Raw genomic sequence first — 93431 nt, 5'->3', positions numbered from 1 at the left:
CGGTCCCATTCCGAACCCGGAAGCTAAGACCCACAGCGCCGATGGTACTGCACCCGAGAGAGTGTGGGAGAGTAGGACACCGCCGGACAACACTTAGGCAAGGGCCTCACCAGTGATGGTGAGGCCCTTCCTGCTTTAACCACAACCCACCAACCACACTAAAGTCGCAGTATGGACAGCCTCTTTTCGCACGGCAACAGCAATGCTGAGCCGAATCCCGCCGACTTCAGTGCAGCGCCGGCAGCCCTCGTCGCAGAAGTGACTGTGCCACAGTCCCGTGAGGATTCCTTTGCTGGTTTCATGGACGGAATCCACTTATGGTGGCCTGCGGACCAAACCCGGTTCGGAGAGGGAACACATCCGGAGTTCACCGACGGGACGCTGTTCGAGGAAGACCCCTCGGGTCGCTCAGCATTATGGGCGACGCTGATCGAACCCGTGTCGGAAAGCGGGCTTGAGTTGGCGTGGCACCATCAAGGCAATCCACACCTCTCGAGCCATGTCTCTATCTCGTTCCTGGAGAACGGCCCGGTTACGCAGGTCAGGGTCGTTCACAATGGCTGGGCCGACGGTGAGCTGGGCCATGAGCAGTCAGATGCTGCGCCCGACTGGGTCGCTGCTTTAGCGCATTACCGGCGTTTCATGGGCGGTGCTGCATGACCCAGGACGGCGAAATGCGCACTACCGCCACCCTGTTGGAAGAACTGGTCAGCGGGGTGGATCCTGCGCGGTTGCTCGTAGACGAAGGGTCACTCGCCAGCTACTCGCGGGATCAGGGCCCCGTAGCGGTGCCGGCACAACCTGGAGTCGTTGTGCTGGCGGAGACTGTTGACGAGGTACAGCACGTAATGAGGTGCGCGTTCCGTTTGGGCGTTCCGGTGGTTCCGCGCGGGAAGGGCACGAGCCTGTCCGGCGGTGCACATGCCCTTCAAGGTTGTGTTGTCCTGAGCCTCGAGCGGATGAACCGCATCCTTGACGTTCGTCCCGAGGATGAGTTGGCCGTCGTGGAGCCTGGGGTAATCAATGCTGACCTAAACCTTGCGGCCGCTCCTCATGGCCTCATGTATGCGCCCGATCCTGCAAGCCATGCCATCTCCACAATCGGCGGGAACGTTGCCACCAACGCGGGTGGACTCCGATGCGCGAAGTACGGGGTGACGCGCGACTCCGTGCTCGCTCTGGACGTCGTGCTTGCTGACGGCACGCTCATCCATACCGGGCACGCGTCGTTCAAGGGTGTGGCCGGGTACGACCTGACGGCACTGTTTGTCGGTTCGGAAGGAACACTGGGGGTCGTCGTTGGCATCACAGTGCGGCTGAAGTATCTTCCTGTGCAAACGCAGACCCTCGCCGCCTTCTTCGCTGATCTTCCGGCTGCAGCCGCGGGCGTTCTCGCGATCGGTGCGGCGCGGGTCCAGCCAGCCATTCTCGAGCTTCTCGACGGCAATACGCTTCAGATCCTCGATTCAGCGTTCAAGTCGGATCTCTCGTCCAGGGGTGGCGCGCTGCTACTCGTCCAGACCGACGGGTTCGGCGCGGAGGCGGAGGCCGCCGTCGTGCGCGAGGTTCTCACCCGCGCGGGTGCGGCGGTCGATACGGAGGACGGCACCGAGGCCGCCACCCTTCTCGACCTGCGCAGAAATGCGCGGGGTGACGGGGTCGACGACGACTTCCGGGTGGGTGAGGACGTCGCCGTCCCACGCTCCCAACTGGTGCACTACGCTGCGGAGCTCGAGCGGCTTGCGAGGGAACACGATGTGCGGCTGCGCCTGGTCGCACACGCGGGCGATGGGAACCTGCATCCCACCTTTTGGGTTCCCCGCGCTGAGGGGGCAACGGGCATGAACCGCCTGCACGTCGCCCTGGACGAATCCGTGCGCGTCGCGCTGACCCTGGGCGGGACGATCACCGGTGAGCACGGGGTCGGACAGTACAAGCTCCGGTGGCTCGCGTGGGAGCAGGCTCCCGAGGTGCTCGCGCTGCAGCGGCGGATCAAGGAGGTCTTCGACCCTCGCGGAATACTGAACCCGGGCAAGGCAATTCTCTAGGGACGCCGGAGCACTTTCGCCGTGATTCGCGGGTAACCGCTGGTGCCCTATGGATAGACTGAAAGCAGCAGCGCCGCGGCGGGTGCCGGTGGCAATCACACTTGAGAGATGGGGAACAATCGTGTCAGATAACACCACGGGTCAGCCCGGCCACAACGGCGGCCAGGATGATGCATCCCGCTACCCCGCAGGACAGCAGTGGCAGCAGCCGACGTCGGCGGACCAGCCGTATGGGCAGCAGCCTTCGTCCCACCAGCCGTACGGACAGCAGCCTTCGTCCCACCAGCCGTACGGGCAGCAGCCCTCATCGGACCAGCCGTACGGGCAGGCGCCGGTCGGCTACGGGCAGGGTTCGCCCTACGGCACACCGGGAGGGTACGGCGGGGGTTACGGCCAGCCCGCTGAGAACCCCGGCAAGACGCTCGGCATCGTGGGTCTGATCTGTGCCATCATCTGGCCCATTTCGATCGTCGGTCTGATCATCTCGATCATCGCCATGGTGAAGTCGCGGAAAGCGGGAATGGGCAACGGCTTTGCCCTCGCAGGCATCATCATCGGCGCTATCGGCGTGATCACGGGCATCATCGCGATCGTCGGCCTCATCGCGCTGATACCTTTCTCGCAAGAGGTCGTCGAATTCTGCCAGACCGCGGGCCCCGGTGTTCAGGAGTTCCAAGGCCAGGAGATTGACTGCAGTCAGCTGGTTCCGTAAGCGGGAAGAGATAGCAGGCTGGCCTACACAGCAGAGCGTCCGCGGATCGGGGTATTAGCCCTGAACCGCGGACGCTCTCCTCATTTTGAGGAACTGTGCCTGCGATGCTCAGCTGCCCTCCTGCGCTCCTCCGCTGATGATGTCAAGCGTCTTGGTGTCGGCGGTCAGCATGATCGCAGCTTCGTCGCGACGGTGCCGCAGTACGGAGTCCAGGTAGGACTGCACGGCTTCAGCGAGCGGAACGTTCCGGTCCTGCTTCTCTGACATATACCACCGGTGCTCAAGCACCTCATGAACCACCTCAGCGGGCTCGAGCTTCCCGCCCAGCTCACGGGGGACAGCCCGGACGATGGGCTCAAAGACCTGCGCCACCCACTGGTGGGCGCTGATCTCCTCATCCAGGCCGGGGCTGTTGTCTGCCCGATAGGCATCCATGTCATTGAGCAGGCGCCTGGCCTGGTTCTCCTGGGCGTCGATCCCGGTGAGACGGATGAGGCGGCGGCTATGGTGGCCGGCGTCGACCACTTTGGGTTGAAGCTGAATCTGCGACGTCTCGGAAACGGTCTTGATGGCGTATTCTTCGACGTCGAAGCCGAGTTCATTCAGGCGGCGGATTCTCGCGTTGACGCGCCATCGCTCGCCCAGTTCAAAGGACTCCTTGTCCGTCAGCTCGGCCCAAAGCCTTCGGTAGCTGTCCATGATGAGTTCGCTGGTGGCCAGGGGGTCCACCTTCTCCTCGATGAGGCCGCCCTCGGCGAGGTCCATGAGCTCGCCCGCGATGTTGACCCGGGCGATCTCGAGGTCGTACTCACGTTGCCCGGTGGAGAGCTCAGGGTAGAGCTCCCCGGTCTCCGCGTCCACCAGGTAGGCGGCGAAAGCACCGGCGTCGCGCCTGAAGAGTGTGTTGGACAGCGAGACGTCGCCCCAGTAGAAACCGATGAGGTGAAGGCGCACGAGTAGAAGCGCCTGGGCGTCAATGAGGCGCGTCAGAGTGTCCTTCCGCAGCATCTGGGAAAACAGTGCGCGGTAGGGCATGGAGAACTTCAGGTGACGGGTAACGAGAACCGGGTTGAGGTCCTCGCCGTCGGCCGTCTGACGGCCCGAGATGACGGCGACGGGCTCGACGCAGGGAACATCGAGTCGCTGCAGTTTGCGCAGCATGTGGTATTCGTGCCGGGCGATGTGCTCGCTGGTTTCCTTCACGGCAATGACGGAACCACCCAAATGGGCGAAACGGACGATGTGCCGGGAGATGCCGCGCGGAAGCGCGGCGAGATACTCCGCGGGCCATTCCTCCAGTGCAAGGTGCCACGGCAGGTCCAGCAGCTCGGGATCGGTTGCGGCCGCGGTGATGTTGAGCGATCCCAGTGATCCCTCACCAAGGGCGTTCCTCGAGCGGGGCAGTTTGCCGGGCTGATCGTAATCCGTCGGCTCGTGATGCCAGTTGGCTTGGTTCGAATCAGTCATATGTTCCGTCTGTCCTAACAACAACGATGGCCCCCGTCGGTTGAGTTTACCGTCAACCAACAGGGGCCACCGCGGGATGTGTCTAACCGCTCAGTGGGTCAGGACGTTACACATGGTCCGCCAGGCGGAGTCCATCCTTGGTGTCGAAGAGGTGCACGTGGCCCTTCTCGGGGCGCACGTAGACGGTATCGCCCTTCATCGGAGGACGGCGTCCGTCGACTCGTGCCACGATGTCGTGGTCCCGGCTGTTGAGGGTGGTGTGGCCGTAGAGGTACGCGTCTGCGCCGAGTTCCTCAACGACGTCGACCTCAACCTGCAGGCCTTCACCGGCGGGAGCGAGGGCGAGGTCTTCGGGACGGACACCCAGCGTGACGGTGCTGCCGTGTGCGTTGCCCAGCACATCGCGGGGAACCGGGTAAGTGGTGTCACCGAACTGTACGCCGGCCTCCGTGGTGGGAAGCTCGAGCAGGTTCATGGCGGGGGAGCCGATGAAGCCGGCCACGAACACGTTCTTTGGGCGCTCGTAGAGGTTGCGGGGGGTGTCGACCTGCTGAAGGATGCCGTCCTTCAGAACAGCTACGCGGTCGCCCATGGTCATGGCCTCGACCTGGTCGTGCGTCACGTACACGGTGGTGACTCCGAGGCGCCGGGTCAGCGAGGCAATCTGCGTACGAGTCTGAACGCGCAGCTTGGCGTCGAGGTTCGACAGCGGCTCATCCATGAGGAAGACCTGGGGGTTACGGACGATGGCGCGACCCATGGCAACACGCTGGCGCTGACCGCCGGAAAGAGCCTTCGGCTTGCGGTCCAGGTAGTCCTCGAGATCGAGCAGCTTGGCGGCTTCACGGACGCGCTGAGCACGTTCCTCCTTGGAAACGCCCGCGATCTTCAGGGCGAAGCCCATGTTGTCGGCAACGGACATGTGCGGGTACAGCGCGTAGTTCTGAAAAACCATCGCGATGTCGCGGTCTTTCGGGGGAACGTCGGTGACGTCGCGGTCACCGATCAGGATGCGTCCGGAGTTGACGTCTTCCAGGCCGGCCAGCATGCGGAGGGAGGTGGACTTTCCGCAACCGGAGGGTCCGACGAGAACGAGGAATTCGCCGTCTGCGATCTCGATGTTGAGCTTGTCTACGGCGGGCTTCTCGGTGCCCGGGTACAGGCGAGTAGCCTGGTCAAACGTTACCGTTGCCATGTTTTTCTTATCCTTTTCACGGGCAGGTACGTGCCCGACGATCCGTTGTGAATGGAAAATATTCAATTGAAGCGATTCACAGCGACGGAGGCCGAGTGGGACCCGCCGTGAACTGCGTCACAAGATAAGAGTATGCACGAAGTCAGGCGGAGACGCCAGCAGTACGGAGTGTTACAAGTTCCTGAAGCACCTGAACGAGCTGCTCGGGTGAAGTGATGCGGTATTCCGCAGCGGTATCGCCGTCGCCTACCTTGATGCCGACATCAGGCGCGGTGAGAGTCTTCAATGCATGCTCATCGGTGACATCATCACCCGCGAAGATTACCGCTGTTGCGGCGGTCAGCTCGCGCAGGGACTGTAGCCCCCGACCCTTGTCCGCCTGCACGACGGAGAGTTCAAGGACGTTCTTCCCGTTGCTCAGATGCACACCATCCACGGCTGACAGGGCGGTGCGCGCCGCCGTCGTCGCTGACTCTGCTGTCTCGGCGTCAGCGGTCCTGGTGTGCAGAACGACGCCGGCCGGCTTCAACTCGAGCAGCGTGCCCGGGTGTATGTCAACTACCTTCTGCACAGCGTCCGTGGCCCGACGGAGAATCTCCGCCTGTGACGCGGTCAGTTCAAGCGGAGCGCCATCCGGGCCGGTCCATGTCTCCGCTCCGTGGCTTCCGATCAGCAGGGTTTCCGGTTCAGGAGAGGCGACCGAGCGCAGACTCTCCAGCGCGCGCCCGGAGATGAGCGCCGTCGTCGTGCGTGGAAGTTGCGCCAGTTCACGCAGCGCTGCCGCTGACCCCGGCAGCGCGCGTGCGTCCTCTGCGCGGTCAACGAGCGGTGACATGGTGCCGTCGAAGTCGAGGGCGACCAGAAGGGTGTCTGTGGCGGCTGCCGTAGCCAGCGCGGAGAGCAGTTCAGGACTGAGTGACTCAGACAAGGAGTTCCTCCCGGGCACCGTTCTGCAGTTCGGAAAGGAACGCTTTGGACCAGCGCTCGACGTCGTTCTGAAGCACCTGCCGGCGCATGACCCGCATCCGTCGGCCGGCCTCGGTGGGAGTCATCTCGAGCGCCGAAAGGATGGCGCTCTTCAGTCCGTCGATGTCGTGCGGATTGACGAGGATGGCCTGGCGCAGGGTGTCCGCTGCCCCGGCGAACTCGCTCAGCACCAGCGCGCCGCGGTTGCCGGTACGCGCAGCGACATACTCCTTCGCGACCAGGTTCATTCCATCCCGCAGCGCAGTCACGAGCATGACGTCCGCTGCGAGATACAGCGCGACCATCTCCTCCACGGGGTAGCTGTGGTGGAGATAGCGGATAGCGGTGTTCGCGATGGTGTCGTAGGTGCCGTTGATGCGGCCGACGGCGCCTTCCACCTCTTCCCGCAGCAGCCGGTACTGCTCCACACGTTCCCGGCTGGGGCTCGCGACCTGAATGAGCGCAGCGTCCTCAACCTTGACGAGCCCGTCGGCAAGGAGCTCCTCGTACGCCTTCAGGCGGTGGCCAATGCCCTTGGTGTAGTCGAGGCGGTCAACGCCGAGCAGGATGTGCTTGGGATTCCCAAGCTCACGCCGGATCTCCTTCGAGCGTTCGATGATGTCCGGGCGGTTCGCCAGGTCGACGATGCGCTGGACATCGATGGAGATGGGGAACGCCTCTGCCCGCGACACGTAGTCGGGTGAACCGTCGACGCCCCTCACCTGAACCTGTTGCTGGCGGACTGCCAAACCCAGGAAGCGGCGTACGCAGCGCAGGAAGTTGCTGGCGTCACTCGGCCGCTGGAATCCGATCAGGTCCGCGCCGAGCAGGCCCTCGACGACCTGGCGGCGCCACGGGAGTTGCGCGTAAATCTCGAGCGGAGGGAACGGAATGTGGTTGAAGAAACCGATCTTCAGATCCGGCCGCGCCTCCCGGAGCATCTTGGGAACGAGCTGGAGCTGGTAGTCCTGCACCCACACTGTTGCGCCCTCGGCAGCGATCGACGCGGTCTCCGCAGCGAATCGCTCGTTGACCTTGCGGTACGAGTCCCACCAGTGCCGGTGAAACTCAGGCGGCGCGATGACGTCGTGATAGAGCGGCCAAAGGGTTGCGTTGGAGAAGCCCTCATAGTAGAACTCGACCTCGTCCGCGCTCAGGGGCACGGGAACGAGCCGGATATCGCTGTGGTCGAAGGATTCAAGGGTTTCATCTGCCGCGCCATGCCAGCCCACCCATGCGCCGTCTGCCTTCTCCATCACGGGAGCGAGCGCGGTCACCAGACCGCCGGGTGACCGCCGCCAGGTGCCGTTTCCGTCGTCGTCGTTCACGCGGTCAACCGGAAGCCGGTTGGACACAACAATGAATTCGAACTCACCGTACGTGGTGTCACCTGGTTGCATACTGTCTCCCCTGACGATGGTAGGCCTACTGATGACTTTAGCCGGTCGGGAAGGGGAGCTGCGCGGCTGCGGAGAGGGCGGGGGAGTCACCTAAAATGGTGTGAAGACGCAACCGATGTGGAACAACGAGGACTGATGACGCCCAGCACACCCAGACCCAGCAAAGCCCAACGGAAGTCGGAGGCGCGCGAGCAGGCGCGGTTGGTGATGGAGGACCGGCAGCGACGGGAGAAGCGCGCGTCGTTCCTCATCAAGTGGGGTGTTGTTGCGGCGGTAGTGGCGATCCTCGTCATCGTCGGCCTCATCGTCGCTGGGAACATCCGCACTCAGGTGCCCGACGCCGGTGCCGCTCCCGCGCACGGAAACGAACACGGCGGCATCGTGCTTACGTCCACAACGGAACTTGCGCCCGCCACGGTGGACTCGGTCGACGTCGCCTCCCTGCCCGAGGAAGCACCGAACCCCGCGGATCTGCCGCCGGGCGTTGCTGCGTCCGGCGCGGATGAACCCGTGCAGGTTGTCGCCTACGTCGACGTCAACTGCGTGCACTGCGCCAACTTTGAGCGGACGCATGCGGAGCAGATCCAGACGTGGCTGGATGAAGGTGCCATCACCTTCGAGTACCGGAACGTCGCATACCTGGACCCCAATTCACAGACCAACTATTCGTCCCGCGGTGCCGCCGCGCTCGCCTGTGTCGCAGACACTGCGCCTCAGGCCTACTGGGACTTCTCAGCCGCTCTGTTCGGCAACTTCGAAAACGGGGAATTGTCCGACGTCGAACTTGCCGACATGGCCGCGACCGCAACTGCCGGCGACATCTCCGCCTGCCTCGAGGAGGACACCTTCCGGCCATGGGTGAAGTTTGGAACGCAGGCAGCCGAGACTTACGGCATCACTGGTACGCCCACAGTGTTCGTGGACGGCGAGGAAGTCCCGGACGCGGTGAGCGACTTCGCCACGGTCGCGCAGGAGAAGATCGCGGCGAAGAGCTAGCTGATTTCCTGCCGACCGCGGCGCTGGGCTAATCTTGTGTAGCGCTGTTGAAACCGAAACGACGACGACGGCGCGGGCTGGCTCAGCCAGCATGCCTCCTTAGCTCAGTTGGCCAGAGCACCTGTCTTGTAAACAGGGGGTCGCCGGTTCGAATCCGGCAGGGGGCTCCCACACAAAAAACCCCTCCTGACCGGGTATGTCCTGGCAGGAGGGGTTTTTTCGTGCGCGCCTGACGGCGCATCGAAGTCAGCCGACGAGGCGCTTGGCCCGCTCAACGGCCTTGCGAAGTTCGTCCTGTTTGGTCTTGCGCGAGAGCGACTGCGGCCCGACACCGGGCGCCTTGATAACGGTGACGCGGGGCACCCTGTCCTGTAGGTGCTTGTCCCAGGTCTGCTGCACGGCGTCGCTGCAGAGCAGCACCACCTCGAGACGCGGAAGAAGCCGCAGGACAGAGCCCAACGCCTTCGCTCCGGCTGTGCGGTTGTCCGCGTTGGGGTTGGGCGCGAGGAACGGGACCATGTTCCACATCAGGACGCCGTCATGCAAACCGGCGGAATCTCGTTCAATCCAGCAGCGCTCGGCCGAGCTGTCAGGGTTGTCGACTGACACGATGCCGGTGCCGCCTTCGGAGAACAGATCTTCCTGCGGGCGGTCGAGGACAAAGAGCACGCGTGCCTGGTCTCCGGCGTCTGCGGGGTCGAAGTGGGGGACGGGAGTCGACCGGGCGGCGGCATACGCGGCGCGCCACTGCTCCAGGCTTTGAACGTGCGGGGCGGTCGCCAGCATGGATCGGCGGTTCTCGAGGACCGCTTCGTCGGCCAGGGCTTGCGGATGGTCGAGGTACATACCTCCACTGTATCCGGGTGTGTTCACTTCGCCTGACGGAGGTGAGCTTCGCTACAGAGTCTGATCCACGTCAGGCGGGGTGGGAGTACTTCACTGCCGGAGGTCGAAATCCAAATCAAGGCATTCGGGATTGGACAGCTCCCGCCACGCCGAAGTGACCGCCGCCGTAGGTAGGGCGGCCGCAATGGGCATACGGTCAGCGTCGACAAGCTGAGCGAGGTCTAACCCGGTGAGAGCGGCGATGTCACGGATCGGGACCTGGAACGTGCGAAACGGACCAAGCGGGGGAGCGGCGTCCACCGCGCCGGGCCGTTCTATGTCGGGAAGCTCACGCAGCTGGGGCGTCTGATCCACCACGTAACCGGTGGCGGCAAGCCCGCCCTCATGAAGAAAAGCCGCCACCTTGAAGTACATGAGCGGGATGCCGGTTCCGCGGTACACCGGATCCCGATCGCTGAAAACCGGCCCCGTGAAGACAACCAGACGCCGGCCGTAGTCCGCAGCGTTATCCAGCAGGTAGGTTTCAAGCCCGAGCCACAGATCAAGGCTTTGATTGAATGCCGCGGCCTGTGGTGCTGCATTGGTGTAGAAAAAGGTGTCACTGTTGGCCTGCGCTGCTTCCGCTTGCGTCGCGCCCCACACAGCCGACGCCCGACGCACCAGATGCCCCCGGTCGATGTCATTGCGGGCGTAGAGCCCTGCGCCGGTCTGCATGCTCTCTCCCAATCTTGGATCGAGGCGCCAGTCGATGCCTGACCGGTCCATGTCCATCAGATGGGAACCATCGATGCCGAGCGCGGTGACCGCTGCGAGGCGTTTGTCACTGCGCATCAGTATGGAGAAGTGCGTGTAGGGCAACAGAGTGGTCTCGAGCATCGCCAGGGCGGGCACCGGCAGACCGATACCGAGAAACTCCTCGTCGAAGCCGGCTCGGTCGGAGAGATCGTCCGCTGTAAGGAACCGCGGCTCAGGCAAGGGTGCGTCCATTGGCGGAACCTATCACCGTCGAATGGACGCGAGATGAACGTTGGGCATCAACGCAGGTCAGGCTGCTCGTTCCCAGGTGACGCTGTGCCCCCAACCACCATGGTCGATGTCGATTGGCCGGCCGTCCTGGTCATGGCACGTGTCCACGGGCTCGCCGAACGCCTCACAGGTGGGGTCGGAACACCGCTCCGACCTGGTGCCCACGTACTCGTCCGCAAACTCGAGCTCCCACTGATCGACCTGGCATAATGCCCAGGCGTCCCCCTGGTCCGCAAGGTCGCGAAGTTCTTCGATGCTGTACCGGCGCCCCCGCTCGGGGTGGCGGACAGGTGTGGTCGGAGTGGTGTGGGAAGTGGCTGAAATGTTCATGCGCCCAAGGTACTGCGCGCCTCCGACATTTTTGAGGGATGGGTCAGGCGAGTCCCGAACCCGTCAGCTTTTCACCGGCTGCAGAGACGACTGCACAGCAACGACGTCCGCCCCATAGCGGGCGTCGTACGCGCTTTGCAGAGCTCCGTCGTCGTAAGTCACCGTGACAAAGAGGTAGCCGTTTTCAATCCAGGTCATGAGCACGTCAGGATCGCTCGATATGGTGGATTGCAGGTCAGCCAGTTCGCTTTCGGTCCCTGCTCCGGGATTCGTGGGGTCCGTCCTGGGATCGATGTTGGCGGGAGGATCGTAGAGAGCCAGCGGCGTCGGCGGCCGGGTGACCGTGAAGGTGGTGCCATCCCACCTGCCCTGGACAGCATAGGTTCCCCAGGTGACACCGTTCGCGCTTTCTGAAGCGTCAGCCTGCGTCCAATCCCAGCCGACGATCTCCGGGCCGGAACACTGCGGCGGATAGGACTCCATGACGGGTCCCAGGCAAAGCATTGCCGGCCCGTCACCGGTCGACAACACTGTTCCCTGGCCGATCAGCTCATCGGAAGCCGGTCGAGGTGAACCGCTGGCAGGACTTCCACCCGGTGAAGTCACGGCACCACAACCGGCCAGCAGCAGAGCGGTCAAGGTCAGCGGAAGCAGGATTTTCACCAGACCGACTCCAGATCAGCGTGTACGGCGGCCAGCAGTCGGTCCCTGTCGTGGATAACGTCAACCGGCCGCTCGCCGTGAAGTTCGCCGTTCGCCACAACGAACCATTGCAGGATGTGACGGTCTTTCCAGCCAGCAGCAAGGGCGATCTCCGCAACTTCGGCCATGACCGGCCGGACGATGCGAGCGGTCTTGTCGAACTGAAATCCCGGGTACAGAACGCGCCCTGCCTTGGTGGCAACACCGAGAATTCGGCGTTCCGCTGCCAGGCATCCGGCGGGGGGCCAATGGGGGCCGAGCAGGGCGTCGACATCGGATCCGCTCAGCAGCCCGAACTCCAGTTCGATCGCCACCCACCGCGCGCACGCGGCCCTGATGGAACGCGACACCGCGTCCTGATAAGCAGTCGCTTCACCAACGACTCGGGCTGAGCCGCTTCTCATAGGAACAAGGTACTGCTAGCGGCTGCTCAAAAGAACAGTTGATGGATATTTGACATCGAACCGCGACCTCCCGCGATTACGACGACGGGGAGCAAGCCTCATTGAGCGCCTCGACGGACTCGGCGGGCACCTGGTCTCCCGCCGCAGCGATGTCACGAAGAGGGCCAGTGATTTCCGAGGGAACGCCGGCGGTTTCAGCGGTTTCTACCAGCCCTCCCAGGATTTCCCGGTCCCGAGCGCTGACGTTGCCGTCGTTCACGAGGGAACATACCTGGGATCGGACTTCCTCCGCGGCGGCCCCGGCAACCTGCGACGCCGCATCGCTGGCTATCCCGCCGGCGGTCTCCTCTATCTGGCTGCAGCCTGCGAGCAGGGCAGCGACGGGCACGAGCAGGCAGAGTGCAGCAAGTTTCTTCACTTTCCCAGTCTAGGTGCGCAACCCAGGCACACCTCTAGCGTTCGAGGTCCTCAGGGTCGAACTGGCTGAGTGGCGAGCCCCCGAAGTTTGCAGAGTCATCACTTGCATCGGCTTCCTCCTCGCTCATGGGATCGCCGAAATCGACGTCGGCGGCTGCTTCGCCAATGGTCGGTTCCTCCGGCGGAACCTGCTCGTCACCGTCGCTGAATCGGACATCTTCGGTTTCGTCGCGGAGGCTCTGGTCGCTTGTTTCCAGTCCCGGACCGCCTACACCTGGCTCATCCTGCAGCAGCGGATCCTGTTCCCAGTTGTCCGGGTCTACCTCGGCAGCACTCGGGTAGTCGTCCGGCTGGCCGTCCTTCACCGGATCCAGCGCCTCCGGAGCGAGCGACTGGTTTGCTGCCTCCGGTTCCTCGCCGACCACGTTCAGTTCCTCATCGGGGAGATTCTCAGTCATGACCGATCCTTTCGACGATTCTGTAGGAGCATCGGCTCCCGGTTCAGTAAGCCTACTGATCATTTTGGGTCGAAGCTAGCCGAACCAGTGACAGGAGGCTGCCGCGAATGGAACGGCAGCCTCCCATACCTAGTCGCCTACGGCATCCCGCCAGCTGTGCCGGGGGCTGAACCCCAGTACTTTCCGCGCCTTGTCGATTGACAGGAGCGTTTCATGTTCCCCAACGTCCTTCGTGACCTCAACACCGGGGAACACCTCGGCAGCGAGGGAAGCACTTGAGCGGTTCATCACCGTGTCGGCTGCGGCGATGATGTACCTGTCGAAGCCGTTCGGCGCGTTCTCAAGAGCCCGAAGCACGGCCTGTGCTCCGTCCCGGCCGTCGATATAGCCCCAAAGGTTCCACTTCCGCAGCAGGGGGTCGGCATCGAAGGACGGGAAATCCGCGTAGTCTTCCGGGTCCATAACGTTGGAGAATCGTAGTGCCGTGATGCTCAGGGCCGGATCCCAGCGGGTGAACTGGATAGCCATCTGCTCTTCAAGGTGTTTCACCAGCGAATAGGTACTTTCAGGACGCGCGTCATACTGCTCGTCGACTGGGATATACGGAGGATCCTGATCGAAGGGCAGCCCGAGAACAGTCTCACTGGAGGCGTACACAATGCGCCGGATGCCGGCCCGGCGGCACGCCTGGAATACGTTGTACGTCGCCAGCATGTTGTTGTGGAAGGTGGCAGCATCCGGGCGCAGACCCGGCGCCGGAATGGCGGCCAAATGCACGACGGCGTCGAATCCCGAGTGCCGATCGTCCACTCCCATGATCGCGTCTACGACGTCGCCATAATTGGTCAGATCGATGGACAGGAAACCCGGGCCGCGCTCGCCGTGCAGGTCGAAACCGTGCACTTCGTGTCCCGCTTCACGCAGCCCAGCGACGACGCTGCGCCCGAGCTTGCCGCTCGATCCGGTGACCGCGAGCCTCACGAGGGGCGCTTGTCGGGTGAGGTGGTCTTTGCAGGATCCGTTTCCGCCAGATGCCCCACAGCCTCATCGATTTTCTTGAGGAGAGCAGGCTCCAGCGTGACACCGGCGGCCGCGACGTTCGATTCAACCTGCTCGGGACGGGATGCACCGATAATCGCTGACGCGACGTTCGGGTTCTGGAGCACCCAGGCGATCGCGAGCTGCGCCATGCTCAGACCTGCTTCGTCCGCGAGCGGCTGCAGCTTCTGCACACCGGTGAGAACCTCATCGGACATCCAGCGCTTGATCATGTCAGCGCCGCCCTTCTCATCAGCCGCGCGCGACCCCTTCTCGGGATCCTGGCCGGGCTTGTACTTTCCGGTCAGCACACCCTGCGCCACGGGAGACCATACGATCTGTGAGATGCCGAGCTCCTCCGACGTCGGCACGACCTTCTCCTCAATCACCCGCCACAGCATCGAGTACTGCGGCTGGTTGGAGATGAGCTGGAAGCCCAGTTCCTTCGCCAGCGCATGACCGGAGCGCAGTTGGTCCGCCGTCCATTCGCTGACACCGATATAGAGCGCCTTGCCCTGCCGCACAACGTCGGCAAAGGCCTGCATGGTCTCTTCAAGAGGTGTCTCATGGTCATAGCGGTGGGCCTGGTACAGGTCCACGTAGTCAGTCTGCAGCCGGCGCAGCGAGCCGTCGATGGACTCCATGATGTGTTTGCGGGAGAGCCCCGAATCGTTGTGGCCCTTGGGGCCGGTGGCACCCCAGACCTTCGTGAAGATTTCAAGAGACTGCCGGCGCTCGCCCTTGAGGGCTTCGCCGAGAACAGTTTCAGCGGCGGTGTTCGCGTAGACGTCGGCGGTGTCAAAGGTGCTGATTCCGGCGTCGAGAGCCGCGCGCACACACTGGGTGGCGACGTCGTTCTCCACCTGGGAACCATGCGTCAGCCAGTTTCCGTAGGTGATTTCCGAGATCTTGAGTCCACTGTTTCCGAGGTATCTGAATTCCATGATTTCGATGCTAGCCACCTGCTTGCCCACCGGTATAGGGCAAGAGCCCGGTGACGTAAGCCTGGCACCGCCAACGGCTACACTGAATCGACGCCTGCCGACCAGTTGTGATTGAGGACCATGGGTACGTTTACCGCGCGATTTGCCACCGAGGAAGAACGCAAGAACTGGGATTCTCTGGTCACAGCCAACCCGAACGGCGGCAATCTCCTGCAGTCTGCGGCTTTCGCCGAGGTCAAGTCCCATCATGGTTGGAAGCCGCTCTTCCTGGCCTTTGAATCAGCGGAATACACCACCTATAACCTCGTCCTGGAAAAAAAGGTCCCCTTGCTCGGGAGCCTCTGGTACCTCATCAAGGGTCCGGACGTGGCCGCACCCGAGGATGTTCCCGCGGTCCTGCAGGCTTGCAGTGCTTTCATCCGCGAATCCGGGCTATCAGTATTCGCCGTGAAGGTGGAGCCGGATATCGTCGACAGCGAGGACGTGCGCACGCTCTTCCGGCGCGCAGGTCTGGTCAAGGCCTTCAACCTGCAGCCCAATGACCACACCGCAATTCTCGATACCACTCCCGAACCCAACCAGTTGCTGCGCAACCTTCACTCACGGGGGCGCAACGCTGTCCGGCGTGCGGAGCGTGAAGGCGTCACCGTTGAACGGATGGAGCCCACGGACGAGAACTTCCGCACGATGTACGGCCTCATGGCGCACATTGAGGACCGCTCGGCGGCGCGCCTGCGTTCATTCGAGTACTACCAGCGCTTTTGGTCGAACTTCGTTGCTGCAGGGCAGGGTCGGCTCTACTTCGTGTATGAGGACGGTGAACCTTCGGTAGGTGCGTTCGTCATCAATTACGGACGGAAGGGCACTTACAAGGACGGCGGCTCCAGGCCGGGGCGCTCCCAGTACGGTGATTCTCATCTCGTTCAGTGGCGGGCAATCAATGACCTCAAAAGCGAGCACAATATTGTTGAATACGATTTCTGTGGCACGCCGCCAAGTGACCAGCTGAAAGACAAGAACCACCAGCATCACGGTCTCGGTCTCTTCAAGACAAGTTTCACCAAAACGGTCACGGACTTCGTTGGCTGCTATGACCTGGTGCTCAGCCCGATGAAGTACCGTGCATGGCAGAAACTGGGCGAGCGGGTCATGCGGCAGGTGTATTGGCGCCGCACGCACCAACCGTTCTACTAAACCGCAACACCTCGGGAGTGGGGAACACGCCCGGGTCAGGAAGGGGCTAGAAGTGGCAGACAAGACCGGTGCCGACAAGCGCCGGAGCCCGGATACCAACCCCTCCCCGGTGGCCGAGCAGCTGCCCGTCGTGAGGCCGCCGGCCGTGCCGGGCAAGGCCAAGTCCAAAATAGCGAGGAAAGCCGGCCAGCCCCCGAAGGCCAACCCGACTGACGCCTTGCCGATCACCCCTCAGACGGCCCGTCCCGGCCGTCCGGACCGTTCACAGCTTGCCGCGCGCAAGATGCTGCGCCGCTTGGTCCAGGGTGAATCTCCTCCCACCCAGGCGATGAACCTTGTCGAGCGGCTCGCAGGCAGTCCCTACGCCAACCCCACGATCCAGGTGGGTGGGCCCGACGTCGGCGCCCGGCGCACGCTCGATTTCGCCCTCAGTCTGGCGGAGACCATGTTCCGCTACGGTGCGGGCGCGCTGGAGGTCGAGACGAGCATCATTGCCGTCACCGCCGCCTTCGGACTCGACAACATCGAAGTGGACATCACCAACCAGTCGGTGGTGCTCAACTACTCGGCGAAGGACCAGACACCAACCACGGTTCTGCGGGTTGTGCGCTCGTGGACCAACAATTATGCGGGCCTCACCCGTGTGCACCAGCTGGTAACGGACATCGTCGACGGCGGCGTCGACCGGGCTGAAGCCATCAGGCGGCTGGATGAGATTACGCACAGGCCCAAGCCGTTCCCACGGTGGATGGTGACCGCGGCCTTCGGCGTATTCGCCGCTGCAATCGTGGCCTTCATCGGCGGTGGACCGCTCGGTTCCCTCATCTCCTTCGCAAGCTGCATCGGTGTCGACCTGTTCTCGCGCCAGCTCGGACGCTGGAGAGTACCGGAGTTTTTCGCCACCGCGACATCGGCAGCCCTCGTGACCTTCATAGCAATGCTGATGTGGTGGCTTAACGTTCCGATCGCTCCCGCCCTTGTGGTGGTGGGCGGAATCCTTCTGCTCCTGCCTACCGGTCGGCTGGTGTCCGCTACCCAGGACGCGATCAACGGATTCCCCGTCACGGCAGCGGGACGATTCCTTTCCGCTTTCCTTGTCTTCGCGGGGCTGGTCTCCGGCATCGCCGTCGCGCTGGTGATGGGAACCTTCATCGGCATTCCGGAGCTGGACGTGACGACGTCGGAGGGATCGCAGTATCCGCTTCCCGTGGTTGCCCTACTTGTTTTCGTAGCCGTCGCGATGATCTGCATCGCCGAGCAGACCGACATGAGCCTCGTCGTCCCGACCTCGCTCATCGGAATGGCCGGATTCCTGCTCTACTCGCTGGTGGTGAGCCTTGGCGTTGGATACCGTCTCGCCCCCGCCATCGCTGCCGTGCTGATAGGCATGCTCGCGAGAATCGTGGCGCTGCGCATGGGAGCGCCTCAGCTCGTGGTGGCCGTGCCGGCGGTGATGTTCCTTTATCCCGGACTCACGATCTTCCGGTCCATGTATAACCTCACGACCGAGACCGGGGTTGCCGGGGCAGGTGCCATCGGGCTGTTCAACGCGCTGACCATCATCCTGGCGATCGCCGGGGGCGTGGTGCTGGGCGACAACCTGGCGCGGCCGTTCACCAAGAAGCTGAGCAGCAACGAACGGCGTCGTAACCGCCGCCGCTGATCCGCGCTAGCCCCGCAACCAGTGCACGGGTGCGGCGCCCTGTTCGGCCAGCAGGGCATTCGCTCTGCTGAAGGGACGCGAGCCGAAGAAGCCGCGGGACGCGGACAGTGGGCTGGGATGTGCGGACTCGATGAGCGGCGTCGATCCCAGCAGGGGCTTCAGCTGTGCGGCCTCCCGACCCCAGAGGATCGCCACCAACGGCTGGTCTCGGGCGACCAGTGCACGGATGGCAGCATCTGTGACGGCGTTCCAGCCGAGCTTGCGGTGGGACCCGGTTTCACCTGCCCGCACGGTGAGGACCCGGTTGAGCAGGAAGACTCCTTCATCCGCCCACCCGGAAAGATCGCCATGGGCAGGTGCAGGAGCGTCCAGGTCCGAAGCCAGTTCCTTATAGATGTTCACCAGGCTCCGGGGAAGTTTGGTCCGTCTGGTCACAGAAAAGGCCAGGCCCACTGAATGGCCGGGTGTGGGATAGGGATCCTGACCCACGATGATGACCTTGACGTGGCTGAGCGGATAGGTGAAAGCCCGAAGGATGAGGTCGGGGCCGGGCAAGAGCTGCGCGCCGCGCTGCTGCTCTTCGGCCAGGGCCCGGGCCAGTTCATGGACCTGCGGCTGAACCGGCCGCAGCGCCTCTGCCCAGTCCGGTGCCATGACGTCGTTCAGAGTGGCCGGAGCAGCGAACGGGAGCGCCGCGAACGGGAGTTCAGCGGCAGGCGATGCAGGGAAGGGCAGGGTGGGCGTGCCGTCGTCGTTCATAGTCTTATTCTGGCGCGGACGGGCGCTGCGGCTGCAGTTGTCGGTAAATGACAATGATGTGATTCGCCTTTACCATGGATCAGGAACCTTGAGCGGAAATAGTGGATGGGACGGTGTGTCGTGGGCATGCAGAACGCGGCAGCAGACATGAACCGTGAAGGGGTGGCGGGCAACCCGGAATCGGGATTGGGTGAGCGCGAGCAGCGGATTCTCGAACTTGAGCGTCAGTGGTGGAAGTACTCCGGCGCCAAGGAGCAGGCCATCCGGGAGATGTTCGATCTTTCCGCCACGCACTATTACCAGATCCTCAATGCACTCATCGATACTGAAGCAGCCCTCGCGCACGATCCCATGCTCGTGAAGAGATTGCGTAGACTACGTACGACCCGCCAACGCGCCCGTTCGGCGCGCCGTCTGGGCGTGGACGTTTAGCAACTACGCCCATCTCGAGCCAAGGATTTCCCGCCACATGACCCAGTACCCGCGCGACGAATTCGACCGTGTGCCCGAATCCGCCGCACGGCAGGGAGTTCATCGCGAGCGGCTGGTCCCTCCGCGATCGAGCGGACTGCCCCTGAAGATTGTTGCCGGCCTGCTTGTCCTTGCCGTTGGGTTGGCGGCCTACTTCCTCTTCCCGCGCCTCGGCCTCGGACAGGCCAGCCAGGTGACTCCTCAAAGCAGCACCGCCGCACCAATGCCCTCCATCACGGCCGATGAGACGAGGATCGGGACGCCGAGTGAAGAGCCCAGCGAATCCGAGGCACCTGCTGAGCCGGAAACGCCCAGCACTGAACCCACTCCCGAAGAGGATCCAACGTCCGAGCCGGAGCCCACTCCGGAGGCAACCGAGACGGCCGCGGCGGTCGACCGGGCGCAGCCAGTCGCCGTGCTGAATGCAACGACGGTCAGCGGGTTGGCCAGCACCGCCGCGGGCCGGTTGCAGGCTGACGGATGGAGCGTTACCCAAGTCGGTAACTGGTCCGGCGAGCAACTGCAGGGATCCATCGTCCTCTACAACGGCGAGGAGCAGAGACCGACGGCTGAAGCACTCGCAGCGGTCCTCGGTATCGGGGCCGTCCAGGGCAATGCAGGGTTCGGCAACATCACGGTTGTGGTCGGTCCCGGTTTCCAGTGAGCAGTCGGGTTAAGGATCAATAACATTCACTGTGTTCTGCGTCACTGTCGCCGAGAAGTGGGATTAGATGTATTTCAGCCCCGCAATCAACAGCTACGCGGGGGATCTACATAGTGGGAGAACAGCATGGCGCAGGGAACCGTGAAATGGTTCAACGCTGAAAAGGGATATGGCTTCATCACCGTCGATGAGGGCGGGGCAGATGTGTTTGTACATTGGTCCGCAATCCAGATGGATGGCTACCGCGCTCTCGATGAGGGTCAGCGGGTGGAATTCGAGATCGGAGAAGGTCAGAAGGGGCCGCAGGCTGAGGCTGTGCGTCTCGCATCCTGAATAGACCCACTCAATACCGAACGACGACGGCGCGCTTTCCGGCGGGGAGCGTACCGTCGTCGTTGTTTTTCCACGGGCGAACAGCTTGCACTCACGGGGCGAGAGTGCTAATTATGGAGTTAGCACTCAGAGGTGACGACTGCTAAGACGGCACCCGAGTGAGTGAACAAGGCAACCTCTGTGGTGAGGGCTGGTTCGGTAGGTACAGAGATCCTCCCGGGTCCGCCCGTCCGTCGCGGGCATCACAGGTCGGTAGCAGCTGATAAGCATGACCGTCCCGAAAGGACCTACGCCGTTATGGCCAAGATCATTTCTTTTGATGAAGAGGCACGCCGCGGCCTCGAGCGCGGGTTGAACACCCTCGCTGACGCAGTCAAGGTTACGCTGGGCCCCCGCGGTCGCAACGTTGTCCTTGAGAAGAAGTGGGGCGCTCCCACCATCACGAACGACGGCGTTTCCATCGCCAAGGAGATCGAACTTGACGATCCCTTCGAGAAGATCGGCGCTGAGCTCGTCAAGGAAGTTGCCAAGAAGACTGACGACGTTGCCGGTGACGGTACCACCACCGCTACCGTCCTCGCCCAGGCACTGGTCAAGGAAGGCCTGCGCAACGTGGCCGCCGGCGCTGACCCGCTGAGCCTCAAGCGCGGCATCGAGAAGGCTGTTGACGCTGTCACCGCCGAACTCCTTTCCTCCGCCAAGGAAATTGAGACCAAGGAAGAAATCGCGGCCACGGCTTCGATCTCCGCGGGCGACCAGCAGATCGGTGACCTCATCGCTGAAGCCCTCGACAAGGTGGGCAAGGAAGGCGTCATCACCGTCGAGGAGTCGAACACCTTCGGCCTGGAGCTTGAGCTCACTGAAGGTATGCGCTTCGACAAGGGCTACATTTCCGGTTACTTCGTCACCGACGCAGAGCGCCAGGAGACGGTCCTTGAAGACCCTTACATCCTGATCGTCAACTCGAAGATCTCCAACGTCAAGGACCTTGTTGCTGTTCTAGAGAAGGTCATGCAGTCCGGCAAGCCGCTGCTGATCATCGCCGAAGACATCGAGGGCGAAGCCCTGGCCACCCTCGTGGTCAACAAGATCCGCGGCACCTTCAAGTCCGTCGCCGTCAAGGCTCCGGGCTTCGGTGACCGTCGCAAGGCGCAGCTCGCTGACATCGCCATCCTTACCGGTGGCCAGGTCATCGCTGAAGAAGTTGGCCTCAAGCTGGAGAACGCCACCCTGGACCTCCTGGGCCAGGCACGCAAGGTTGTTGTCACCAAGGACGAGACCACCATCGTCGAGGGTGCAGGCAACGCCGAGGAGATCGCCGGCCGGGTTGCACAGATCCGCGCCGAGATCGAGAACTCCGACTCCGACTACGACCGTGAGAAGCTGCAGGAGCGCTTGGCCAAGCTGGCCGGCGGCGTTGCAGTCATCAAGGCCGGAGCAGCAACCGAGGTTGAGCTCAAGGAGCGCAAGCACCGCATCGAGGACGCCGTCCGCAACGCGAAGGCTGCAGTCGAGGAAGGCATCGTCGCCGGTGGCGGCGTGGCCCTGATCCAGGCCGGCGCCAAGGCGTTCGCCAACCTGACCCTTGAAGGTGACGAGGCAACCGGTGCGAACATCGTCCGCATCGCCATCGACGCTCCGCTCAAGCAGATTGCTTTCAACGCCGGCCTTGAGCCCGGCGTCGTGATCGAGAAGGTTCGCGGCCTGCCCGCTGGCCACGGTCTCAATGCTGCAACCGGTGACTACGAGGACCTCCTCGCTGCCGGTGTGAACGATCCCGTGAAGGTGACCCGCTCTGCACTGCAGAACGCTGCCTCCATCGCTGGTCTCTTCCTCACCACCGAAGCTGTTGTCGCGGACAAGCCTGAGAAGGCTGCTCCCGCCGGCGGCGGCGACGAGATGGGCGGCATGGGCGGAATGGGCGGCTTCTAAGCCCCAGTTCCGCTGAGCAGGTTCGTCTGCGAAGGCACCGCCTGCAAAGACACGTCTGCGAAGACACAGAAGGCCGGTCACCCGAGAACGGGTGGCCGGCCTTCGGCGTTCGTGCTCCGCCCGCTCGCGGGTTAGTGCATAAACATCCGGGCGTTGCTGAGCTCCGCCTGGCTGTACTGTTCGGTGGCGACAGCGAGTGCCTGGTTGATGCTCGCCAAGGACTCCTCAACCTTAAACTGCGTTGCACGCCAGTCCGTCACCAGTTGCTGGAAGTTCTGGGACGCCTGTCCCTGCCACTCTGACTCAAGGGAGCGGAGCCCGGACTGCATGGCGTTCACTTCGGACTGGAGACGCGCGATGGTGTTCTGCACGTCAGCGCTCTTGGCGGCCAGCGAGTCCGTGTTGACGTTAAAGTAGGTCATGGGTTCCTCCTGAAATCCTTGTACTGCGGATGCTTGCCCTCATGACGCTAGGGTGCGGGGAATATCAGGGGGAGCCATGAATTCAGGATGTGTGTAAGCCGCTGGCATTCGGTGTTTTGGGGAGGAATGGTCGCGTGGGCTCCCGAACCGTGCACGGTCAAGCGTCTTCGGAAAGGCTGCTTTCCGGGTCATGCGGCAGCCGGATCGAGAGCGTGGCACCGCCGCCGGGTGTCTCCTCCAACCTGACGCTTCCGTCGTGCTGCGCCACCAGTGCGGCGACGATGGCGAGGCCGAGGCCGGTGCCGCCGGTCTCGCGGTAGCGGGACGAATCCGCCCGGTAGAACCGTTCGAAGACACGGGAAGCGTCCTCCTCCGAGATGCCGGGACCATGATCCCGCACCTCGATAACGGCATCGCTCCTGCCGTGGATGACAGGCGCGACGCCGACCGCAACCTCGATCGGGGAGCCCTCCGGCGTGTACCGCAGGGCGTTGGTCATCAGGTTCGCCACAACCTGGCGGAGACGGGCTTCGTCGCCGACGGTCGGAGCGTGCCTCGCCGGTCCGCCGTCGAGTCCGATCACTCTGATTGTCCGGTCCGGAGCGATGGCACGGGCGTCCATGGCGGCATCGTTCCCCAATACCAGCAGATCAAGCGGCTGGGCTTCCAGCGGCCGCTGCTCGTCGATGCGGGCGAGCGTCAACAGGTCCTCGACCAGTTGACCCATGCGCTTTGCTTCGCTCTCGATCCGGCCCATGGCGGCCTTGACGTCCTCGTCATTCTGTAGGGCGCCGTGGCGGTACAGCTCCGAGAATCCACGGATGGTCACGAGGGGGGTACGCAGCTCGTGGGACGCGTCCGCGACGAAGCGGCGCATCTTCCGTTCCGACTCCATGCGCGCCGCGAATGCCGACTCGATATGCGAGAGCATCGCGTTCAGCGACCGGGAGAGCCTGCCCACCTCTGTTGCCGGGCGCTCAACCTCGACGCGGCGGGAAAGGTCCCCGCCCGCGATGGCCGCTGCGGTCCGCTCCACCCTGCTGAGCGGACGGAACTGCCGGGTGACCGCCAAGTACGCGACAATCGAGGCGGCAGCGATGGAGAACAGTCCGACGGTGAAGATGATGCGGCCGGCTTCGGAGACGGTGTCATGCACGGTGGACATGCGGGTCGCCACGGCAACCGAGCTGTCCTCCTCAATCAGCGGGAACACGATGACGCGCCATTCGCTCTCATTCCGGCTTCCCGGGACGGTGAAGGCATCCAGGTTCATCGCCTCGACTTCCTCCCTGCTAAGGCGCGGAATAACCGGCACCTCGAGGGCGTCGGGGGAGTGTGTCGAGCGGATCGACTCCCCGTTCTCGTCGAGCCACAGCCCGTAGAAGCGGAGCAGGTTCTGGTTCGTGTCGCTCCCAATAGCGCCGATGCTGTTGGTCACCGACTGGGCGTTCGCTTGTATGTCCTTGTCCATCTGGACCACCAGGCTGTTCCGGAGCAGCGAGATGGTTACGATGCCCGTGATGGCAACGGTGAACACCATGAGCAGGGTCATGATGGCAATCAGTTGCGTGCGGAGGGAAGCGGATTTCCAGGGGCGAGTCACAGCGGCTATGGGAATAGTGGGTTACCGCTTGTCGGCGGTGCGCAGCAGGTAGCCGACGCCGCGTTTGGTCTGGATGAGTGCGGGGGCGTCTGGGTTCTTGTCGATTTTGCGGCGGAGGTAAGAGATGTAGGACTCCACGATGGAGGCATCTCCATTGAAGTCGTACTCCCACACGTGGTCGAGGATCTGCGCCTTGGACAGCACACGGTTGGGGTTCATCATCAGGTAGCGCAGCAGCTTGAACTCCGTGGGGGACAGGTCAATCACCTCACCCCCACGGCGGACCTCGTGAGCATCATCATCGAGTGAGAGGTCATCGACACGGATGACGGCGCCGTCGTCCTCAAGCGGGCGGGTCCGCCGAAGGACAGCCCGGATGCGGGCGACCACCTCGTCCAGGCTGAACGGCTTGGTGACGTAGTCATCGCCGCCCACCGTGAGCCCGGTGACCTTGTCATCGGTGTCATCGCGGGCCGTCAGGAATACGACGGGAAAGTGGCGCCCGGCAGCACGGAGGCGGCGCGTGACAGTGAAACCGTCCATGTCCGGCAGCATCACGTCCAACACGGCGAGGTCCGGATTGTGGGTTTCGGCGGCGGCGAGGGCGTCGCGTCCGTTGGCGGCGGCAACGACGTCGAATCCGGCGAAGCGCAGGGAGGTAGAGAGCAGTTCCCGGATGTTCGGCTCGTCGTCGACTACAAGCAGTTTTGCTTCAGGTCCTGATTTATTCACGACTCCCAGTCTGCTCCCAGATGCTGGGAGTTGTCTGGATGTTAGCCGAATGCGCGGGAGCCGCGGGTCAGCCTGACGAGGCTGCTGTCACCCCTGCGGGATATCCGCCGCGTCCATGATGGTGTACGCGTATCCCTGCTCGGCGAGGAAGCGCTGCCGCTTGGCGGCGAAGTCCTGGTCGAGGGTGTCACGGGCGACGACGGTGTAGAACCGTGCTGCTCGTCCGTCACCTTTGGGGCGAAGCAGGCGTCCCAGCCGCTGGGCTTCCTCCTGGCGCGATCCGAACGAGCCCGACACCTGGATGGCCACCGAGGCCTCGGGGAGGTCGATCGAGAAGTTGGCAACCTTGGAGACGACCAGGGTGTGCAGTTCTCCGGAGCGGAAAGCGCTGAACAGGCGCTGGCGTTCCTTGACGGATGTCTCACCCTTGATGATCGGCGCGTCGAGCCGTTCGCCAAGCTCGTCGAGCTGGTCAATATACTGTCCGATGACCAGCAGCTGCTCACCCTTGTGCGAGGCGACCAGCTTCTCAACGACAGAGGTCTTCGTCTCGGAGGTGGCGCACAGGCGGTACTTGTCGCCGTCGTCGGCCATGGCGTAGGCCACACGCTCATCGCGGGGGAGGTCAACCCGAACCTCCACGCAGTCTGCCGGCGCAATGTATCCCTGCGCCTCGATGTCCTTCCAGGGCGCGTCATAGCGCTTGGGACCGATCAGGGAGAACACTTCTCCCTCCCGGCCGTCCTCACGCACGAGGGTCGCCGTGAGACCGAGGCGCCGCCGCGCCTGAAGGTCAGCGGTCATCCGGAAGATCGGTGCAGGCAGCAGGTGGACCTCGTCGTACACGATAAGGCCCCAGTCATTGGCGTCAAGCAGCTCAAGGTGGGGGTACAGTCCGCCGCGGCGCAGGGTGAGCACCTGGTAGGTGGCGATGGTGACGGGCCGGACCTCCTTGACGGATCCGGAGTACTCGCCGATCTCGTCCTCAGTCAGCGACGTCCGCTTGAGCAGTTCGTCCTTCCACTGCCGCGCCGACACCGTGTTGGTCACGAGGATGAGCGTGGTGGTGGAACTCGTCGCCATCGCTGCCGCGCCCACCAGTGTCTTTCCCGCGCCGCACGGAAGCACGACGACGCCGGAGCCGCCCGCCCAGAAGTTCTCCGTAGCCACCTTCTGGTACGGGCGCAGGGTCCAGCCGTCCTCGTTGAGCATGATGGGGTGCGGCGTGCCGTCAACGTAGCCGGCGAGATCCTCTGCCGGCCACCCGAGCTTCAGCAGGAGTTGCTTCAGCTGCCCGCGCTGGGAGGAGTGCACCACCACGGTTTCACCGTCGATCCGGGGACCAAGGAGGGGCTCGATCTTTTTGGCGTGGAGCACTTCCTCAAGCACGGGATAGTCGTTGGTGCGCAGCACGAGGCCGTGCTGGGCGTCCTTTTCCAGTCGCAGCCGCCCGTAGCGCGACATGGTTTCTTCAATGTCGACGAGGAGCGCGTGCGGCACCGGGAAGCGCGAGTATTTCAGCAGCGTGTCTAGAACCTGTTCGGCGTCGAGCCCGGCGGCGCGGGCATTCCACAGGCCAAGGGGCGTGAGCCGGTAGCTGTGCACATGCTCTGGAGCGCGCTCCAGCTCCGCGAACGCTGCGATGGCATGCCGCGCTTCGGTGGCCTGCTCGTGATCAACCTCCAGCAGGATGGTCTTGTCGCTCTGGACGATGAGCGGCCCGTTAGGCATCCGTTGAAGCCCCTTCCACAGTTTCCACATCCATAATCCGATGCACGGAGATCACGCGCTCGGTCTCGTTCTCCGGGTCGAAAACGCGCACCCGTCCCGCATGAACCGACAGTGGAACAAAGACCTGCCGGGTGGAATTCCCGGAGCTGTCCGCGAGGCCCATCCGGACCGCCCTCTTGGTCCGGATGGCTGTCCGGAGCGTCTCGAGGCCGATCATCGCCTCACTCTCGGCGCCCCCGCCCGGACCTGGCCTGGCGCTGCCCCGCAGCACCTTCATCTGCGCTTCGAGGTCTTCCTCGGTCAGCACCCACGGGTTGGTCCGCACCGCAGACGACGACGGCGTCGATCCGGCACTCCGAATCGGCTGCCTCACTTCAGCGCCCCCCTCCAACGCGGGGGAGTAGCCGAGCTCGCGCAGTGCTGAGGCAAGTTCGGCAGGCGTAGCCTGGGCCGTCACGACGGTTGGTGCAAGCCGGACAAGCCCGAGCGCCGCGGCTGCGGGATCCGCGAGGAGTGCCGTCAGAGCGGCGTCGTCATCGCTGCGAACGTAGCTGAAGGCGGGACCGACGCGCAGCGACCCGTAGCGGGCGGCGGTGTCTTCCACGAGGTAGCGCACCGGTTGCGGAACGTTCGTGGCAGAGTGCTTCTCAAGGAAGGCCAGAATGGCTGCGGCGTCCTGACCGGTGTCGAGGGCACGCCGCACCGACTGGGCGGAAAACCGGTACACAGTTGCCGGGCCCTGTCCCTCCGCAGAGGCGAGCAGGGCAAGTTCACGGGCGACCTGGGGCTCAAGATAACCAGGCGCCACTGCGGTCAGGTCGGCCTGCAGCATGAAGTGGGTGAGCGGTTCAGGGAGGGCATCGCGAAGAGCCTCAACGGCGTCATCGAACCGGTCCTCCGCGACTGCTCCTCCGAGGTCAGTCAAGGCGCCGGAACCGAGCAGGCCGAGGTGCCCCATCTCCACCACCATCCCAGGGACCAGCCGGGAAAAGCGGCGGCGGAGGCGGGGTTGCTGCCAGGTGAGCCTCTCGATCAGGGAGGATGCGTCGAGAACGCACGCGCGGCCGTCGTCGTTTGCTGCTTCCGTTGAGATCGCCAGAGCCGCAGACAACGCACGACGGCGGACGGCCGGCGCGTCGGTCCGGTTGGCCTCCGATGACAGCGGATTGACGGTGCTGCCGCTGGGCAGCCGACCTCCCACGAGGGAAGGAGCACGCTCCGCACCAAGCCACGCGCGCACCAGTTGAAGCCACTGCTCGTGACGTTCAGAAAGGTGCCAGGACCCGCTCGCCGCGGCCGTCCAGCGCGAGCTGTCCGGGTCAAGTGCGATGAGCCCCGCGAGTGCGGCCAGCTCAAGCAGCCAGACCACCTGTTCGCGGTCCACACGAAGCGAGTCCGCGAGCCGACGGACTTCACGGACGCCCACTCCTCCCGTGCGCAGCGTCGCTATGGGTTCGGACTGCGCAGCGGCCAGGAGCTCCGTGACCAGCCGAAGTGTCTCGGCCACGGCCCCGAAGGCGGCGTTGTCCCGAAGGCTCACCCGTACCGAGTTCAGGCGAGGTTCAGGCGGCGTTACCGGCAGGGAAGGAATGATCAGGCCGCCACGCGCCGCGATTCCCACCTCGCGGGGTAGCTCCACGTGGTTCGCGTCGAGCCGGATGAGCAGTCCGTTCTCGAGGAGCCACTCAATCCGCGTTACCGTCCCCGATGCTGCGCCGGCTTTGGCTGATCCCACCGGCGAAGCTGCGAGCTTTGCCAGCAGGTCCGGTGCTTTCTCCGGAACCGCTGCAAGAACCGCGTCCCAGGATTCTTCAAGCACTCGAGCGAGCTCGGTCGCCGGATCGCTGCCGGCCGGTAAGCCCGTCGGTCGGGGTACCGCCGACGCATACAGGCGTTCGAGCCCGGTCCTGATGCGCTCGCCATACTCGGGGTACTGCTGCACCAGCATTGCGAGCGGACGCCCCAGCCCTGCCGGATAGGGGCCGAGCGCTTCGTGGAGCGTCTCCAGTGGTAAATAAGAGTGCCGGCTCCTCGACAAACGACCGGACCGCACAAGGGCGATGTCCCGGAGCTGCGCGAGGTAGGGCTCGAGCATCTTGGCGGTCGTCGAGCCGATCACCGTCTTGAGGGTTGCTGCCGTGCTGCCGACTTCGCCGTCAAGATTCGTTGTAAGGACGACGGCCTCCAACACCATCAATTGGGGGGCGCTCAGAGTTTCGAGCGCGCGCTGCACACTGACCCGCGTTGACGCCCGTGCCGCGAGGGCGGCAAAGTCCGGAACGGGCGGAAGCACCACGTCGGGGCGTGCGGCCATCAGCTGGCGGAGTTCGGAGTCGCTGCGGGACGCCAGATCTTCGGCTAGGGCACGGATGGCGGACACCACATTAACGTTACTCGCACCGGGGAACGGCGGGGCGACGGTGTGGCCGGACACCGACGGCTGCGCGTGAGTTAACTGCGGCCGCGGGAAATAACGCTGCTGACGACGCTGACGAGCATCAGCAGGAAGGCCAGAGGCAGGCAAAAATACGCGGCGGCCATGAATCCCGGCCACGGCTGCATGCCCATCCACGCAGACACGAGGACGGCCACGAGCGAAATGAGGCCGACAGCTGCGAGCGTGACCGCGGCAATCAACAGGATGCGCCCGCTTCGAGGGGTGCCTTTTGCCTCCCTGAGGGGACTGGCGCCGTCGTTCGCGTCAGGAACGGAGGATGGGTTCTGCATCATGATGCTCCTAGCGTACAAGGGTGCTCATCGTCCATTCCCCTCACCGGTGCCGGTATCCTGTTAAGGCAGACTTTTTCGCTGCGTACGGCCAGTTCACCGACATCGCGTCGATTCCTATCGATTCGTCGGTAACTCACGGCCTGCGCACCAGCAGTACGAGAACGGGGTAATTACGTGCCTATCGGCAAGGTGAAGTGGTTCGACTCTGAAAAGGGTTTCGGCTTTCTGGCGACGGATGACGGCAAGGAAGTATTCCTGCATGCCTCCGCGCTCCCTGCCGGAGTAACAGAGGTGAAGGTGGGGGCCCGGCTCGAGTTCGGCGTCGCTGATGGACGCAAGGGCCTGCAGGCATTGTCGGCCCGCATCCTTGATGCCCAGCCGTCTGTAGCCAAGGCAACACGGAAGAAGGCGGAAGATATGGCCGTCATCACCGAGGACCTGATCCGCCTGCTCGACGACGTGTCCAACGGTCTGCGCCGCGGTCGGTACCCCGACAAGTCGCACTCCGCGAAGGTTGCTGCGGTGCTGCGCGCCGTCGCGGATGACCTGGACGTTTAGGTCCAATGACTGAATCTCCAGCATCGACGGAGTCCGGGGAGGCTCAACCAGCGGAAGCACCGGGAGCCGTGGCATCCGCGGTTCCCGCTGCCAAGCGCCGCCCCGCCCGGAAGCCGTCCAAGCCCGACGCCGTATTGGCTGCCGCTGTGGACGCCGCACGGAACGGTGTGCTGGAGATCGCCGACGGAACACCCGTGGGTGAGCATCTGGGAGTCGTCCCGGAGGCGGAGAGGCTCGTCACCCACCGTTTCGCGGCCAATGTTCCGGGTTACGTGGGCTGGCACTGGTTTGCGACGCTCGCCCGGGTTCCCCGTGGCAAGGACGTTACCGTCTGCGAGGTCGGGTTGTTGCCTTCTGCGGACGCCCTGCTGGCCCCCGACTGGGTCCCGTGGTCCGAACGCGTCCGCCCGGAAGACACCGCGGAGGAAACAGCGGAGGAAACAGCGGCCGGGGATTCAGCGGAGGCCGCCGAAGTGGACCACGTCATGGAAGCAGACGTGGACCCTGAAGAAGACACTGCTGACAGCGCGCATGCTGAACCTGAACCTGCAGCTGACGAACCTGCTGACAGTGAGCCCGTCGAAAGGGGATCGGCGGGGACCGGCTCCCCGGACCCCGATGCCGATGATCCGAGCACTCCCGGGGGCGAATCCCCAGTTGCCTAGGGTGTGGAGGGCTGCAGGAAGGAGGGTTGCCTGATGGGCATGTTCCGATCCCTGCACATCCACAATTACCGGCTCTGGTTCATCGGTGCACTGATCTCCAATATCGGCACCTGGATGCAGCGCACGGCCCAGGACTGGCTCGTCTACGACATCCTCACGGATCAGGACGCCGCGGCGATGGGTATCGTCATGGCCCTGCAGCTCGGTCCGCAGCTCTTCATTGCCCCGTGGGCGGGTCTGATAGCCGACACGGTCGATCGCCGGAAGCTGTTGATCGGAACGCAGGCCGCGATGGCCGCGCTCGGTGTCGGCCTTGGGCTTTTGGTCGTGTTTGGCCTGGCAGAACTCTGGCACGTCTATGCATTCGCTCTTGCGCTGGGAGTAGTAGCCGCAATTGACGCTCCGGCCCGTCAGGCCTTTGTCTCGGAAGTGGTACGCGACGAATACCTCCCCAACGCGGTGGCCCTCAACAGCGCCTCTTTCAACGGGGCCCGGATGTTCGGGCCCGCGGTTGCAGGCCTGCTCACCGTGGCCGTCGGCCCGGGGTGGGTCTTTCTCATCAATGCCGTGACATTCGGTGCAATGATCTTTGCCCTCGTGACAATCCGGCAAGGAGAATTGCGCGTTCTCAAGAGGTCAGCGCCTGGGCGTGGCAGGATCCGGGCAGGCTTCCGGTACGTGCGACTTCGGCCCGACCTGATGATGGTGATGTTTGCCATTTTCATTGTGGGGACGTTCGGGTTGAACTTCGCCGTCTACATTGCGGCGATGGCCCGGACCGAGTTCAACACGGACGCCGGCATCTTCGGCACCCTGTCGTCAATCATGGCCGTGGGCTCTGTGACCGGCGCCCTGCTCTCGGCCCGGCGGGAACGGCCACGTCTCAGGTTCATCTTCGGAGCTGCCGGCGCATTCGGCCTGGCCTGCCTGCTAGCTGCGCTTGCGCCTTCAGTGTGGCTCTTCGGCGTGACGCTGATTCCTGTGGGACTGTTTGCCCTGACCCTCATGACCAGCGCGAACGCGTACGTTCAAACCACTACGGCGCAGGAAATGCGCGGCCGCGTGATGGCACTGTACTTCGCCATCTTCCTCGGCGGAACACCGATCGGAGCGCCGATCGTGGGATGGGTGACCAATGCCTTCGGCCCTCGGTGGGGCCTGGTGGTGGCCGCCGCGTCGGGCTTCGTGGCTGCTGTAGCCGGGCTCGTGTGGGTTTGGCGGTCCCATCACGTAACAGTTCGCCTCGTGCGTTCGGAGCCGAGGCGGCTCAGGTTGACCCTGGCCGCCACGGCACGGGACACGCCGGAGCGTGACGGCTAGGAGCGCTCAACTACGTAATCGACGCACTCCAGCAGCGCCGACACGTCGGAGGGCTCAATCGCCACGAACGTTGCAATCCGCAGCTGGTTGCGGCCCAGCTTCCGGTACGGCTCGACGTCTACTATCCCGTTGGCGCGCAGGGTCTTGGCCACCGCCGACGCGTCGACGCTCTCATCGAAATCGATGGTGGCGATGACGTTGGAGCGGTGGTCCGGGTTCTGTACAAACGGGGTCGCTATGGACGAGGCTTCCGCCCAGCTGTAGATGCGTCCTGCGGAGTCGGCAGTGCGCTGCGCGGCGAAGTCGATGCCGCCGTTCCCGTTGAGCCATTCGATCTGCGCGTTCAGAGTCACCAGGGTCGAGAGAGCAGGCGTGTTGTACGTCTGGTTCAGGCGCGAGTTGTCGATGGCCGTCTGCAGGTCGAGGAAATCCGGAATCCAGCGGCCCGAGGACTTGATCGACGCAGCCCGCTCCAGCGCTGCAGGAGAAAACAGTCCAAGCCACAATCCGCCGTCGGACGCGAAGTTCTTCTGCGGTGCGAAGTAGTAAACGTCAGCCTGGGACACATCCACCGCAAGTCCGCCCGCAGCAGAGGTCGCATCGACCGCGATCAGCGCACCCTCGTCAGCTCCGGCCACACGCTCAACGGGGGCTGCAACCCCTGTCGAGGTTTCATTCTGGGGCCAGGCATAGAAGTCGACGCCGGACTCGGCCTGGGGGGCGGGTCGGGTCCCCGGCTCGGACTTGATGACAGTCGAGTCTCCAAGGAAGGGCGCCTTCGAGGTTGCTGTAGCGAACTTCGAACCGAACTCGCCGAACGAGAGGTGCTGGGCGCGCGTTTTCACCAGCCCGAAGGAGGCAACATCCCAGAAAGCTGTGGACCCTCCGACGCCCAGAACAACTTCATACCCTTCGGGGGCACGGAAGAAGTCCATCAGCCCTGACCGCACAGAGCCGACCAGGTTCTTGACCGGAGCCTGGCGGTGGGACGTTCCGAGCAGGTCAGTCCCCGCACGGTTCAGGGCTTCCAGCTGCTCCGGACGGACCTTGGAGGGGCCTGCGCCGAACCGTCCATCCTTCGGCAGCAGCTCGGTTGGGATGCGGATGTCGGTGGAAGTGCTCATGATTACTCCAGGACGGTTGCTTGGTGTGGGGTCTCGCAGACCATTCTGCCCCAGCGGCCGCAGCGCCGGCGCATTGTGACCGGTGGGAGTGCACAACACCGTGCTGATGCGTCCCAGTCAAAGCGGCAAACCTACATGGGTTAACCTTGTGGGGCGTAGGGATGACGACGGTCGCCCGTTTTCGGGGCGCTGCTGCCGCCGCATCAACGCTCAAACCGCACCAGTGCCAAGGAGCTGAACCCCGCATGACGGACCTCATCGACACCACCGAGATGTACCTGCGGACCATCCTTGAGCTCGAGGAAGAGAACATTGTTGCTCTGCGCGCGCGGATTGCCGAGCGGCTTCGGCACTCCGGGCCAACGGTGTCGCAGACGGTCGGCCGCATGGAACGCGACGGACTGGTGATCGTGACCGGGGACCGTCACCTCGAGCTGACGGAGCTCGGACGCCGGCGGGCCACTGAGGTGATGCGCAAGCACCGGCTGGCGGAGCGGCTGCTTTCTGACGTCATCGGCCTCGACTGGGCGTACGTCCACGACGAGGCATGCCGTTGGGAACATGTGATGAGCGAGCGCGTTGAGCGGAGGCTGTATGAGCTGCTCGGTCAGCCGACGCAGTCGCCCTACGGCAACCCGATTCCCGGTCTCGAAGCAATCGGGGGTACTCCCTCCGAGCTCCAGACAATGGGTGTGTGCACTCTCACAGAGGCCATGGCAACATACGTCCCGGGATCGAGCGTGACCCTCGTACGTCTCGCTGAGCCGATCCAGGTTGATCCTGAGTTGCTGACCCAGCTGGACGAGGGCGGCCTCCGTCCCGGAGCCCGCATGACGCTGCAGGCTGTAGGCGAATACGTGTCCGTGCGGGTGCCCGATGTCGAAGGTGCATTGGAGCTTCCACCCGAAGTCGCGTCGCACGTTTTCGTCGCGGTTTAGTTTCCGCCCCGGCGGTCCGGACAGACCCGCTGGATTCCCGAAGGATATCCACAGCATGGTTACGGAATGATTACTTTTGGTCCGTCCGAGCTATAGTTAATCCCTGGCGCTGATACTTCAGCGTTACCTGGTTCGCATGCCTAACCCTGTCAGCGAACGCAGTGTTTCAAGATGGACAGGGGCGGAGGACCCACAACCGGTGATGGCTTGCCATGACCTTGGGGTGAAGTCCGGGTGCTGCCACTACGCGCGTATCCGGGCCGAGTTTTCTCATACTCGAATCCGACAGCTAACTTCGCAGGCGGAAATGAGAGAGGGTCTCCTTGTCGAACACTGCTTCGGGGCGCCGCCGTGCCAGCGCCCCGGTCGCTGAAGCGCGGCCACGCGACGCCCACAGGCGTGAGCGGGCCGAGCGAATCGCCAGTCAGGCAGCGGTGCACGCAGCCGCTTCGCCTGCCCCGGTGTCTTCACCTTCCCCGGCTTCGCCACGTCTGACGGTGCCAGAGGCGCCTCGCTGTGCAGCCGCTCCAATGTCACGGCGTGAAGCCCGCACTGGTTCCGTTGCGTCCGTGAGCAGCGGAGCGTTCGCGCAGCCAGCGGCGCTGCGCCCCCGCGATGGCCAGAGGATTGAACGACGACGACGCGCTGTCACCGCTCGCCGCGACGTCTCCTTCGCCGGGATCAGCCAGAAGGTCGCCATTGCAGCCGCCGCATCGGGCATGGTACTGACCGTCGCACTTCCCACCACCGCCGCAGTCGTGCCCGCAGAGGCTCAGGTAGCTGCCGCCGCTTCGGCCGAGCAGGCAGAGCCGCAACCCATCCAGGCGGCCGCGGGCGCCGAGGTTTCGTTTGACCGCGCTGCCCTTCACGGCAAGTTCGATCCGGACGCCAAGCTCGTGGAGATTGTTTCTGCATCAGGTGGAGACATCGTGGCGGATGAGTCGAAGGGATCGCTCTCCGCGCCGCTGGACCACGTGGTGATGAGTTCGCCCTTCGGGACCCGGGTGAGCCCGATCACCGGTGCCGGGGAGCTCCACACCGGGCAGGACATGAGCGAGGCCTGCGGCACTGCTGTCAGAGCAGCAGCGGCCGGCACCGTGACGTTCGCGGGCTGGCATGCCTACGGCGGCGGCAACCGTGTGGTGGTCAAGCACGCCAACGGGTTGGAGACCACCTACAACCATCTGTCGGCGATGGATGTCACTGTGGGCCAGGTTGTGGACCGCGGGGAAGCCATCGCCCGGGTGGGTTCGACGGGTGCCTCAACGGGCTGCCACCTGCACTTTGAGGTGCTTGTCGACGGCAAGAACGTCGACCCAATGGGCTGGCTCTGAGCCGTTGCTCAGGTCGTCGTAACCATGAACACACCGTTCCGTGACCTGAATGTGACATACCTGATTTTCTGATGTACCGTTTCACTCGTGCCAAATCGCAGGGGGTTTGGCACTCTCGCGCAGATCGCCTAGCTCTGCCACTGCACGAGATCCGTTCGCAACAATCGCATGGCAGGGGCGGGGGAACCAATTGCGGGCTTCTTCTTCAGAAGTCCTTGGGGTTAAGTCGCTGGATCTGAGACGATCCGCGGCCGGGTGACTCCCATCCGAATCCGACAGCTCACCTCGCAGGCGTAGGGAGAGGCAATTTAACGTGTCAAACAGCTCTGCGCTGGGCCGCCACCGTGCGGTGCCGGCTCATACAAACTCGCTCGCAGCCATTTCGAAGGCTGTTTCTTCTAACGCAGGTTCCGTAGGACGCCAGGCAGCAGTTATCGTCGCCGCTTCCGGCCTCGTACTCACCGCCGGTCTTCCCGCTCACGGCGCATCTGACGCCCAGCGTTCAGCCCAGGCCGTCGGAACCCTCAGCGCAGTCGCTCAGCCAACCGCCGTCAGCGCATCCGCGGATGCAGCAGTTTCATTCGAGCGCGCAGCCGTCGAAGCCGTCGCTGCTCCCGAGATCGAAGTTGCTCCCGTTGAGGCTGCTCCGGTCGAAGCTGCGCAGGCAGAGGTCGTCGAAGCAGCACCCGCTCCGGCCGCAGTGGAGGTTGAGACCGTAGAGGTTGCAGCCGTCGCCCAGCCCGAGGTCAAGGTCGAGGCCGCCGCAGTGAAGGCTCCAGTCCCTGTCGAAGCGCCTACATCCAGCGGGGTCGGTGCAGCACTCGTCGGATCCGCTTACTCCCAGATCGGCGTTGCGCAGGATTGCACCGCCATGGTTGAAAAGGCTCTTCGCTCCATCGGCAAGTCCGTCGGAGATATCGCACCGAGCGACTTCTTCGCTTTCGGCTCCGTAGTATCCACTCCCGCACCCGGTGACCTCGTGGTCTCGGGCGGTCACGTTGCCATCTACGTCGGCAACGGCCAGGTCATCAGCGGTGGCCTGAACGGTATGAACACCGGCCTTCACAGCCTTTCCGACCTCTCCGGCTACAGCTTCGTCCGCGTTAGCTAGAACCAGTTACCTGGAGCACACACACATGACCTCGAATACCCGTGCCATCGCGCGCCACCGCGCCGAAGTACAGCGTTCCGCCCACCTCTCATCCATCGCACGCGCCGTCAGCGACAACGCTGGGGGAGTGGGACGCCAGGCAGCCGTCATTGCGGCAGCTTCCGGTCTCGTTCTGACCAGCGGTGTCGCCGCAAACGCGGTCGAACTTCCGTCGGAACGCAACACCGTCACCACCGCGCTTGAGGTCGAGGCCGTCAAGGCTCCGGTCCAGGCGCCGGCTGACGCTGAGATCTCGTTCAACAAGACCGCCGTGAAGGCTGTGGCAGCTCCTACAGTGGCAGCGCCTGTTGTAGAGCCGCAGGCGGAGACCGTTGAAGCCGCTCCGGTTGAGGTTCCGGTTGTTGAGGCCGCAGTTCAAGCCGCGCCTGCAGTCGCAGTGGAAGCAACGGCCACTGTTGCTGCGCAGCCAGCTGTCGCCGAGAAGCCCGCCCCCGCAGCACCCGAGGTATCGTCCGGCGTGGCCGCCACCATCGCTGCTGCCGCCAAGGCTCAGCTCGGTGTGACCCAGGACTGCACACGCCTTGCCAGCAACGCTCTCGCTGCCGCTGGGATCAACTTCCACGGCTGGCCGGCCGGCTACCTCTCCCTTGGCCGCACGGTCAGCGCCGCTGAAGCGATCCCCGGCGATCTGATCTACTACGCAGACGGCGGCATGGGCGCAGCTCACATTGCCGTTTACATCGGTGGAGGCCAGGCAGTTCACGGTGGCTTCAACGGAAACCAGACGGTCATCGCCCCGGCCGAGCTCGGATCGGGTGGAGTTTACATCCGCGTCGGCGGCTGATTGCTGGTCAGCAAACGTTTATAGGGTCTCTTGCCGCACGGCAGGGGGCCCTATCGTTTTCCTCCGCCGGCACAGAGTGGCGATTGACGAATCCTTGTAGCAACGGCTTACTCTTGCACTGTTAATCCGAAGTACCTTCGCTGTAGCCTCGCAGGGCGCCAGGAGTTCCTCTGATCCTGCAGCTATGGACGGCAAAGAGGAATGTGCATGCGCACTCTCGTTCTGAATGCTGGATACGAACCACTGGCGGTGGTGACCTTCCGCCGGGCACTCGTCCTTGTCCTCACCGGTAAAGCGAGCGTCGTGGCAGAAGGTGAAGACCCGGTTGTCGGCCCCAACGAAGTCTTGTCGCGACCGTCAGTCATTCTGCTCAACCGGTACGTGAAAATCCCATACCGCAGCAGTTCCGTCGCGACGCGTCGCGGAGTGCTGCGCCGTGACAATCACCTGTGCGCATACTGTGGCAAGGCCGCCTCAACCATAGATCACGTGGTGCCGCGTTCCCGCGGTGGAGAGGACAGTTGGGAGAATCTTGTGGCCTGCTGCCTTCGCTGTAACAACGCAAAGGGCGACAAGACGCTTTCCGCGCTCGGCTGGTCCCTTCGCATAGTTCCCAGGCCGCCCCGCGGCACGTCGTGGCAGATCCGGGAGCTGGAGAAGCCCTCGCCGCAGTGGAGCGAATTCTTGCCGGCAGACAACGCCGCGTGAACGGGCCCGCTACCGAGGGTCCGGCTACCGAAGAGCTGTCGTTCGACGCCGTGGTGCTGGCCGGGGGCAGGTCTTCCCGTCTAGGCGGGGTACCGAAGGCGTCCTTGAGAATCAGCGGCTCGACGCTGCTTGCCCACACCTGCGAAGCAGCCCGTGCGGCGAGGCGGCTTGTCGTCGTCGGTGATCGGGCACCCGAGATGCCGGCGCGGGTGGAGCTGATCCGTGAGGAACCGCCGTTTGGCGGGCCGGCCGCGGCCGTGAGCGCCGCCGTCGTACATTTGAGCCACGATCCGGCGCCCTGGATGCTTGTGCTCGCCTGCGACATGCCCCGGATCAACGAGGCGCTGCCAGCGCTCATCGCGGGCGCGCTCGCTACAAATGCGTCCGTACTGGCGCACGACGGCGGGAGGGACCAACCGCTTGCCGCATTGTATCGGTGGGCGGACCTTGCGACGGCGGTTGATCAGGAGGAAGTAAGAAACCTGTCCATGCGTGCCCTCCTTGCTAGGGTGACATGGAGTCCAGTTGACGTTCCCGCGGGCTCAACCATTGATATCGATACGTGGTCCGATGCCCGAAACTTCAGGGCGGAGGCGCCGGATGCGGGTAAATAGCGAGAGGGTTCACCATGGAGGATCGGGATCGCCTGCTCAGGCAGTGGAGCGAGACGTTGCTGGAGATGTTCGAACTTGAGGACATTGAGGTAGATGTCGACGCAGTCCTCGCCCTGGCAGGGAAGGCGGCGCACTCCGTGGTTCGCCCCGCTGCACCGCTGACCACGTTCATCGCCGGATATGCCGCAGGGATGGCAGTTGGGATCGGCCAGGCGGACAGCGTAACGGCCATGCGGTCCGCTCTGCAGGCAGCCGCATCTGCCTGCCCGCCGGTAACTGCGGCGGAGGACCGCCGATGAGCGGTTCGGGACACGAGGTCACGTGGGAGGACGCCCGAAGGCTGGCATATGAGTCAGCTACACCCAAACCCGTGCAGACCGTCAAACTGGCGGATGCGCTAGGCCAGACGCTGGCGGAGCCCGCCGTCGCACTGCAGCCCATACCGCACTATGCGTCGTCCGCCATGGACGGTTGGGCGCTCTCAGGGGAGCCGCCCTGGACGCTCGTGACGCCCGTCCCGGTGGATGAGAGCCCGTGGCACCGGGCGCACGAACACAAGAAATCGGGATACGCCACCCTGGAGCCGGGTCAGGCAACCTTCATCCTCACCGGCGGTGTTGTCCCGCCCGGGGCTACGGGTATCCTCCGCACCGAGCACGGGGCCATCCGCGACGGCGTGTTGAACCGCAACGAGCGGGCACGCCCGGACGAGCCACGCGAGAACGAACACATCCGACCCGCCGGCGAGGAAGCGGCGCAAGGAACAGAGACTATCGCCGCGGGATCGGTCCTGAATCCGGCGCAGATCGCGCTCGCCGCGGTATGCGGTTATGACACCCTGCCCGTTCTGCGCGCACCGCGCGTCTCATTGCTGCTGACCGGTGACGAGGTTATCGAAGCAGGCCTGCCGGAACCCGGACAGGTCCGGGACACCTTCGGCCCCCAGCTACCCGGTCTTATCACTATGCTGGGCGGCCACGTGGACACCGTGGGCCGGGCACGGGATGATCTCGACGACGTCGTGGCGGCCATCAGCGCCGAAGCCATGGACGAGGTGTCGCTGGCGCGATCGTCCGGCGACGTATTAATCAGCACCGGCGGCACCGGCGCATCCGACGCCGACCACATCCGCCGAGCGCTGACCGTGCTTGAAGCGGAACTCATCATCGATGGCATCGCTATGCGGCCGGGGCACCCTACTCTTTTGGCGCGCCTGCCTGACGGGCGGTTCTTCGTCGGCCTGCCCGGTAATCCGTTGGCTGCAATGATGGCGCTGTTCACGGTAGGGGCGCCGTTGCTGGCAGGCCTGCGTGGAGCAGACTTTCCGGAATCGCGCTCGGTTCTGGCCGGAGAGTCGTTCGACGCGCTGCCCGGACGGACGCGCCTGGTGCCCTATCGCTATCAGACTGGACGGGCCATGCCCACCGTTCATCACCGATCGGGCATGCTGCGCGGACTCGCCGACGCCGACGGCGTGCTGGTGGTGCCGGAGCAGGGGTGCGAGCCGGACGAGAAGGTCGTGGCGCTGCAGCTGCCCTGGTTCAGCTGATACCGCTCACCCGGTCCCACGCCTGTTCGCCCCGTTCGGACCGTCTTCTCCCGTTCAGACGGTTGCCGGCATGTCCTGCTGCTTGTTCTCCTCGCCCGTACCTCCCGCAGGGCCGTCTGCTGCCGGTTCCAACCGGACGATGACGCCTTTGGAGACAGGGGTGTTGCTGCCCTTGACCGTGTCGTCGAGCGGCACCAGGACGTTCCCCTCCGGGTAGTACGCGGCAGCGCACCCGCGGGCGGTGGGGTAGGACACGGCGCGGAACTTCCGCAGGACGCGATCCTTGCCGTCCGCATACTCGCCATGAACGTCGACCAGGTCACCGTCCTTGAAGCCCAGGTCAGCAAGGTCCTCCGGGTTGACGAAGACCACGTGCCGGCCCTTTTTGATGCCGCGATACCGGTCGTTGTAACCGTAGATCGTGGTGTTGAACTGGTCGTGCGAACGCATGGTCTGCAGAATGAGCCGGCCGGGCGGGCATTGCATGGGGTCCAATTCATTGACTGTGAGCAACGCCTTGCCGCTGGGGGTGCTGAACTTCCGGGCATCGCGGGGACCGTTCGCCAGCAGGAAGCCGTCCTTCTCACGGATACGGCGGTTGTAGTTTTCACAGCCGGGCACGACGTGGGCGATATGGTCGCGAATGCGGTCGTAATCATCCTCGAATCCCTGCCAGTCGGCCGCAATGCGGTCACCAAGGGTGGCGCGCGCCAACCTGCTGACAATTGCGATCTCGGACAGCAGTCCCGGCGCCACCGGTTCAACCCTGCCCTCGGAGGAGTGAACCGCGCTCACGGTGTCCTCAACGGAGACGAACTGGGGCCCGGTTGCCTGGCGGTCAATCTCGGTACGGCCAAGCGTCGGAAGAATCAATGCTTCCTGCCCGACGACGGTGTGCGACCGGTTCAGTTTCGTCGAGACCTGCACATTCATCTCGAGATTCTGCATTGCTGCTTCTGTGGCAGCGGTGTCGGACATGGCGGCGACGAAGTTCCCGCCGAGTGCGAGGAAGAACTTGATTTCGCCGTCGCGCATTCCCCTCACTGCGGCCACCGCGTCCACTCCGTGCTCGCGCGGAGGTTCGAAGGAGAACTCCTTGCCCAGCGCGTCGAGGAACGACGGCGGCATCTGTTCCCAGATTCCCATCGTACGGTCACCCTGGACGTTCGAGTGCCCACGGATCGGTGACGCACCCGCACCAGGCCGCCCGATGTTGCCGCGGAGAAGGAGCAGGTTGATCATCTCCTTGATCGTGCCGACGCCGTTCTTCTGCTGGGTCACGCCCATCGCCCAGGTGATGATGGTCTTCTCTGACCTGATGTAGCGCTCCGCGAGTTCGTCGATCTCCTCCGAGCGCAGGCCTGTGGCCTCCAGCACCGTCTGCTCATCCAGATGGGCCAGGTGCGCGCGCAGTTCGTCCAGACCTTCGCAGTACTCCGCAAGGAACTCGTGATCCAGCACAGTTCCGGGATTCCGGTCTTCGGCATCGAGCACGCGCTTCGAGAGCGCCTGGAGGAGAGCCATGTCCCCGCCCGCGCGGATCTGCAGGAACTGGTCGGCCAGATCGGTTCCGCGGCCTACAACACCTTTGGGCTTCTGCGGGTTCTTGAAGCGTCGCAGTCCGGCCTCGGGCAGGGGATTGACAGCGACAATGCTCCCGCCGTTCTCTTTCTGCTTCTCCATGGCGCTGAGCATGCGCGGGTGGTTGGTCCCGGGGTTCTGGCCGATCACGATCATCAGGTCAGAGTTGAGATAGTCGTTGTAGGCCACCGTCGCTTTGCCGATACCGATCGTTTGTCCCATAGCGACGCCGGAAGATTCGTGACACATATTGGAGCAGTCAGGCAGGTTGTTGGTGCCTAGCCCGCGGATGAAGAGCTGGTAGATGAACGCGGCCTCGTTCGAGGCGCGGCCGCTCGTATAGAAAGCTGCCTCGTCGGGTGAATCGAGGCTCTTCAGTTTGTCCGCGACGATGCTGATGGCCCTGTCCCAGGTGATGGGCCGGTAGTGATCGTCACCGGCGGCTTTGTACACGGGTTCGGTGAGCCGCCCCTGCATGCCAAGCCAGTATTCGGAACGTCCGCGCAGCTCAGTCACTGAATGCTCCGCCCAGAACTCCGACGACACGGTCACCGGTGTGGCTTCCCAGGTCACCGCCTTGGCGCCGTTCTCGCAGTATTCGAAGGTGCTGCGGTGGTCCGACGGGTCCGGCCAGGCGCAGCTCATACAGTCGAAACCCTGCTTCTGGTTCATCCTGAGCAGGGTACGTGCGCTGCGTTCAATCCCCATGTGCTTGAGCGCGGGCTGCATCGAGTGATAGACCCCGGGCAAACCGGCTGCCCAGTCCTTGGGCTTGTCCAACTCAAGGTTGTTCTCGTCAGCTTCCTCGACGGGAGGGTTGGATCGTGTCATCGGGGGCATCCTTCCTGGTGGCTTCTCAGCACTGAGTGTTCCTACCTGCCCCTATTGTCCACTGCAGAGGTCCCCAAAGACACCCGAACGGCCGGTACCCGACCGCCGCAGTGTCAACTAGGCTCAATCCAGGCTCAGGCGGGAGATAAATGATGACGAGAGTATTGAACCGGCGCCGCATCACGCGTTACAGGCTGGACGGCCCGGCGACCCAGAGGGAAGACCGGCTTGCAGGGGAGGAGCCGCTCGAGATTCGGCTCGGCGGAAGTGCCTTCAGCGTCACCATGCGCACCCCCGGTGATGACTTCGACCTCGTGGCAGGGTTCCTGGTTTCAGAAGGTGTGGTTGCCGAACCCGGGGAGATCCTCGCGCTCCGCTATTGTGCCGGCGTTGACGAAGATGGTCGGCAGACCTTCAATGTCGTCGAGGCGCAGCTCCGGCCGGATGTCGCCCTACCGGATACCGGCATGGAGCGGCATGTCTACACGTCCAGTTCGTGCGGAATCTGTGGGACCGCCTCGATCGATGCGGTGCGGAAATCTGCCCGCTTCGACGTGCACGATGACGACGGCGCGGTTGACCTCGCGGTTCTCGCCTCCCTGCCGGACCTGCTTCGGAACGAGCAGAAGCTCTTCGACCGTACGGGGGGCGTACACGCAGCCGGTTTATTTTCCCGCGACGGAGAACTGCTCTGCCTTCGGGAGGACGTAGGACGCCACAACGCTGTGGACAAGGTTGTCGGTTGGGCGCTGAGGGAAGGAAAGCTGCCCCTCCGCGGAACAATCCTGCAGGTCTCTGGGCGTGCTTCGTTCGAACTGGTGCAGAAAGCCCACCTCGCTGGAATACCGATGCTCGCAGCGGTGAGTGCGCCCTCGTCGTTGGCTGCCGACCTTGCGGAAGAATCAGGCATCACCCTCGTCGGTTTCAGCCGCGGGCAAACGTTGAACTGCTACACGCATCCGCGGCGCATCAGCGCGGAATAGCGGTACCCCGGGCGGAGTTGCACACCAGTATGGAACTCGGCATCTTCAGCTTCGGCGACATTCACCCCAACCCCGTGACAGGCGAACGGGTTTCGCCGGAACAGCGGATGGCCGACTTGCTGGAGCGGGCGCGACTTGCGGACGAGGTTGGCCTCTCCTACTTCGGTATCGGCGAGCACCACCGACCGGATTATGCCGTGTCGTCGGTGGTGCCTGTGCTGGCCGCCGCTGCGGCCCAGACGCGGAACATTCATGTGGGCTCGGCCGTGACAGTGCTCAGCACCGAGGACCCGGTGCGCGTGTTCCAGCAGTTCGCAACCCTGGATCTGCTGTCAGGCGGACGTGCAGAGCTCACAGCGGGGAGGGGATCCTTCATCGAGTCCTACCCCCTGTTCGGGGCAGCGCTGGAGGATTACGACGCTCTCTACGAGGAGAAGATCGATCTTCTCCTGCGCATCGATGCCGCAGATCGGATTACCTGGTCCGGGCAGTTCCGGCCTCCGCTGCAGGACGCCCTGATCCTGCCCCGGCCAAGCCGCGAACATCTGGACATCTGGATCGCTACCGGCGGTACGCCGTCGTCGTCGGTCCGGGCCGCACGGCTGGGGAAGCCGGTGATCTACGCCCTCTTGGGCGGTGCAGTGAACAACTTCGCGCAGCACGCTGCGCTCTACCGCGAAGAGTTCGACGGCGCGTCCGGCGGGATTCCACGGGTGGGCGTGAGCGGCGTCGGGCTGGTCCTCCGGAACGGGGCGAAGGAGACCTTCAAGCCTTACTGGCTCGACAGCATGACGCGCATTTCCGCCGAGCGCGGCTTCCCGAAGCCCAGCGGAGTCACCTACAACATGCAGGCAGCCCGCACCGGTGCGCTCTATGTCGGCACACCCGAGGAAGTGGCGGAGAAGATCGTCCTGACACATGCAGCAATGGGACATGACCGGCATATCCTCCAGCTCGACTTCTCATCGGTTCCGCAGGAACAGGTTCTGGAGTCAATCGAACTCCTGGGTACCGAGGTCCTTCCTCTGGTCAGGGAAGCTCTCGGCGGGCAGCACCAGCACGATGGGGCTCCGCGGACCGAAACTGTCCGCAGCGGGACCTAAGCTTGAAGTCCACTACCGGGAGACGAACCATGAGCATGGAAGGCGCGGCCTGGAGTTCCCTTTACCGGATCTCCTCCGCCAAGAACGGCAGCAACAAATTCTCGAAGGAGACGCTCAAGCGGATCCTGTCCTTCGCCGTGCCGTATCGGTTCAAGCTGGTGCTCTTCATCGCGCTATCCGTGGTGTCGGCGTTTCTGGCGGTGGCCACGCCTGTCCTGGCTGGGCAGGTAGTGAACGCCATCATCGCCGAGGCCGCCGTCAGCACCATCGTGTGGCTCGCTATCGTCATTGCGATCGTCGCTGTCGCCGACACCGGCGTCGGACTACTGACCCGCTGGTATTCCGCCCGGATCGGTGAGGGAGTCATTCTCGATCTGCGCACTGCGGTTTTTGATCACGTCCAGAAGATGCCGATTGCATTCTTCACCCGAACCCGCACGGGGGCCCTGGTCAGCCGGCTCAACAATGACGTGATCGGCGCCCAACAGGCCTTCAGCGGCACGCTGTCCGGCGTCGTCAGCAACCTGGTCGCGTTGATTCTTACCCTGATCGTCATGTTGAGCACCTCGGTGCTGGTGACCGTACTGGCGATCATCATGCTGCCCATCTTCCTGTTGCCCGCGCGCAGGATGGGCAGCAGGCTGGCGGCTCTCCGCCGGGAGGCCGCCGACTACAACTCCACCATGAGCACACAGATGACGGAGCGGTTCTCGGCTCCCGGGGCCACGCTGGTGAAGCTGTTCGGGCGGCCGGACGAGGAGTCAGAGGAGTTCCGCGTCAGGGCGGCAAGAGTGCGGGACATCGGCGTGCGGACCGCGATGCTGCAGTTCGTGTTCTTCTCCGCCCTGATGCTCGTTTCCGCCCTTGCCCTGGCCCTGGTGTATGGGCTCGGTGGTTCCCTGGCCCTCGGCGGCGTGCTGGACACCGGCGAGGTGGTCACGCTGGCGCTGCTGCTCACCCGCCTGTACGCGCCGTTGACCTCCCTGGCCAACGCCCGCGTGGAAATCATGAGCGCGCTGGTGAGTTTCGAGCGGGTCTTCGAGGTCCTGGACCTTGATCCCCTCATAAAGGAGAAGCCCGACGCCGGAACTATCCCGGACGGACCGGTTGCGGTTGAGTTCGACAGGGTTCGCTTCGGTTATCCGTCGGCAGAGCGCGTCTCGCTGGCCTCCCTCGAGGAGGTTGCGGTGCTGGATACCCGTGGCGGTGAGGAAGTGCTCCACGGCATCAGCTTCCGGATAGGGCCCGGGCAGACCGTAGCACTGGTGGGTACTTCGGGTGCGGGCAAATCCACCATCGCGCAACTCCTGGCCAGGCTTTACGACGTTGACGAGGGCGCGGTGCGGATCGGCGGAAAGGACGTCCGTGACGTTACCTTCGAGTCGCTGCGCCACACGCTTGGAATGGTGACTCAGGACGGACACCTCTTCCACGAGACGATCGCTTCCAACCTTCGTCTGGCGCGCCCCGACGCCACGGACGAGGAGCTCTGGCACGCAGTCCGCCGCGCGCGCCTGGAACCATTGATCCGGTCTCTACCGGATCAACTGGACACGATGGTCGGCGAGCGCGGGTACCGGTTGTCCGGCGGGGAGCGGCAGCGCATGACCATCGCGAGGCTCCTCCTGGCCCAGCCGCGCGTCGTGATTCTGGATGAAGCCACCGCGGCATTGGATTCGACGTCGGAAGCGGCCGTGCAGGCAGCACTTACCGAGGCACTCGAAGGACGCACCGCTCTGGTCATCGCCCACCGGCTGTCGACCATTCGAAGCGCGGATCAGATCCTGGTCATCGAGGACGGACGCATCGCGGAGCAGGGCACTCACGATGAGCTGCTTGAAAAGTCAGGCCGCTACGCCGAGTTGCATCGCACGCAGTTCGCCGTGCAGAAGAGTGTTGCGCCGGATGAGCCTGCTGAAGCACTCACTGCTCCTAGCGCCTGACCAGCCCTTGTGGGGAACGGCGGTCAGCCTGCCGTGCAGGTCGTCGGAGCGTCTCCTTCGAGCCGTACGTCCCTCGGCTTCTCGGGAACGCGCAGGAGGGGCAGGGTCACGTTAACCATAGGACCGATGAGCAGCGCAAAAGCCACTGTGCCGACTCCAACGGTTCCGCCAAGGATCCAGCCGGTCACCAGCACCGTCACCTCGATGGAGGTACGAACAGCCCAGATGGGCCAGCCCCACTTCTGGTGGATCCCGGTCATCAGTCCGTCACGCGGACCGGGCCCCATGCGTGCGCCGATGTACAGGCCCGTCGCTACCGCAAGCAGCACCAAACCGCCGGAGAAGAGCAGGATCTGCAGCCACAGGACGGTCTGCTCCGGTATGAAGGCAAGGCCGATCTCAGCGCTGGCACCCACAAACACGGCGTTGATGACCGTTCCCACGCCCGGCTTCTGACGGATCGGTATCCAGAGCAGCAGTACAGCGAGCCCGATGAGAGCCGTCGTGATGCCGAACGGGATGCCGCTCTGTACCGAAACTCCCTGCCCCAGTACGTCCCAGGGAGAGACACCAATGCCGGCGCGAACCATCATCGCAATAGAGATGCCGTAGAAGAAGACACCCACAATCAGTTGCGCGATGCGGCGCACGAAGAGAAGGGACATGCAACAAGTGAACGGCCCGAGGGCGCGCTGAAGCAAACGGCTGCGCGGAGCTACTCCAGGCCGTAGTGCTCGCGGATCTCGTCCAGGCCTCGCATGTTGGCGCCCAGATCGTCGGGCGTGAGAGTGACGGACTGGTCCTGGGAAAGAACCTGATAGCTCAAAGTGGTGTACTCCCCGGGCTCTGTACTGTCAGCGAAGGCACGCAAGCTCTCGTCAAGTATCCGGTCGAGCTCGGCCTGATCATTGCTGTCGGCCGAGATCGTAATACGGGTACTGCTGCCCGTACCGTTCTCGTTCCAATCCACGACGACATCCTGCACGCCGTCGACCGTCGCGATGGCCTCCCGGTACTTCTCTTCGGGATTGGACGGGCCGCATCCGGACAGCATCAGACACAGCAGCACCGCCGCACCACTGCGGGTGAATCTCTTCACTAGCGCCTCTCGATCGGGATCACGAAGGACTCTACGCGCGTGGGATCGTTCGTCAGAAACCGTTCGGTAGACCGGTCCCGAGCGTACTGCGCTGCCGCACTCCCGGGATCGTTTTCAGCGTCCGATATGGAAGCTTCGTAGGCGTTGAAGTCGTGTCGGCCCGCGACGTCCCACCATCCGGTGTTCGGGGGATTTGGGAGTGTTATCTGGACACTGGATGATTGGCCCGCGGTAGTACCATCGATGCGTGCCCCACCCAGATCCAGCATCGGGACAACATCATCTTCGTGGTGAAAAGCAATGACACGGATTTCCGCGGGTATGGCCGTGCCGTCTATGGGAGAGCCATAGGCCATAACATTCGTGACGTTGAACTGTGCACTGAAAGCAGGGTCAGCGGCCAGGGCGGCTGCCGTCATCCCGCCCTGGGAGTGACCCGTCAACATGACCGGCGCACCGGGTTCTATGCCTGCCCGCTCCATGGCCAGGGCGACTGCGTCTGACGCCGTCGACATCTGTCCGGAAGCTGTGACCAGGTTGCCTGTCAGATCTGCCGCGGTGCCGGAAGTCGCCGGACTCCACTCCTGGGTGCCCGGTATGTTCACGATGTAGGACGGGCCGGACGGTCCGTCGATGCGCGTGATCCTGACCGATCCGTCGACGCTCGATTCCACCTGGCGATCCGAGTACGCCTGCCCGGTATTCATCGCTATCGCTCGCAGGTCGGAGGGCAGCACCCCTTCAGCATGCCCGGAAGCGGACAGGCCTGTGCCGCTCGTTGACACACCTACGGGGATCGCTTCCCCAGCCCACGCGCTGCCATCGTCGAGAAGGGGCAGGTCCCACTGGCCCAGCGTCAGGACGGTCAGTTTCGCTTCCGTCCATTCCCCGCGGATCAGCATGCCGGTGGCAGCGAGTTCCATCAGCGTCGGTGGGCTACCACCCACCCATTGATCGAGCAAAGACACCAGGTGCGCCGATTGCTCGCCGTAATCCATGAAGGACCGCTGGATGTTCCCGAAGCCCAACTCCGCGCGGTCCTGGAACCAGTCCACGGTATCGTCAGACGTCTCAGCAACCCAACCGGCTCCATCGGTAACCCAGTCCCAGCCGTCGGCCAGCCAGCCGCCGGCGGTATTCTCGGGTCGGGTATCAGCGCTGCCGGGCGCCGAGCCCTCCGCAGCCGCGGCCACGGAGCCGGCTGACGCCGCGTCACTGGTCTGATCCTGGGCATCGGCATTTTCAGCTGCAACAAGAGCGGCCTGGCGCAGTGAGTCCGCAATCCGGGTCAGCGTCGGACGATGCCGGGCCGACCAACCGGAGCGGAACGAGTCAGCATCCGAACCTTGCCATGGGATCGACGAGATTCTCCCGGATACCTGCACTCCAAGGAGTTCAAGATCTCCCGCAGCATTCTCCAGGAAGCGAGCCAGCTGCCGGACCTGGGACGGATCCATGCCGATCGTCTGGCTCATGCGCTCGCCGACACTCCAGCGGCGAACTCGTAAGCGCCGGCCAGGGCGTACGTGATCTCGCGAGCCACGTGACCGGGATGCTGCGGGGTGAGTATGACGGCGCCATGGGGCGTCCGCGTGGAGTAGAGCGTACCCTCGCTGACCGACCACCGGGCCGCCCACACCTGCCGTCTGCTCCCCGCGCGCGTAGTCATGGCCGCGCTGAGAATAGCTTCTTCCGGGATGTTGGCGGCTTCGGCCGGGCTCAGTGGTATCCGGGGGGCGTCATCTGAGGTGCCTCGGACCTGAACCGCGTCCGCCCGCAACTCGGCAAGAGGCGGGAGAACCGGCGCAATCGCTCCCCAGATCTGGGCAACGTCGAAGAGCGCAACCTCAAGTGCGGGCTCGTGCGCGAGTGCGCGAAGGCCGCCGTCGTTGCCTGGACCGATGGTGCTCCTACGCAGCACCGCCACACCCTGGGCGCCCGAGATGGAGAAATCGCTGTTGCAGGCGATGCCCAGATAGGCGGCGGACAACCGCAGAAGCGTGACCGGCCGAAGCACCGCTTGCAGTGCGTCGGCCCACACCCTGGAGAGGACCTTGCCTTCCGCTACGCCCAGGCCCTGCAGCTCTTTCCAGGCATCTTCGCGTGTTTCTGCGTCGAGGTTCTTGATCGACTTTTTCGCCTGTGAACCAGCCGACTGGTGGGTGGACCCATGAGCGGTAACCTGTACCGGATCGACAGCGTCGAGGGCGAGCGCCCAGGCGGTCGGTGAGACTCTGATTGCGCGCGAGGGCGCAGGTACTGCCGAGATTTTCCCCATGCTGACAAGCTAATGCAGTGCGAGGGACGGTGCCATGGGGAGGTGTACCCATGTGGATTGTGCCCCTGGCCGGAATCGAACCGACGGCCTTCCCTTTAGGAGAGGGACGCTCTATCCTACTGAGCTACAGAGGCGGGTACTGCACAGTGCCGAACGGTGTTGTGAGCGGTACCAGCTTACAGTCTTCTCAGGTGCGTGAACGCACCCGGTGGGGGAGCAGCACAGCGAGCAGGCCGGCTGCGCAGCTTGCTGCAAAAAGCACCCACCGAGTGACTGTCAGTGTGGACGCGAGGGCGACCGAACCGGCGTCGGGCGCAGCCAGGGCCGAATCGATTGCGACGTTCTCCCACAGATCAACCACGACAAAGAGGAGAACCGGGCTCCACAGTACCCAGCGGAGCCATCGCCGTGAAACGTTGAGCTGAACCAGCAGAAGCCAGGCCAATCCGAAGAGTAGCGGGAAGAGCGTGCCGGCGGTTTTGTGAACGTAGCTCAACTGGCCCAGCGCTGCGGTGTCCATGGCGGACCTGAGCTGCTCGATGTACTGCACGTCGTAACCGCCGAGGAGCATGTCCGGCATACTGAGGCCGCCTGACAGCTGGGTCATCTGGGACAACGTGAGCAAGTGGAAGTACCAGAACAGGAACAGTGCCGCCGCCACCGCAGGGATGAGGATGAGATTGCCGTTATGGCGGGGAGGGGCGGGACGGTCAGCGATGGGGGAGCCCGGTAGCCCGGCGGCTGCCCGGCCGTGCTTGCGAGCGATCTGTGCCTTGGTTTTGCCCATGGCTCCATGCTAGACGGTTACCTTGCAGCAACAGCTCCGGAAAATCTAGTGCGTTTTTGGTCTCGTTTTGATTACGATGACCGCGAGCCCCGGCCTGTGATTGCAATCACAACCCAAAGCGGTGTTTGTTTAACGGATGGTCATAAACCAAACACTCCCCATGTCTTCCGTCGCAGATCAGGTGGGATGGCTTGCAGCCATCGAGGACGCCATTGACGCCGTTTTCGAACCTGTCGCTACGTGGTTCTCCGCAGTCGTGTTCTTCCCGATCACCATTGGAGAAGTCAGTTTCCCCGTCGTGGTCGCGTGGCTCATCGCTGCGGCCGTCATCTTTACCATCTACTTCGGTTTCATCCAGTTTCGGGGATTGAAGGTCTCCTACGAGGTGATTCGTGGGCGCTACTCCGCCAAGGACGATCCCGGGGAAGTCCCCCACTTCCAGGCTCTCACTTCGGCCTTGTCGGGCACAGTCGGGCTTGGAAACATCGCCGGTGTCGGCGCAGCAATGGCGCTGGGCGGGCCCGGTGCAACCTTCTGGATGATCCTGGCGGGTCTCTTGGGTATGTGCACCAAGTTCGCAGAGTGCACCCTGGGTGTGAAGTACCGGGAGGTGCACGAGGACGGCACCGTCTCCGGCGGCCCCTTCAAATACCTTCCGGTGGCGTTCGCGAAATTCGGCAAGTGGCCGGCGAAAATCCTCACCGGAATCTTCGCGGTTGCCATCCTTATCTTCGGCATTGCGGGCGGCAACATGTTCCAGGCGAACCAGACGTTCGCCCAGGTGCAGGAAGTCACCGGCGGTACGGACGGATTCCTCGGAAGCCCGGGCGCCGCATTGATCTTCGGCATCATCCTGGCCGCACTGGTTGGCGCCGTCATCCTCGGTGGAATCAAGTCCATCGGTGCCACCACCAGCAAGCTGGTGCCGGCCATGGGCATCATCTACGTCACTGCATGCCTGTTTGTCATCATTGTGAATCTCGACCAGGTTCCAACTGCGTTCGGTCAAATCATCGAAGGCGCCTTCGCGCCGGCAGGAATGGCGGGCGGCGTTGTAGGTGTCATGATCGTTGGCTTCCAACGCGCAGCTTTCTCGAACGAAGCGGGCCTCGGTTCGGCGCCGATCGCGCATTCCGCGGTGAAGACCCGTCGGCCCGTCAGCGAGGGCTTCGTGGCGATGTTCGAGCCCCTGGTCGATACGGTGATCATCTGCACCATGACCGCCCTGACGATCGTCATTGCCGGCGCGCCAAGTCTGCAGGCAGGCATCGATCAGGTCCAGGCAGGCGAAGGAGCCCCCGACGGCGTCATCCTGACCTCGGATGCCTTCGCTACCGTGATCGACTGGTTCCCCATCGTCCTCGCCGTTGCTGTGGCGCTGTTCGCCTTCTCTACGCTGATCACCTGGTCCTACTACGGGCTCAAGGCCTGGGAGTACCTGTTCGGACGCGGCAAGATGTCGGAGGTCCTCTACAAGGTGATCTTCCTGTTCTTCACGGTGACAGGAACGGTCCTCACCTTCGGGCAGGTCCTGACGTTCGCGGACTCCGCACTCTTCATCTGCGCGTTCGTGAACCTGCTCGGTGTCTACATGCTCCTGCCGGTGATCAAGCGGGAAATGAAGGCTTACCTCGCCGACCGCAAAAGCGGCAAGCTCCTCGAACTGGGGACGGAGCCGGAGGATCGGGAAACCGCCAGAAAGTAGTTCCGACCCGTTCGCACACTGCCCGCCGGATCCTTCGATCCGGTGGGCAGTGCCGTGTCCGGGCCCCTTATCCGCTCCTGCCCGCTGCAGGCATAACCCCGCACGACGACGGCGGACCGGTTCTGTCCGTGCCAGCGCCTAGACTTAAAGGCACCATGGACTTGCTTTTCGATCCGCACCTCAGTACACCCTCCGCAGCCCGACGCGGCTCTGCGCCCTCGTCCTCATCGGATGTGGCCGAGCACCCCCGTCGTGGCGGCTTCGTCGATGAAGTGCGCGCACAGGAACTCCTTGCCGGGTTGAACCCGCAGCAGGAGGAAGCAGTCAGGCACAGCGGCTCTCCGCTGCTGATCGTGGCCGGAGCGGGCTCTGGCAAAACCCGCGTGCTCAGCCATCGCATCGCCTACCTCATGGCTACCGGCCGGTCGCACGCCGGCCAGATCCTGGCCATCACGTTCACCAACAAGGCTGCTGCAGAGATGCGGGAGCGCATTGAGGGGTTGGTGGGTGATGTCGCAAAGCGCATGTGGATCTCCACGTTTCACTCCTCCTGCGTGCGTATCCTTCGCCGTGAGGCAACGTCCATCGGCCTGAACTCCAACTTCTCGATCTACGACTCAGCGGACACCCTCCGCCTGATCACGCTCGTGGCCAAGGGCCTCGACCTCGATCCGAAGCGGTTTGCGCCCAAGGCTATCCAGCACAAGATCTCCGCGCTGAAGAATGAGCTCATCGACGAGGAAGAGTACGCCTCGACCGCCAACTTCTCCGACCCCTTTGAGCAGGCGGTCGCGGAAGTCTACAAGGGGTATGCGCAACGGCTCCGTCAGGCCAACGCAATGGACTTCGATGACCTGATCGCACAGACCGTCTTCATGTTCCGCGCCTTCCCCGGTGTCGCGGACTACTACCGGCGCCGGTTCCGCCACGTCCTCGTGGATGAGTACCAGGACACCAACCATGCGCAGTACGCCCTGGTGCGGGAGATCGTAGGTGTCGCAGGTGAGAACGTGGAGGAACCCGCCGAGCTGACCGTCGTGGGTGACTCCGACCAGTCCATCTACGCGTTCCGCGGCGCCGACGTGCGGAACATCGTGGAGTTCGAGGAGGACTACCCGAACGCGCACACCATTCTGCTGGAGCAGAACTACCGCTCCACCCAGAACATCCTCAACGCTGCCAACGCCGTGATTTCGCGCAACCCGAACCGGCCCGAGAAACGGCTGTGGACTGCCGAGGGCAACGGCGAGAAAATCATCGGCTACGTCGGCGAAAACGAGCACGAGGAAGCGCGCTTCATCGCTGACGAGATCGACCGCCTGCAGGATGAGGAAAACCTGCGGCCCGGGGACGTCGCAGTGTTCTACCGGACCAATGCCCAGTCCCGCTCGATCGAGGAAATCCTGATGCGGGTCGGGCTGCCGTACAAGGTGGTCGGCGGAACCCGCTTCTACGAGCGCAAGGAGATCAAGGACGCGCTCGCCTACCTGCGCGTCCTGGTCAACCAGGACGACGTCGTCAACCTCCGCCGTATCCTCAACGAACCCAAGCGCGGAATCGGTGACAGGGCGGAGTACGCTATCGCGGCGCTCGCCGAACGTGACCGCGTCAGCTTCATGGACGCGCTCCGGCGGGCCGATGAGGCGCCCGGTATGGCCACCCGGTCGGTGAACGCAGTGGCGTCGTTCGTAAAGCTCATTGACGACCTGGCAGAGGTCGCGGCCGGTTCAGGTGCTTCCGCTGCCCTGGAAGCTGTCCTTGAGCAGACGGGTTACCTCGCACAGTTGCGCACCAGTAGTGATCCGCAGGACGAGTCCCGGGTGGAAAACCTCGCGGAGCTCGTCGCGGTGGTGCGCGAGTATGAGATCGACAACCCGGAGGGAACTCTGGGGGACTTCCTCGAACAGGTCTCACTCGTCGCTGACGCTGACCAGATCCCGGACGCGCCCGCCGGTGCCGGCGAGGACGTGGAAAAGGCCGTCGAGGAAGCACGCAGGCAGGGCGTCGTCACCCTGATGACGCTGCACACAGCCAAGGGCCTCGAGTTTCCGGTGGTCTTTTTGACCGGCATGGAACAGGGCATCTTCCCGCATCAGCGGTCCGCCACCGACCCGAAGGAGCTCGCGGAAGAACGGCGTTTGGCCTACGTCGGTCTCACTCGAGCACGCAAGCGGCTGTACATCACGCGTTCGGAGGTGCGGAGCCTGTGGGGGCAGAGCCAGTACAACCCGGTGAGCCAGTTCGTGGGAGAAGTTCCTGAAGAGCTCATCCACTGGAAGCGCGAGGGCGCCGCGAAACCGGCATGGACCAGTGGACAGAGCATCAGTGGTCCGCGGTTCAGCGGCTCCTACTGGGGTGCGGGAGCAGCGGGCGGCAACGAGTCCGGGCGTGGACTTCCAGGCAAGGCGGCCGGCAGGGTGCAGCCCCAGAAAGAGGTGGTTGCTGTTTCGGCGGGAGACAAGGTCAACCACTCCACGTTCGGCAACGGCACTGTCCTGGCTGTCGAGGGCGGCGGCGACAAAATGGTGGCAAAGGTCCGCTTCGACGTTGGAGAGAAGCGGCTCCTGCTCCGTTACGCTCCATTGACCAAGGTCGGGTAACGGGGAATGCAGCCAGCCACTGGGGGAGTGCTGAAGCGCGCGCGGATGCGGGCCGTCGTCGTCGGTTGTGCGCTGTTCATCATGGCGGCGCTGGCCGGCTGTGTAGAAGTGCCGGTAGCCAGCCCGGCGCCAACCCCGGAATCGGAACTCGCACCGCGGGAGGAACTGGCGGCCATGCCGGAACTGCCCGTGTCTGAGTTGCAGAACTTCGGCGAGGACGTCGTCGCATTCCTGACCGAAGACCGCACCACCTACTGCGCGATCACCACCGAGCAGGGCGGTATCATCAACTCCCCGGTGGACCCGCGGCTGTCAGGCGGAGAGCGTGATGACACGGTGCTAGAAGTGCCGGCCGTGTACTGCGAACTCACGCGTTATCCCGAACCCGCAAAAGTCACGGACAACTGTCACGGCACCAACCTGGGGTTCAAGGGCGGCACGATCCTGCTTACAGCTGAGCGGGTCTCCTACGGCGGCTGCCGGGTGGGAATGACCCTGATGGAAGCTGAACTCGGTCCCGGCGCGGACGGCGGGGACAGCCAGCTTTCGCGGCTGCCGCTCCTTGAGGACGGTACAGCCGTCGAATTGAATGGCTTCCGGTGTGGAGGCACTGACCGCGGCCTCGTATGCGCCGAATCGGAGACCGGACTGGGCTTCGTGGCCTCGGTCGATGCGTTCGAAGCGCTCCCTGCACAGTAGGCCGTGACGGTAACCGACGAGGTTACTTTTCTACAACTCATAGAACTGTGTGCTTACTCACGAAACCGGTAGTCTGGGAAAGGCGTTCCGAGCCAAGGGGCTAGAGTTCCCTGTGTAAACCTACTTCGACGTAGAAGGACACTAGATAAGTGGACCTGTTTGAATATCAGGCGCGCGATCTATTCGAGGCTCACGGCGTCCCCGTGCTTGCCGGCATCGTGGCGCACACCCCGGAAGAAGCAAAAGCAGCAGCCGAGAAGATTGGCGGCGTTGTCGTCGTCAAGGCGCAGGTCAAGGTTGGCGGCCGCGGTAAGGCCGGCGGCGTCAAAGTAGCCAAGACGCCGGACGAAGCTTTCGAGCACGCGTCCGCAATCCTCGGCATGGATATCAAGGGCCACACAGTCCACAAGGTGATGATCGCCCAGGGCGCAGACATCGCTGAGGAGTACTACTTCTCCGTGCTGCTGGACCGGGCGAACCGCAACTACCTGGCCATGTGCTCCGTAGAGGGCGGCATGGAAATCGAGCAGCTCGCAGTTGAGCGTCCCGAAGCGCTGGCACGTATCGCCGTCGATCCCGCCGTCGGTATCGATCGCGCGAAGGCCGACGAGATCATCGAAGCCGCCGGATTCGCGCCGGAGCTCCGTGAGGGCGTAGCCAACACCATCCTGAAGCTGTGGGACGTCTTCACCAAGGAAGACGCCACCCTGGTCGAGGTGAACCCGCTGGTGAAGACCGGTGCCGGTGAAATCCTCGCGCTGGACGGCAAGGTCACCCTCGATGAGAACGCTGACTTCCGCCAGAAGGGCCACGCCGAGCTCGAGGACAAGGACTCCACGGATCCACTGGAGGCCAAGGCCAAGGAAAACGACCTCAACTACGTCAAGCTTGACGGTCAGGTCGGCATCATCGGCAACGGCGCTGGGCTCGTCATGTCCACGCTCGACGTCGTTGCCTACGCAGGCGAGAAGCACGGCAACGTGAAGCCCGCGAACTTCCTCGACATCGGTGGTGGAGCCTCTGCCGAGGTCATGGCCGCAGGCCTGGACGTCATCCTCAACGACGAGCAGGTCAAGAGCGTCTTCGTGAACGTCTTCGGTGGCATCACCGCCTGTGACGCGGTGGCCAACGGCATCGTGAAGGCGCTGGAGATCCTTGGCGACAAGGAAAACAAGCCCCTCGTGGTGCGCCTGGACGGCAACAACGTCGAAGAGGGTCGCCGCATCCTCGCCGAGGCCAACCACCCGATGGTCACCCTCGCCGACACCATGGACGAAGGCGCCGACAAGGCTGCCGAGCTGGCTTACGCCGCTCGCTGACCGGTCGCGACTCCAGGACTAAGGAACACATATGTCTATCTTTTTGAACAAAGACTCCAAGGTGATCGTCCAGGGCATCACCGGCGGCGAGGGAACCAAGCACACTGCGTTGATGCTCAAGGCCGGAACCCAGGTCGTCGGCGGCGTGAACGCACGCAAGGCCGGTACCACTGTCACCCACGGTGACGTGACCCTGCCTGTTTTCGGCACGGTGAAGGAAGCCATCGCCGAAACCGGTGCTGACGTTTCCATCGTTTTCGTCCCGCCGGCGTTCACCAAAGACGCCGTCGTTGAAGCCATCGACGCCGGAATCGGCCTCGTCGTCATCATCACCGAGGGCGTGCCCGTGCAGGACTCCGCAGAGTTCTGGGCGCTGGCGAAGTCCCGCGTGGATGAGAACGGCAAGCAGATCACCCGCCTCATCGGGCCGAACTGCCCCGGCATCATCACCCCCGAGGAATCGTTGGTCGGCATCACCCCGGCCAACATCACGGGCAAGGGAGGTGTAGGCCTCGTCTCGAAGTCCGGCACGCTGACCTACCAGATGATGTACGAGCTGCGGGATCTCGGCTTCTCCACCGCCATCGGCATCGGCGGCGACCCGGTCATCGGCACCACCCACATCGACGCGCTCGAGGCGTTTGAAGCCGACCCCGAGACCAAGGCGATCGTCATGATCGGCGAGATCGGCGGCGACGCTGAGGAGCGCGCGGCCGAGTTCATCAAGGCCAACGTGACCAAGCCGGTTGTCGGCTACGTTGCAGGCTTCACCGCGCCCGAGGGCAAGACCATGGGCCACGCAGGCGCCATCGTGTCCGGTTCCGCCGGCACCGCACAGGCGAAGAAGGAGGCCCTCGAGGCCGCCGGCGTCAAGGTGGGGAAGACCCCGTCCGAGACAGCCCGCCTGCTGCGTGAAGTTTACGCAGCGCTCTAGGGTTCACCCCTAGCAAACCAGTACGACGGCGGCCGTTACCTTTTTAGCGAAAGGTAACGGCCGCCGTCGTTGTTGGGTTTGTTGCCGCTGCCGGTCATGAACCGGTGGTGCGGATTTCCGCTCCGGGACCGGGAAACACCAGGCCCTCCGAGCCGTTGGACCAGCGGACCAGGTACGGCGGTGCGCCGCCCTCGCCGCGGGTCTCCAGCACTTCACCCTCGCGTTCCGCGTCATCCACGTGAGCTCCGTGAACAAGGATGCGGTCGCCGACTGATGCTTTCATACGCCACCCTCCTCCAAGCGTGCCGACACCCTTAGTATCCGCCTCACCCGGTGGTGCTGTCTGCCCCTGGTACAAGGGAGTCCGGCCCCAGGGGCAGGGGAGATTCTTCCAAGAGTGGGATGACTGGCGCGGATGGTTTTCAACGATTTTCGCAACCGGAGCGGTGGAAACCGCTATGCATCGATCACCATATCGGTCCGCGCGGTGGAGCAACAGGGCAGGAACTTGCCTGCATCGATTTCCCGCGCCCGGATCCCGCCCTGGTGGTTCATTTCTATCTCTCCGGAGAGCTTGACGACCTTGCAGGAGCCGCACATGCCTTCCTTGCAGTTCGCACCGATCCTTACCCCCGCCCGCTGGGCCACCTCAAGGATGTGTTGGTCGGGGTCAACGCGTACATTGACGCCGGTGCGAATGAACGACAGAGTGAGGCTTCCCGCTCCGACCGTGTCGAAGCTCGAGGTGTCGGGGGACCCGGGTTCCGGCGCCACGTCGGAAGCGCCGGTTGTGGCTTCCGGGCCGGCTGCATCCGGGCCAATGGTTTCCAGCGGCAGCCCCGTGGCCTCCAGGGGTCCATCAGCGTCATAGCCGGGCTCGTAGAGTCCGAAGGCGGCGGGCTGGCTCTCATAGTAGTCCTCGGCGGAATCGGCGATCTCCTCGGCGATTTCCTCCGCAATGTCGACTGCGAACGCGAGCTCCGCCTGGTACTCAAGAATCGTCTGGCGGTCCCCGGAGAAGAATTCCATGTGAATGGAGGTGTCATCCACGCCCACCTTCTTGAGGAGTTCGGTGGCGGTGTTCAGGTAACCTTCGGGGCCGCAGGCATAAACCTGGCGACCGTTGGCGTCGGGAGCAACCTCCTCAAGCATGGCCGCCGTCAGCCTTCCGGTGAGCCCTTCCCACCCCTCGGGCATGCTGCGGTCGCCCAGGGAGTAGAAAACCTTGATCCGCGAGTCGACGGAGGCGATGTAGGCCAACTCCAGGTGGAAGGCAAAGCCTCCGGCCGCGGCTCCGTGGTAGAGCACCACAACATCGGCCTGCCCGGGCAGCGAGTGGATGGTCCGCACCATCGACATGATGGGGGTGATGCCTGCACCGGCGGCCAGCAGGAGAAACCGTGCCCGGCGGTCGGCGTCGGGCAGGTGGAATGCCCCGACCGGTCCAAGCATCTCAAGGACCATGCCGGGCTTGACGTTCTCGTGCACCCACGGTGAGACCTGTCCAGCGGGATCACGTTTGACCGTGATGTCGAACGTCCACGGCCGCGTGGGCGAGCTGGACAGGGAGTAGCTGCGGTCCACCGGATCCTGGTCCTCGCCGTTCACGGGAAAGGCAACGTTCACGTACTGTCCCGCACGGAACGCCAGCGGGGCACCATCGCAGCGGCGGAACACGAAGGTCCTCATGCCACCCACCTCGGGAACGATCTCGACACACTCCGCCATGAACTCCTGCGGATGCCAGGGGCCCAACGCGTGGGCGGCACGGGCAGGTCCCTCGGTGCTGCCCAGCACCCTGTTCCACGGCATCTCAAGACCGCGAATGCGCTGTGGCTCCTGGATTGCCGCCTGCGTGAGGATTTCAATCATGCCAAGTGCTCCTGCACCCGCTGCACGTACCAGTTGATGAACGCCTCCACCTGGTATTCGCTCTTCATGTACGGGCCGGGCTCATAGGCGGGGCTGCCGGCGCCCCTCTGGCACAGCTCCACGAACGCCTTGTCCTGGAGGTTCGTCTGCTTCCAGGTGTATGTGAGTTTCTCGAGATCGTAGTCGACGCCTTCCTCGGCGTCGTCGGCCACCAGCCAGGTGGTGCGCACCAGTGTCTGGTGTTCGTTGACGGGGAAGACGCCGAACGTAATGACGTGGTCGCCCTGGAAATGGAACCAGCTGTTGGGCTGCAGGTGCATCGAGCACCGGCCAAGGCGGAAGTCCCGCAAGTCACCGAGCAACTTTTTGGAGAGCCTGCGCCCATCAGGGGAGAACGATTCGCCTTCACCGTCGAGCGATTCCCGTGAGATGCGGATTCCCGCTACGCGCGTGTCAAGTTCCTCGACGACCTCGTAGGGGAGGCCATAGCGGCGGCAACGCTCTTCGAGCGAGGACTGCGCTTCCTTGTTGCGGTCCCACACTTCCTCGAGATGGGCCGGGATGAGGCCTTCTGTCAGGCCCCAGGTGGGGAAGAGGGAGCAGGCTAGCTCCGGGTGGCCGTCGCAGTGGTAGCACTCACGGTTGTTCTCCATGACGAGCTTCCAGTTGCCCTCTTCGATGATGTTCTGCTGATAGGCGATTTTCGTCTTCGACAGATCGTGGGGCGCGAGGTAAGGCTCGAAGATCTTGGACGTCTCGTCAAAATCTGCCGGCGGTTCGTCCGCAATGCAGACAAAGATCAATCCGGCTACCATGCGGCTGTGGGCACGCTTGAGACCGAAACAGCCCTTGTCGAACTTCGTCTCCCCGGGTGCCGAGGCGTGAATCAGATTGCCGTCGGGCGAGTAGGTCCAGGAATGGTAGCCGCACACCAGGTTGCCTGTGGTCCCCGCGGGCTCGGTCAGGACGCGGGCGCCGCGGTGGCGGCACACGTTGTGCAGGACGTTCACCCCGCCGTCGTCATTGTGCAGAACGATCAGGGAATACGGGCCGTAGTCGACGGTGACGTAGTCGCCCGGTTCCGGCAGTTCAGCGATGCTGGCGGCAAAAATCCAGTGCTGGCCAAAGATGGCCTGCATGTCGATGCTGAAAATCGTGGGATCGGTGTAGAAGGGGGCATCGAGTGAGTACCCCTGGCGCCTGAAGGCGAACAACTCGGAGATTTCCGCCAACTGCTCGGCAGGCAGTGATGAGGCAAGTTTTCCGCGTGAATTCAGGGGCACGTTCACTGGAGCAGACATGTATTTCCTCCCGGGAGGGGCGGGCAAGTGGGGGATTCGTGGAAACCATGGGCCGTTTAGCACAACCGGGGCGTTTGCAGAATCGTTATAGGTATGAGATTAGACACGATCCCCCTGCGATAAAAGCGCAGACTTTGGCAGGTAACGGTGCACAATTAGTGCATGATTGATTCGCGACTCATCACCCTTCGGGTGTTCGCCCGATGCGGCACCGTTGGCGCGACCGCAGAGCTCACTGGTTACTCTCCCTCCGCCGTCTCCGCCCAATTGAGAGAGCTCCAGCGCGCTCTTGGAATGCAGCTACTGACGAAGGACGGACGGGGTGTGCGGCTGACCGCCACTGGCCGTCATCTCGTGGCCGGCTCCGACAGTCTCGTTGCGGCATGGGAGAGCCTGCGCGCCGCGGCCCTGGAAGCCGGTGACCAGGTCCAATCCCACCTGGGTCTCGGCGGATTCTCCACGGCGGCCGCGCGGTTACTCGCACCGCTGGCCGCTACGCTGCGCTCAACACGCCCCTTATTGGAGGTGCAGGTGCTTGAGGCCAATCCGTCCCGCTGCTTCGACCTGTTGGTTGCGGAGCGAATCGACCTCGCGGTTATCGTCGCAATGCAGTCCGACACCCATGTGGAGGACGATCCGCGCTTCGAGCAGACCGCACTGCTTGACGATCCCCTGGATGTGATCGTGCCCTCTGACCATCGGTTAGCGTCGCGGGAAATGGTGACGCTCGAAGAGCTGGCGTCGGAACCCTGGATCACGGAGGCTGCCGGTTCCACCTACCATTCCCTCTTCACCGCGGCGTTCACGGCAGTTGGTGTGACGCCGCGCATCGCCCACGAGGCGGTTGAATGGGAAACGCAAATTGCCTTCGTTGGTGCCGGGCTCGGCGTGGGGCTCCTGCCGCGGCTGGCACCCCTGCACAGTGCCGAAAACGTCGTTCGATTGCGTATTACCGGAAAGGGCAGCCCCGCCCGCCGCATTGTCGCTGCAGTGCGCAAGGGCAGCATCACCTCGCCCCTGATTCAGGAGTCGCTCGGCATCCTCCAGGTCAACGCCAATCGGATCGTCACCGCCCGGCCCGAGGACGATCTCTGAGGCTTGATGCACACAAGCCCGCGTGGCTAGGACAAGCGCAGCAATCTTCTTCGTAGGTGTTTTTTCCGTACAGACATGCCTCGGCGGCACGGGCCGGAGAGCCGCGTGCCGCCGAAGTGAGCTGCTACCACGGCTCGCTATTCGCGGTCATTAACCGCCTGGCTACGGATGCGGGGCTCGACTGTCGGAATGCTCCCTGTCGGATTCGCTCCCAGGCAGTCTGGATCCGGGCACTTCTCGGCGCAGTCGTGCTTTGTCACGAGGTCGAACTGCACGCCACCGTGTTGTTCCACGCCGGTACGTATGGCCCGCTCTACTACGGATGTGGCCAGACGACGCCGCAAGGACAGGGGATCGCGACGCAGGTCCTTGGTGAGGGCGAAGCAGAGCAACATCATGACAATGACGAACGGTAGGGCTGCCACGATGGTGATTCGTTGCAGGCCACTCAAGGCTTCCGAAGGTTCATCGCCGCCGGCCAGCAACATGACCGCCGCCACTGCGCCGGTGAGGCAGCCCCAGAAGATGACCACTCCGCGGCGGGGTTGCTCGGCGCCGTTGGAGCTGAGCGATCCCATCACGATTGAGGCAGCGTCGGCGCCCGTGATGAAGAAGATAGCGACCAGGACCATGGCCAGCACAATAACGGCAGTGGTAGCCCAGTCAGGCATGCTCAGGTTCTTGACCAGGTCGAAGAGTGCTCCGTCGAAATTGACGGTCGGTGCCCCGTCGACCATGGTGACTAGGCCGGGGGCATTCGCCTCGTCGGCTTCCTGCTGGACGTGGAAGGCGGCGCCGCCGAAGGTGGCAAACCAGATGACGCTGACGACGCTGGGAACCAAGAGCACACCGGTAACAAATTGGCGAATGGTGCGGCCGCGGCTGATGCGGGCGATGAAAAGTCCTACGAACGGCGTCCAGGAGATCCACCAGGCCCAGTAAAAGATTGTCCAGCTGGTCATCCAGGTACGCAGGGACTCGTCACCGACCGCTTCAGTCCGGGAAGACATCTCGGCCAGGTCGCGGGCGTAGTCGCCGACCGCTGATGGGATGAGGTTGAGGATGAAAAGGGTCGGTCCGGCGATGAAGACGATCAGTGCGAGGACGACGGCGAGGACCATATTGATGTTCGAAAGCCACTGGATGCCGCGACTGATGCCAGAGACGGCCGAAGCCACGAAGCACAAGGTAAGGATGGTGACAATCACCACGAGCACGGGGGTGCCAATCTCGCCCAGCCAACCGTTGGATGTCATGCCGCTGCCAATCTGCAGAGCGCCCAGACCCAACGATGCAGCGGTGCCGAACAAGGTGGCGAAAATAGCCAGGATGTTGATGAATTTCCCGATTGGACCTTCGACCGTCCTGATGCCGAAGATCGACGTGAAGGCGACGGAGATGAGTTGCCTGCGACCCAAACGGTACGTGCCGTAGGCCATAGCGATGCCGACAACTGCATACATGGCCCAGGGGTGGAGCGTCCAGTGGAAGATCGAGGTGGCCATAGCGGTCTGGACGGCCTCGGGGGTCCGTCCGTCCACGGTGCCGGGCGGCGGAGAGATGTAATGGTAAAGCGGTTCGGCTACTCCATAAAACATCAGCCCGATGCCCATGCCGGCGGCAAACATCATCGCGACCCATGAGACCGTACGGAATTCGGGTTTTTCACCATCTTTGCCGAGCGGGATATTGCCGAACTTGCCCAGGGCCAACCACAGGACGAAGATTACGAAGAGCGATGCCAGGAGCATGAACAGCCATCCTGTGTACTCCATGACCCAGTTGAGGGCCCCTGTGGATGTATCGGCCAGACTGTCGCGTCCCGCAAAGCCCCAGATAACGAAGGCAATGGCAATGACGCCTGTGATCCCGAACGTGATCTTGTCGAGAATGAGCTTATGGTTCCGACGATCCGCAACGGCTCGCTCGGTCTTGGCGTGACGTAGCTCTTCGAGAATTTCCTGGTACTCGTCGTCCGTCGAAGGCGCAGTGCCTCCTTCCTCCGGGTCAAGGGCGACGGGATTACTGTCTGCTTCGTCGGAGACAGTTATGACTGTTTTGTTCGCCTCCCCACTGTCAGGTCCTTCGTTGCGCGGAGGCCCTGCTGCTACCCCGTTGTTAGCAGGCATGTCCTCGGGCGTATGGGGTTTCAGGTCACTATCAAAAGCCATGAGCGGGTCCTTTGCTCGGTGAGGCATGGGCCTGCGGTGAAAGCAGACCCTCGGGAGACGGACCGGGCGGTAGGTTGGTGGCCTCGTCCGATTCTGTGATCATCGTGCTGCCGTCGACGTCTCGTGCCGGAACACGAAACGGTTTGATATCTTATAGATATATCAGCAAATGATATGGCAGGACTGGGGCCATGTCCAGACTTTTCCTTAATGGCAGCCATGTGTCCGAGCGTTTCGTCCGGCCGCGGACAGTGGAGTCCCCGCGGCGCCTGAAGTGATCGCCACGCGCCGTCCAGATATATCAGTCATGGGCATACCATGTACGCAAAGGGCCTTGCGTCAAGGTTCACCGTAGTGCGGGAGGAGACTTCGAGGATGGCAAACGTTGGCGAATTAGCAGTGGGGGGAGAAGATTCCTACGTGCAGACGAGGCATGACAATGAATCGTTCGCCGACTACGCCTACCGGATTCTCTGCGACGAATTGATCGTGCTCGACATCAAACCGGGAGAACCTCTCAACGATGAGGTCATCTCAAGGCGCCTGGGTGTAGGGCGGACGCCGATCCGCGAGGCGATGAAACGGCTTGAGAGCGACCACCTGGTGGTCGCTTATCCGCGCCGGGGCACATTTGCAGCGGGCGTGGATATCACTGATCTCGCCGAGATATCCGAAATCCGCCAGCTGCTGGAGCCTGCAGCAGCATCGCGGGCGGCGCGGATGGCGTCGCCGCAGCTCAGGCAGGAATTGAAGGAATTCGCGCAGGAGGTGGCGCGCCGTCTGCCGGAAATGCAGTCCCAGAAGGAGTTGATGCGGCTGGATATGCGGGTGCACCGGATGATCTACAGGGCCACGGGAAGCCGCCACCTCGAGGACGTCCTCATCCGGTACGACAACCTTGCGACGAGAATCTGGAGCCTGGTGTTGGAGAAGCTTCCGCCGGTGTCCGAGCATATCGCTCAACACATCAAACTGCTCGAATGTATCGCCGAAGGGGATTCCGAATCCGCAGTCCGACTGACAACCCAGCACGTCAGCGATTTCGAGGAGCTGATCAGGGCTGTCCTGTAACGCCCGAGGAAGGAAACAGCGTCAGCTCAGCTGGGGAAGCCGGTCCTGAGAACGCCGAGGATGGCCCTGGCTTTCGTATGGATTTCTGCAAGTTCCTCCTCGGGATGGGAGTCGGCTGTGATCGCTCCACCGATTCCCACAGAAAGCCGCTGAACGCCGGCGGCGGACTTATGAAACACGGCACTGCGGATCGTGACGGATAAATCTGCTGCGCCGTTGGGTGAGAAATAGCTGACCACACCCGAATACGGGCCGCGCGGTTCGGACTCAAGTCTGTCGAGAATATCCATGCTGCTGATCTTGGGAGCACCTGTCATGGATCCCGGCGGATACGCGGCTGCCACAACAGCCGCCCTTGAGCGTCCGGGCGCGATGGTGGCCTCGACGGTGCTGACCAATTGGTGCACTGTCGCATACGTCTCCAGTTCGCAAAGCCGTGTGACGGATACTGTTCCCGGTAGGGCATGGCGGGACAGGTCGTTTCGCATCAGGTCGACAATCATGATGTTCTCGGCCCGGTCTTTGACGGAAGTCATCAGGTCATGCTTCAGATGCCTGTCGACCGTCGGTGACGGGTCACGCCGTCGTGTTCCCTTGATGGGTTCGGCACGCACCCGACCGTCTGCGGTGATGCTGAGGAACCGCTCCGGTGAGGAGCTTGCGATGGTGACCGGTCCCAGCTGTATGTAGCTTGCGAACGGGGCAGGGCTGGCCCGGCGGAGCTTCCGGTAGAACTCCCATGGATCGAGACTTCCGTGGGTGTCGCTGGATAACTGCGTCGTAAGGCAGACCTCGTAGGAGTTCCCCTGCCTGATCTCATCCTGGGATGCAGCGATCTTCTGAAGGTATGACTCGCCGGAATCAGCCGCGCTGAACTGCACGGTAGGCAAGCCGCTAGTGAGGGGCGCCGGGACGTGAGGCAGGCGTCGGATACGCCGGGCAGCATCTTCACACCACCGCTGGCCTTCCCGCCCGCTTTCCGTCAGCAGGTATATGCGTCGTGTCCGATGGTCAAAAACCACAGCACGGCTGCACCGAATCAGGGAAGCATCCGGCAGCGATGACTGCACGGTGTTGCCGCCACATTCGCGTTTGAGTTCATAACCGAGATACCCGAGCCAGCCAAGGGCGAACCCCAGCCCGGGGGGAAGCTCGGGAGTCCGGGCCGCCCTAGTGCGGCCCCATATTCTGTCCAGCCAGGCAAAGAAGGGGCCGCGCACCCGGGTGACGATGAGATTCGACTCCACAGTGGTCACGCCGTTTTCATGGTGTGCCCGCATCCCGTGCCGGCCGGAATCGTCAGCCATGATGCTGAACCGGTTTCGTCCTTCCACCGCATCCGCCGCCGCACGGTTCGAGCTGTCCAGCCAGACCCGGTGACCGGACTGCCCGTACAACTCCTGGAAGACAGCTTCCGGGTCCGGGTAGTCCAGCAGCTCCACATGCTGGAGGCCGGGTGCGGGTAGGGGCGTCCCCAGACCGCCGATCGCATCCAGGGTGGGCAGTGAGGCCATGGCTTCGGCGGTTCGCAGCGGCGCATCCGGGTGCAGAGGATCCACGACCGTGATGTCAGCATCTGCACCAACATCAACCGGTGCGGCTCTGTCAGTTCCGAGGAGTATCTGCAGCGCCGGGCGCCGGCCTTCAACGGGGGCCGGGGACTCAAAGACAATGTCCGGGCACTCACCCAACGCGTGCACCCCGGTGTGGTTCTCAAGCGTCCGCACCCTGTAGGAGTAATCCAGCGCCTTCCTCAGGGCGGTAACAAACGCCTGCCCTTCGGGCGTATCCGCCCCGTGGACGGAGACGACGACGGGTTCAACCGGATCACAGTTGTGCCCGCTGTGGATCACCCGACAGCTTCCCGGACCAGAGCGGTTGACTGCTCCCGCGCGGCTTCGATGGTGTGCAGGAGAAGCAGGGAGGTAGTGACTGAACCGACGCCACCTGGAACCGGGGTCAGAGCCGCGGCAGTATCGCGCACGCTGGCATCATCGACGTCCCCCACGAGAGAGCCGTCGGCAAGCACATTTGTGCCGACGTCGATCACTACCGCATCGTTGGAGATGTGGCTGCCGGTCAGCAGGCCGGCACGGCCTGCCGCGACAACCACGACGTCGGCCGACCTTGTGTATTTCTCCAGCGGCCCCGACCGGGAATGGCAGACCGTGACCGCAGCATCGCGGTGCAGCAACAGCAGCGACAGCGGCTTTCCAACCACCGCGGAACGCCCGACGACGACGACGTTCCGTCCCGCGACGGGGATGTCGAAGTGGTCAAGAAGCTCCACCACTGCGCGCGCTGTCGCGGGAGCGAACGAACGATGGCCCACAGCCAGACGCCCAAGGCTCAGGGGATTCGCTCCGTCGATGTCCTTCTCGGGGGCAATATGGCCAACCAGTTCCTCGGTCCGGACGCCGGCAGGCAGAGGTGTCTGGAGGATGATGCCGTGTACCGACGCTGTTGCGCTGAGGTCCCTCAATACGGAGGCGACAACGGGCCCGGTGGCATCACGACCGAGGTCCACGATCCGGCAGTTGATTCCCGCACTTTCCGCGGCCCTTTTGATGGACCGCACGTACCAGTGCGTGGAACTGTCGTCGGTGGCCACCACTACCCCCAGCGTGGGGCGCACCCCGTCAGCCTCAAGCTTCCTCGCTTGTTCCTCAGCCTCCTGCCGGATCAGCCCCGCGAGTGCTTTGCCGGTGAGAAGTGCGGCGCTCAACTGAGGATCCTTCCGCGTACGCGCTCCACGAGGGAGTCGGCCGCCAGGATGACTTTCTCCTCGAGCCCGTCAGTCTGCTCAGCCAACTGAGAACGGGTAGCGGGATCTTTGACTGCCACCACATTGATGTCTATGTTGACGCGTGCGGTGGTTGCGGCCGCGCGGGCCGCATCTGCGGCTGCGGCAATGTCGCTGATAACACTGGCATTAGCCACTTCAAACAGCTCGGATCCGAGATCCACGATGGCACCGGCAAGCCCGACGAGCTGCGCGGGGACTTCAGCGGCCGAGATGAGAGCCTCCTGGATGCGCGCCGTCCGTGCCGCTTTGAGCTCGTCCGTCCCGGAAGGAAGTCTGTATGAATCGATGACGCCCTGGAACGCTTGTTGATCCGCGTCCGATAGGCGCAGCGCCTGCGCCACCAGCTCATCAGCGGCACTGATGATTCTGTTCACGAGTTCGGCATGCTGTTCGTATTTTCCGCCGGTGGTGTATCTGGCGACCATTGCAACCAGAGCCGCCGCCTGGGCGGCATGAAGGGCCGCGGCGGCCCCGCCCCCGGGTGTGGGTTCGCGTGAGGCAAGCCGGGTGAGGTAGTCGTCGATTGTTTCTGAGCTGATCATGTGTCTTCCTGGGCTAAAGCTCGAGTCGGCTCGGCTGGATTGAAGGTGCCGGGGAACAACGGCGGCCCGGCCCCTGGTTGCAGGGGATGGGGCCGGGCCGCCTGCACTGGTGGACCGCGGTTACTAGCCGCGGAGCCTGGTCATGGTGGGGTCGTAGAGCGGATCAGCTGTGACCGTTGCCTGGATACGGCGCCCAAAGTACTCGATTTCAACCGAATCGCCGATGGAAACAGCGGCCGGAAGGTACGCGTAGGCGATTGGCCTGGCAACGGTGTAGCCGTACGCAGCACTGGTGACGTAGCCGACCGCCTGCTCCTTGTAGAAGACAGGTTCCTTGCCCAACACGATGCTGCGTCCGTCGTCGACCGTCAGGCAGCGCAGACGGCGGGCGGAATTCTCCTCTGTCCGGCCCTCGAGGGCGGCCTTTCCGACGAAGCTCTCCTTGGCCATCTTCACTGCGAAACCGACGCCTGCTTCGAAGGGATCGTGCTCCGTGGTCATGTCAGTGCCCCACGAGCGGTAGCCTTTTTCGAGACGGAGCGAGCTGAACGCTGCGCGGCCTGCTGCGATGACACCGAACGGCTGACCGGCCTTCCAGAGGGCATCCCAGAGACGCTGCCCGTTGTCAGCGGTGGTGTAGAGCTCCCAACCCAGCTCGCCGACGTAGGACAAGCGCATCGCGGTGACTGAGACGCCGCCGATGACTACCTTCTTGGCGCGGAAGTATCGAAGGCCGTCATTGCTGAAGTCATCACTGCTGACAGTGCCGATGAGGTCACGGGCGAGGGGTCCCCACAGGCCGATGCAGCAGGTGCCGCCGGTCGTATCCCGAACCTGGACCCAGTCGTCGGCGGTGCCGGATTGGGTCTGGTGACGGGCGGCGCGCTCGAAGTAGGCGGTGTCGATATTGCCGTTCGCGCCGAGCTGGAAGGTGTCTTCGCTCAGTCGCGCCACCGTGATGTCGCTTCGAATGCCGCCGGCGTGATCGAGCAGCAGGGTGTAGGTCACTGCGCCGGGCTTCTTGTTCAAATCCGCGGTGGTGAGTTCCTGGAGGAGTTTCAGGGCCCCCGGCCCGGAGACTTCGAGGCGCTTGAGCGGGGTCATGTCGTACATGGCTACCGCCGTGCGGGTCTTCCACGCCTCGGCGGCGGCGATGGGTGAGCTGAACATCCCGGACCAGGCGTCTCGAGCCGGCGGCTGCCATTCGGCCGGCATTTCCTTCAGCAGGTCCGCGTTGGACTCGAACCAGTAGGGGCGTTCCCATCCGCCGCCCTCAAGGAAGTACCCACCGAGCTGCTTGTGGCGTGCGTGGAAGGGGCTCACGCGGAGATTGCGGGGGGAAAGCTTGGGCTGGAGCGGGTGGAGGACGTCGTAGATTTCCACGAAGTTCTGCTGCGACGTTTCGCTGACGTATTCGGGGGTCAGCTGGACTTCTTCGAAGCGGTGGATGTCGCAATCGCCCAGGTCAATATCCGACTTCCCGGTGGTCAGGAGCTCGGCGACAGCGCGGGCGATACCAGCGGAATGGGTCACCCACACTGCTTCAGCCACGAAGAATCCGTCCAGCTCCTTGGATTCACCCACCAGGGAGCCACCGTCGGGGGTGAAGGAGAATATCCCGTTGAAGCCGTCTTCGATGTCGCTTTCCCGCAGTGAGGGAAGCAGTTGCTTGGTGGCCTCCCACGCAGGGAGGAAGTCCTCCAGAGTGAAATCCAGCCGTGACGGCATGTTGTGTTCGGTGATCGTGGCGGGCTCATAGTTGCCGAGCTCGTCGAGGTCCACGGGCATGGGGCGATGGGCATAGGAACCGATGCCGTAGCGGTCGCCGTGCTCGCGGTAGTAGAGGTCCTGGTCCTGGTGGCGCAGGATGGGCAGGGAAGCGCCGTTGGGCGATGCGTTTCTGCCCTGCTGCGCCGGCACGGGAGTGGTCTTCACGTACTGGTGGGCCAGTGGGAGCAGGGGGACAGACATGCCGATCATCTCTCCGATCTTGGCGCCCCAGAAACCGGCGCAGGAGACAACGATGTCGGCGGGGATGACGCCGTCGGACGTCTCGACGCCGGTGACCCGGCGGTTTGACTGTTCAATCCCGGTGACTGCGGTGTTACCGAGGTATTTGACTCCCGCGGCCTCCGTCCGCTTGATCAGCAGTTGCACGGCGCGGGCAGCGCTGGCCAGACCGTCAGTCGGGACGTGAAGCCCGCCGAGGATGCCTTCCTCATTGAGGAGGGGGTAGAGCTCCTTGCACTCTTCACGGGTGAGGATCTTGCCTTCGATGCCCCAGGACGCTGCATATCCCAGCTTGCGCTTCAGGTCAGCGAGGCGCGTTTCTGTGGTGGCAACTTCAAGGCCGCCCACCTGGTTGAAGCAGCTCACGCCGTCCTCGGTGAGGGACAAAAGCTTCTCCACCGTGTATTTGGCGAAGAGCGCCATGGTCTTTGAGGGGTTCGTCTGGAAGACAAGCCCTGGGGCATGGGACGTTGAACCCCCCGGCATGTTCAGCGGCCCCTGGTCTAGGACTGTGATGTTGTTCCACCCCCGTGAGACCAGTTCGTCGGCGAGGTTGGTGCCAACGATTCCGGCTCCGATGATGACAATGCGCGGCGTCGATGCCATGTGCTTTCTCCTGCTGATTTTCGTCTTTGGACTCTGCTGCTTCAGTTGGCGTGCTTACCGGAACACGACGGTGCTGGTCTGATCCAGCAGCACGCGGTGTTCACAGTGCCAGCGGACGGCGCGTGAGAGTGCGAGGGCTTCTGCGTCCCGGCCCACCGTCGAAAGGGTGGTGGGTCCGTAGGTGTGATCCACTCGGATAACTTCCTGCTCAATGATCGGTCCCTCATCCAGATCCGCCGTCACATAGTGCGCAGTGGCCCCTACGAGCTTCACACCGCGGTCGTAGGCCTGGTGGTAAGGCCGTGCGCCCTTGAAGCCCGGCAGGAACGAGTGGTGAATGTTGATGGCGCGGCCTTCCAGTGCCCGGCACAGGCCGTCGGAGAGCACCTGCATGTACCGGGCGAGCACCACGAGATCGACATCATGCTCGTCCACCAGTTCCAGCAGTCTCGCTTCGGCGTCTGCCTTTGTCTCCGGAGTCACCGGGAGGTAGATGAAGGGAAGGCCTGCCGCATCGGCCATGGCACGGTGCGTCTCATGGTTTGAAACCACCAGGACGATATCACCGCCGAGGCTGCCGCCGCGCCAGCGGAAGATCAGGTCGTTCAGGCAGTGCCCGAACTTGGAAACCATGACCAGGATGCGTTGCTTGGTTTCGTCGTGAAAGCTGAACTTCATCTCGAAGCGGTCAGCGATCGCGCTGAACTCCTCGTTGAGCCTTTCGGGCGTGTACTCGGGGGAACCCGAGAAGGCTGTACGCAGATGCAGTGTCTGCCGAAGTCCGTCGTCGAACTGCTGGTGTTCGTCGATGTTGAACCCGCGCTCGAAGAGGAACGTGGTGACCGCCTGGACGATGCCTGCGCGCTCGACGCACGACAGTGTGAGAACAAACTTCCTCGTCTGTTCCTGCGGGCGGGCCTCTGGCTCGGGAAGGATGCTGGTGGATGAATCGGATGCCATGAGGGTCATGTCTTCTCCTCTAGATATATTCCTAAAATACATACTGATATATTAGGGCTGGCAATCAGCGTATACTGGTTGAAGGGGCGGGGTCAATAGCTTCGCATTTTGGAGAAGAGGGGTTGGCGTTATGGTTCTTGAGGCTCTTGCGGTCGACGATGAGACGCCCAGAAAATCATTGGCAGACGTGGCATACGAGAACATCAGGGACCGGCTGTTGACCTTGAAGATCAGGCCCGGCGATCTCCTCAATGACGACCTGCTCGCCAGGGATCTTGGAGTGGGCCGGACGCCGGTGCGTGAAGCGCTGAAGCGGCTGGAGCTGGACCGCCTGGTTGTTTCCTACCCCCGGAGGGGAACTTTCGCCACTCGGGTGGAGGTTACCGACCTTGCGTACATTTCGGAGATTCGTACCCAACTCGAGCCCCTCGCCGCCTCCCGGGCGGCGCGGATAGCAACGGACCCGGCGAGGGAGCGGTTGCGGTCAGTCATGCATGCTCTTGAGACGTTCGATATCGCGTCGGCGTCTGCAGTCGAAACCCTGCAGCTGGATGCGCAGGTGCACCAGGGTATCTATGCAGCCGCTGCCAATCCCCATCTCGAAGACGTCCTGATCCGCTACGACAATCTTGCAACCCGTATCTGGTGCATGGTCCTGGACCGGCTTCCCGACCTTTCCCAGCACGTGCACGAGCATGTGGATCTGCTGCGTGCCGTCATCGACGGTGATGAAGCAAAAGCTGCTGAACTGGCGAGGGCTCACGTCATCGGTTTCGAACATGCGATTCGCGAGGCTCTCTTCGCCGCCTAAGCCGGTTGGGTGAGGGCAATCACCTGAGGTGTTGACTCTCGTTGCTGCCGGTAGCATACTTGAGCCACATAACTAATATATCAAGCGGATATTAGATACGGCTTAGGAGAAATGATGGTCGACGTTCTGACTCGCTCGCTCGCAGAGACGGATCCTCGGGTCCACGCCGCTGTGCAGCAGGAACTGCTGCGCCAGCAGGGCACCCTGGAGATGATCGCCTCCGAAAACTTTGCGCCGACTGCGGTCATGGAGGCGCAGGGATCGGTCCTGACCAACAAGTACGCAGAGGGCTACCCAGGCAAGCGTTACTACGGCGGCTGCGAACACGTTGACGTGATCGAGCAGTTGGCCATCGACCGTCTGAAATCATTGTTCGGCTCTGAATTCGCCAATGTGCAACCCCACTCAGGTGCCCAGGCCAACGCAGCGGCAATGTTCGCCCTCATTCAGCCCGGAGACACCATCCTCGGGCTGAACCTCGCGCACGGCGGGCACCTCACCCATGGCATGCGCATCAACTTCTCCGGCAAGCTCTACAAGGTTGTTCCGTACGGCGTCGGCGAAGAGGACATGCTGATCGACATGGCGGAGGTGGAACGCCTGGCCATTGAACACAAGCCGCAGCTGATTGTGGCCGGCTGGTCCGCATACTCCCGGCAGTTGGATTTCGCTGAGTTCCGTCGCATCGCCGACCTGGTCGGTGCTTACCTGATGGTGGACATGGCGCACTTCGCCGGACTGGTGGCAGCTGGCCTGCACCCCAGCCCCGTCCCGCATGCACACATTGTCACGAGCACCACGCACAAGACACTCGGCGGCCCGCGTGGGGGAGTGATCCTCACCAATGACGCCGCCATTGCCAAGAAGGTGAACTCCGCAGTCTTCCCCGGCCAGCAGGGCGGCCCCCTGGAACATGTCATCGCCGGAAAGGCTGTCGCATTCAAGCTGGCAGCGGAGCCCGAATTCAGGGAACGCCAGGAGCGCACCCTGGAAGGTGCCCGGATCATCGCCCAGCGGCTTCTCGCTGATGACGTCGCCGAGTCCGGTGCCACCGTCGTCAGCGGCGGCACCGACGTCCACCTGATCCTGGTGGACCTGCGCAACTCCGAGCTGGACGGGCAACAGGGCGAAGACCGCCTGCACCGGATCGGCATCACGGTCAACCGCAACGCCGTGCCCTTCGACCCGCGTCCGCCGATGGTGTCTTCCGGTCTTCGCATCGGAACGCCGGCACTCGCCACGCGTGGGTTCGGAGAGGCGGAATTCACCGAGGTCGCTGACATTATCGCCGCAGCACTCAAGCGCGAGTTCAACGACGAGACTGTGGCGGCACTCCGGCAGCGGGTTGAAATCCTGGCCGGCAAGTTCCCGCTCTACCCCAACCTTTCCTCCGACGCGACCGAGGTGGCATGATGGCCGATCTGCTTCCGGAGCACCCGGATTTCCTTTGGCACAACCCCGAGCCCAAGTCCTCCTATGATGCGGTCATCGTCGGCGGCGGCGGGCACGGTCTTGCCACGGCCTACTACCTGGCCAAGAACCATGGAATGACCAACATCGCCATCCTGGAAAAGGGTTGGCTGGCTGGTGGCAACATGGCCCGCAATACCACGATCATCCGATCCAATTACCTGTGGGACGAGAGCGCGGCCATCTACGAGCAGGCCCTCAAGCTGTGGGAAATCCTGCCGGAAGAGCTCGAGTACGACTTCCTCTTCAGCCAGCGAGGGGTCATGAACCTCGCCCACACCCTGGGTGATGTGCGGGAGAGCGTCCGGCGCGTGGGAGCGAACAAGCTCAACGGTGTGGACGCCGAATGGCTTGACCCCAAGCAGGTCAAGGAACTCTGCCCCATCCTGAACATCAATGACAACATCCGTTACCCCGTCATGGGCGCCACCTACCAGCCGCGGGCAGGCATCGCCAAGCACGATCATGTCGCATGGGCGTTCGCGCGCAAGTGCGACGAACTGGGCGTGGACATCATCCAGAACTGCGAAGTCACCGGCTTCGTCAAGGACGGCAACCGGGTGGTTGGCGTCAAAACCAACCGGGGCACCATTAATACAGGGAAAGTGGGCCTGTGCGCCGCGGGACACAGCTCTGTCCTGGCCGAAATGGCCGGCTTCCGTCTACCCATCCAATCCCACCCGCTCCAGGCGCTCGTCTCCGAGCTGCACGAGCCGGTTCACCCCACGGTGGTCATGTCCAATCACGTGCATGTCTACGTTTCGCAGGCGCACAAGGGCGAACTGGTGATGGGTGCCGGTGTGGACTCCTACAACGGTTACGGCCAGCGGGGCTCGTTCCATGTGATCGAGCACCAGATGGCAGCCGCGGTTGAGCTCTTCCCGATCTTTGCCCGTGCCCACGTTCTGCGGACCTGGGGTGGCATCGTGGATACCACCCTGGACGCGTCCCCCATCGTGGGCAACACCCCGGTGGAGAACATGTTCGTGAACTGCGGCTGGGGCACCGGCGGGTTCAAGGGAACACCGGCTGCGGGTCTCACCTTCGCCCACAACATCGCCACGGGCGCTCCGCACAGGCTGAACAAGCCGTTTGCGCTGGAACGCTTCGAAACCGGTGCGCTGATCGACGAACACGGCGCTGCCGCCGTCGCCCACTAGCCGCCAGCGACCGACGCTCTCCAGAAAGAAGACGCACATGCTGCTCATCTCCTGCCCCAATTGCGGCTCGCGTGACGAGACCGAGTTCCACTACGGTGGCCAGGCCCACGTTGCCTACCCGGACAACCCCCATGAGCTGACCGACCGTGAGTGGGCCGAGTTCCTGTTCTACCGGGACAACACCAAGGGCTCCTTCGCCGAGCGCTGGTTGCACAGCACGGGCTGCCGTCAGTGGTTCAACATGCTCCGTGACACGGTGACTTACGACATCCAGGCGGTGTACCCGATGGGTACGCCCCGGCCCGATGCTGCCGGGCAGCGGACTGCCGATGCCGGCACTGCCAGCACCGCCGCTGACAGCACAACCACCGGAAGCGCAGCTCCGGACATTTCCGGCACGAGCACCTCTGCCACCAGCATCTCCAGCACCACAGCCCCGGAAGGAGCAACCAAGTGACTTCCCAAAACGCACGCCTCGCAGCCGGCGGACGCATCGACCGAACCATCTCCTGGCGTTTCACCGTGGACGGTGAGGAATTCACGGGTCATCCCGGCGACACCCTGGCCTCGGCCCTGATCGCCAACGGCCGGATCGCCGTTGGCAACTCGCTCTACGAGAGCCGCGCCCGCGGCATCATGTCCGCCGGCGTCGAGGAATCCAACGCCATGGTCAAGGTGGAGCCGCGCTTCCCGGACCACGTGGCCGAGTCCATGCTCCCCGCCACCACCGTCACGTTGGTGGATGGGCTGAAGGCAGAGCTCCTCAACGGCCTGGGCAAGCTTGACCCGGAGGAGGACCATGCCGAGTACGACAAGAAGTACGTCCACACTGATGTCCTGGTTATCGGCGGCGGCCCCGCAGGCCTGGCCGCGGCCCGGGAAGCCGTGCGGACCGGTGCCCGTGTCATGCTGCTGGACGACCAGCCTGAGCTGGGAGGCTCGCTCCTGTCCGGCTCCACAGCACCGGACCTGGCCGAGACCATCGAGGGCAAGCCGGCCCTGGAGTGGGTGGCGGACGTGGAAGCCGAACTCGTTTCCGGCTCCGAGTCCACCGTCCTGAACCGCACCACGGCCTTCGGCGCCTACGACGCCAACTATGTCATCGCCGTCCAGAACCGTACCGACCACCTGTCCTCGCCCGCGCCGTCGGGAGTCTCCCGCCAGCGTATCTGGCACATCCGTGCGAGCCAGGTTGTACTGGCCCCCGGTGCCCACGAACGTCCCTTGGTGTTCGAGAACAACGACCGGCCCGGCAGCATGCTCGCCTCCGCCGTCCGCAGCTACCTGAACCGCTACGCCGTGGCCGCCGGGCAACGCGTGGTCATCAGCACCACCAATGACAGCGCCTACGCCCTTGCCGCTGACCTCCGCAGCGCCGGCGTGATGGTCGCCGTCGTCGTGGATGCCCGTCCCCAGCTCAGCGAGGTGGCAGCGGCCGCCGTCGAAGCGGGCACACGGGTGCTGACCGGAAGCGCAGTGGCGAACACCTCTGCCGACAACAGCGGCCGCCTGAACGGCGTGACCGTCCGCGCCATTAACGACGACGGCGAGCTCACCTCCGGCACTGAACAGGTCGCCTGCGATCTGCTCGCTGTTTCCGGCGGCTGGAGCCCGCTGGTGCACCTGCACTCCCAGCGGCAGGGAAAGCTGCGCTGGGACGACGAGCTGGCCGCCTTTGTGCCGAGCACCGTGGTGCCCAACCAGCAGATTGTCGGCTCCGGACGCGGTTCCTTCGGCACCGCAGACTGCCTGGCCGAGGGAATCACCGCCGGCGCGTCGGCTGCCATCGCAGCCGGGTTCGCGTCCGCCGTCGTGCCGTCACCGCTGGCGGAGCCGAAGGCGTCCGCCCCGACCCGGCAGTTGTGGCTGGTCCCCGGTGAGACGGGAACTCCGGATGACTGGCACCAACATTTCGTGGATTTCCAGCGCGACCAGTCAGTTGCTGACGTGCTGCGCTCGACCGGAGCCGGCATGCGCTCGGTGGAGCACATCAAGCGTTACACCTCCATCAGCACCGCCAATGACCAGGGCAAGACTTCCGGTGTCAACGCAATCGGCGTCATCGCGGCCGCGCTGCGTACCGCCGGTGAGGCCTCCCGTGGCATCGGCGACATCGGCACCACCACCTACCGCGCACCGTTCACTCCCGTGGCGTTCGCGGCATTGGCCGGACGCCAGCGCGGGGAGCTGTTCGACCCCGCCCGCAAGACGTCCATCCATCCCTGGCACGTCGCGAAGGGCGCTCTGTTCGAGGACGTGGGGCAGTGGAAGCGGCCCTGGTACTACCCGCAGGACGGGGAGGACATGGACGCGGCCGTGTTGCGTGAGTGTGCGGCCGTCCGTGAGTCTGTGGGCTTCATGGACGCCACGACCCTGGGCAAGATCGAGATCCGGGGCAAGGACGCCGGTGAGTTCCTGAACCGGATCTACACCAACGCGTTCAAAAAGCTCGCCCCGGGCTCGGCCCGTTACGGCGTCATGTGCCTGGCGGACGGAATGATCTTCGACGACGGCGTGACGCTGCGCCTGGACGAGGAGACCTACTTCATGACCACTACCACCGGCGGCGCCGCGAAGGTGCTGGATTGGCTGGAGGAATGGCTGCAGACCGAGTGGCCTGAGCTGGATGTGCACTGCACTTCGGTGACCGAACAGTGGAGCACGATTGCCGTCGTCGGGCCCAAATCCCGCGCGGTCCTTGCCAAGGTGGCGCCGGAGTTGGCCGCCGACGGGGGACTGGAAGCCGAAGCGTTCCCGTTCATGACCTTCCGTGAAACGACGCTCGCCTCCGGCGTGCGTGCCCGGGTCTGCCGGATTTCGTTCTCCGGTGAACTCGCCTACGAGATCAACGTGCCGGCCTGGTACGGGCTCAACACGTGGGAAGCGGTCGCAGCCGCCGGTGCTGAATTCAACATCACTCCCTACGGCACCGAAACCATGCACGTGCTCCGCGCCGAGAAGGGCTACCCCATCGTGGGCCAGGACACGGACGGAACCGTCACCCCCCAGGATGCCGGGATGGAATGGGTCGTCTCCAAGGCCAAGGACTTCATCGGTAAGCGCTCCTACTCCCGGGCCGATGCCCGGCGCGAGGACCGCAAGCACCTGGTCAGCGTTCTACCCGTGGATGGGACGCTGAGGCTGCCGGAAGGAACCCAGCTCGTGGAAAAGGGCCGCTCCACCAACCCCGCCTACGGGCCGGTCCCGATGGAGGGCTTCGTCACCTCCAGCTACCACAGCGCGGCTCTGGGCAGGTCGTTCGGCCTGGCACTGATCAGAAACGGCCGGAACCGCATCGGCGAAACCCTGGTGGCTGCCGCCGGCGACCAGCTCGTTGACGTCGTCGTCGCCGAAACCGTGCTATTTGACCCCGAAGGGACCCGCAAAGATGGCTGAAACAGCAGCACCCGCAACCTCCTACGAGAAGAATCTCTCCCTCCGTGTCAGCCCAGCCGCCCAGCTCCGGGCAGACTTCGAAACCGGGTCTGTCCGCGGCGTGGTGGAGCTGTCCGAAGTGGCCTTCCTGACCATGGTCGGCCTCCGAATCGATCGCATGAGCGACGCCGGAGAGCGCATCGTCTCCATCACCGGCGGGCTGCCCGCAACGTGTGGCGACGTCAGCGATCACGGGGACACGTCAGTGCTGTGGCTCGGGCCTCAAGACTTCCTGGTGGTGGCACCACGCGAAGCGCACGAGTCCCTCGGTGGAGACCTCATCCGGGCTCTCCGGGAAGCACTCGGTGACGGGGCCGGCCAGGTGGTGGATCTCTCCGCCAACCGCACCACCTTTGAACTGAGGGGACCGCGGGCGCGGGCTGTACTTGAGAAGGGATGCTCCCTGGACCTGCACCCGCGCGTGCTGAAGGCCGGCACCGCCCTGTCGACGGAGATCGGCAACATTCCGGTGGTGCTGTGGAAGACCGGTGACGAAAGCTACCGGCTTTTCCCCCGCGCGTCGTTCGCTGATTTCCTGGGTCGCTGGCTTCTGGACGCGATGCGGGAGTACGCCTCGCCTGAGGTTCCCTGAATGGCCCTCAGCGTCCTGGACCTGTTCTCCGTGGGCATCGGGCCGTCGTCGTCACACACGGTGGGCCCGATGCGGGCAGCGAAGCTGTTTGCCGACGGACTCAAGGGAGACGGACACCTGAGCTCCACCAGGCGGGTCCAGGCCGAGCTGTTCGGCTCCCTCGGTGCGACCGGAAGGGGTCACGGCTCGGACAAGGCCGTGGTCCTGGGCTTCAAGGGGCTGGAGCCGGAAACCGTGGATACCTCCACCGCGGATGACCAGGTGGCCGCCGCTGCCCTGGACGCAGAGCTGTGGGTGGGCGGCGACCACCGGGTGGACTTCAACTGGGACGAGGACGTGGTGCTGCACCGGCGCAAATCCCTCCCCGCACATCCCAACGGCATGACCTTCCGCGCTTTGGACCATGCCGGATTTGTGCTGAGTGAACGAAGCTTCTATTCAATCGGAGGCGGATTTGTTGTTGACGGGGACGCCGACGCCGGTGACAAGGTAGTTGCCGACGCGACTGTCCTGCCGTACCCCTTCAACACCGCGGACGAGCTCCTGGCGATTTGCAGCCGTGAAGGCATGTCCATCTCCGACGTGATGCTCGCCAACGAGTTGGTGTGGCGGACCGAAGCGGAGCTGCGGGAAAAGCTGCTGGGACTGTGGGCGGTCATGCGCGAATGCGTTGACAACGGCTGCACCGCGGACGGGATACTTCCGGGCGGGCTCAGCGTTCGACGGCGGGCGCCGTCGTTATTCCAGACCCTGACGGCGGACACCGGGGTGACCGACCCGCTGCGCGCGATGGAATGGGTGAACCTGTTCGCGCTGGCCGTGAATGAGGAGAACGCTGCCGGCGGGCGGATAGTCACCGCACCGACCAATGGCGCAGCAGGCATCGTTCCTGCAGTGTTGCACTATTACGTGAAGTTCGTTCCCGGCGCCAACGACGACGGCGTGGTCCGCTTCCTGCTTGCCGCAGCCGCCGTCGGAATTCTGTTCAAAATCAATGCCTCCATCTCAGGAGCGGAAGTCGGCTGCCAGGGTGAGGTGGGCTCGGCCTGCTCCATGGCCGCCGCCGGGCTCTGCGAAGTGCTGGGCGGGACACCTGCCCAGGTGGAAAATGCCGCTGAAGTGGGTATCGAACACAACCTCGGCCTGACCTGTGACCCGGTGGGCGGGCTGGTGCAGATCCCCTGCATCGAGCGCAACGCCATCGCCAGCGTGAAGGCCATCAACGCTGCCCGCCTTGCCCTGCACGGCGACGGCAGCCACAAGGTGTCGCTCGACAAAGCCATCAAAACTATGCGCGACACTGGAGCGGATATGAAGAGCAAGTACAAGGAAACTTCCCGCGGAGGCCTGGCGGTGAACGTCATCGAGTGCTGAGCGCCTGACAGCCTCCACGACGCCTGAGCACCATTTATTACCTGAACTTTGATCGCCAACTCGATGAGGAGTGGAACAGCATGCAGCAACTCGCGCACCGGCTCGAACGTCTGGGCACCGAGACCGCCTTCAGCGTCGCACAGGCCGCAGCCGACTGGAAGGCGAAGGGAAACCTCGTGTACCCCTTCCATCTGGGCGACATCAACATCCCGACTGCCCCGCATATCGTCGAGGCGATGAACCGGGCGATCGCAGACGGGTACACGGGCTACTGCCCGGGCCCCGGCATCCCGCCGTTGCGTGAGGCTCTCGCCGACGATATCGGGTCCCGGAGAGGTGTTAAGTTCAAGCCCGACAACGTCGTTGTGATGACGGGCGGCAAGCCGGTCATCACCAAGTTCCTGCAGGCGGTCATGAACCCTGGCCAGGAAGTGCTCTATCCCAACCCGGGCTTCCCGATCTACGAATCGCAGATCGAGTACCTGGGCGGTACGGCGGTTCCGTACCGCTATGTGCCCACGAGTCAGGGCTTCGCGATTGACCTCGACCAGGTACGGGCATCCATTACCCCGAACACGGTCGCGATCATCTACAACGACCTGCAGAACCCCATCTCGGCGGAGTCGACGGAGGCCGAGCGGGAGGCTATCGCGCAGCTCGCACAGGAGCACGACCTCTGGGTGCTCTCCGACGAGGCATACTTCGAGACACGCTATGAGGGTGTCTCGACCTCGATCGCGTCACTTCCCGGCATGGCCGAGCGCACGGTGATCCTTTATACGTTCAGCAAGAAGTTCGCCATGACCGGATCCCGCCTCGGTTGCGCCGTCGCCCCGGTCGAGATCGCCAAAGTCCTCAGCACGCTCAACACCAACGATGAGTCATGCACAACGCATTACGTGCAGTGGGCCGGCATCGAAGCGCTCCGTGGCACCCAGCAACCCGTCCAGCAAATGCTCGATATTCTCCGCGAGCGGCGGGATGCCGCCTGCGAACTCGTGAACGACATCTCCGGGATGTACGTAGCAGTGCCGCAGTCGACGTTCTACCTCTTCCCCGACGTCACCGAGGTCATGGAGCGCCTGGGGTACGCGGCAGTCGGTGATTTCGCCTCCGCAGCGCTGCATGAGACCGGCGTTTCCTTCTGTACGCGTGAACACTTCGGGCGCCGTCAGCCCGGCGAGGAGCGGCAGTACATCCGGCTTGCCTACTCGGGAATCGACGTCGCCGATATCCGCGACGGACTTGGTCGCCTGCGCAAGTGGATCGAGACGGCATGAGCCGGGTCGTCGTCACGGGGCGGGTCCCCGAAGCCGCTATTGAAAAGCTTCGCGCCGAGCATGAGGTCGATGCGTGGGAGGGCCCGGAGTCGATCGGCCGGGAGGAGCTCCTGCGCCGGGTAGCCGGGGCGGATGCCGTGGTGAGCCTGCTCACTGAGCGCATCGACGCCGAGCTGCTCGACGTCGCCGGACCGCAGCTCAAAGTGGTCGCGAACGTCGCCGTGGGTTATGACAACATCGACGTGCCTGCCTGTTCCGAACGGGGCATCGTGGCCACCAACACTCCCGGAGTTCTCACGGACGCCACAGCCGACATCGCGTTTGGGCTGATCCTCATGGCGACCCGCAGGCTCGGCGAGGGGGAACGGATCATCCGCTCGGGTCAGGCCTGGAAGTGGGGCATGTTCTTCCTGCTCGGGAGCAGTCTGCAGGGCAAAGCCCTCGGCGTCGTCGGTATGGGCGGCATCGGGCAGGCGACTGCGCGCCGGGCCAGAGCCTTCGGCATGGAAATCGTCTACCAGTCGCGCAGCGAGATCGATCCCCGGGTAGCCGCTGAGCTGGGCGCCCGGCGGGTAGAGCTCGACGAGTTGCTGGCCATTTCTGACGTCGTCTCGCTGCACTGCCCCTACGGTCCTGCCACGCATCATCTGATCGGCGCCGAACAACTGGTTTCGATGAAGGATTCGGCATACCTCATCAATACCGCGCGGGGACCGATCGTCGACGAAGAGGCACTCGCGTCCGCGCTGCGTGACGGACAGATCGCGGGCGCTGGCCTGGACGTGTTTGAGAACGAGCCCAGCGTGCATCCCGGGCTGCTCGAGCTCGAGAACGTAGCCCTCGTGCCGCACCTCGGCTCCGCCACCATTGAGACCCGCACCGCCATGGCAATGCTCGCCGCCGACAACGTGCTGGCCGTGCTCAGCGGGGAAAGACCGCCCGCAGCGATCAGTTCCTAGTGACAGGCTCACCCCGCAATTGAGGGAGCTCCCTGCGGACAGTTGCGTGTCCTCGGGCCGATGGCAAGAGTCTTACGTCCGGGACCTTGCCGCCCTTTTACCGTCCTCTCAGAGGGAGGCCGCCGTGGGGTGCGATGGCGGCCTTCCTCTGAGTGGACGGTCCTATGGCATCACCAGCAAGGCTCAGCGGAGTGAGGATGGATCACTCCGACCTCGACGCCCGGCTTTCGCGCGGAAATAGGCGCCGTGTCACTTTGTCTCCTCCTGATGCAGGAAGTCGGATTCCCAGTTGTCCTTGGCAGCCTGGTCCTCGATGACGGCCGTTGTACCGGGAACCGCGCGGTTCAGGTGCAGGAATTCGAGATGGGTTTCGTAGTGGTCCAGGACATCGGTGATGACCTGTTCCTTGCTGTAGCCGGCGAGGTCATAGCTGTGGCTGCCCTCCAGGGAGAAGACCTCCATCCGGTAGTACTTCGATTCGAGCCCGGCATTTCCGGGCGCGTAGGACGGGGTGTCGTACTGAACCGGGTAAATCTGGTACTTGAACGGGCGCTCATCGCAAAGCCTCACCAGAAGGTCGACGTGGCGGATGCCGCAGGTCTCGACGATACCCGTCGCCAGGGTCACGTCGGCGTCCTGCGCCTTCAACTCGTCGTACACCTCCTGCAACGCGGGCAGCGCCACGGTATCCACAAAGCGGTTCGCCTGCTTCGGACCCGGGTAGGTCATGGCGCGGTGGAGGCGCTGCCGCCACGTTCGTGACGACGATCCGTCCGCGCTATGGCCGGAGATGATTCCCGGCAGGCTCGAACGGTAGCTGTCCGCCAGCGAGTTCTCCACGCGCAGTGCTTTGTAGAGGCCCAGCATGATGAACAGCAGCAGGATCGAGAGCGGTAGACCCATGATGATCGTCGCATTCTGCAGCGTCGTCACTCCGCCGACGGTCAGCATGGCGAGCGTCAGGAGCCCGGTGACCAGGGCCCAGAAGACGCGCAGCCACTTGGGTCCGTCGGCGCCGGCGTCCTTCAGGTGGCTCGTGAAGTTGGCCATGACGAGAGCACCTGAGTCGGCGGAGGTGACGTAGAAGAGCAGTCCGGTGAAGGTGGCTACGCCGATGATCAGCGGCGCCGCGGGGTACTGCTCGAGGAGGCCATAGAATGCGCGCTCCGGCTGGGCCATCGCTGTTTCCCCGAAGGCGGCATTGCCGTTCATCACGATGTCGAGGGCACTGTTGCCGAAGATCGAGATGAACACCAGGATGAACGCGAAGGGGACCATGAGGGTGCCCAGCACAAACTGGCGGATGGTGCGGCCACGGGAGATGCGCGCGAGGAAGAGCCCGACGAAGGGAGCCCAGGCGATCCACCAGGCCCAGAAGAAGAGTGTCCAGCCCTGCAGCCAGTCGCTGGGCCGGTCGTAGGCAAAGGCGTCCAGTGTCATGGCCGGAAACCGGCTGAGCACGTCGCCGGTGTTCTGAATGATTCCGTCTAACAGGAAGCTGGTCTTGCCGGTCAGGAGGATGAACACCATGAGGCCGAGTGCAAGGATCACGTTCAGCTCGGCGAGCCGACGGATTCCCTTTTCGACGCCCGAGAGCACAGACGCGGTAGCCATGACAACGGCCACGACGATCAGGCCGATTTGCACGGCGACGTTCTCGGGCAGCCCAAACATGAGGCTGAGTCCGTAGTTAAGCTGCACGACGCCGATTCCCAGGGAGGTGGCGATGCCGAAGATGGTCCCGAGGAGGGCTGCGATGTCCACGCCGTCGCCGAGCGGGCCGTTGATTTTCTTGCCGAAGATCGGGTACAGGGCGCTGCGGATGCTCAGGGGCAGATTATGCCGGTAGGCGAAGTAGCCGAGGGCCAGTCCCATGAGCGCGTAAAGAGCCCAGCCAGTGATGCCGTAATGGAACAGGGTAAGGACCATGGCCTGCCGGGCGGCCTCGACGGTGCTGCCGTCACCCTGCGGGGGAGCTAGATATTGGGTCACGGGCTCGGACACCGAGAAGAACATCAGGTCGATGCCGATGCCCGCTGCGAAGAGCATCGACGCCCAGGTGAACATGCTGAACTGCGGCTTCGAATGGTCCGGGCCGAGTTTCGTCTTGCCCACCCGGGTCAGGGCGATGACCAGGACGAACACCACCACCACGGTGACGATCAGGAAGTAGTACCACCCCATGTTGGTGGATACCCAGGCGACCATGGAGCCGATCAGGGCCTCAGCGCCTGCGGCGTCGCTCATGGCCCAAATGGCGATCGCGAGGATCCCGGCGGCCGATCCGATGAAGACGGTCCAATTGACGCGGGTTCGAGCCGCGGGAGTCGTGTCGCCGTCTCCACTAGCTGTTACGGGCGAAGTGTCGGTTATCTGACTCATTTCGTCCCTCTCGTTGTGCACCGCACGTCGTGGCGATGTTTCGTGCAGGCGGAAATGGCACGGGGCAGACTCAGATCCGGGCACATTGTGGCAACCGCGGACATTCGTCGTGGGCTATCAACGTAGCCGCACTCGTCCATGCCGCATGAATCAGCACTCTTGTTGCGTTCCAATATTTGGACTCCTACGTCAGAAAAGCACGATGGTTATTACCCGTGACCGCCATTGGACGCGGGCGAAATCAACGGCAGGCAGCGATTGTGGGCCTCCGGCCGTTTCCCCCAAGTGTTTTGCCTGGTCTTGCTGTGCCTCCGCCGGATCCCCTGCGAGGAGTCCGAACGACTCCGCAAAGTGTGGCGTAGGTCATATGAGGAGAGTAGATCAGATTGAACATACGTTCAAGACTTGTGAATAGGAAGAATTCAAGATCAAGCCAGCTCCGCGCACGACCCGAGCTCATACGGAAAGGCCCGGTGGAGGGAGCAGGATGCACCCCTCCACCGGGTTCGCATAACGGGTCCGGAGCCCGCACTACGCCCGCTGACGGTCAGGCGAGAACCGCGCTGAGCCGCGCCTCCGCCGTCGTTGTTTCGCTCGCACGGCTGGCGCGGATGAGGTCGGCGCAGCGCTCTCCGACCATCATGACGGTGATGTTGGGATTGACGGTGACGTGTTCGGGCATCACAGAGGCGTCGGCGACGCGCAGGCCGGTGACGCCCTTGACCCGCAGCTCGGGGTCAAGGGGAGACATCTCGTCATCGGCTGGTCCCATTCGGACGGTCCCCACGGGGTGGTACACGGTGTTGTGAGTCTTGCGGATGTAGTCCTGCAGTTCCTCGTCGGTCTGCGCTTCGACGCCGGGCGAGAGCTCTCGGCCGGTCCAGTCCGCCATGGCGGGCTGGGCAGCGATTTCACGGGCCTTGCGGATACCGGCGACCATGACGCGCATGTCGTGGCCCTCCGGATCAGTGAAGTACCGCGGGTCCACCATCGGCTTGTCCCGGAAGTCCCGGCTGCGCAGGCGGACCGTGCCGCGGGAGCGAGCGTGCGTGACGTTCGGGGTGAGGCTGAAGCCGTTCTCCGTGGTCGGGTAGCCGTACCGCAGGGTGTTCATGTCGAACGGGACGGAGCCGTAATGCATCATCAGATCCGGGCGGTCCAGGCCCTCCTCGGTAGGTGTGAAGATGCCGATCTCCCACCACTGCGTCGAGACCTGTACCATCGGCTGCTTCGCTTCGAACTGCACAACACCTTCCGGGTGGTCCTGCAGGTGCTCGCCGACGCCGGGGGAGTCGACCAGGACCTCGATGCCGTGCCCGGCGAGGTGCGCGGCGGGCCCAATACCGGAGAGCATGAGCAGCTTCGGCGAGTCGATGGCGCCGGTCGACAGGACGACCTCGCAGCGCGCGGAGAGCCGGTGGGTCCGGCCGAACGCAGAATCCACAACATCGACGCCGGTGCAGCGCTTATTCGCATCGAAAACCAACTGTCGGGCGCGCAGGTCGGTCAGCAGGGTGAAGTTCCCGCGCTCGATGATCGGGTGGATATAGGAGACTGAGCTGGAGGAGCGAGTGCCGTCTGCACGGCGGTTGATCTGGAAGAAGTTCGCGCCGTTGATTACCGTGGTGCCGGTATTGAACTTGACTCGGGGGATGCCGGCCTGTTCACAGGCTTTCAGGAGTGCGACGCCGGTGGGGTCCGCCGGAGGCACGTTCATCAGGTGCACAGGTCCGGAGTCTCCGTGGTGCGGCGCATCGGGGCCGGCGTCGTCGTTGGTTTCCAGCCGCTGGTAGAGCGGCCAGGCGGTCTCAGCATTCCAGCCGGTGGCGCCGTACTTTGACTCCCACTCGTCCAGGTCTTCGCGCGGTGCCCAGAAGGCGATGCAGGAATTGTGGCTGGAGCAGCCGCCCATAACCTTGGCACGGGAGTGGCGCATGAAGGAGTTGCCGTTCTCCTGCGGTTCGATTGGGTAGTCCCAGTCGTAGCCGGATTCCAGAAGCTCCATCCAGCGGTCAAGCTGCAGTATTTCGGGTATCCCGCGGTCGTCTGGACCGGCCTCCACCAGTGCCACGGACACGGCGGGGTCCTCGCTCAGCCGGGCGGCTACTGCGGCTCCGGCAGACCCGCCGCCGATGACGATGTAGTCGAACTCGCGCTCGTTGAGGTTCTCGACGTTGTCGATATGCATCTAGTTCTCCTTGCCGTGCTCCGAGAACCAGCCCGTCACCTGCGGGTTGGTGTTCTGGTAGATGTGCTTCGATTCCTGGTATTCGGCCAGACCGGTAGGCCCGAGCTCGCGGCCGACGCCGGACTGGCCGAAGCCGCCCCACTCGGCCTGCGGGAGGTAGGGGTGATAATCGTTGATCCAGACGGTGCCGTGCCGCAGTCGGCCCGCCACACGCTGGGCCTTGCCGGCGTCCTGTGTCCAGACAGCCCCGGCCAGCCCGTAGATCGTGTCGTTGGCGGTTGCGACCGCCTCATCCTCGGTTCGGAAGGTCTCAACGGTCACCACCGGACCGAAAGCTTCATCGACGACGACGGACATCCCCTTCTGCACATGGTCCAGGACGGTTGGCTCGTAATAGAATCCGGCGTCGTACTGCTCTCCTTGAGGCGCCGCGCCACCGCACCGCAGTCGCGCGCCCTCCTCCAGTCCGCGCTGAACGTAGGTGTGTACCTTTTCGCGGTGAGCCGCCGAAATCAGCGGCCCTGTCTCGGCAGCTTCATCGAACGGGCCGCCGATGCGGATGTCCTGGGCACGGCGGACCAGCTCATCGACGAAGCGCTCGGCAATCGATTCCTCGACCACCAGTCGCGCGCCGGCGGAGCACACCTGCCCGGAGTGCACAAATGCCCCGTTCAGCGCGTTGTCGACGGCGGCGTCGAAGTCCGCGTCGGCGAAGATCACGTTGGGGTTCTTGCCTCCGAGCTCCAGCGCCACCTTCTTCACGGTGCCGGCGGCAGCCGCGGCTATGCGCTTGCCGGTCTCCAGCCCACCGGTGAAGGAGACCAGGTCGACGTCGGGGTGTTCCGAGAGTGGTGCGCCCGCCTCCGCGCCGACACCGGTCACGAGGTTGGCGACGCCGTCGGGCAGTCCCAGGTCCTGCAGCAGTTGCATGGTCAGGATCGCGGTGGACGGGGTCAGCTCGGACGGCTTGAGGACGAAGGTGCAGCCGGCCGCCAATGCCGGGGCGATCTTCCACGCCGCTTGAAGCAAGGGGTAGTTCCAGGGCGTGATCAGGCCGCAGACCCCCACTGGCTCGTAGACGATCCTGCTCACGACGGTGGAGTCCCCGGCGTCGACCACGCGGCCTGGCTGTTGGCCTGCGATCCTGCCGAAATATTCGAAGCAGGCGGCGATGTCGTCCATGTCGATTCGGCTTTCGATGATCCGCTTTCCGGTGTCGAGAGACTCGGCGCGGGCGAATTTCTCGCGGCGATCACGCAATTCGGCGGCAACCCTTAGTAGGAAGGCACCGCGCTCGGGTGCCGGGACCGAAGACCAGACTCCAAAGTCGAAGGCAGCGCGGGCGGCAGCGATGGCCCGCTCGGCATCCGCCCTGCCGGCCTCTGACACTGTGGCGACCAATTCACCGTCGGCGGGGTTGCGAATTTCACGCATCGCGCTGGACTCCGCAGGCTCCCACGAGCCATTGATGAATAGAGTGCATGCGGTATCCGTGGATTGTGTGGCGTAGCTCATACCAGACAGATTAGTGCACGTTGAACAAACGTTCAAGATTCACTTTGAACGTTTGTCCACCAGTGGATCCAAAGTTGTGTCGCGAGCCAGCGGGCCCTACAAATCCTTGAGCTCGCTCTGCTCACGCTCGTTCTTGCGCGAAGGGGCGAAGGCTATGTTCTCGGTGTGGGCGATGTTTCGCTGAATTGATGCCTGGTCTACGCCGAGGAGCGCAGTTAGCCACATACCGTTCTGTACGACGACGATGTCGGCTGCCCGTTCCCTGCACTCATCATGGGAAAGCTCGGGCTTGGCACTCCCTATCAGAGTCGCGAGTCCATCGAGATATCGCTCGAACGCCACCGCATTGATCTGTGCGAAGTCCTCGCTGGCCTGAGCCAAGGCCCAAAGGTGGAGACGCAGCGACAAATATCGAGTGGTCAAAAGTTCGGCGCCCGCGACGCGCCGCAGAGCTTTGCGGAGCTGATCGTCGGGAGGCAAATCAGGGTCGGGCTCGACCAGCATGAGGTCGTGCTCGTCAATACGATGCAGAGCGGCACGAATCAAGCACGCCTTGTCTTGGTAGTAGTAGTTGACAAGCCCCAGCGCTACACCGGCTTCGCGCGCCACGGCGCGCATGTTAACGCCCGAAATCCCGTGGCGCGACAGCAGGTCCATCGCCGCTTCGAGAATGCGCGCCTGTCGGTCAATCTGTTCGCCGGATCTAACGGTGCTTGTACCCACGTGGCCAGACTATGGTGAAACGCCGATGGGTGCACCTCGTCAGGCAGCAGAGGAAGGCAGTGCCTAAGTTCGCCTACGACGACAGCGTCCCGGGCACGGAGGTCATCTCCCAGTCACGGAGCCGTTATAACCCTTGCTGGTAATCATTTGGCAGGGGTCCGCTTTGCACGAACGCAACCTTGCAGTTGTGCAAAATTTAGTTGCGTGACACAATGGTTCGGTGAGTCAACTAGTTTCCCTTCGGGAGCGTAAGCGCACCGAAACCTGGGCCGCGCTTCACGACGCCGCAACCCGCCTCACGCTCCAGGAGGGGCCGGAGGCCGTGACGGTTGAGCAGATCGCTGCCGACGCCAACGTCTCTCCCCGGACGTTCTTCAATTACTTCAGCACCAAGGAAGACGCGATCCTCGGGCTGCAGGAGCCCAGTATCGATGACGGACTGCTTCAGGATTTCTCTCCCGAGAATGATCTTTTGGAGCAGGTATCGCGTTTGCTCATCGCCGTCGTACATTCCACCGAGGGCGGCGAGCCGGAAACGAGCCGGCGCGTTGAGGTGCTGACCGCCTACCCGTTCCTGCGCCAGCGTCGGTACGCGTACTTCCTGCGCGTGGAACAGTTGGTCCGGGACGTCGTCGCTGCTGCGCTTACCGATTCCGGCCGTTGGCAGGCCGCGCTCAGCCGCAATTCCGGGGAAGACGTGGCCCGCATGATCGTCCTCGTTGCCGGTGCACCCATGCGGTACGCGTTCCAGCAGGCAGCTGACTCACCCACCATTGAGAACCAGTTCTCCGCACTCGACGGCGCCACCGCGCTGCTCCGGGAAGTACTTGAGGAAATTCGATGATAACAACCGTTGCACGCAAAGAGTCGGGCCTGCTTCTGCTCTTCGTCGGCCTCATGCTGTCCATGCTTCTGGCCGCACTGAACCAGATGATCCTCAGTACGGCGCTTCCCACGATCGTCGGTGAACTCAACGGTGTCGACCAAATGCTGTGGGTCATCACCGCCTACATCCTCGCCGCCACGATCGTCATGCCGATCTACGGCAAGCTCGGCGACCTGATGGGGCGCAAAAGCCTCCTGCTCCTGGCGATCGCCATCTTCATGGCGGGCTCCGTCGTCGGCGGTCTCGCCCCGAATATGGAGTGGCTGATCGCCGGACGCGCTGTGCAGGGTCTGGGCGGCGGTGGTTTGATGATCCTCTCCCAGGCCATCATCGCCGACGTCGTTCCCGCCCGGGAGCGCGGCAAGTACATGGGTGCCATGGGCGGAGTGTTCGCGTTCGCCTCAGTCGCGGGACCACTGCTGGGCGGCTGGTTCACCGAAGGTCCGGGCTGGCGCTGGATGTTCTGGATCAACATGCCCCTGGGTGTTCTGGCGATCGTCGTGGTGCTGTTCTTCCTCCACCTGCCTGCGCGTGAACGGGTCCACCCCCATGTCGATGTCGCCGGAATGGTGCTGCTCGCTATCGCGACGACGTCGCTGGTCCTGGTAGGCACTTGGGGTGGTACCCAGTACGCGTGGCTGTCAGCACAGATACTCGGACTCTTTGCGCTCGCCGTTGTCACCGGAGCGCTCTTTGTCGCGGTCGAGCGCAGGGCCAAGGAGCCGATTCTCCCGATGAACCTGTTCCGGGAACGCAACTTCGTCCTGACCACTGCGGGGGGACTGCTCATCGGCGTGACCATGTTCGGCGCCATCGGGTACCTGCCGACGTATCTCCAGATGGTCACCGGAGCCAGCGCCACGAACGCCGGACTGCTGATGATCCCGATGATGGGCGCACTGATCCTGACCTCCACGGGTTCTGGAGTCCTCGTCAGCAAGACGGGCCGCTACAAGTGGATGCCGATCGTGGGCTCCGTCGGGGTCTCCGTAGCGCTGCTGCTGCTCTCCACCATCACCCCGACGACGCCCGTGTGGCTGATCTGCGTCTTCATCGCCATCATGGGCGCCGGGCTGGGCTTGAGCATGCAGATTCTGGTGCTGATCGTGCAGAACACCTTCCCGAACCGCGTCGTCGGAACAGCGACGGCGTCCAACAACTACTTCCGGCAGATCGGCGCCACCCTCGGGTCCGCCGTCATCGGCAGCCTTTTCACGGCACGGGTGGGGGAGCTGCTGCTCGAGCGGCTCCCCGCGGGCGGCACGGCGCTGCAGGGCGGCGCCAACTCGTTAACGCCGGAGCTGGTCAATGCACTGCCTGAAGCGTTGCAGCTGCCGATCATCCAGTCCTACAACGATGCGCTCACTCCACTGTTCCTCTACATGGCGCCCCTCGGTGTCATGGCTGCGATCCTCCTGGCGTTCGTCCATGAGAAGGCGCTGTCGACCGTCATCGAGCGGGACACCCGGGTGGAGCGGGAGGCAGGCATAGCGCCGGACCCTGCGCAGACCAACGCCGTGAGCTGAGGATCCACGCCGTTTGCCGCATCGAGTGGGCGCTCATGACCACCCTTTGAGGGAAGTGCGGTTGTGGGCGCCCACTCGATGGAGAATGAACCTATGGCCACCCCTTACCTGATCCGCCGGGAGCGATTCATCCCTGCCTCTGCCGCCGCCGTCTTCGAGGTCCTGGCCACCCCGGCCCTGCATAGTGTGATCGACGGTTCCGGAACCGTCTCGGGTGAGCAGCCCAACGGGCCTCAGCGCCTTTCCGCCGGTGCGCGCTTCGGGATGGATATGAAGATCGGTGCGCCCTACAAAATCCTGAACACCGTCGTGGAATTCGAGGAGGGCAAGCGCATCGCGTGGCGGCACTTTTCGCGCCATGTGTGGCGTTACACCCTGAAAGAGCACGACGGCGGCACGTTGGTCGCAGAGGAATGGGACGCGCGGGCAGTCTTCGGCAAGCCGATCCTGAAGCTGCTGGGTTTCACGAGGAAGCATCCGGCGGCGATGGAACGGACTCTGAAGAACTTGGAGAAGTACGCGATTGACCAGCACCGTCCTTAGTTGGTCGAGGAGAAGTAGTCAATACCGCAGTCGAGAAACGATTAGAAGATTTTTAAGATAACGATTTAGTAAACGCGTTGCTTTGCTCAGCATGCTTATGTTCTTCTGTAGAAGAACCGCCCCATGTCTCCGACTCGAGGTGAAAGTATGCAAGAAGTCGCGCCCGCGCGGGAGGCCAAGCCCCGCATCAGCCCCTCAGCCAAGCGGCCGTCCGGCAGTCTGAAGGCCGCCATGCAGGAGAGCATCGCCCTGGAGCACCTCCACATAGCCGAGGGGATAGCACGGGGCTATTCCCCCTTCTCCAACGACGCCGCGGATGTCCGCCAGGTCGCATACGTAGGAC

At 63.6% G+C, this 93431-nt stretch carries 84 protein-coding genes, 2 tRNA genes, 1 rRNA gene and 2 riboswitches (1 of these 89 running past the window's edge); of the genes, 46 read left to right on the top strand and 41 right to left on the bottom strand.

Translation table 11 applies throughout. From position 1 onward, the window contains the following. The 4 genes from rrf to AC5RU3_RS14670 form a co-directional block, all read left to right on the top strand. Positions 1 to 88 (top strand): 5S ribosomal RNA (gene rrf, locus AC5RU3_RS14685); the annotation flags it as partial. A gap of 83 nt (positions 89 to 171) precedes the next feature. Continuing rightward, positions 172 to 660, top strand: coding sequence for an SRPBCC family protein (locus AC5RU3_RS14680; RefSeq protein ID WP_493966023.1), 489 nt, complete (start codon positions 172 to 174; stop codon positions 658 to 660). 14 nt (positions 661 to 674) lie between these two features. Further along, positions 675 to 2048, top strand: coding sequence for an FAD-binding oxidoreductase (locus tag AC5RU3_RS14675; RefSeq protein WP_493966022.1), 1374 nt, complete (start codon positions 675 to 677; stop codon positions 2046 to 2048). Between the two features lie 121 nt (positions 2049 to 2169). Beyond that, positions 2170 to 2760, top strand: coding sequence for a hypothetical protein (locus tag AC5RU3_RS14670; RefSeq protein WP_493966021.1), 591 nt, complete (start codon positions 2170 to 2172; stop codon positions 2758 to 2760). A 108-nt stretch (positions 2761 to 2868) separates the two neighbouring features. Here AC5RU3_RS14670 and AC5RU3_RS14665 read toward each other — a convergent pair whose 3' ends face one another. From AC5RU3_RS14665 to AC5RU3_RS14650, 4 genes are all read right to left on the bottom strand, one after another. Continuing rightward, positions 2869 to 4227 carry a DUF4032 domain-containing protein gene (locus tag AC5RU3_RS14665; protein WP_309072459.1) on the bottom strand — a complete coding sequence of 453 codons (1359 nt, stop codon included), beginning with the start codon at positions 4225 to 4227 and terminating at the stop codon, positions 2869 to 2871. Between the two features lie 106 nt (positions 4228 to 4333). After that, on the bottom strand, positions 4334 to 5422 hold the full coding sequence (locus AC5RU3_RS14660; RefSeq protein ID WP_493966020.1) for an ABC transporter ATP-binding protein: 1089 nt from the start codon (positions 5420 to 5422) through the stop codon (positions 4334 to 4336). 142 nt (positions 5423 to 5564) lie between these two features. Continuing rightward, complete coding sequence (gene otsB / locus AC5RU3_RS14655) at positions 5565 to 6350, bottom strand: trehalose-phosphatase (protein ID WP_309124494.1); 786 nt, start codon at positions 6348 to 6350, stop codon at positions 5565 to 5567. Beyond that, positions 6343 to 7788: an alpha,alpha-trehalose-phosphate synthase (UDP-forming) gene (locus tag AC5RU3_RS14650; RefSeq protein ID WP_493966019.1), complete on the bottom strand. Its 1446-nt coding sequence runs from the start codon at positions 7786 to 7788 to the stop codon at positions 6343 to 6345. The genes otsB and AC5RU3_RS14650 overlap by 8 nt, the downstream gene beginning before the upstream one ends. 135 nt (positions 7789 to 7923) lie before the next feature. Here AC5RU3_RS14650 and AC5RU3_RS14645 point away from each other — a divergent pair, with 135 nt between their 5' ends. Together AC5RU3_RS14645 and AC5RU3_RS14640 are read left to right on the top strand one after the other, a co-directional pair. Then, positions 7924 to 8784, top strand: coding sequence for a DsbA family protein (locus AC5RU3_RS14645; protein ID WP_309072455.1), 861 nt, complete (start codon positions 7924 to 7926; stop codon positions 8782 to 8784). A gap of 93 nt (positions 8785 to 8877) precedes the next feature. Beyond that, positions 8878 to 8951: transfer RNA gene (locus AC5RU3_RS14640), tRNA-Thr, on the top strand. A 79-nt stretch (positions 8952 to 9030) separates the two neighbouring features. Here AC5RU3_RS14640 and AC5RU3_RS14635 read toward each other — a convergent pair. From AC5RU3_RS14635 to AC5RU3_RS14595, 9 genes are all read right to left on the bottom strand, one after another. Continuing rightward, a complete protein-coding gene (locus AC5RU3_RS14635; RefSeq protein WP_309070137.1) occupies positions 9031 to 9630 on the bottom strand; it encodes a uracil-DNA glycosylase family protein in 600 nt (199 codons plus the stop codon). 90 nt (positions 9631 to 9720) lie between these two features. Beyond that, positions 9721 to 10617: a DNA/RNA non-specific endonuclease gene (locus AC5RU3_RS14630; RefSeq protein ID WP_493966018.1), complete on the bottom strand. Its 897-nt coding sequence runs from the start codon at positions 10615 to 10617 to the stop codon at positions 9721 to 9723. 57 nt (positions 10618 to 10674) lie between these two features. After that, positions 10675 to 10986, bottom strand: a complete 312-nt coding sequence (locus AC5RU3_RS14625; protein ID WP_493966017.1) for a hypothetical protein — start codon at positions 10984 to 10986, stop codon at positions 10675 to 10677. Between the two features lie 63 nt (positions 10987 to 11049). Then, a complete protein-coding gene (locus AC5RU3_RS14620) occupies positions 11050 to 11649 on the bottom strand; it encodes a hypothetical protein (RefSeq protein WP_493966016.1) in 600 nt (199 codons plus the stop codon). Next, positions 11646 to 12092, bottom strand: coding sequence for a hypothetical protein (locus AC5RU3_RS14615; protein WP_309070141.1), 447 nt, complete (start codon positions 12090 to 12092; stop codon positions 11646 to 11648). Before AC5RU3_RS14615 ends, AC5RU3_RS14620 begins: the two co-directional genes overlap by 4 nt. Before the next feature lie 76 nt (positions 12093 to 12168). Then, positions 12169 to 12510 carry a hypothetical protein gene (locus AC5RU3_RS14610; protein ID WP_309070142.1) on the bottom strand — a complete coding sequence of 114 codons (342 nt, stop codon included), beginning with the start codon at positions 12508 to 12510 and terminating at the stop codon, positions 12169 to 12171. 34 nt (positions 12511 to 12544) lie between these two features. After that, complete coding sequence (locus AC5RU3_RS14605) at positions 12545 to 12967, bottom strand: hypothetical protein (protein WP_309070143.1); 423 nt, start codon at positions 12965 to 12967, stop codon at positions 12545 to 12547. 129 nt (positions 12968 to 13096) lie between these two features. Continuing rightward, positions 13097 to 13948: an NAD-dependent epimerase/dehydratase family protein gene (locus tag AC5RU3_RS14600; RefSeq protein ID WP_493966015.1), complete on the bottom strand. Its 852-nt coding sequence runs from the start codon at positions 13946 to 13948 to the stop codon at positions 13097 to 13099. Then, a complete protein-coding gene (locus AC5RU3_RS14595) occupies positions 13945 to 14949 on the bottom strand; it encodes an aldo/keto reductase family protein (protein ID WP_493966014.1) in 1005 nt (334 codons plus the stop codon). The genes AC5RU3_RS14600 and AC5RU3_RS14595 overlap by 4 nt, the downstream gene beginning before the upstream one ends. Before the next feature lie 120 nt (positions 14950 to 15069). Between AC5RU3_RS14595 and AC5RU3_RS14590 the strand changes: the two genes are divergently transcribed. Both AC5RU3_RS14590 and AC5RU3_RS14585 read left to right on the top strand, forming a co-directional pair. Further along, positions 15070 to 16143 (top strand): lipid II:glycine glycyltransferase FemX, encoded by a 1074-nt coding sequence (locus AC5RU3_RS14590; RefSeq protein WP_458116359.1) that lies wholly within the window; start codon positions 15070 to 15072, stop codon positions 16141 to 16143. Positions 16144 to 16195: 52 nt separating this feature from the next. Continuing rightward, positions 16196 to 17806, top strand: coding sequence for a threonine/serine exporter family protein (locus AC5RU3_RS14585; RefSeq protein WP_375164437.1), 1611 nt, complete (start codon positions 16196 to 16198; stop codon positions 17804 to 17806). A 6-nt stretch (positions 17807 to 17812) separates the two neighbouring features. On the opposite strand, the gene AC5RU3_RS14580 is transcribed toward AC5RU3_RS14585, so the two are convergent. Beyond that, the gene (locus tag AC5RU3_RS14580) at positions 17813 to 18565 is read right to left on the bottom strand and encodes a uracil-DNA glycosylase (RefSeq protein ID WP_309070147.1); all 753 of its coding nucleotides are present in this window, start codon (positions 18563 to 18565) and stop codon (positions 17813 to 17815) included. Positions 18566 to 18691: 126 nt separating this feature from the next. On the opposite strand from AC5RU3_RS14580, the gene AC5RU3_RS14575 reads away from it, so the two are divergent. The 4 genes from AC5RU3_RS14575 to groL all read left to right on the top strand — a co-directional run bounded on the left by AC5RU3_RS14575 (position 18692) and on the right by groL (position 21965). Then, positions 18692 to 18997, top strand: coding sequence for a DUF3263 domain-containing protein (locus AC5RU3_RS14575; protein WP_375164438.1), 306 nt, complete (start codon positions 18692 to 18694; stop codon positions 18995 to 18997). A 37-nt stretch (positions 18998 to 19034) separates the two neighbouring features. Beyond that, complete coding sequence (locus tag AC5RU3_RS14570) at positions 19035 to 19700, top strand: LytR C-terminal domain-containing protein (RefSeq protein ID WP_493966013.1); 666 nt, start codon at positions 19035 to 19037, stop codon at positions 19698 to 19700. A gap of 126 nt (positions 19701 to 19826) precedes the next feature. After that, positions 19827 to 20033, top strand: coding sequence for a cold-shock protein (locus AC5RU3_RS14565; protein ID WP_309070149.1), 207 nt, complete (start codon positions 19827 to 19829; stop codon positions 20031 to 20033). A 297-nt stretch (positions 20034 to 20330) separates the two neighbouring features. Then, positions 20331 to 21965 (top strand): chaperonin GroEL, encoded by a 1635-nt coding sequence (gene groL / locus AC5RU3_RS14560; protein WP_493966012.1) that lies wholly within the window; start codon positions 20331 to 20333, stop codon positions 21963 to 21965. A 131-nt stretch (positions 21966 to 22096) separates the two neighbouring features. Here groL and AC5RU3_RS14555 read toward each other — a convergent pair whose 3' ends face one another. From AC5RU3_RS14555 to AC5RU3_RS14530, 6 genes are all read right to left on the bottom strand, one after another. Beyond that, the gene (locus AC5RU3_RS14555) at positions 22097 to 22387 is read right to left on the bottom strand and encodes a WXG100 family type VII secretion target (RefSeq protein WP_309070151.1); all 291 of its coding nucleotides are present in this window, start codon (positions 22385 to 22387) and stop codon (positions 22097 to 22099) included. A gap of 157 nt (positions 22388 to 22544) precedes the next feature. Beyond that, a complete protein-coding gene (locus AC5RU3_RS14550) occupies positions 22545 to 23990 on the bottom strand; it encodes a sensor histidine kinase (protein ID WP_309123705.1) in 1446 nt (481 codons plus the stop codon). Between the two features lie 21 nt (positions 23991 to 24011). After that, positions 24012 to 24722: a response regulator transcription factor gene (locus tag AC5RU3_RS14545; protein WP_309070153.1), complete on the bottom strand. Its 711-nt coding sequence runs from the start codon at positions 24720 to 24722 to the stop codon at positions 24012 to 24014. Positions 24723 to 24809: 87 nt separating this feature from the next. Continuing rightward, positions 24810 to 26453 (bottom strand): DNA repair helicase XPB, encoded by a 1644-nt coding sequence (locus tag AC5RU3_RS14540; RefSeq protein ID WP_493966011.1) that lies wholly within the window; start codon positions 26451 to 26453, stop codon positions 24810 to 24812. After that, positions 26446 to 28833 (bottom strand): helicase-associated domain-containing protein, encoded by a 2388-nt coding sequence (locus AC5RU3_RS14535; RefSeq protein WP_493966010.1) that lies wholly within the window; start codon positions 28831 to 28833, stop codon positions 26446 to 26448. The genes AC5RU3_RS14540 and AC5RU3_RS14535 overlap by 8 nt, the downstream gene beginning before the upstream one ends. A gap of 71 nt (positions 28834 to 28904) precedes the next feature. Then, a complete protein-coding gene (locus tag AC5RU3_RS14530; protein WP_458116365.1) occupies positions 28905 to 29183 on the bottom strand; it encodes a hypothetical protein in 279 nt (92 codons plus the stop codon). A 174-nt stretch (positions 29184 to 29357) separates the two neighbouring features. On the opposite strand from AC5RU3_RS14530, the gene AC5RU3_RS14525 reads away from it, so the two are divergent. Genes AC5RU3_RS14525 through AC5RU3_RS14515 form a run of 3 tightly spaced genes read left to right on the top strand, consistent with a single transcriptional unit; the run spans position 29358 to position 31726 of the window. Beyond that, entirely contained in the window at positions 29358 to 29741 is a 384-nt protein-coding gene (locus AC5RU3_RS14525) for a cold-shock protein (protein WP_309070157.1), read from the top strand. 5 nt (positions 29742 to 29746) lie between these two features. Next, entirely contained in the window at positions 29747 to 30406 is a 660-nt protein-coding gene (locus AC5RU3_RS14520; RefSeq protein ID WP_493966009.1) for a DUF3027 domain-containing protein, read from the top strand. A 33-nt stretch (positions 30407 to 30439) separates the two neighbouring features. After that, complete coding sequence (locus AC5RU3_RS14515) at positions 30440 to 31726, top strand: MFS transporter (RefSeq protein ID WP_309070159.1); 1287 nt, start codon at positions 30440 to 30442, stop codon at positions 31724 to 31726. Here the strand turns inward: AC5RU3_RS14515 and serC are convergent. Continuing rightward, positions 31723 to 32850: a phosphoserine transaminase gene (gene serC, locus AC5RU3_RS14510; RefSeq protein WP_493966008.1), complete on the bottom strand. Its 1128-nt coding sequence runs from the start codon at positions 32848 to 32850 to the stop codon at positions 31723 to 31725. The genes AC5RU3_RS14515 and serC overlap by 4 nt on opposite strands. 245 nt (positions 32851 to 33095) lie before the next feature. Between serC and AC5RU3_RS14505 the strand changes: the two genes are divergently transcribed. The 8 genes from AC5RU3_RS14505 to AC5RU3_RS14470 all read left to right on the top strand — a co-directional run bounded on the left by AC5RU3_RS14505 (position 33096) and on the right by AC5RU3_RS14470 (position 39948). Beyond that, positions 33096 to 33788, top strand: coding sequence for an iron-dependent transcriptional repressor DtxR (locus AC5RU3_RS14505; RefSeq protein ID WP_309070161.1), 693 nt, complete (start codon positions 33096 to 33098; stop codon positions 33786 to 33788). 127 nt (positions 33789 to 33915) lie between these two features. Then, a riboswitch (cyclic di-AMP (ydaO/yuaA leader) is annotated at positions 33916 to 34107 on the top strand. 250 nt (positions 34108 to 34357) lie between these two features. After that, positions 34358 to 35122, top strand: a complete 765-nt coding sequence (locus AC5RU3_RS14500) for a M23 family metallopeptidase (protein ID WP_309070162.1) — start codon at positions 34358 to 34360, stop codon at positions 35120 to 35122. 146 nt (positions 35123 to 35268) lie between these two features. After that, positions 35269 to 35430, top strand: a riboswitch (cyclic di-AMP (ydaO/yuaA leader). 5 nt (positions 35431 to 35435) lie between these two features. Next, the gene (locus AC5RU3_RS14495) at positions 35436 to 36233 is read left to right on the top strand and encodes an NlpC/P60 family protein (RefSeq protein WP_309070163.1); all 798 of its coding nucleotides are present in this window, start codon (positions 35436 to 35438) and stop codon (positions 36231 to 36233) included. 25 nt (positions 36234 to 36258) lie between these two features. Beyond that, a complete protein-coding gene (locus tag AC5RU3_RS14490; RefSeq protein WP_309070164.1) occupies positions 36259 to 37077 on the top strand; it encodes an NlpC/P60 family protein in 819 nt (272 codons plus the stop codon). A gap of 207 nt (positions 37078 to 37284) precedes the next feature. Then, positions 37285 to 37785, top strand: coding sequence for an HNH endonuclease (locus tag AC5RU3_RS14485; RefSeq protein ID WP_493966007.1), 501 nt, complete (start codon positions 37285 to 37287; stop codon positions 37783 to 37785). Beyond that, positions 37782 to 38399: a molybdenum cofactor guanylyltransferase gene (gene mobA, locus AC5RU3_RS14480; protein ID WP_493966006.1), complete on the top strand. Its 618-nt coding sequence runs from the start codon at positions 37782 to 37784 to the stop codon at positions 38397 to 38399. Before AC5RU3_RS14485 ends, mobA begins: the two co-directional genes overlap by 4 nt. 14 nt (positions 38400 to 38413) lie before the next feature. After that, entirely contained in the window at positions 38414 to 38698 is a 285-nt protein-coding gene (locus tag AC5RU3_RS14475; RefSeq protein ID WP_309070167.1) for a DUF6457 domain-containing protein, read from the top strand. Continuing rightward, positions 38695 to 39948, top strand: coding sequence for a molybdopterin molybdotransferase MoeA (locus AC5RU3_RS14470; protein ID WP_493966005.1), 1254 nt, complete (start codon positions 38695 to 38697; stop codon positions 39946 to 39948). Before AC5RU3_RS14475 ends, AC5RU3_RS14470 begins: the two co-directional genes overlap by 4 nt. Positions 39949 to 40002: 54 nt before the next feature. Here AC5RU3_RS14470 and AC5RU3_RS14465 read toward each other — a convergent pair whose 3' ends face one another. Further along, entirely contained in the window at positions 40003 to 42360 is a 2358-nt protein-coding gene (locus AC5RU3_RS14465; protein WP_493966004.1) for an FdhF/YdeP family oxidoreductase, read from the bottom strand. A 152-nt stretch (positions 42361 to 42512) separates the two neighbouring features. On the opposite strand from AC5RU3_RS14465, the gene fdhD reads away from it, so the two are divergent. The 3 genes from fdhD to AC5RU3_RS14450 are packed head-to-tail and all read left to right on the top strand — an operon-like array spanning position 42513 to position 46389. After that, positions 42513 to 43343 carry a formate dehydrogenase accessory sulfurtransferase FdhD gene (gene fdhD, locus AC5RU3_RS14460; protein WP_309070203.1) on the top strand — a complete coding sequence of 277 codons (831 nt, stop codon included), beginning with the start codon at positions 42513 to 42515 and terminating at the stop codon, positions 43341 to 43343. 29 nt (positions 43344 to 43372) lie between these two features. After that, positions 43373 to 44446, top strand: a complete 1074-nt coding sequence (locus AC5RU3_RS14455) for an LLM class flavin-dependent oxidoreductase (RefSeq protein ID WP_309070170.1) — start codon at positions 43373 to 43375, stop codon at positions 44444 to 44446. Positions 44447 to 44475: 29 nt separating this feature from the next. Continuing rightward, complete coding sequence (locus AC5RU3_RS14450) at positions 44476 to 46389, top strand: ABC transporter ATP-binding protein (RefSeq protein WP_493966003.1); 1914 nt, start codon at positions 44476 to 44478, stop codon at positions 46387 to 46389. A gap of 23 nt (positions 46390 to 46412) precedes the next feature. Here the strand turns inward: AC5RU3_RS14450 and yczE are convergent, their stop codons facing one another. The 6 genes from yczE to AC5RU3_RS14420 form a co-directional block, all read right to left on the bottom strand. Further along, positions 46413 to 47054 (bottom strand): membrane protein YczE, encoded by a 642-nt coding sequence (yczE, locus tag AC5RU3_RS14445; protein WP_309070172.1) that lies wholly within the window; start codon positions 47052 to 47054, stop codon positions 46413 to 46415. A gap of 50 nt (positions 47055 to 47104) precedes the next feature. Further along, a complete protein-coding gene (locus AC5RU3_RS14440) occupies positions 47105 to 47488 on the bottom strand; it encodes a hypothetical protein (protein WP_309070173.1) in 384 nt (127 codons plus the stop codon). After that, complete coding sequence (locus AC5RU3_RS14435; RefSeq protein ID WP_493966002.1) at positions 47488 to 48963, bottom strand: WXG100 family type VII secretion target; 1476 nt, start codon at positions 48961 to 48963, stop codon at positions 47488 to 47490. Before AC5RU3_RS14435 ends, AC5RU3_RS14440 begins: the two co-directional genes overlap by 1 nt. Then, the gene (locus tag AC5RU3_RS14430; RefSeq protein ID WP_309070175.1) at positions 48960 to 49766 is read right to left on the bottom strand and encodes a hypothetical protein; all 807 of its coding nucleotides are present in this window, start codon (positions 49764 to 49766) and stop codon (positions 48960 to 48962) included. The genes AC5RU3_RS14435 and AC5RU3_RS14430 overlap by 4 nt, the downstream gene beginning before the upstream one ends. A gap of 60 nt (positions 49767 to 49826) precedes the next feature. After that, positions 49827 to 49900, bottom strand: a tRNA-Arg gene (locus AC5RU3_RS14425). 53 nt (positions 49901 to 49953) lie between these two features. Continuing rightward, on the bottom strand, positions 49954 to 50553 hold the full coding sequence (locus AC5RU3_RS14420; protein WP_309070176.1) for a hypothetical protein: 600 nt from the start codon (positions 50551 to 50553) through the stop codon (positions 49954 to 49956). Between the two features lie 160 nt (positions 50554 to 50713). On the opposite strand from AC5RU3_RS14420, the gene AC5RU3_RS14415 reads away from it, so the two are divergent. From AC5RU3_RS14415 to sucD, 5 genes are all read left to right on the top strand, one after another. Continuing rightward, complete coding sequence (locus tag AC5RU3_RS14415) at positions 50714 to 52258, top strand: alanine/glycine:cation symporter family protein (RefSeq protein WP_309070177.1); 1545 nt, start codon at positions 50714 to 50716, stop codon at positions 52256 to 52258. Positions 52259 to 52413: 155 nt separating this feature from the next. Further along, complete coding sequence (gene pcrA / locus AC5RU3_RS14410) at positions 52414 to 54858, top strand: DNA helicase PcrA (RefSeq protein ID WP_493966001.1); 2445 nt, start codon at positions 52414 to 52416, stop codon at positions 54856 to 54858. A 6-nt stretch (positions 54859 to 54864) separates the two neighbouring features. Continuing rightward, positions 54865 to 55557: a hypothetical protein gene (locus tag AC5RU3_RS14405; RefSeq protein ID WP_309070179.1), complete on the top strand. Its 693-nt coding sequence runs from the start codon at positions 54865 to 54867 to the stop codon at positions 55555 to 55557. A gap of 149 nt (positions 55558 to 55706) precedes the next feature. Beyond that, positions 55707 to 56876, top strand: a complete 1170-nt coding sequence (gene sucC / locus AC5RU3_RS14400) for an ADP-forming succinate--CoA ligase subunit beta (protein ID WP_309070180.1) — start codon at positions 55707 to 55709, stop codon at positions 56874 to 56876. A gap of 31 nt (positions 56877 to 56907) precedes the next feature. Then, on the top strand, positions 56908 to 57810 hold the full coding sequence (gene sucD, locus AC5RU3_RS14395) for a succinate--CoA ligase subunit alpha (RefSeq protein ID WP_309070181.1): 903 nt from the start codon (positions 56908 to 56910) through the stop codon (positions 57808 to 57810). A 94-nt stretch (positions 57811 to 57904) separates the two neighbouring features. Here sucD and AC5RU3_RS14390 read toward each other — a convergent pair whose 3' ends face one another. The 3 genes from AC5RU3_RS14390 to AC5RU3_RS14380 form a co-directional block, all read right to left on the bottom strand. Beyond that, complete coding sequence (locus AC5RU3_RS14390; protein ID WP_026544655.1) at positions 57905 to 58093, bottom strand: DUF1918 domain-containing protein; 189 nt, start codon at positions 58091 to 58093, stop codon at positions 57905 to 57907. A gap of 173 nt (positions 58094 to 58266) precedes the next feature. Next, complete coding sequence (locus AC5RU3_RS14385; RefSeq protein ID WP_458116377.1) at positions 58267 to 59682, bottom strand: ferredoxin reductase; 1416 nt, start codon at positions 59680 to 59682, stop codon at positions 58267 to 58269. Then, positions 59679 to 60983, bottom strand: coding sequence for an aromatic ring-hydroxylating oxygenase subunit alpha (locus tag AC5RU3_RS14380; protein WP_309070184.1), 1305 nt, complete (start codon positions 60981 to 60983; stop codon positions 59679 to 59681). The genes AC5RU3_RS14385 and AC5RU3_RS14380 overlap by 4 nt, the downstream gene beginning before the upstream one ends. Positions 60984 to 61145: 162 nt before the next feature. Here AC5RU3_RS14380 and AC5RU3_RS14375 point away from each other — a divergent pair, with 162 nt between their 5' ends. Then, entirely contained in the window at positions 61146 to 62078 is a 933-nt protein-coding gene (locus tag AC5RU3_RS14375) for a LysR family transcriptional regulator (RefSeq protein ID WP_458116378.1), read from the top strand. A 137-nt stretch (positions 62079 to 62215) separates the two neighbouring features. On the opposite strand, the gene AC5RU3_RS14370 is transcribed toward AC5RU3_RS14375, so the two are convergent. Continuing rightward, the gene (locus AC5RU3_RS14370; protein WP_493966000.1) at positions 62216 to 64249 is read right to left on the bottom strand and encodes a BCCT family transporter; all 2034 of its coding nucleotides are present in this window, start codon (positions 64247 to 64249) and stop codon (positions 62216 to 62218) included. A gap of 375 nt (positions 64250 to 64624) precedes the next feature. On the opposite strand from AC5RU3_RS14370, the gene AC5RU3_RS14365 reads away from it, so the two are divergent. After that, positions 64625 to 65320, top strand: a complete 696-nt coding sequence (locus AC5RU3_RS14365) for a GntR family transcriptional regulator (RefSeq protein ID WP_309070187.1) — start codon at positions 64625 to 64627, stop codon at positions 65318 to 65320. Positions 65321 to 65346: 26 nt separating this feature from the next. Here the strand turns inward: AC5RU3_RS14365 and AC5RU3_RS14360 are convergent, their stop codons facing one another. The 5 genes from AC5RU3_RS14360 to purU all read right to left on the bottom strand — a co-directional run bounded on the left by AC5RU3_RS14360 (position 65347) and on the right by purU (position 72253). Further along, positions 65347 to 67173, bottom strand: coding sequence for an anthranilate synthase component I family protein (locus AC5RU3_RS14360; protein WP_493965999.1), 1827 nt, complete (start codon positions 67171 to 67173; stop codon positions 65347 to 65349). After that, positions 67170 to 68045, bottom strand: coding sequence for a bifunctional 5,10-methylenetetrahydrofolate dehydrogenase/5,10-methenyltetrahydrofolate cyclohydrolase (locus tag AC5RU3_RS14355; protein ID WP_458116381.1), 876 nt, complete (start codon positions 68043 to 68045; stop codon positions 67170 to 67172). Before AC5RU3_RS14355 ends, AC5RU3_RS14360 begins: the two co-directional genes overlap by 4 nt. After that, positions 68042 to 68668, bottom strand: coding sequence for a cyclodeaminase/cyclohydrolase family protein (locus tag AC5RU3_RS14350; protein WP_309070190.1), 627 nt, complete (start codon positions 68666 to 68668; stop codon positions 68042 to 68044). The genes AC5RU3_RS14355 and AC5RU3_RS14350 overlap by 4 nt, the downstream gene beginning before the upstream one ends. A gap of 123 nt (positions 68669 to 68791) precedes the next feature. Next, positions 68792 to 71284 (bottom strand): GcvT family protein, encoded by a 2493-nt coding sequence (locus AC5RU3_RS14345; RefSeq protein WP_493965998.1) that lies wholly within the window; start codon positions 71282 to 71284, stop codon positions 68792 to 68794. A 54-nt stretch (positions 71285 to 71338) separates the two neighbouring features. Continuing rightward, positions 71339 to 72253, bottom strand: coding sequence for a formyltetrahydrofolate deformylase (purU, locus tag AC5RU3_RS14340; protein WP_493965997.1), 915 nt, complete (start codon positions 72251 to 72253; stop codon positions 71339 to 71341). A 121-nt stretch (positions 72254 to 72374) separates the two neighbouring features. On the opposite strand from purU, the gene AC5RU3_RS14335 reads away from it, so the two are divergent. The 9 genes from AC5RU3_RS14335 (at position 72375) to AC5RU3_RS14295 (ending at position 83325) form a co-directional block, all read left to right on the top strand. After that, complete coding sequence (locus AC5RU3_RS14335) at positions 72375 to 73055, top strand: GntR family transcriptional regulator (protein ID WP_493965996.1); 681 nt, start codon at positions 72375 to 72377, stop codon at positions 73053 to 73055. Between the two features lie 114 nt (positions 73056 to 73169). Further along, the gene (gene glyA, locus AC5RU3_RS14330) at positions 73170 to 74468 is read left to right on the top strand and encodes a serine hydroxymethyltransferase (protein WP_493966042.1); all 1299 of its coding nucleotides are present in this window, start codon (positions 73170 to 73172) and stop codon (positions 74466 to 74468) included. Further along, complete coding sequence (locus AC5RU3_RS14325; RefSeq protein WP_375164817.1) at positions 74465 to 75685, top strand: sarcosine oxidase subunit beta family protein; 1221 nt, start codon at positions 74465 to 74467, stop codon at positions 75683 to 75685. The genes glyA and AC5RU3_RS14325 overlap by 4 nt, the downstream gene beginning before the upstream one ends. A 37-nt stretch (positions 75686 to 75722) precedes the next feature. Next, on the top strand, positions 75723 to 76142 hold the full coding sequence (locus tag AC5RU3_RS14320) for a sarcosine oxidase subunit delta (protein ID WP_493965995.1): 420 nt from the start codon (positions 75723 to 75725) through the stop codon (positions 76140 to 76142). Continuing rightward, positions 76139 to 79081 (top strand): sarcosine oxidase subunit alpha family protein, encoded by a 2943-nt coding sequence (locus AC5RU3_RS14315; protein ID WP_493965994.1) that lies wholly within the window; start codon positions 76139 to 76141, stop codon positions 79079 to 79081. Before AC5RU3_RS14320 ends, AC5RU3_RS14315 begins: the two co-directional genes overlap by 4 nt. Beyond that, on the top strand, positions 79074 to 79712 hold the full coding sequence (locus AC5RU3_RS14310; RefSeq protein WP_493965993.1) for a sarcosine oxidase subunit gamma: 639 nt from the start codon (positions 79074 to 79076) through the stop codon (positions 79710 to 79712). The genes AC5RU3_RS14315 and AC5RU3_RS14310 overlap by 8 nt, the downstream gene beginning before the upstream one ends. Beyond that, positions 79713 to 81086 (top strand): L-serine ammonia-lyase, encoded by a 1374-nt coding sequence (locus AC5RU3_RS14305; protein WP_309070198.1) that lies wholly within the window; start codon positions 79713 to 79715, stop codon positions 81084 to 81086. Positions 81087 to 81166: 80 nt separating this feature from the next. Beyond that, complete coding sequence (locus AC5RU3_RS14300; protein WP_493965992.1) at positions 81167 to 82366, top strand: pyridoxal phosphate-dependent aminotransferase; 1200 nt, start codon at positions 81167 to 81169, stop codon at positions 82364 to 82366. After that, positions 82363 to 83325: a 2-hydroxyacid dehydrogenase gene (locus tag AC5RU3_RS14295; protein ID WP_493965991.1), complete on the top strand. Its 963-nt coding sequence runs from the start codon at positions 82363 to 82365 to the stop codon at positions 83323 to 83325. The genes AC5RU3_RS14300 and AC5RU3_RS14295 overlap by 4 nt, the downstream gene beginning before the upstream one ends. A 249-nt stretch (positions 83326 to 83574) precedes the next feature. Here AC5RU3_RS14295 and betT read toward each other — a convergent pair whose 3' ends face one another. The 4 genes from betT to AC5RU3_RS14275 form a co-directional block, all read right to left on the bottom strand. Then, positions 83575 to 85707, bottom strand: coding sequence for a choline BCCT transporter BetT (gene betT, locus AC5RU3_RS14290; RefSeq protein ID WP_493965990.1), 2133 nt, complete (start codon positions 85705 to 85707; stop codon positions 83575 to 83577). Positions 85708 to 86254: 547 nt separating this feature from the next. Continuing rightward, positions 86255 to 87895 (bottom strand): GMC family oxidoreductase, encoded by a 1641-nt coding sequence (locus AC5RU3_RS14285; protein ID WP_493965989.1) that lies wholly within the window; start codon positions 87893 to 87895, stop codon positions 86255 to 86257. Continuing rightward, positions 87896 to 89410 carry an aldehyde dehydrogenase family protein gene (locus AC5RU3_RS14280; protein WP_493965988.1) on the bottom strand — a complete coding sequence of 505 codons (1515 nt, stop codon included), beginning with the start codon at positions 89408 to 89410 and terminating at the stop codon, positions 87896 to 87898. It abuts the gene before it with no gap. A 96-nt stretch (positions 89411 to 89506) separates the two neighbouring features. After that, positions 89507 to 90133: a TetR/AcrR family transcriptional regulator gene (locus AC5RU3_RS14275; RefSeq protein ID WP_458116393.1), complete on the bottom strand. Its 627-nt coding sequence runs from the start codon at positions 90131 to 90133 to the stop codon at positions 89507 to 89509. Between the two features lie 220 nt (positions 90134 to 90353). Here AC5RU3_RS14275 and AC5RU3_RS14270 point away from each other — a divergent pair, with 220 nt between their 5' ends. The 4 genes from AC5RU3_RS14270 to AC5RU3_RS14255 form a co-directional block, all read left to right on the top strand. Then, positions 90354 to 90977 carry a TetR/AcrR family transcriptional regulator gene (locus AC5RU3_RS14270; protein WP_493965987.1) on the top strand — a complete coding sequence of 208 codons (624 nt, stop codon included), beginning with the start codon at positions 90354 to 90356 and terminating at the stop codon, positions 90975 to 90977. Then, entirely contained in the window at positions 90974 to 92545 is a 1572-nt protein-coding gene (locus tag AC5RU3_RS14265; protein WP_493965986.1) for an MDR family MFS transporter, read from the top strand. Before AC5RU3_RS14270 ends, AC5RU3_RS14265 begins: the two co-directional genes overlap by 4 nt. Positions 92546 to 92638: 93 nt before the next feature. Further along, positions 92639 to 93088, top strand: coding sequence for an SRPBCC family protein (locus AC5RU3_RS14260; RefSeq protein WP_493965985.1), 450 nt, complete (start codon positions 92639 to 92641; stop codon positions 93086 to 93088). 147 nt (positions 93089 to 93235) lie between these two features. Then, positions 93236 to 93431 carry the start of a sigma-70 family RNA polymerase sigma factor gene (locus tag AC5RU3_RS14255; RefSeq protein ID WP_309124131.1) on the top strand. Its footprint extends 599 nt past the window's final position, so 196 of the gene's 795 nt are visible here — the first part of the coding sequence; its start codon is at positions 93236 to 93238; its stop codon lies off the right edge, out of view.

The sequence above is a fragment of the Arthrobacter sp. MDB1-55 genome (assembly GCF_059092925.1).
The sequence above is the reverse complement of the archived record's forward strand: the minus strand, read 5'-3'. Positions and strand labels throughout refer to the sequence as shown.

What these genes read in the sequence shown, in the direction of transcription:
- AC5RU3_RS14680 (WP_493966023.1), top strand. Translation starts at nt 172, where the DNA reads ATGGACAGCCTCTTTTCGCACGGCAACAGCAATGCTGAGCCGAATCCC.
- AC5RU3_RS14675 (WP_493966022.1), top strand. Translation starts at nt 675, where the DNA reads ATGCGCACTACCGCCACCCTGTTGGAAGAACTGGTCAGCGGGGTGGAT.
- AC5RU3_RS14665 (WP_309072459.1), bottom strand. Translation starts at nt 4,227, where the DNA reads ATGACTGATTCGAACCAAGCCAACTGGCATCACGAGCCGACGGATTAC.
- AC5RU3_RS14660 (WP_493966020.1), bottom strand. Translation starts at nt 5,422, where the DNA reads ATGGCAACGGTAACGTTTGACCAGGCTACTCGCCTGTACCCGGGCACC.
- AC5RU3_RS14650 (WP_493966019.1), bottom strand. Translation starts at nt 7,788, where the DNA reads ATGCAACCAGGTGACACCACGTACGGTGAGTTCGAATTCATTGTTGTG.
- AC5RU3_RS14645 (WP_309072455.1), top strand. Translation starts at nt 7,924, where the DNA reads ATGACGCCCAGCACACCCAGACCCAGCAAAGCCCAACGGAAGTCGGAG.
- AC5RU3_RS14635 (WP_309070137.1), bottom strand. Translation starts at nt 9,630, where the DNA reads ATGTACCTCGACCATCCGCAAGCCCTGGCCGACGAAGCGGTCCTCGAG.
- AC5RU3_RS14630 (WP_493966018.1), bottom strand. Translation starts at nt 10,617, where the DNA reads ATGGACGCACCCTTGCCTGAGCCGCGGTTCCTTACAGCGGACGATCTC.
- AC5RU3_RS14625 (WP_493966017.1), bottom strand. Translation starts at nt 10,986, where the DNA reads ATGAACATTTCAGCCACTTCCCACACCACTCCGACCACACCTGTCCGC.
- AC5RU3_RS14615 (WP_309070141.1), bottom strand. Translation starts at nt 12,092, where the DNA reads ATGAGAAGCGGCTCAGCCCGAGTCGTTGGTGAAGCGACTGCTTATCAG.
- AC5RU3_RS14605 (WP_309070143.1), bottom strand. Translation starts at nt 12,967, where the DNA reads ATGACTGAGAATCTCCCCGATGAGGAACTGAACGTGGTCGGCGAGGAA.
- AC5RU3_RS14595 (WP_493966014.1), bottom strand. Translation starts at nt 14,949, where the DNA reads ATGGAATTCAGATACCTCGGAAACAGTGGACTCAAGATCTCGGAAATC.
- AC5RU3_RS14590 (WP_458116359.1), top strand. Translation starts at nt 15,070, where the DNA reads ATGGGTACGTTTACCGCGCGATTTGCCACCGAGGAAGAACGCAAGAAC.
- AC5RU3_RS14580 (WP_309070147.1), bottom strand. Translation starts at nt 18,565, where the DNA reads ATGAACGACGACGGCACGCCCACCCTGCCCTTCCCTGCATCGCCTGCC.
- AC5RU3_RS14575 (WP_375164438.1), top strand. Translation starts at nt 18,692, where the DNA reads ATGCAGAACGCGGCAGCAGACATGAACCGTGAAGGGGTGGCGGGCAAC.
- AC5RU3_RS14570 (WP_493966013.1), top strand. Translation starts at nt 19,035, where the DNA reads ATGACCCAGTACCCGCGCGACGAATTCGACCGTGTGCCCGAATCCGCC.
- AC5RU3_RS14565 (WP_309070149.1), top strand. Translation starts at nt 19,827, where the DNA reads ATGGCGCAGGGAACCGTGAAATGGTTCAACGCTGAAAAGGGATATGGC.
- groL (WP_493966012.1), top strand. Translation starts at nt 20,331, where the DNA reads ATGGCCAAGATCATTTCTTTTGATGAAGAGGCACGCCGCGGCCTCGAG.
- AC5RU3_RS14555 (WP_309070151.1), bottom strand. Translation starts at nt 22,387, where the DNA reads ATGACCTACTTTAACGTCAACACGGACTCGCTGGCCGCCAAGAGCGCT.
- AC5RU3_RS14540 (WP_493966011.1), bottom strand. Translation starts at nt 26,453, where the DNA reads ATGCCTAACGGGCCGCTCATCGTCCAGAGCGACAAGACCATCCTGCTG.
- AC5RU3_RS14530 (WP_458116365.1), bottom strand. Translation starts at nt 29,183, where the DNA reads ATGATGCAGAACCCATCCTCCGTTCCTGACGCGAACGACGGCGCCAGT.
- AC5RU3_RS14520 (WP_493966009.1), top strand. Translation starts at nt 29,747, where the DNA reads ATGACTGAATCTCCAGCATCGACGGAGTCCGGGGAGGCTCAACCAGCG.
- AC5RU3_RS14515 (WP_309070159.1), top strand. Translation starts at nt 30,440, where the DNA reads ATGGGCATGTTCCGATCCCTGCACATCCACAATTACCGGCTCTGGTTC.
- serC (WP_493966008.1), bottom strand. Translation starts at nt 32,850, where the DNA reads ATGAGCACTTCCACCGACATCCGCATCCCAACCGAGCTGCTGCCGAAG.
- AC5RU3_RS14505 (WP_309070161.1), top strand. Translation starts at nt 33,096, where the DNA reads ATGACGGACCTCATCGACACCACCGAGATGTACCTGCGGACCATCCTT.
- AC5RU3_RS14490 (WP_309070164.1), top strand. Translation starts at nt 36,259, where the DNA reads ATGACCTCGAATACCCGTGCCATCGCGCGCCACCGCGCCGAAGTACAG.
- AC5RU3_RS14485 (WP_493966007.1), top strand. Translation starts at nt 37,285, where the DNA reads ATGCGCACTCTCGTTCTGAATGCTGGATACGAACCACTGGCGGTGGTG.
- AC5RU3_RS14475 (WP_309070167.1), top strand. Translation starts at nt 38,414, where the DNA reads ATGGAGGATCGGGATCGCCTGCTCAGGCAGTGGAGCGAGACGTTGCTG.
- AC5RU3_RS14470 (WP_493966005.1), top strand. Translation starts at nt 38,695, where the DNA reads ATGAGCGGTTCGGGACACGAGGTCACGTGGGAGGACGCCCGAAGGCTG.
- AC5RU3_RS14465 (WP_493966004.1), bottom strand. Translation starts at nt 42,360, where the DNA reads ATGACACGATCCAACCCTCCCGTCGAGGAAGCTGACGAGAACAACCTT.
- fdhD (WP_309070203.1), top strand. Translation starts at nt 42,513, where the DNA reads ATGACGAGAGTATTGAACCGGCGCCGCATCACGCGTTACAGGCTGGAC.
- AC5RU3_RS14455 (WP_309070170.1), top strand. Translation starts at nt 43,373, where the DNA reads ATGGAACTCGGCATCTTCAGCTTCGGCGACATTCACCCCAACCCCGTG.
- AC5RU3_RS14450 (WP_493966003.1), top strand. Translation starts at nt 44,476, where the DNA reads ATGAGCATGGAAGGCGCGGCCTGGAGTTCCCTTTACCGGATCTCCTCC.
- yczE (WP_309070172.1), bottom strand. Translation starts at nt 47,054, where the DNA reads ATGTCCCTTCTCTTCGTGCGCCGCATCGCGCAACTGATTGTGGGTGTC.
- AC5RU3_RS14435 (WP_493966002.1), bottom strand. Translation starts at nt 48,963, where the DNA reads ATGAGCCAGACGATCGGCATGGATCCGTCCCAGGTCCGGCAGCTGGCT.
- AC5RU3_RS14430 (WP_309070175.1), bottom strand. Translation starts at nt 49,766, where the DNA reads ATGGGGAAAATCTCGGCAGTACCTGCGCCCTCGCGCGCAATCAGAGTC.
- AC5RU3_RS14420 (WP_309070176.1), bottom strand. Translation starts at nt 50,553, where the DNA reads ATGGGCAAAACCAAGGCACAGATCGCTCGCAAGCACGGCCGGGCAGCC.
- AC5RU3_RS14415 (WP_309070177.1), top strand. Translation starts at nt 50,714, where the DNA reads ATGTCTTCCGTCGCAGATCAGGTGGGATGGCTTGCAGCCATCGAGGAC.
- pcrA (WP_493966001.1), top strand. Translation starts at nt 52,414, where the DNA reads ATGGACTTGCTTTTCGATCCGCACCTCAGTACACCCTCCGCAGCCCGA.
- AC5RU3_RS14405 (WP_309070179.1), top strand. Translation starts at nt 54,865, where the DNA reads ATGCAGCCAGCCACTGGGGGAGTGCTGAAGCGCGCGCGGATGCGGGCC.
- sucD (WP_309070181.1), top strand. Translation starts at nt 56,908, where the DNA reads ATGTCTATCTTTTTGAACAAAGACTCCAAGGTGATCGTCCAGGGCATC.
- AC5RU3_RS14390 (WP_026544655.1), bottom strand. Translation starts at nt 58,093, where the DNA reads ATGAAAGCATCAGTCGGCGACCGCATCCTTGTTCACGGAGCTCACGTG.
- AC5RU3_RS14385 (WP_458116377.1), bottom strand. Translation starts at nt 59,682, where the DNA reads ATGATTGAAATCCTCACGCAGGCGGCAATCCAGGAGCCACAGCGCATT.
- AC5RU3_RS14380 (WP_309070184.1), bottom strand. Translation starts at nt 60,983, where the DNA reads ATGTCTGCTCCAGTGAACGTGCCCCTGAATTCACGCGGAAAACTTGCC.
- AC5RU3_RS14375 (WP_458116378.1), top strand. Translation starts at nt 61,146, where the DNA reads ATGATTGATTCGCGACTCATCACCCTTCGGGTGTTCGCCCGATGCGGC.
- AC5RU3_RS14370 (WP_493966000.1), bottom strand. Translation starts at nt 64,249, where the DNA reads ATGGCTTTTGATAGTGACCTGAAACCCCATACGCCCGAGGACATGCCT.
- AC5RU3_RS14365 (WP_309070187.1), top strand. Translation starts at nt 64,625, where the DNA reads ATGGCAAACGTTGGCGAATTAGCAGTGGGGGGAGAAGATTCCTACGTG.
- AC5RU3_RS14350 (WP_309070190.1), bottom strand. Translation starts at nt 68,668, where the DNA reads ATGATCAGCTCAGAAACAATCGACGACTACCTCACCCGGCTTGCCTCA.
- AC5RU3_RS14345 (WP_493965998.1), bottom strand. Translation starts at nt 71,284, where the DNA reads ATGGCATCGACGCCGCGCATTGTCATCATCGGAGCCGGAATCGTTGGC.
- purU (WP_493965997.1), bottom strand. Translation starts at nt 72,253, where the DNA reads ATGACCCTCATGGCATCCGATTCATCCACCAGCATCCTTCCCGAGCCA.
- AC5RU3_RS14335 (WP_493965996.1), top strand. Translation starts at nt 72,375, where the DNA reads ATGGTTCTTGAGGCTCTTGCGGTCGACGATGAGACGCCCAGAAAATCA.
- glyA (WP_493966042.1), top strand. Translation starts at nt 73,170, where the DNA reads ATGGTCGACGTTCTGACTCGCTCGCTCGCAGAGACGGATCCTCGGGTC.
- AC5RU3_RS14325 (WP_375164817.1), top strand. Translation starts at nt 74,465, where the DNA reads ATGATGGCCGATCTGCTTCCGGAGCACCCGGATTTCCTTTGGCACAAC.
- AC5RU3_RS14320 (WP_493965995.1), top strand. Translation starts at nt 75,723, where the DNA reads ATGCTGCTCATCTCCTGCCCCAATTGCGGCTCGCGTGACGAGACCGAG.
- AC5RU3_RS14310 (WP_493965993.1), top strand. Translation starts at nt 79,074, where the DNA reads ATGGCTGAAACAGCAGCACCCGCAACCTCCTACGAGAAGAATCTCTCC.
- AC5RU3_RS14305 (WP_309070198.1), top strand. Translation starts at nt 79,713, where the DNA reads ATGGCCCTCAGCGTCCTGGACCTGTTCTCCGTGGGCATCGGGCCGTCG.
- AC5RU3_RS14300 (WP_493965992.1), top strand. Translation starts at nt 81,167, where the DNA reads ATGCAGCAACTCGCGCACCGGCTCGAACGTCTGGGCACCGAGACCGCC.
- AC5RU3_RS14295 (WP_493965991.1), top strand. Translation starts at nt 82,363, where the DNA reads ATGAGCCGGGTCGTCGTCACGGGGCGGGTCCCCGAAGCCGCTATTGAA.
- betT (WP_493965990.1), bottom strand. Translation starts at nt 85,707, where the DNA reads ATGAGTCAGATAACCGACACTTCGCCCGTAACAGCTAGTGGAGACGGC.
- AC5RU3_RS14285 (WP_493965989.1), bottom strand. Translation starts at nt 87,895, where the DNA reads ATGCATATCGACAACGTCGAGAACCTCAACGAGCGCGAGTTCGACTAC.
- AC5RU3_RS14280 (WP_493965988.1), bottom strand. Translation starts at nt 89,410, where the DNA reads ATGAGCTACGCCACACAATCCACGGATACCGCATGCACTCTATTCATC.
- AC5RU3_RS14265 (WP_493965986.1), top strand. Translation starts at nt 90,974, where the DNA reads ATGATAACAACCGTTGCACGCAAAGAGTCGGGCCTGCTTCTGCTCTTC.
- AC5RU3_RS14260 (WP_493965985.1), top strand. Translation starts at nt 92,639, where the DNA reads ATGGCCACCCCTTACCTGATCCGCCGGGAGCGATTCATCCCTGCCTCT.